The organism is Pseudomonas sp. ICMP 561 (assembly GCF_002699985.1).
In the GTDB taxonomy this organism is placed as follows: domain Bacteria; phylum Pseudomonadota; class Gammaproteobacteria; order Pseudomonadales; family Pseudomonadaceae; genus Aquipseudomonas; species Aquipseudomonas quasicaspiana.
The window spans coordinates 57,047-141,753 of the sequence record NZ_LKBT01000009.1 but is presented as its reverse complement, the minus strand read 5'-3'; the positions used below and the strand labels follow the sequence as shown (position 1 = coordinate 141,753).

The following is an 84,707-nucleotide window of genomic DNA, read 5'->3' as shown; positions in this document are numbered from 1 at the left end:
CCTCGAATAGGCCTTATACATAGATGCAACCGGGTAGCAGTGTTCAAAAAGCGGGTTGAAAGTAGGGGCGAGTCCATACATAGGACCGGCTTCAGCCGGGAGAGTGGTATTTCTGCCGAAGGATATCTAGCGAATGCCCCGACGTCCTCCCGGCTAAAGCCGGTCCTACGGACGACGCGATCTCTGTGGGAGCGAGGCTTGCCCGCGATAGGGTCAACCAGATCTCAACTACAGAGCCGATCCTGAAACCAGCGTGGTATTGCCCCCTCAAAACTCCTCACTGCGCACATTCGAAAACTGCGAATTCCGATTCTGCAGCTTGCGCAGCGTCAGCTTGTAAACACTCGACTTGATCCGATCCCCCACCAGCGTCTCCTCCAATCGAATCCGGCTAGACGCATAAGCACACCCGGTATCAAGCATCTTGTACTTGAGCTGGTAATACCCCACGTCCATACGCCCAAACGTAAAACGGCTGCGCGCCGGAATATACGCGTGCCGAAAATCCCGCTTGCCCGTCGCATCCGTAATCTTCGCGTACACCGCCTGCTCACCCGCGGTGTTATCCACCGTGATCTCCGACCAGCCACCGTCGCGCGTCATCGGCATCCCCGCGATGTAACCTGCCGCAGATGGCCAAGGCGCGCCCATAGGATCAATCAGCGGCGGCACACAGTCCGGCTGCCCCGGCTCAACAATCTTCACGGGCGCGCTAACAGGCACAGCTGCCGCAACCCTGGCCGCTTCAGCAACCGCCTCAGCCTTGGCCTGCGCCTCAGCCAGAATCGCCATATCGTCCACCACCGGCGGTGACGGCGGGATAAATGCCTTGCCCGCATCCCGGTCATACCCCATCCAGGCACCCGCACTGCAAGCAACCACGAACACCGCCACCCAACGCCAACGACTGCCGCGCCGGGTTGGTTTTGCTGGTTTAGATGATTTGCGTTGAGATTTTTCTGAGGGGCGAGCCTGAGCTCTTGCAGCGTTTTGCGGCGCAGCTTGCGGCCCGGCCTGGCGACGCTGAGTAGCCGCCTGACGAGCCACCTGCGCATCACGAACCAGACTGGCGTCATACGCAGCACGCTTCTCGGGATCCGCCAACACATCATGAGCAGCGTTGACCACCGCCATCAAACCAGACGCATTGGCTGCATGATTACGATCAGGATGCAGCTGCTGCGCCAGCTTGCGGAAGGCGTGCTTGATATCCTCTTGCGAGGCATCCCGAGCGACATTGAGCTCGTCGTAATACGTACGTGTTTTAGGCATTGAGCTTGCTATCCATTGCGACGCGACATATTAGCAATCTTTACATCCCTGCAACCGCATCACCGCCCAAGCTGAAGCCCAGCGCACAAACCAAAACAAAACCCCGCCCCACCTGACGAATCGCCCTCCAGCTTCACGCCAGAACGCCGATAAAGGCTGACTCCCTCAACGCTGACGCGCCATGGCAGCGTAGAGCCAACCGCTCAAGAAATTTTTAAACGAAATCAGTGAGCTAAGGTTTACAGCCAAAAAAAACTCTATATACTCAGCGCCCATCACGCCGGTATAGCTCAGTTGGTAGAGCAACTGACTTGTAATCAGTAGGTCCCGGGTTCGACTCCTGGTGCCGGCACCATACGCTACATCGAAAGAGGCTCACCGAAAGGTGGGCCTTTTTTGTGCGCGTGTGTTTTCTGTAAGAACTGCCGAAGGCTGCGAAGGCGTCATCCAATACAACGACAAATGCCCCGCTACCCTCACCCAGCAAAAGCCGAGCTTGCTCGCGATAGCTACCCCAAGTCGCCCGCCCAATCACGTGAACCCGACGGACGAACTGGCAACAAAAGTGAGTGCAGGGTTGTCCTCATAACGTGGATCTCACTCAACAGGTGAGCCAATTCATGCCAGGAATTGCAACGATTGGCACACCGATGCGGTTGAGTGGTACGCCACCTGGAAACTCCATACAATCCCCCGTCATCTCTTCAAAGCGCCAGAACCACAGGATTTTCCGGAAGGAATACGTCATTCCACGGAACATAAGGAGTAGCACCTTGAGCACAGCAGATCACCCCCAAAGCACCTCCAAGTACAGCGCCAAGTGGCAGGAACGCTTCAATTTCTTTGAGACATACGGTGCGCCGAACGATCCACGGTTCAATGCCGGTCTCAAATCACTTCCTGGCGTCAGAAAGAAAATGCGGATCAACATCAATATAATTGCGTGCTTCTTTGGTCCGATTTATTTCTTCGTGCTGGGACTGTGGAAAAAGGGCCTTGCACTCCTTGGAATCATGCTCGCGACCAACGCGTTGATTCTTCTGGTGTGTACTCTTTTGGAAACCGATGTGCCTTATGCGTTCAGCGGAGGGCTGGCTGCGCCCTACGCCCTGATGTATGGCCTGACCGTAAACTACGCGTACTACCTCAAGGAAGTGAAAGGCGAGCAAGGCTGGAACCCGTTCAAAGGCATTCGTCTTCTCTAACGTTCAGGTGTGCCAGTAACTTTGGCGAGCGTGCAGGCTCGCCGCTCCTCGATCAAAAGGAATAGGGGTCAGAGCACATTTTCAATTAAGTACCGAAAACCGTGGTCTGACCCCATTGTTCCGCAAGACAGTTGTAACTTATAACTCCATTATGAGCATCGGAGATCAGGTTTCCTAGCCATGAACGAATCCCTCGATTACAAAATAATGGATAGCATTGTCGTCTGCATCCACGATACCGCAGGCTTTGGGAGAAAGGCATTTGAAAGCTTCAGCTTGGCGACCGATGTCGCAAGGGATCTGGGCGTAGATGGCGACGATGCAAGTGATCTGATGGTCGAGTTCTTCGAAAGGTTCTCTATCGACCTTAACAATTACGATCCTTATCGGTACTTTTTGGAAGAAGGCTGCAACTTTTTTTCCTTCCGGCGCGCCAAAGACAGACGCGGAAACATACCGCTAAGAGTGGGGATGTTGTATTTAGCTTTAAAAGCGGGACGCTGGGATGCACAAGCATTTGAACAAGCCAAATTCAGCGATGTTCCACTATATGAGCGTACAGAAGATATTCCGATTGATGGCTACAAGATAAAAAGCCGTTGATCCTACCTATGCGATCCACAGGAATAGGGGTCAGACCCCATTTTTCGTAATGCCCTGCGGGGCCGGCCTGGACGCTGGTTAAACGTTCGCCCCAGCGGGTAGGATGTCAGCATCGCAAACCATACGTGATGGCAAGGACTGCATGATCAAACGATTTCTGCTGTTGGTAGCGACCGTTTCGCTATCTGGTTGCTGGAGCCTGATGTACCACATCGACGGTGAACGTTGCGTTTATGGGGGAACGCGGCAAGGTTGGGCTTGGGGCACGCACTCCGGCCCGTCGACTTGGCCGCTACTGGTCGACGTGCCGTTCTCACTAGTGCTCGACACGGTACTGTTGCCTTATGACCTCACCTCATTCCTGCCCGAAAACCTGGGCGGGGACGACAGCGAATGCCCGATTAGCGAGGGGCTCAACGTGCTGGGTTGAACGAGGAATAGGGATCAGAACACATTTTCAATTAAGTATCGAAAATCGTGCTCTTACTCCGTTTTTTCACAATCTTCTGTGATCGTTGGCGGCGAGACATCAAGGATGGCCGGAGAGGCCTCCGACACAGTGCTCAAGTGCCTAGCAGATAAGTCGATAAAGATTCGGCGCGCTGCGCGTTGGCGCACTTGCCTACCGTATCAATACTCATGGAGAGACTATGCTTCGCAACACTGTTGTAATCACAACGTTATCGGTCTGCATGCTGTTCGCCGGTTGCGTAGCGCCACCGTCTGCTTCAGATAACGCACCTGTGCAGCTTGAGCCCTTGGGCCAGATCATTCCCCGAAATACTGAGCGCACTGCGATGATCGAGCGAATTATCGCCAATGACCCAACTGTTATTTCATCGCAAAAACCGGCACTCAATCCAACACAAAGTAACGATAGTCGTATTGCCATGTTGCGTAAGGAACTCGGATTCACGTTACCTGACAGCTATTGGAAACTTTACAAGCAAAACCTGGAAGCACTTCAATTCGACCTTAACCATCAGCATGATGCCGCTCGCGAGCAGTACATCAAGACTTACAGCGACGAGCTGGATCGGGTAGACAGCAGCACGCTGCAGGTGATGTCGACCGAACCCAAAACATTGGATGAAAAGACCAGGCAACAATGGAATACGCGTATGAATGATCGACTTATACAGTACGTAATAACCAGTGAGGAGTCATTCAAGGTTGCAAGGCAGGCCCATATTGACCGCATGGCCGCTATGGATCGGCAATACGATGTCTGCTCGCGCAAAGCCGATTGTTGGGACGCTCCAGCTGGCAAATAGAAGCGGAATAGCCATCTTTGGTTAACTACGGAGGAATAGGGGTCACGAGGGATAGGGTAAGACTACATTTTCAATTAAGTAACGAAAATCGTGGTCTGACCCCATTTTCGCCCCCAGTGATTGACCAGTTCGTTCATTGCACATAACCTGCCCGCAACACACTCGCCACACGTCCTACTCAACGAGTAGGGTCCTGCCTATAGGCAGGCGTGCAAAAGGCGAGTTTTTTTCGTCTGGAGTTTTACCGTGATCAAGATGGCTCCTGTAAAAATCCTTCTTTTGAAGAGGCCGCTTTAACTCCCCCTGTCGCCTACTGCCCGTAAAATCTCCAAAACTACTCAACAATCAGAAACAACCTTCAGCCCCAAAACCCGTGCTCTGTAGGACCTTTCTGAAAATTCAGGATATGCTCTGCATCCGCTTGTAGATGCCTGATGTGGCGACTACCTTCCTGCCTGTCGTTGATTTCAACGATCGGGTTTAGTCGCCCAATGAATAACCAAGCGAAGCATCTGTCATAACCATTGCCGAAGCCTTGAGCGACGGCGTGGAATCTTATGGCGGCTGTGCAAGGGGCACCTTCGGGTGCGCCGGGCTGCCTGGTTCCCGGTCGACTAACCCGCGCACAGCCGCCACCCTTTGTTTAGTCGCAAAGAGTGATGGCTCAACAATACCGGGAGAGTCACCATGATCAGATCCACGCCACATCCCCCCGCTACACCCATCAAGCAAAACCTTGTCAGCAATACCAACCTGGGCAACCTCAGCCTGTTCACTGTAAAGCACGATATCAAAATCGAAGACGCGCTGGTTCTTGCATCGGAATACCTGAGCTGCGCCGCCGCTACGGCTTATGAAACGGCAGATAACAGCATGCTGGAATTTCGTCCGCTGGCGAGGTCGGTTGTGCATCAGATCGAGGCGGCCAGAGCGTTGGTTGAGGCTTCGGTGGCGGGGTTGGAGGAGAAGCACCGAACGAAGTAACACAATGATCTGTGCAGTTAGTCACTTCGCGGGCAAGCCTCGCTCCAACAGGGGCGAGGCCTTAAGCGTTTTCAACGTCAACGCAGCGTGTCAGATACATCGCTTCGCGAACAAGTTCGCTCCTACCGGGTGTTCGCCGTTGGGCTTCAGCGTTTGCCTAGCCCATGCCCCACAAACCACTCATCAATCATCCCCCGCAACACCTCCCCCGAAAAACTCGCAAAGTGCCCACCATGCACCGTCCGCACCGGCAGTTTGCGCAACCGCTCCAGGCTAGCGGCGTACTTATCAAGGTCCGAATGGTAGGCATCTTCTATAAGAGGCCCGTCGTAGATGATATCGCCGCTGAACAGGGTTTGGGTTTTCGCTTCCCACAGGCTGATGCCGCCGGGCGAGTGGCCGGGAGTATGGAGGACTTCGAGTACGCGGTCGCCCAGGTCGAGCACGTCGCCTTCGTCGATGAGCCGTGTGGCGGGTGCGGCTTTGACCTGGTATTCGGCGTAGCACAGTGGGCAGTCGGGGTGGGCTTCGAACATGTCGTCGCCGACGTAGGCATCGGCCAGGGTCGACGCTCGTGTGGGATCGGCGAGGATGTCGGCTTCGGCCGGGTGTACCAGGCGTTCGGCGAACTCGTGGTGCCCGGCGATGTGGTCGAAGTGGGTGTGGCTGGCCACGGCGAGCAGTGGCCGGTCGGTGAGCCAGGGCAGTTGCTCGCGCAGGCTGACCACGCCAGAGCCGGTGTCGACCAGCACGTCGCGGTCACGGCCCTGTATGTGCCAGAGGTTGCAGCGGTAATACGGTCGCACCCACGGCTCGTGGATCAGGCTGATGCCGTCAGCGCGCTTCTGTACTTCAAACCACTGGTCGCGGGTGACGATTTTCACGGCTCTACGCTCAGGTTGCCCGGTATTGCGCTCCCGGCGCTTGGCGAAAGGGTGCGGTGCGGCCCGTAAACGGCGGCGGGCTCGGGGAACAACTGTAGCAGGCCGAGGTAGAGCACGGCGGCGAGGCCGAGCGTGATGGGCAGGCTGATGTCGATACCGCCCGCCAGCTCACCAAAAGTACCAACGAACTGCCCCGGCAGATTGACGAAGGCGAGGCCAATCAGTGCGCTGGGGATCCACGCGCCGAGGCCGCGCCAGTTCCAGCCGTGATGAAACCAGTAGCGGCCACCGCGCTCCCCACGTGTGAAGACTTGCAGATCGGCCGGGTCATACCAGCCACGGCGTTTTATCAGGCCGATGATCATGATGATGATCCACGGGCTTGTACAGGTGATGATCAACACCGCGAAGGTGGACATGCTCTGCACCAGGTTGAAGCTGAAGCGGCCAACAAAGATGAAGATGATCGAGAGCACACCGATCAGCACCGTGGCTTGTGCGCGGCTGAGCAGGCGTGGGGCGAGGCTCGACATGTCGAGGCCGGTGCCGTACAGCGAAGTACCACCGGTGGACAGCCCGCCGATGATGGCGATCAGGCAAACCGGCAGGAAGAACCAGCCCGGCGAAATTGCCAGCAGGCCGCCGACGTAGTTGTTCTGGGCGATGTAGTCCGGGGCTTGCACAGCGACGATGGTTGCGGTGACGAGGCCAAAGAAGAACGGAATGAAGGTGGCGATCTGCGCGAACATCACAGCGGCCATGATGCGCTGCTTGGGTGTTTCACGGGGGATGTAGCGCGCCCAGTCACCGAGGAAGGCACCGAACGATACCGGGTTGCTCATGGCGACCAGAGCCGAGCCAATGAAGGCTGCCCAGAAGCCCGGTTGCCCATGGCTGACGCTACCTGCGTAACTGGAGTCGAACGGTCCGGCGAAGGCGAAGATGCCCAGCAGGAACAACAGGCTGGAAGCGGTCACCGCCACTTTGTTCACCGCCAACAGTTGGCGAATGCCGTAGATGCAGACGATCAAAACCAGCAACGCGAACAAGCCGTAAGCGATGCCCAGGCTGAGGTTGTTTTCAGGCAGGTCGAACAGGCGCTTGGCGCCGCCGATCAGTGCGTCGCCTGAGCTCCACACTGACAGCGAGAAGAAAGCGATGGCGGTCAGCAAGGAAAGGAAAGAGCCGACGATACGTCCGTGTACGCCAAAATGCGCCCCGGAAGAAACAGCGTTGTTGGTGCCATTGAGCGGCCCGAACAGGCCCATGGGCGCAAGGATCATCGCCCCCAGCAACACGCCGAGCACGATGGCATAGACACTGGCTTCAAAGGACAAACCAAACAGGACAGGGAAGCTGCCCAGTACCGCCGTAGAGAACGTATTGCTGCCGCCGAAGATCATGCGGAACAGGTCAAAAGGCGTCGCCGTGCGTTCGCTGTCAGGAATCTGTTCGACGCCGAAACTCTCGATCCGGGTTGGGTGGGATTCGCTCATGTTGCCGCCTCTCAATGCCTGTCACGGTTTTTATCGAAACGCCTGCTCGGGCCTTTTCATTTGTTTTTCCTGCCGGGATCGCAGGGTGTGTGGGCAGTGCAAAATCTACTGGAACATGGCCAACCTTCTTATTGAGACACAGGCGTGGCCGCGCGCTGCCTGGGCAAACCAAGGGCAGGACGAGCAGAGAGTGTTCAAAGGCGAGGCGGAGTTAAATCGGTATCAGCAAATATTTAGTTCAGGATTTGCTGAAGTAATGGAGGGAGTCTGTCATTTGGCTTTCGAAGGCTGGGGTTAGTCGAGAAAGCGGCATCCCTGGCGGTTGATCTTCAGGGATGCTCCGGCCTCTTCCCGGCTAAAGCCAGTCCCACGGATAGTGAATCAAGGCGCACCAAACAGCATGGTCCAATACACCCCGGCCTGGCTGTTCGGGTTAGTGGCATACGCCGCGCCAACCTCGGTGAACATCGGGTTCATCAGGTTGGCACAGTGGCCGGGGCTGGCGAGCCAGCCTTGCATGGCCTTGTCGGCCGCCCCTTGACCGCTGGCGATGTTTTCACCCACCTGACGCCCGTTGTAGCCCGCTGCTCGGGCGCGGTCTTTGGCGACATCGCCATTGGGGTCTTGATGGGAGAAGTAACCGCCGCTGGCCATCGACTGGCTGTGCCGTAGGGCGGCATTTTCCAACGTGGCATTCCATGTCAGAGGCCGCGCAGCAGCGTAGGGTTGGCGACCGCACATGCGTGGCTTGGCACGTGCTGCGTTGACCTGAGCCAACAGGGTTTTGCCCGCCGATTGTTGATCGCCCAGATGACCATCGAGCAACGGCTTGGCCAATACCAGTCGCCACTCCCGACCTGATTGAGTGATGCCGATGTCGGCGTATTGGTTATCCAGCAAAGCGCCACAGTAACGACTCTGCAGCATGGCAAACGCGCCCTTGGCATCCTGCGCGCCGACCAACCGAATGCTGCGAACCGCTACGGCCCGATAACCGGAGGCCTTCAAGGTGTTGCGCATGTCGCCCGCAAAACCGATGGGCAGCGCCAGATCCTGCCTCAACTCCAGCGGCGATAATCCACGCACCGCCCGCCCCTCGCAACGTGAAGGCTGTGCGCGATAGTCGTTGATGGCAGAGACCAGCTGACGCTCCTCGCTGGCATGAGCGTGGCTGGCAAGCAGTGGGAGCAAGGCGATGAAGCAGAGCGAGGTGAAGCGAGAAATCAGGCGCATGGGACGGGCTGCTCTGATGATCGAAATCGGCGCTGATCTGACTGGGGAATTGGGAACAAGTTTCACACCGCCAAACCATGAGCGTGCGACGGTTCGCAGTGCTCAATCAGCGGGACGCTCTGCCTCCACAGCCTCCTGACGGCCTGTTGCCCCTCGCCGCAATATGAACCTTGAATAGAGTGCGTCATAACCCGTGAATAGCAGACCGGATGCGCATCCAAACCAAACAAACGTCAGCATTCTCGGACCGAGCTGATCCACCAGATAATTCATGTACTGTCCGGTCGGAAGGGGCAGCAAGCCGGGTGCACCGAAGAGCAGCCAGATCAAAAACCCACTGACAGTCCCACCCACGATATAACGCAAGCGATGGGTAAGAAGGCGATCGGTCAGCCACAGAACGGGCCAGCCAACGAGCATGGCAATGCCAGCACCCACCAGAAAGCTGAAGATCAAAGAGGGCACTATTTCAGAGGGAGAGGCAAACGCCCACGTGGCAACCACGGCCAACGAGCTGCCTCCGCATAATGGAATGCCAAACACGTAAGCCTTGCCCATCTGCGGCACCGGACTGCGCGCCGCGTATCTCACCAGATATCTCTCAAAGGCGGTATAGAGCAGGCCGAGTACCACGCCAATCGCTATGGCAGCTATCCATAATCGTGGTTTGAATCCGCTGTAAAGAACGTAGATGAATAAGATCTGCAACACGCTACTAAGCACATGGCGAGCTTTGAAGCCGGGGAAACACCGATCCCCTATCAACAGGAATGGAATGCCCACAAGCATTGAGCCGATGAACCCCAACAGCATGCCGACGATGACAAGATGCAGCCCACTGATAAAGGGCATGAAGAGCCCAAAACTTAGCGCCCCGCCAAGAGGCACGGCCAGGATTCTGAATGCGCTGAGTATTTTCATCAGATATCGGGGCCTGATTTGTCACCCTTTTCGCTGATCAGATATTGATCGAGAGCGATATTCTTCTGCCCTAAAAACTCATTCAAAAATTCCGCGTCCACCGCATGCAGAAGCGTAACCACATCACAAATCTTCCAGTAATAGTCATCCGGATGATCAATGATGCTCGCCAGATGAGCCCTCAATGCAGGCAGATACTCAGTCATCCCATGCTCTTTGACCAGCCAGAACATACCGGCTATTTGAAAGGGTTGAGTGTTGGACAGCGCGATGATTTTTGAAATCAGAGGATAGACATCCTTCCTGGCTTGCTCCCCATTCCCCTCGTCAGACTGAATCGCCCAATACCGGGTTAACGCAGCGAGGTTATGTTTTTGCGTGTTATCAAACCCATGAAGGTGGTGATCAATGAAGCCACCCTTCAGCTCGCCGATAAAAACCGCGAGATGCTGCAACGCATATTGAAAGCCCCAATTGACGAGCAGTTTCGCAGCCTCGTATCGGACGCTCTCATCCGCGCTGTTCAATAGCGCATTGACCTTTTCAATGCGTTCTTTCGGGATGTCCTCCAGGTCAAGATCCGTGGCATCCACGGCGTAATCAGCACTGGCTGGCACACCATGCAAGGTCTGATATACCTCGCTGCTCGTGTCTATGCGCCTGGTTGGGGGCGTTGCCTTGGCTGGCGCATTATTACCAACCGGTATCTGGTTTACGACGATGGTGGACGCGGCCATGTCGCCGATCCGCTTTTGCGAATCAAAGAATATGAACACCCAATCGATGAACAGTAAAAACAGCTTCATCAGGTTGCGCACGAAAGATTGAAGATAGCTACACGGGACGAGGTTCTGTTCGTCCATTACGACGATTTTCATCACCTTTTTTCCGACACTTTGGCCGTTCCATATGGCATCGGCAAAAAGAAGATATGCATAGGCCAGCGGCGCCAGGATAACGCCCAAAGCATGCGAGATAAGCAAGAGCGGTAAGGCGCATACAGCAACGATCAGGCTCGCGGCGAGTACGTCGATAATCTGCGCGACAAGTCGACGCCAAGGGCTGGCTAAGACATACGTCGTTGCGCCATGGGTGAATTGGCGGGGTTTCTGCATCACCTCTTGCCTTGATCATGATTGGCCGCAAGTGACCTGACCTTCCGTATCCGCCCGGCCTGACTCACGATACTTTTCGCGTGCGGCTTTCCCGTATTAATACCAGACTCAGGAAACATGAATACTCTCCTCCATGGGAAATACATAACAATCCCTGCGGGCAAAATAGAGTCCAGAAACACGGGATATATCCTTGAGTAAAAAATATTTGTCGACGAGCTTTAACCGAGCAAAAAATCCTGGACGTCCACAGTGCTCACTAAGCTATTAGTCACCAAAACACCGATACCCAATTCGGGGTCGAACGTAGCGTCAAATACAAAACCGATGTCGCGCTCGTCGCCTTCAAAATTGAACATCACCTTGAAGCACCTCAGCACAAGCAAATCCCGCAGACCACTGAGTGTCTCGACTTTTGGAGCTTTAACGTTCACCTCGTCGGGACTGAAACACTCGCGATAGCGCTCGATATTTTCGGTGTAGAACGCAAACAGCGCCTGCTCCACCCTCTGGCAGATGAGCTCTTTATTTGACTCAAACTCCCTGAAAGCAGCCCTCTGGACCGGTGAGATCGGATCATCATCGAACGTCTGAACAACCAGTTCTACGTTGAATGCCTCGGCAAAGAATAAAACCTCGCACTGGCCTGTCCAGATTTCGTCACTGCTCAGACAAAGCTCGCCAAAATCGGGATCTGAGATCGTGTTCATTTTTGTTCCCTTCCGATATCTGAAAAACCTGACCCTCTTTTATGAGAGACCGCCCTGCGTTCCTGATACCGCGCTGTCGCGAAGCAATTGGACCGCCATCGCTGCCTCGCGGTGCTCGTGAGCGCCTATCAAACATCACTCCAATAATGGATTTGAAACGCAGAGCTTGTAGGAGCTAACTTGTTGGCGAAGCGGAATTTCTGACGATGCGGGTCCGACGTCTCGCCAACAAGTTGGCTCCTACAGGGTCATCCGTTTGCTTAGCGACAGCGCGGTGTCAGGGACACAGGGGCGAGCTCCTACAAAAGATGTATTTCAATTCAGTAATTTATATTTTTGGTAGCAGATAACGCGTTACGAGCTAGTCGGCCAAGCCACCTCATCGGAGTTGATCCACTCAATCCGCTCAGACTTCTCAAGTGGATTAGCAAAGAAATCCTCCACCGCTTGCCACGCTGTCTCAGGCTTCAAAAACGAACCCACTGGCGCGAACTGATCATCCCCAACATCCTCAACCTGATTAATGGTTTCAAGATTGGCTACGGAGTAGTACTCATGGCCTTGCCTTACTCCGCCACTCCTGATGTTGTATCTGACGGAAATTCCGAAGGGCTCACTTTCAAGCACCGTTAAATCCGCAGTGTCACCGGAATCACTCGTGTAGGTGAACACGCCGTCGCCACCGCCCCTACGCCATAATGAAGGCTGATAATTTAGAAAGAAGTCAGCGTAGCTACGCAAATCCGGGGCAGTATCGACTTCGCAGTCCAGGAAATAGCATTCAAAACTCGACATTTATGCTCCTTGTCAAGGTCGATGCATTAAAAACGGATTGAGTTATTACCTAATTCCCCCCCCCCAAAAAACCTATATGTTGAAGAACCGACTTTTACAGCAAAAAATCCGGGCGTGACACCTTTGGCATATCGTCGTAAGCCTTTAAGACAGTTTGCAAGGGGGTCAGTGTTTGATCGTAGTGCCAGTGAACGATTTTCAACCACGTAGCGGCACGAATATATTGCCCGCCTCCTAACCATGTTTCTTGTAGGTTCGCTTGAAGCATTTTCTTGCCTGCCTTCAGTAAATCATCTTCATCAAACTGCTGAGTGGCTGTCCGGTGAAGACATAACGCATAGCCGAAGTCCCTGGGTTTCAACGCTTTTGATAGCGAGACCTCTGTCTTACCCGTCCAACGCTGATACATCTCGATGCCCACCTCAAAGCCATCGTCATGCTCCCCGCCTTGGTAGGCAAAAGCCATGTAGTCGTCCAAACCACTTTTAACAATCTCGTGCGCGGACCATGGCCGAGGCTCATAACGCCAGCGCGCTTCCTCATACACACGTGCCAGGTCCCACTCGCCTTCAGAATCCCAGACCGTGTCCATCCATTCACTCAAAGCTTTAGCCCAGTGTAACGTCGTCCTGTGAGCATTGATGTCTGGCCCAAACTCCTCGTCGATTCTTATGGTCTTATTTATCCATTGCAGAGAGCGGGGAAGTACGGACTGTATCTCGTGATCCAGCCCCACTAGCCATGCCTTGATGACAGTTCCAATCTCACTGGCAGCAACGTTAACCATCGGGCGATTTTCGTCGTACTGGGTACCGAGGTAAAACTTGAGCATTTCATTGTCAAAACCGTTCAGTCTCGACTTGTAGGAGTCGAACAGCATTCTTAATTCCTCAGCATGGGGTATGCCCGCAGAATCTGACCTGCGTTGAGTTTTTTGCAGCGCCAGGTGCGTCAGGCTCTTACGCCTGTACCGACACGGTGTAAGAAACATCTCCCGAGTCGCGCCAAACTCCATTCGCAAAGCTTGCCGGCCGTTGTGGATAACAAACCAACAGCCCTTCGACGAACTGACAAAACGACAAGTCGAGTCGCGTTATCCAGCGCAGACTGTCGATTTCCAGCAATCGCCAGTTGTCTCCGCTGTCGAAACCGAAAGCAGTCCCGGTGCTATCCCATCCGAATAGCCACACCTTGCCCTTGGCGCCCGGTTCATAAGGCCCGTCTCTGTTAAACCCATCATCGCCAAAGTAGTCTGCCGCAGGACGCAATGTGGATTGGATGGTCAAAAGTGGTAACGCGCAGTCGTCCTCCTTTATCTCACCATGCCCCCGCTCCAGCATAAAAGAAAAGTACTCATCGGGAGCCGCTGGCCATTGCTGTTGCATCACACTCACGTCACCAGACGAGACGGGCGTCAGCCGCTCCAATAGCGCGCATGCGAGTGCATTGAAGGCTTCTAAATTTTCGTACATGGTCATGGTCGCCTCGGAGGGGGGCTGTTGGACTTGCTGAGGTATGAGCGCCACCTTGTGAAGCACTTCCAACAGGCATCAACAGCAAGGCGTTTACGGACCTTTTCAACTGTAGAGTAGCCCGACTCGGAATATTTCATTAATACAAATCTAAAACGCCAAGATCCGTCCTCAGTTTTGCCGCGTCATCAGAAGTCAGCTCTCCTAGCTAGCCACCCCGAAAATCGTGGTCTGATTCCGTTTTTCGACTCCTTGATCACTCTGAATCACCCAACCAAAATTTCTCTTAATCGCTCTCCAGCAGTTGTTATCCCGCTAGTAGACAGGGGCGTATAACTAAGTACGATCAACACGCCCCCACCTAATTCCGAAACTTCTTCAACGTGCCCATTTAGACAGTTAATAATCTCTTGAGGGCTTTTCCCAAATGCGCGAAGGCATAACTCCTCATCAAAATAATTAGCCGCATTTATACGAAAAACACCATCTCTCCCGTTAACATCCTTTTTTGTAGCGTCGCAGGCAGCTACCACTGCCGGCCAGTCGCTTCTAGTAATAGACCAATCATGCAGCGCAGCTCTATAGGCACCAAAAGCATCTGTGTACGCAGGAAAAATCCTTTTCAACAAGTCGGAATAATCAACTTTAGCATTCGAAAATTCAATGTATAGGGAGTCATCAAATTGAGCATCGTCGTCTAAATATTTCTCACTTCTAAAAGAATATGCAATTCGGCCTTTTATTCCATTTGGAAGCAACTTATTTAAAGAAAAAGAAAAAACAAGCTCACCTTCGATATCGGGAACTTCTACGGCACCTGCCAAATCCCATGGCTTACCTAACCGAGACAACTTTTCTACAAATTTTTTGTGCCGCTCTTCAATAGGCTCTGAAAATTTTGGCCTATGACGAAATTCAAGCTTATAATTAGTCATTTGGGGGAAACCCTTATAGTAATGCTTACTGATATCCTGTTCAATAAAAATACTAGCTTCTCTTTCAGCCGCTTTTTATTTGAAAACTCACAAACACTATAACAACAAGGAGAATTGGGCCAGACTATAATTAAGCCGATAAAAAACTCCATGTCTGCTTATTTGGCTAACCACGGATGACTCTCTCACACCAAAAATCGTGGTCAGCCCCGTTTCTCTACAACCTTAAAAGCCCCGGCAAAAATTGACGACAAGACACTAGCTTAAAAGTCTATACATAAACGAGGAAAAATCATCACAACACTTTCGAAGGCTCATATCAGACGAGTCAACCTCCACGACTGCCCAAGCATTATTTCTATCGAAACCGACGTTATACCCCTGCATATCGTCTCCAAAAAACGCGATACTTTTAAATAGATCAGCATTCGCCGAGTCAAAAATATCGTCGGATTTTAGAAAACCATTATAAAGCATAAAGCTTACAGTTCTTATTTCACCTACCCCATACCTCCTCATAAAATCTATATAATCCTTGGGCACTTTTCTGTTCGATTCAATCAAGGCTTTTAAAGTCGGTTCCTCTATCACACTAAGATCATCAAAAAAATGATCATTTTTCTTTTGGCGTAAAAAAAGTTCAAGATTTTCCATTATGACCACTCAATTTTTTATCTGAGAAAACTTATCACGCTCCGCCTCCAGCACGATGTATCCGGCCTTGGTGTTGATCTGAGATATAGCGGGATATATCTTCTGACACTCATTAGGCCCGCCAAAGCGACTTTCAACAACATAGCAAAAAATTGTAGTCTGACATCGCTCTTCGTAAGAAATGCGATCAAGGAATTATATAATTCATATACCCTCTATTCCCCTACCAGTTTTTTCTCGATCTCTTGCTTCAAGAATCGCGGAACAGAAGTATCCACATAGCGCCGAGCCATTTCGAATGGGTCAACAACTTGGGTAGACACGCCTTCAAAGGAAAAGTCGCCGACTACATACTTAGCAAATGATGGTGAAGATGGATCTTTATCAACCAACCAGAGGCCGTCGTAGAGACACACTAGGTACTCGCCAATGTAATACCCTATTCGAGTGATGAGCCAAACCCGATTTTCTTCACTGACAACAGTGTTCATAAAGCCACGGTCCAGCAATGATAGAAACCTCTCAGGCCGGTTCAGCACCTCGTGTGGCTGATCAAACCCTAAAGTCTTACAAAACTCATGAAGTACCGGCATGCGTTCCGCTTTGAATGAATCAAATCCAGCAACACGTCTTGCCAGTAAACTCTCCAGTGTTTCCCCAGCATTCACCATTACGCACCTCAAATCACTTGTGAGTCATTCAATTTTTTAGCATTCTCGAAAGCTTTCTTGAAAAAATCATGGTCTGACACCTTTGTTTCATTTTGAATCATTAGTTAAACCACACGCCCCGAAGAAAAACGGCAGTGACATTTTCTGCTCACTATCCGCGCCTGAAGATAAGACATGCCCTAAAGTAGCAGTTCCGCGCTCGAAGTCCAATACGACATCGAAACAGTTGAATTCCAAACCTTTTATAACAAACTGTACACCTGCCTTTGTACATGCTCTCACAGCAACCGCAAGTACCTCTCGGACAGAATCGTTGAGCTCCAGTTCTAAAAACTCATCGAGCAAGTCATTAGTCATAGCACAACCTCATTTGGGTAATACGGTATATGATGCCTTCTCTAAAATTCACCTTCAGAACGCTGGCTTACCTTCCGAAATATTCAAGCTGTTAAGAGTCACCTGACCGTGAAGACCCGTAGTACTCGCCTAACCACCTAAGGAATCGTTAGCATTCGTCGCCATCCTAATTAGATCCGTGAGTTCCAATTATCTAATAGCTCGAAAAGGCTTGGTCTGAGTCCGCTTTACGTGACCCCGCCCTTGCCAAACTGCGGCTTAGATGATCAGCAACAATCTCCCTCGACACTCGCCTCGTAATAGGGGTCAGATTACAATTACGGGTTCTGTTTATAGCGCAAGACGACGTTTTTCCCTGCTGCTGCATATTTTTGCACCGTTAGCACCGCTCCATCAGAAGCCAATTAGCATCTGATAGAACGGTCGATATAGTTCACCACCAGCCTCGATTACACAGGCCTCTACACAGGACTTCCTCCTGTGTTCGTCACCCGCCAATTCTTCATCATGCAGACACCGCCCCAAAAAGCACGCAGCAGGAAGCAAAGCCGCCAATAAGCTTTCTCCGTTCTTCGCACACCTCCAAAGCATATGCTTCGGCACAGCGGTGAAGCCCTCGACGCCAACCTCGCCAGAAACCATATCAACTACCAGCAAATCGGCTTCGACTTTGCCTATTACCCAATTGGAGTTTTTCTTCTGCGGCTCTAACCCGAATCTCAACATTCCGATTTCAACATTAGATGGATCATACCTTTCGAAAAGCTCGCCAAGCTGACCCGGTAGCCCCAGATCGTTCAAACGTTCCTCGCGCTCAAGGATGAAGAAGGATCGCCGAAACTGGTCAACGTCATCTGGTAAAAGCCCTAGTTTGGCCAAATCAGCAATATCGGGTACGCAGCCCTCCAGTCCTTTCTTGAATTCACTAATGTTCATACAGTCGCCTCACTGGTTTGGATGCAAAGCTTTGGACCATTTCTGATGAGGAGAATCGGCGGCAGACCACCATTAAATACATCACGACAGGTGATCAGGGCGCCTTTAGGGGCCAGGCGGTTGTTGGCATAGGGGCGTGTTCAGAGCTAGCGATAACTATTAATTAAGCTGAATCCACCTGCTTAGTATCCGCACCTGTTACGCACATGGGACTCGACGTTGCGGGAGAACATCGGATAATCACAAAAATAAAGGCCGCATTATTAAAGAGCTTGTTATTTAGCCGTAATCTGTTCCCGACGCAATGCGACTTCAATTCTTTTTATCGTGGTCTGACCCCGTTTTTTCACCCGGCTAGTAGCTGCGACCGAAGAACCATAAATCACGACGTTCAACCCTTCAATGCTGGCAAAGACAGCACTTCATCGTACTGTGGCCAGTCTTCCCTTGCGCGTTTGAGCACACCTTGCATCAACTCGTCCAACTCAGGCACTGGCTGCTCGGGCGGCAATTGGTCAAAGGGCGCGGCCATCAGCGGATGATCAATCTGCTGCGGATTGGCTAAACCTTCCCACTGGCGCAGGCGCAGGATATAGAGAATTTCCACCGGCACGCGCTCCAAGTGCGAGTCCTGATTGAAGTCGTAAGAATTCTTCTGACTCTCTTTGCCGGTTTGCCAAGTGTGGCGGTCACACGCGGCCAACAGACAGGGCATCAGGTCGTCGGGGCTGGGAGTGCGCCACTTGATCAACAAGGCTTCGTAGATGGGTTCGTCGTAAGCATAAGCAGGCCATTGATGCGAGACATCGCCCACCCAATCGGCAAACACACGCAGCATAAAGGCCTGGGCGCGGCGGTGCTCCTCTTCATACTCGATGACCAGTTGATGACCACGGTTGAGCGCCGCATGGGTCAAATAGCCTTGGTGGATAACAGCTTCCTTCCAGCCCAGAATCGCCATGGCGGCCATCATGTTGGCACCGGTTTGGATGCTGTAGTTTTGTTGACGTCTGTCATTACCTAAGGCTTTAGCCAAAACGTCAAACTGCCCCGCCCAAAAGAATAATTGCCAAACACCTACTTGGTAGTAGCGCATCCAATGAGCCAATTCTTGCAACCATTGCGGGTTGTCTGGGGCAGTGGCAAGTACCCTATGAAGTCTACCCCGCACCATTCTTTCCGGGGTGGTATCTGTCGCATTGTTTTTATTTGGAACCATCATCGGACCAGTAGGCCTTGCATCCTCCCTGGTGATGTATTCGCGTATCGCGTTGACATAAAACGCGTCCTCAACATGCGGCCCTCTAGCGACGCGAGCACATACGCTCTTGTAGGAGGGCCACCTTGGGTTTACACCCACGCGTTCACATTGATTTATTTTTTGGGCCATGGTTCCACCTTGATTTCTGCTTGACCTGTTTTACCGGGTGCTGGCAAACCGACTTTAACGGTAACGCCTTGGACTTTGACTGCCTCGTTTCGTAGGGCAGATTCCAAGGCTCCAGCCAAGGCAGGATCGGATTCAATTATTGAGGCCTTAGACAACCACCCTCTCAATCTTGTCTCCGGATCCCCATGGGGCGTACCGGCCTTATTCACGCCATTCACCGAAGACTTCGCATCCATCACCAATACGGTAATCGTATCGCCATTGATCGCCACCGCGCAGCCATCACAGCCGTGGTTGCTACTGTTTTGCAGAGGTTCGAAATTGAGGCCGGTTTTTTCGTTAAGGGTTTGAAGGGACAGTTGCTCGCCCAACACCCCATCATTTGTAAGCGAACCGGTCTTCCAATTGGGAAGGTGCGACAGCGGGATACTGTCAAATGTCTGCCCAAACAGGTCTTCAACCGAGCTGAGCTTGGGGGGGCTTATAGCATCAGGGGTAACCTCGCCTGGCCCTTTTGCACCTTCAAAGCTAGCATCATTGGCTGCTGGCGTACCATTACCAACTACTTTTGTTTCACCAGACGGTAGATCGCTCGCAGGCCCCTTGGCACCTGCGAAGCTCGCATCATTAGCCGCTTGCGTGCCGTCACCTACTACTTTCGTTTCACCAGACGGCAAACCGCCCGCAGGCCCTTTTGCACCTATGCCATCAAACCCAGAAAAAATCGGGTTTAATCATGTACTCAACTCCAACTCCAGCAAGAATTTTTCGAACTCTTAATACGTCTACAGCCTGTCCAGAAAAAATCCTAAACAGGCCCTGCTGAAGTAATTTTCTAGACTCTAAAAAATTAGACCCAAACACCTCGGACACAGCCATTATATGTGTTTTATTTTTATAATCACCAGCACAAAATACCTCATATACCTCTTCATCAATCTTAATACCAGACATATTTGTAGTAACTAACGACCAGCCACAAACGGAGCACCTTACCCCTTGAGCGCTATTTTCCTCAAAATTTACCAAGCTACCGCCACATAGCTCGCACACAGCTAATGAAATAGCCACTATGGTTTACCTGGATTAAAAATCTTGAACTCACCTTGATTCGATAAGTCCGGAAAATTTGGATTCGAAGGAGATCTCGGAGCGACTACCATTCTTCCATCGCCGTAGGCCCATACCAAGTTAGTTGGAGCCTTCACCGAAACACCCATTTTATTCGCAAGACTCTGAGCAAACCCGGCATCACAAGCTCCAGTATCACAAGATAACAAACGAATTGGCTGCCCACTATAAGCAGGGTTGTTTTCGATAAGTCGAGAGACTACACGCTGATCCGCCATAATAGTTCCACCGGAAGAGAATAGGGGTCAGACCATTATTAAGCCGATGAAAACTGTATGCCTGCTTATTTGGGCTAAGACGGATGACTCTCTCACACAAAAAACCGCGATCTGACCGAGTTTTTTTCCAGGAGAACATCGGATAATCACAAAAATAAATGCCGGTTTATTAAAGAACTTATTATCTAACCGTAATCTGTTCCCGGCGCAATGCGACTTCAATGCTTTTTATCGTGGTCTGACCTTTATTTATTGGCCTTCAAAAGTGCTCGATCAATCATGGCATCAGTAATGTAAGGTACAAAACCTAGCCTATCTCCCACCTCAAAGATTTTCTTGTAACCGTCCAATCGTTCAACGTCACCTGCTATTGCCAATGCAGCTAAGTGCCGAAGGGGCATCGCGCCTTTACTGTCAGTCGGCAGATTTCTATAGAACATCAGGCCGGACTCAATATTTTGAGAGCGTGCCCAAGATATGGCGCTCTCAGACATCCTGAGAACATCATCACTGGAAAATTTAGGCAACTTCTCCGGAGGCTCATTACTTACTATTATTGGCGAATACCCACTCCCCTCTCCCCGCACAAAAGCAACAGTCTCCGAGAATTCTCTGGTCGAAACCGATGGCATAAGTGACGCCCGAAAATGGTCCGAGCGTTTCCTCACAGATGGAATTATTTGAACTTTAATCTCATCAACATCTATCACGCAAAAATAATCCCCGACTTCATCCTTGCTGCAAACCCAACCCTGCTCCATCAAGGTTGAAACCACATCTTTTTCTTCCATCACTTAGCACCTGGGAAATTCATTATCTCAATAGGGATACCGTTAGGATAACCTTGGTCCTTTAGAGGTACGCCTGGTATCAGGCCGAAACTTTCGGCAACCTGCCCTCTTGGAATTTAAGTCCCATCTTTTATTTAAGGGAAAATTTCTGGCTGACGAATACTCAAGTCCGCGTTCCCTGTCTTAACCTCAATAATTCTCAGGGTTCCATCAGGTGCTTCGGCCACGATATCTGGCCTACAACGACCAGTTCCGCAGGAGCTGCCGAATGATATTTCTTTTTCGCTGACTCTGAACCCTTGAGAAGAAAGTTGATCCTTTATGTCTTCCACCATGTTCAAGTGATGGTCATAGTGATCTTTTATGGTGACTTTCGGAGCTGTTGCAGTGCCTTTTGCACCAGCTTCTTAACTGCCGTTCTGATTCAAAACCTTTATCTCGCGCCAGTAAATGCTTTCTGGCAAAGCCTGACTCTGATTAAATCGGGAGAAAACCTCGATCACATCTTCAATATTAAACCACTCATCTTTCTTTAATTGAACACGCCCTGCACCAAACGATAGCAAGCTTCCATCTTCGAAGTTTGTGCTGGAATTTGAATGATAACCTCTAAACAGAGCTTTGCTTTTTGCGTCATATCTTTCAATAAAGCAAGTGAATCTGCCTCCAGCTACTTGCACATAATTACCGTCGTCATCAGTTATGCATGCGAATGAGCTAGGGCCGTAGCTTTTTAATTTTTTTAACACTCTTACCAGCTGCGCCTGATTAGCGCCAATTATTATGGGACTATTTTCGGCTTCAAGCTTCATATTCATCACCCTCACGACACATAAACTGTTGTAGCGCTTTCGATGACTTCACCTTTTAGTCGTCCCTTTCCTTGCGCCCCAAACTCATTAACAAAATAATCGGTGAATTCTTGATAGCTGGTCTTATTAGCAGTTCCGCTTTTCACCTCAAGGCCGTGCAACTTACCGCTTGCGTCACGGACTACAATGTCATACCTACGATCACCGAGAGGCCCTTTAACAACCATCTCAGTGCCTACAACCTCCATTCAATTTGATTCTAAATGTTTAGTGGAGAATCGGGGGCAGACCACCATTAAATACATCACGACCGGTGATCAGGGCGCCATTGGGGGCAAGGCGGTTATTGGCATGGGGGCGTATTCAGAGTTAGCGATAACTATTAAAAAAGGCTGAAGCCACCTGCTTAGTATCCGCACCTGTTACGAACATGGCACTCGACGCTGCGGGAGAGCATCGGATAATCACAGAAATAAATGCCAAATTATTAAAGAGCTTGTTATCTCACCTTAATTTGATCCAGTCGCAATGCGACTTCAATGCTTTTTATCGTGGTATGACCCCGATTTACTCAGGGTTGGCCAACACATACGCGGTTGCGCCATGGGTGAAGTGGTGAGGCTTCATGATGGCTAGACCGGGCCCGCGCCATTCTCAGTGCTGACAGGTACACGCGTATTGGGCTGAGTCACGTCATAAACATGCTGTTCGCAGCCCTTCCCAACAATCACAAATTCAACCAGATAGGTTTTCTGCTTTTCAGGTTTGAACGTCGAGCGCATGGGACCGCAGTCATACACAACAGAGTCTGGGAAAAGCCCGTTCTCCTGGATGACTCTGGATTCACCAATCACTTCTATGGATTGACCGGGATCTGCCTGTACTTCGAGTTGAGGGAAGCGTTTTACTGCGGCGCTGTTGGCCACCTCGCTCATCTTGGCAATCCAGCCAAAAACCTTGCCACGACCGGAATCGACCACACGCCCCAGAACCTCTGGGCGCTGATCAGGGTCAGCAGAACGGAGGAGAATCGGGGTCAGACCACTATTAAATACATCACGACCGGTGATCAGGGCGCCATGGGGGCCTAGGCGGTGATTGGCATAGGGGCGTATTCAGAACTAGTGATAACTATTAAAAAAACTGAAGCCACCTGATTAGTATCCGCACCTGTTACGCGCATGGAACTCGACGCTGCGGGAGAACAGCGGATGATCGCAAAAATAAATGCCGAATTATTAAAGAGCTTGTTATCTCGCCGTAATCTGTTCCCGACGCAATGCGACTTCAATGCTTTTTATCGTGGTCTGACCCCGATTTACTCCATGACTAAACTGCCGGGGCTTCATGATGGCTAGACCGGGCCCGCGCCATTCTCAGTGCTGACGGGCACACGCGTATTGGGCTGAGTTACGTCATAAACATGCTGTTCGCAGCCCTTTCCAATGATCACAAATTCAACCAGATAGGTTTTCTGCTTTTCAGGTTTGAACGTCGAGCGCATGGGGCCGCAGTCGTACGTAACACTGTCAGGAAAAATCCCGCCGTCCTTAATGACCCTGGACTCACCAATCACTTCTATGGATTGACCGGGATCTGCCTGTACTTCGAGTTGAGGGAAGCGCTTGACTGCTGCGCTGTTGGCTACCTCGCTCATCTTGGCAATCCAGCCAAAAACCTTGCCGCGACCGGAATCGACCACACGCCCCAGAACCTCTGGGCGCTGATCAGGGTCAGCAGAACGGCGCACCGAGAATAAAACCGGATAAGTGAAGCCGGTGGACCTCATGATGATCTTGGCGTGCTCAGCATCCGCGACCACCTGTTTTTGCTGCAGTTGAACGCCGTCTTTGAGCAGCGTGGGTGCGGAGCTTCTGACATTGGATTGGCATCCTGCCAAGGCCGCAACCAACATTAGGAGTGTCACTTTTTTCACTGCTGCCTCTCCGTCAAATACAAAAAATATTTAAATGTACTGAACCAAGGGTGTGGCGATTACGAAAACAATCGTAGTCTGACCCCGTTTTTTTTCACGGTCTGGCCCCGCCAGCCGATAGGTCCAAGGCTCATTAAAAGATTCAGTGAGCAGCACGCCAATCGACAAGCTCTTTAATATATTTAAGCTTCGCTAATATAAACTCAGAGAAGCTCACCGATACGCATGCAAACCCATCATTTTCAGAGCTGATCTCTACGACAGACCAATCGTTTTCGCAGTCAAAGGCATACAACACACCGCTTTGATTCCCTGCAACTACATACATCCCCTTATATTCTTCCACCTCTTTGCCAACTATAGAGGAATACTTAGCTGGCGCTGGGTCTACATAGAAGGCGGCGTCGAGATCACCGGTTCCCAGCTCTGCAAGAAACTCCAGATAGTCACTAGGCACATTATTTTGCTCTGCCTCGTCAACACCCATGAGTATGGCTGCACGGTCAGAAATGGGATGACCGAAGTCTCCTTCATACAGCTCAGCGGATGTGATGGCGTCTATAAGCTGCCGTGCTTCTTCTAAGTTTTTCATCATTATCTACCAAATATTTTTTCTGCTGGACCTTGCGCTCTATGAATGCCGCCCTGGTGTTCGACACCTCGCAAAGCGGGTGTAATGTTCCACCATTCAGCCTTCCCTCCAAATTTATTTTCAATCACATGGTGAGCATCATAACTTCTGACTCTCTCAACGCCTGACCCATCAGTGTAGGTTTCCTTGGGCCAACTTTGTCAGGTATTTGCTTCCCATTCTTTTCGGATACTTGGCAATTTCCTGTCAAAATCAATCCGGTTCAACTCCACCTCTTCTTTGGATAGACGCGTATACGTATTTTGACGTAGGTCGGCCTTCAAGAGGTCCAACTGTTGAGGCGTAAACTGCCGACCTGTCAAATTCTGAATATCAGTGAGATACGCATTGTGGAGAATCGGGGTCAGACTACCATTAAACACATCACGACCGGTGATCAGGGCGCCATGCGCGCCAGACGGTTGTCGGCATAGTGGCGTATTTAGAGCTCGCGATAACTATTAAAAAAAGCTGACGCCACCTGCTTAGTATCCGCACCTGTTAGGAACATAGCACTCGACGCTGCGGGATAACATCGGATAATCACAAAAATAAATTCCGAATTATTAAAGAGCTTGTTATCTCGCCGTATCTATTCCCGGCGCAATGCGACTTCAATGCATTTTATTGTGGTCTGACCCCGATTTACTCCATCAAACATCAAAAACATTCAAATGTACTGAACCAAGGGTGTGGCGATTATGAAAACAATCGTGGTCTGCCCCCAGTTCCCTCAGTCACATAGAAATGGTCAAATAAAAACTAACGCAGCCAGAATGGCGAATCATTAGGACCAAGATTGTCATACTCATGTAATGGCCGAAGTTTTTCGATCATGTAATCAGGCATATCACAAACAATCGTTCTGACAGGCTTGTATACTCCCCAGTCCTCATAGAACCCCTTAGCTGAATCAACGCAATATTCAAAGCCGTCGAAATACTTACTGAATACTTCCGCATAATTTAAGCATGTCGTATCTAAGCAACTATTACTTGAAACCCACCCCAAACTCTCCAACTCAATAATGCAGTTAGAAATGCCAGACAAGCACTCTTTGGACTTCAACATAAAAATCGTCGCCCCCTTTAAATCCTCAAGGCGCAAATAGCGACGAAACAGTCGATCTAATATAATAAGATCACTTCCTGATAGCTCAGTTTTTTCTCTAACCACAGAAAAAAAGCAAACCATATCCGAAGCCATGCCAAGCTCAAAAATTGAGCTACCACCTTGAAAACCTACACTCTTCATCAGTTCCTCTTAAATTCAATGGCTTCTGGCTTGATTGCTCCATTCGACTTCTGAACAATACCTTTAATTATATTTCTTTCTTGGTCTACAGTTATCATCTGGCCACGCACATCAATAACGACTTGCTGCTGCATTCCCTTCGGTAAATTTTCAGCTCGCTGGATGGCTTGTTTGGAAACATTATTAATCAACCCGCTTTGATTTTTTGCAATGTTGTAGTTCTTCACTTCAACGCTGCATACGTCACCTACACACCAGTCTGGACGAACACTGCCGGATGTTCCGTAACGTGCCTCTTTTCCATTTTTGTAACTAACTTGTGGGCGAGCACCTTGACCAATGTCAGTTCCAACATCTACCTCGGATTGCTTGTGCGATGGCCGGACAACAGCAACATCACTTACCTCAGCACCTGCGCCCTTTGTCTCTCTCTCCCCCACAACCCCAATAATCCTACCACCCGCCTTGCCGATGCCGCCAATAGCAGTTTGCACTGCAGTGTCGACCACAAACTTCGCGCCAATGAGCTCAGTGCTGCCATCGAACACCGCGCCCTTTACCTTGTTCGCGTAGTCCTCTTTAGCCAGCGCGTCGATACGTACGACGTCAGCCTCAGTCAGAGGGGTGAAGAAAGAAACCAGCTTGATGGCGGCTTGATCTTTTAACTCATCAACTTGGTCCCCGACGACTTGCTTGGCCGCATAGCTGGCTGCGGTGCTGATGATGAATTTCATCGGCCCCATCACGACCTGCGCCATCGCTATCGCTGTTTCAATCTGCGTGACCGGTATCGTTTGCGAAAACTCGGCAGCATCCTCCATGAGGATATTAAATTCCTCAGGATTGACCGGGCTGGCTGGCAGCTCCTGCGTGCGGCCTGGGCCGGAGGTGGCCGAAGGTGTAACGCTATTATTTTCAACCCGCTGTATGCATTTCTCGCCGCAGTTCTCAAGCGCAGCCGCCGACTTGGCCATGTTGTCCAGCGCAGTGAATACGCCGTCAAGGGCTCCAAAAGCCATGCCGCCAGCCACGAGTTTCTTACCGAATGCGAGAGACTGCTCTACACCCAGCAGCTGTTTAGCTTCGGCAGAAATGTCTTCGTTCGTCAGCGTAGAGGCACGAATTCCATTCACGCCGTCGGCGAGAACTCGCCCCTGACGCGTTCCGTATTGTTGGGCGTCGCCGATCCAGCCATTTACCGTTTCAACCGGACTCAGCACTGCATCGGTAGAGGACTTGGTCACATACAAATCAGTGCGATTCTCTTCGTCCCGCGTAATCTCGGACGCCTTGCTCACATCCCGATTCAGGCCAGCAGTCGAGTCCTTGCCAGTAACGGCGTCCTGACGGACGACGATATCACCGGCGCCAATCGTGCCCCGGACCATTTGTTGACGGTCTTTTTCGTAGTTGTAGCCTTCTACGCTCCAGCCATTCGCGCCTGAATTACCTTTGCTCACCTGGCTGGAGTCTTGCTGTGGCTGGCCTCCTTCGAGGCCGTAGCTGCCGCCCACATTGAGGTAGTAGGAGCGCTCTTTGTCCTGACCGGCGATGTCACTGAAGCCCAATGTGCCGGTATCCAGTTTCAGGTTGCCGGTGTTGGACGCGATGAGTGCGCCGTCGAGCTGGGTATGCTCACCTGTTTTGATGTCGAGTTTGTCTTGCGCAGTGATCGAGGTTTGATTACCAACCCAGTTGGTTTTGCCGTCGGTTTTGCCGTAGCCGACAGAGCCGCTGACAGACGCGCCGTAGCCGACAACGACAGTGGCGCTGACGTCAAACTGCTTGCCGCTGGCCTTCCCGGTGTCGGGAACTGACGAGACGCTGAGGTTGCGACCCACGTTGCCAGTCACGTCTTTACCGCTTAGCTGAGCGCCAGCGATTGTCGTGTCTCGGCCACTTTCAAACCCGAGCTGATTGCCCGCGAGAAGATAAGCCCCCTGTTGCTGTTTGCCCTCGCGATCCAGTTCGCCTCGACCAATGTTTACGCTGGCATAGAAACCGATCCCGCTCGGGCCAACGGCGATACCGCCCTCAGCGCCGCCGCTGTGGCGGTCATCCTGGCTGGAGGACTCATTCTGGGCGGCACGAATCGTGAGGTCGTTGGCGGCCTTGAGGTAAAAGTTTCTGACTGCAGCGGCCTGAGTTCCGATCAGTGCGAGGTCGCGACGGGCTTCAAGATTAATGTCACGGCCAGCCTTGAGTTGCGAAGCCTGGGACGTGCCCTGCATGCCTTCCTGCGTTGCAATACCGGTGCTGCCGCCGATGCCGATCTTGAAGCCGCCAGTGGTGCCGCCTTTGAGCCCACCTTTGCTTTGGGTCTGTTCACCCTCGCTGTCCTGGCTGCCTTTGGCGACGTCGAAGGTGACGTCCCGACCCTGGACGTTGATGTCACGGCCTGCCTGGAAATTACTGCCACGGACAGTGACGTCATTGCCAGCAAGCACGCTGATGTCGTTGCCCGCGACCATTGTTGAGCCGCGGTTACTGTTAATAACCTGGCTTACCGACTGACTCTGGCTGGAGTTGCCAATGCTGCCGTCAGCGGTCGGGCCGGAGAAGAACTGGTTCACACCGTCTACGGCCTTCAAGGTGCTAGAGGCTTTGCTGGTGTTGTCCTCGCCTTTACCTGCGCCGTTAACGGCGTCAACCATGTTGCCGTAGTTGTAGCTGACAGTAGTGGTCGTACCGCTGCGCTTGGCACTTTGGCTGCTGGCACTTTCGCTGCGCTCACCGGCTGCATCGATCGTTATGTCGCGACCGGCCTGCAGAGCGATGTCATTTTTAGCGTAGAGGTCTGATCCTCGCTGAGTGATATCGCGCCCGGAATTGACGACGATATCCTGACCCGCATCAATGTGGCTGGCGGCTGCGGTTTGCTGCGATTCTCGGTTTTTGTTCTTGAGCGTTTCCTGGCCCACGAACGTGGTATAGCCGTTTCGGGGAGAATCGGGGTCAGACCACCATTAAATACATCACGACCAGTGATCAGGACGCCATTGGGGGCTAGGCGGTTGTTGGCATAGGCGCGTATTCAGAGCTAGCGATAACTATTAAAAAAGGCTGAAGCCACCTGCTTAGTATCCGCACCTGTTAGGAACATGGCACTTGACGTTGCGGGAGAACATCGGATAATCACAAAAATAAATGCCGAATTATTAAAGAGCTTGTTGTCTCATCGCAATCTGATCCCGGCGCAATGCGACTTCAATGCTGTTTATCGTGGTCTGACCCCGACTTACTCTCTTAAATGGCGCCTCTCCGTGCTCAGGAAAGCTCCAGCAGTGCATTTTTAGATGACTCAATGACGTAAGCCCATTCGGGCTTCGTCAAATACTCAGCATCGGAAAGAGCGGTACCATATTTTTCAAATATTACGTCCAAGCTACGCACAACCTCAGAAATAGCGAGCGCTTCACTTTCCGCCCTAAATATCAATCCGACCCACGAGTTGGCATCAGTCGCTAGATCAGTGTCATCATACAAAAAATGCACAACATAATTAAACTCATCATAAGCTAAATCTGGGTCTTCTCTAGCAACCCAAGCGTTGTTTTGATACTCAGCGCTCGACAACCCCATCAAGTAAGAGATCAACTCATCTCTCATCGCGGGAAATTTTAATTCGGAGAGCTCCAACTTTTCCATTTTTTATACTCACTTAATGGAATATGAACTTGTTCCGCATTTTCTTTGATCGATCCGGTCACTGGCTTTCCATCTCTGCCAATAACCTGCCCATTAGATCTAACGATAACATGATCTACCTGTTGGGTGGGCTGACTGATACTAGGCTCACCTTTATCGATACGAACGCCGTTTCCTTTATTGTTTGGATCTTGCCATCTGAAACCGACGCCTTTTTTATTCGGTGAGGCCGCCCAACTCTGCGGAAACTTACTAATAGTTGTGTCGGGCACATCCCACATTTTGGGAAGGTTGCTAAACCCTGCTTCTGCGTCTGGCGATGGGTGAGGGGACTCTGGATTTTTTGAAGAACTCCCCTCGCCAGTTTTCCCAGCGCCACCTGCGCTTTCCCTGCCGGATGTTTTTTCACCCGACACTTTCGCACCACCCGCAACATCATCTACCGCACTGCCAGCACCTTTCCCCTCGACCTTCAGCAGGCTGTACTCGCCCGACGCGAGCTTGCCACCCAACCTCCCGAGCGCGACCCCCGCTGCGACTTTAGCAGCCGTAGTCCCGTAGTCAATAATCGGACTGACGTCGCCGGGATAGGTGTTAATATCCATCGACGCCAGGACAGTGGCACCCTGTGTGCCCTTATAAGGCGCGAAGATTTGCCGGGTTGCCTCCAGGCTTTCCATGGCTGAATAAGTACCACCCGCCAGGGAAAGTGCCGGAAGTGTGCAACCGATGATAGTAAGACACGCAGGAGCTGTCATTACGGCGCCTGCATAACCACCCGCAGCTGCAGCCGCACCAGCGATGGCAGCACTGGCATTGCCACTACGCTTGATAGACTCGTCATTCTTCAGCAGTGCGTCGTTAGCCTTATCCCATTTCGAGTATTCGCCGAACACGCCTGTGGCTTTCAGTTGATTCAATTCAGCCGTATAGCCAGCGCCATCGGTTTCCATTTTCAGAAGTTTGTCGTATCCATCCCCCCCAACTGGAACAGAGGCACTGCATTTCACCAATGCACAAGCTGCCGCGTCCAAGCGATCAGCGTTTGCAGGGTTTTCCTCACGGAGCTTTGTGAGCACAGCACTTTCGTTGTTGTGCAGTTGGCGGTTGTACTGGTCCGCGATCTGCGCAACTCTCGAGGCTGTATTGACATCACCACCGGCTAGGCCAGCAGCGGTCAAGCCGACAATTTGTGACGCGCCCTCTCGGAATTCAGGATGTGACTGAAAAGTCTCATTCAAGACCTTGGCCATCGCCTGACTTGCGCCCGCGGCAACCGCACCCGTAGTGAAGTCCCCCCCCGTGGCCGAGGACATGGCTCCGCCCATAAAGGCATGCATCGCCGTACGCGCTGCGCCACCTTCATCCCAGAGTGCTTTACCTACCGCGTCATTGGCTTTTGCGGCAGCCAGGTATTCATTCTGCGCGTAGGTGCCGACATAGTTGAAACCGATTGCCCCCGCGACATTGCCTGCCTGATAGACAAGGTCATCAAGAACGTTGTCTCCCAGGCTACCGCCGTTGATGGCTGTCTTGATGGTTCCGGAAGCGACGCCTTGTGCGCCTGCATGGAGGGCGAAACCACCCACATCGTTAAGTGAGGATAAATCAAACCCCTTGGTGAGGTTGTTGTAGGGCTTGGTCGTACCGCCCAAGTTAGGGTCGATTACACCCGCGGTAAAACCAGCGGTAGCGCCGGTGATAGCAAGCCCCTTCAGGTTGTCGCTGCTAAATGTATCTTTGAAAACGCCACCGAGATTGCCTTTATTGTTGATCGTACTGACAACGGCTTGGGAAGTCATCGACGTCAAAGTCGCCACTGTTGCCGCTTCCACAGCAGTACCTATCGTTGCTGCGGTGGCAGTAGATATACTGGCTGCTGTAGCCGCGCCGCTGGCAGCCGAACCTGCCGCAGCGCCCGCTGTAGCGAACGTTCCAGCGCCGGCAGTCACTACCGTCACGATGATAATGATCGCCAGCATTGCGCCTTGGCCCAAACTGGAGTTGCTGTACTTGAAGGAGTCGTGGACCTCCTTGATTTGCCTCCAGTCCACATCACCGCGTTTTTCGGCGTCTTTGAGCCACGCCAGTTGCGGGTCGGCTTTGGCCATTGCATCAATGGTCTGACTTACCGTCTGCCGATCTACTTGCTTTACATCGATCTTCAAGCCATCGACCGCCTTGATAGCCAAGGCACCTTGGGCAATCAACTGGCTCTGACGCAGGGTCTCGTCGGTATGGCCTTTGCCCTTCATGGAGTTCCAGACAAGGCTGCTGCTGCTCTTCTCGTGACTCTCCTGATGCAGATCTTTCACACCCTCAAAGGTGATCGCACCACCGCTCTCCAGCGTCAGGTCCTTGCCGCTGTTGAGCTTGGCAACCTGGTAAAGCTGATCGCCGCCACTGGCCAGGACAAGGTTGCCGCCTGTGGTTATTTCGGTGCCGACGTAGTTGACCTTGGTGACTTCGTCACGCTGGGTTTTCTTCGACCCGAAGCTGCCCTTCTTTTTCATGTCGTACAGCGAATAGTCGCTGTCTTGAGCGGCCTGCAGGCTCAGGGTGTTGCCAGCGTAAACATATGCCTGGTTACCGGCCGTGATCTTGCTGGACACCAGCGCCATGTCCTGCCCGGCACGCAGCGCTACGTCGCCACCCGCCTTAAGCACACTCGACACCTGGCTCACATGATCTTCCTGAGCCGTAACCTTTTTGCTCTTGCTGTACGAATGCTGCTCATCCGCCGCGGAGGCGATGTTGAGGTTTTCGGCGGCGTCCAGAGTCAGGTTGCGCGTGGCGCTGATCTGGCTGGCGACGGCGCTGATGTTGCGGGCGGCGACGACCTGGAAGTCGCGACCGGCTTCTACAACGGAGCCGTATTGAGTGATGTTCTGGCGGGTGGAACGCGTGCCGACGGCGCCGCTGTTTTCTTGCTGGGCGGAGACGATGTTGACGTCGCGTCCGGCCTGAATGGTGGTGTCGCCGCCACTCTTGATCACGCTGCCGATGCTGTTGACGTCGCGTTTGGCTTGCATCGTCAGGGTGTCGGCGGCTTCGATGCGTGCAGCGTTATTGACGAACTGGGTGCGCTCGGAACGGTAGCCGCTGTCGCTTTGGTGCGTGGTGACGCTGCGCTCGTTGAGCAGGTCGCCATTGACGGCGACGAGGTCGACGTTGCGCCCGGCAATGACGCCGCCTGCGGTGTTGGTCAGATTGTTGGTAGCGCGCATTTGCAGCAGATTGCCCGCTTCGACCAGGCCTGAGTTGGTCAGGTTGCCGCCAGCGCTGACGCCAAGGTTGTTGGTGGCGCGCAGGGTGCCGCTGTTGTTGAGGTCACGACCGCTGAACAGGGAGACGTCGTTGCCGGTGATCAATGCACCGTTGGGGGCCAGACGGTTATTGGCCTGGGCCATGTACAGGACAGGCACGAGTACTTTTTGACCCGAGACTTCGTGCTGTTCCATCCACACGATGTCGTGGGTCAGCGCTGCGACTTGCTCGCCTGTCAGGCTTACGCCCACTGACAGGTTGAGGGCGTCCTTGCTGGCGATGGCGTTGTCCATCAGGTATTTGAACAGGCCTGCATCGCTGGTCTGGCCGTCGATGAAACGCTGGCCGGTGCGGGCGATGACGGCTTGCTGAATCAGTTTCTGCTCGTAGTAACCATCACCCAGACGTTTCTGGGCTTCGTCCGGGTTGTAGCCCAGCTTGTCGAGCATGTAATCCGAGCTCAGGAAGCGGCCCAGATTGGTAAACGCCGGATCGCTTTCGATCAGGTATTTTTGCGGGTTGGAGGCGAACTGGCTGGTGGGCAGCTGGAAGCCGGGCAGGTTTATCGGGTTGACCGCTTGCTGACCCAGATCCGGTGCCAGTTGAGGATTAAGCGCGACGACGGTGGAGTAACCCGGCTCGCTGGTGTCGGTTTTTGCGCCGCTGCCCACGTAGGTGTAGCCACCGCGCACGACGGAGTTGTCGATGCCGTTTTTGGCCTGAACGTTGACTGCGCCGCCCGCCTGAATGATGGCGGAGTAGCTTTGGTCAGGTGCTGCCAGTTGGGTAGTCTTCGCGAAGTCGGGCTTTTCGCCTTCAGTGCGACCGATGAAGGTGGCAAGCGCGGCTTCAAGACCGCCCAAATCATTTTTGTTGTAACCGGGGCTGTCGATTGAGTATTTCTGGGTAAACGCACTGGCCAGTCGGCGCATGAAACCAGGGCTACGGGTTCGCTCTGTTACAAAAACACGGTCGGTCTGGGTGTCGTGGGTTTCAATCGCGGTGTTGGTGAGATCATCAAAGATGGCGGTGAGGTTGCCTCCCGCAGCGATGCTACTGCTGCTGTTGAGCAGACTCCCACCAGTGAGCAGCATGCTGCCGCCGGAGGTGATGCTTGAGGCCGCGCTGGCTTCAGTAACGGCCAGATGATCACGCTGGCTGATCAGGAAAGGCCGGTTCTGTTTGCCCCCCTCACAGTCGCCAGCCGTCTGCCCTTCGATACACGCGGTAGGCGTAATCGAGGCGCTGTAGATTCCCGACTCGACCGTCAGAATGGTCCGGATGTTCTTGATGGTGCTCGCCGCCAGGCTCAGAGTGCCGTCGGCCTGGATGTTCGAGGAGCTATTGGTGATGCTGGTGGCTAGCCCGCCCAGACCATCACGATCGACAAGCAAGTTGCCCATCGCGTAGATGTCGGATGCAACATTATTCAGTTCATCAACCTGCAGGCTGATATTGCCGCCGCTGAAAATCAGCGCGTGGTCGTTGAGCAGGCTGCCAGTGCTGACCGTCAGTACTTGGCCTGCAGCCAGGGTGCCGAGGTTGCTGACCCGTGGTGCGTTGACGCCCACGCTGGTTGCCGAGGTGATGCGACCGCTGTTGGTCAACTGATCGGTGAGGGTCAGATCCACGCGGCCATCGCTGGCAATGACGCCATTGGTTGACCAGTTAGCGCCTCTGCCGACGAAACTGTTGGTCCCCAGAAGTTGACCCGTTGCGGTTTGCTGGAAGTTGCCGACATCGAGCGTCAGGTTGGCAGCCTGAATCACGCTGCTGTTGGTCCAGGCGGCTTTGTTGAACGTCAAACCACCCCGCGTGACCAGGCTGCCACCCGCGTTGTCGAGGGCCAGCCCGGAGACATCCAGTGCGCCGGTGCCAACATGCAGAATGCTGCCGTTGAGGTTCTGGAAGCTGCCAGCGGCGAGGCTCAGGTCAGTGTTAGCGGACTCAAGTGCGCCGCCGCTGTTATCCAGCAGGCCAGCAATGGCGAAGCGGCTGTTACCTGTAAGCCCCAGGGAACGAATCTGCCCGTTGGTGTTGTCCAGGGTGGACGCGCCGAGATCCAGAGTTGAGCCACTTTCGATGAGGCCTGCGCGGTTGTTGATTGCACCTGCGCGGATGGTCATCCCTCCGCCGCTGCTGATGTAACCGTCCGAACCGTTGAGCAGACTGTCGGCCGTCAGCGTCATGCCTCCATCGCTGAGCAGTTGGCCGTTGTTCTGGTTATCGAGTAACGAGGTCGTGGCGATCAACGTCTGACCGGCTGCGAAGATGCCGCCATTGTTGACCAGCGATTGACCGGCCGTTGCCGACAGGTTGCGGCTGGCAATCACACTGCCGGTGTTGGTGACGGTTTGGCCGTTGAGGTTGATGTCGCCGATAGCATTGCGGGAGTTATCCGCGTTGACACCCGCCTGCAACACGCCGCTGTTGTCTACGGTTTGCGAAGCGGTGGTCGTGAGATTGCGGCTGGCAACCACACTGCCGGTATTGGTGACTGATGCTCCGGCGAGGCTGACATTGCCGGTATCAGCGGCGCTGTTGGCAGCGGTGGTGGCCTGGATCGCGCCACTGTTTGTCAGCGATTGCTCTGCTGTGGCGCTGAGGTTGCGGGTGGCGACGACGTTGCCGGTGTTATTGATCTTTTTGCCATTCAGGCTGACATCACCGGTGGCGTTGCGGGTGTTGTCGGGGTTGATGCCCGCCTGAACAGTGCCGCTGTTGGTCAACTGACCGCCACTGCTCAGTGTGATGCGGTCACGGGCGGCCAGGACCTTCTGGTTCTTGAGGCTGCCACGGGTTTGCACGTTTGCCGAAGTACCGGCGTAGATCGAGTCCTGTGCATCAAGGCTGGCAGCATTGACGTTGACTGCGCCGCTGGCGGCCGCCTTGGCCATGGTCAAATGGCCGTTGGCGTCGATTTGCATGTCGCCGCCGCTGGCAGCCATATCGCCAGCCAGTTTTACCCCGACACCTTTCTCGGTGCCGACCAGTTTGATGGTGTTGGCGTACATGCCACCCAGTGCCGACGAGTCAATCGCCAACGCTGGTTTTTCGGCGTCGTTGCCCGCACGTGCAGTGGTGGCCAGGGTGTCAGCATTAACGTCATTGGCGCCCGCGACGACGTTCAGCTGTTTCGCGTAAATGTTGGCGTTGATTTTTGCCGAACGGGTGATGATGTCGAACTGATCGACATTGTCAGCGTTGAGGCCATCGCCTTCGATGTTGACACTGCCGCCATCGACTTCGAAACGATCAAGCTTGCCGTTGCCGTCCAGCACTGGCTTACCGGTGCTGAGGGTCACACGAGGCGTGTTGATGAAGCCGCAACCGTTACAGGTCACGCCGTAAGGGTTGGCAATAATGACCCGCGCCGACTTGCCTGCGACTTCGGTGTAGCCATTGAGCTGGCTGGCGCTGCCGCCGTTGACTTCGTTAAGGATGACGCCTGCTGCTTTGCCGCCCAACTGGCTGTTGCCGTTGATATAGCCCGCCAACTGAGTCTTCTGTGCAGCACTGGTGGAGTTGTTGAGGATCACGCCTTCCTTGCCGACGTTGTAATCCTTGAACTGGTTATGAGACAGCCCCGCCGCATTGGGGGCCGCAATATTGATCACCGGAACGCCATTCGCGGCCTGCCCCACGCTGGTGTTGGTGCCGCCGCTGACTGCAACTCCGCCCGCCGCCTGCGCCCAGATCGGCTGCCAAAACATGACGTTGACCATCAGCAACGCCAACGCACGCTTGGACACGCCTAAAAAGCGCTTGCGTGGCTTCAACTCAGCAGAAGGTTGGCGGGCCAGAAGTGCAAATTGATGAACGTCCATTTTCGAAGTCTCGCGGCAACAAATTTGATTAATTAGAGAAACAGGTCGACCTGGAAGTAGATCGGGGCTTCGCGCTCGGTGAGCACGCTTGGGCGCTCCAGCGAATGGGCGAACGTCACGCTGGCGCTGACGTGCTCGCCTCTGGCGAACAGTTGCAAAGAGTTACTCGATACGCGCCCGTTGAAACCACCGCTGTACCGGTCATTACTGACCACACCCTGGTCGTAACCGACGCTGGTGCCGTACTGGCTAAAGGCGGGGCGCAGCCAGTCCAGCGTCACAGGCCGGGTCCAGCGCAGCTCGTTACGCCAGTAGCCGCCACTGGAGCCGGACAGGAATTGATCTTTGTAGCCGCGCACGGAAGAGCTGCCACCGACGCTGATACGTTGCGAGCTGAACAACACGTCTTCGCTGCGCTGCCCCGTCGCAAGGCTGCTGAAACTGAAGGACTCGCCCAGCCAGTTGAACGGCAGCAGATAACTCGCGGTGGCGGTGTATTTGCGGTAGCGCGGCGTGGGAGTCAGGTTGCCCAATTCGTCGCGCCGTTGATCATCCTGTTGTGCATCCAGTGCGCCGATGCCCTGCTGCATGCCAAGGTCAAGGTTGACGAAAGAGTTGCCGATCCGCCGACCGTGGTTGATGCCGAACTGCGCTTCCGTTATCCGGTTGCTGCTGCCCTCAAGTCGGGCGTCGTCGATGTAGTTGTTGGTGCGCAAATGAGCCAGCCCGGCACTGACCGAGGTTTTGCTGACGGCGTCGCGGTGGATAAGACGCTCGGCGAGAAATTGGTGATTCTGGCTGTCTCCGCTCTGTTTGAAGCTGAAACCGTCACCTTGGGCCTGCGAGCGATAGTCGCTCTGGCTGTAGGTGTAACTGAAGTTCCACCAGCCATACGGAACGTTGTAATAGAGCATGCCGTTTTTGGAGGTGGACTGGTGATCGCTGACCACATCGTGTCCGCCACGCACAATCAGCTGGTCGGCGATGCCCAGCGGGCTGTCCCACTCAAGCCCGGCATTGACCTGCTGTTCGCCGGTACTTTTCTGCCCATCGTTGTTGCGCGACAGGCTTGCGCGCCAGGGCTTCTGTGGCTCGTTGCGCACCAGTACGTCGCTGCCACCCACCTCGTTACCTGGCGCCAGCTCCATCTGAGCCTGTCTGGACGGCAATCGATTGAGCTGGTCCACCAGTTGCTCGATTTCGCGCAGGTTCAGGACCTCACCTGTCGCCCCCGGAAACGCCATCGCCAGTTCGCGCTCAGATACCGTGCTGCCTGGCGCGCCTTTCAGGCTTTCAAGCTTGCCTTCCACCACCAGTACCGTCAGGTGCCCTTTGGACAGGTCCTGTTGTGGCAAATACGCACGACTGGTGACCAGCCCTTGATCGAGGTAGTAATTGGTAATGGCCTTGAGCAGCTCGTTCAAATCAGCCACGGCCAGGCAGCGATCCATATAGGGCTTGAGCAGCCGATCGCGATCAACACCACCCAGGCGCTCGGCACCCTGAAGCTCAATGGTTTTTATCGGGAAGCAGCGCGCATCCTCGGGCGAGGCCGGTTTAGCCTGCTCAGCGCTGGAGCCGGGCAGCTCCTTGAGCTCCTTGAGTCGGCGTTGCTGTTCTTCAATCAGCCGGTTCTGTCGATCACGAATCAGGTCCTGATCGCCCGGGGTCGGCACAGTCGCGCCAAAAACAGGCGAGCCGATAGCAAACAATAAGGCGCACGAATGCAGCCACGTCCGTGGGGAGGCAAACATAAACATTCCATCGATATGTCTCAGGCATGGGAAGTGCCCGAGCAGGAAGAAGAAACAGCAACCGCGAAGTGGAAGCTTAGATACCGGCTAGATGCCAGCTGATAGCAGCAAAGTGCCAGCAATCGTTGGCAAATTTAACAAGGTGTATCAATGCTGAAACAGACCCCTCATTCGAAGAAAGTTCCTACAAGGGGAAAATTTTGTGATGGGGGTCACTAAAAAGGTGGGGGATTTCGCGCAACTCGCAATTCATGTCGTTGAATCGGTTTTAGCGGGGGTGGCGATCCGGATTGCTCGCGATAGCATCTTTTCAGGCGATAATTTCGACTACCAAAAACTCGAATCGCGAGCAAGCTCACTCCTACAGATCCACTGTTTGTCGCAAGACAGTGCAGTGCCATGAACGGTCTTGCGCTTGCTGATCAAAGTCGCCTTACGGCAACAAAATTACTTTCTCCCCCGCGCCCTCATTAACCTCTTCGTACCGCGCCGGCCCTTCGCTCAACGGTGATTCGACCAACCCCGTCGGGAGCGGCAAGCTGCCTTCGTCGAAGAATCGACCGAACTGATCAAGCATCTTCGCGCAGGCCTGGCAGTCGTAAAGCAGCGAGTTGATCCCCACCACCGAACCGCCTTTACGGTACAGCGCTAGTGAAGGCAGTTGCACATGGCCGTCCAAGGGTGCCGCGATGATGGCGATACGGCCGAAGGTTGCCAATGCAGGCACCGCAGCTGGAAGCCAGAAGCCGGTAGTGTCGAAAATCACATCGGCACCGCTCTGGAAAACCCCGTTGACCTGCGCCGCCAGCTCTTCAGGCTTGCCCAGCACAATGCCGTCGAAGCCTTGCTCTTGCAGCGTGGCAATGTGTTCCGGGCGACGTACCGCACCAAGTACGCGCGCGCCGAGAATCCTGCCCAATGCCAACGCCGAACTGCCCACAGCACCGTTAGCCCCGATGACCAGCAAGCGTGTGTCGGCATTGACCAGGCTGCGTTGCAAAGCATCCCACGCTGTGGTGTAAGGCACGCCAAGGCTGGCGGCCTGACTGAAATTCAGCGCCTTGGGTTTGAGCGCAACGCCCTTGGCGGGCAAGGTCAGAAACTGAGCGTGAGAGCCGTCGCGGAAGAAGCCTGGTTCTTTACCCGTGCCCCACACTTCCCGTCCCAACAGGTCGTCAGGGCCTTCAATGACCACGCCCGAAAAGTCCCGCCCCGGCACCCGCGGCAAGGTGGTGTAGGGAAAACGCCCAAGTACGTTCTTAACATCACTGGGGTTCAGGCCTGCGGCTTTGACCTCGATCAGCACTTCATTCTGAGCGGGCACAGGCGTGGGCAGGTCGACATATTGCAGAGCGGCGAGGTCGCCGGTTCGGGAGAACTGCAGGGCCTTCATGGAAGCCTCCATTGAGTAGGAAATGAATGATCAGGAAAACCAGGAGGCCACCAGTTGCCTGCCCATTGGCCACAGCTTTTCGCCCAGCAACATGCCGGTCAGGCCAACGAGTGCGACAGCGGGCGGTGCGGGCGAGCGGAAATCAAGCGCGCCGTAAAGCAGGCCTACGGCGATGCCAATGAAGATGGAGATGAGGTAACTCATGGTGAACCCCGTGCATAAATTGCTCATGCACCCAGTTTAGGGATGGGAGAAAAAAGCTATCGGCCAAGGACTTCTGAATATCGGTCAGGGTGGATGCAAACACAGTTCCATGTGGGAGCGGTGCTGCGTGGCTAGCGATCACCCGCAGAATACTGCGAAGGCGCCACACCCAACTCGCGCTTGAACATGTCGCTGAAGCTGCTAGGCGAATAACCCAGTGATCGCGCGATAGTGCTGACCGGTACGCCCTGAATGATTTCAGCCACCGCGGTCGCCAGTTGCACCTGACGACGCCACTCAGCGAAGCCCATCCCTAATGAGCCCTGAAACAGACGCGCCAGGGTTCTTAAGCTGGCTCCGGCATTTTCAGCATGTTGCTCGAACGGTATGTCCAGTGACGGCTCACTCATCACGGCCTGACAGAGACTCAGCAAGCGCCGGTCCGAGTTGTCCGGCATGGGGATTTTCAGAATCGAACGCTTTGCGCGTTGCAACTCCAGAAGTGCCAGGCTTACCAGCGCGTCGTAATAATCCGACTCTTGATCATCGGCCTGAGCGACCAACCCCAGAATCAGCTCGCGCAACAGACGGCCCACTTCAAAGACCTGCACGGTTTTTTCCAGCGTGTCGGCAATGGCCGGACGCAGGTAGATGTTGCGCATCTCCAGATCAGTGACGACGCGAATGCCATGTATCACGCCCGGCGGCAGCCACACTGCACGTTGTGGCGGCACGACTAAAGCTTCCAGTGGCGTTTCCACCCACATCACCCCGGAGGTGGCGTACAGCACCTGACCCCATACATGCTCATGAGGCTCGATAAAACGCCCACGCGGATAGGTACGCGCCAGAGGTTGCACGGGCACGGCAGTATCAGAAAGGTCGGGAGGTGCAGCGAGGGCCATGAGAGTGACCGAGTCAGGCTGAGGTGAAGCACATAGTAGCCGGACCTGAAGCCCAATAAATGGTAGGAGCGAATTCATTCGCGAAAGCTGTATCACTGCAGACGCAATTTGCGCTGAATGTACTGGCCTCTTCGCGAATGAATTCGCTCCCACCGGTCACGCGCTTACAACGGGATTGCGCGGCATCGGAAAACGCTCATCGGGTAGTCAATGAAGTGACCAAGTCAGGCTGAGGTGGAGCACATAGTAGCCGGACCTGAAGCCCAATAAATGGTGGGAGCGAATTCATTCGCGAAAGCTGTATCACTGCAGACGCAATTTGCGCTGAATGTACTGGCCTCTTCGCGAATGAATTCGCTCCCACCGGTCATGCGCTTACAACGGGATTGGGCGCGGCATCAGAAAACGTTGATCGGGTAGTCAATGAAGTGACCGAGTCAGGCTGGGGTGAAGCACATAGTAGCCGGACCTGAAGCCCAATCGATTGTGGGAGCGAATTCATTCGCGAAAGCTGTATCACTGCAGACGCAATTTGCGCTGAATGTACTGGCCTCTTCGCGAATGAATTCGCTCCCACCGGTCATGCGTTTACAGCGAGATTGCGCGGTATCAGAAAACGTTGATCGGGTAGTCAACGAAGATACGGGTTTCGTTGCCGTTAACGTTGTAACCGCTGGCGTTATCAGACACCCGCAGGAACGAGTTGCGCAGACGCAGGGACAAGTCCTTGGCCGGGCCGCTCTGTACCACGTAAGTCAGCTGGCTGAAGATTTCGCGCTCAGTGCCATTGCCACGGTCAGTGCCGTCATCGATGTTGCTGCCGCGCACATAGGCAGCTTTGTAGCTCAGACCTGGAGCAACCAGACCGGACAGGTCAATGCCGTAGGCTGCTTGCCACGAACGCTCGTCCTTGCCGTTGAAGTCAGACCAGTACGAGTTGGCCAGATAGATAGTGTTACCGCCATCACCGTAGCCGCCGTCGTTTTGGTAGCCGCTGTAGTTGTAGCCGGTTTCGCCGGTGCTGCGCTGGTGAGCCAGGGTGAAGGAGTGAATGCCCACAGCCCAGGTCGCCGCGAGGCTCCAGATCTTGTTGTCACGGTCGCCCGCCAGAGTGGACGCAGAGTAATCCTTGTCCATCTTGGTTTTGTAGCCGTTGAAGTCGAACGTCAACGACTGGTCAGGTGCCAAGGCAAACACGTAGTTCAGGTTCACGTACTGCTTCTTGAATACGTCCTCGTTGTCGGAGGCGTAGAACGCGGCAGTGAACTCGTCGGTGAACTTGTAGCTGGCGCCGTAAACGTTGATGCTTTTCAGGCCACCGCTGTCACGCCCTTCGGCAGACTTGCGGGCTTCCTGAGTGAAGCGACCCACGTTGACCTCCAGACCATCAATCTCTTTGGAAGTGATCAACGTGCCCGTGAAGCTTTCTGGCAACAGACGACCGTTGTCATAGCTCAGCACTGGCAGTGCTGGCATTTGATCGCCGTACTTGATGACAGTGTTGGAGATACGCGCCTTGACTGCGGCACCCGCACGAGCGAGGTCATCAGCAGCCGCGCCGCTGTCGCCTTGCTTGAAGAAGTCGATACCGGGAGCGCCACTGCGGCCTTTGCCGCCGTCCAGACGAATGCCGTAGAGCGCGAATGCATCAACGCCCACGCCAACGGTGCCTTGAGTGAAACCGGAGGCGAATGCGCCGGTGAAAGCCTGGCCCCACTCTGCACGATCAGAGTTTGGCTCACGCTTTTTGTAATCGCGATTGATGTAAGCGTTGCGTAGTGCAAGATTCAGGTGGCTGTCTTCAACGAAGCCTTTGGAGTCTGCCTGGCTGTCAGCCATGACCTGGCCAGCACTGATCAGACCCAGTGCAAGCAAACTAATCCGTTTGTTAAGCATTTCCAGTTGTCCTTTTTCTGCTGATTTGATCGCGCACTGTGGCGACAACCCAAGGGGTGTCTGCGGCTTCCGAATGTCATATTCGTGAAGCCCGCACGAAATCATCGCAGTGGACTACTGATGCACGTACATGGCGCAATGGCCACAGGCGGAGGACGCAAATCGTATCCGCCGGTCATAAAACTGTCAATTTGCGAAACTTTCTATGCTTATAACTGTCCGGAAGGATCGCTTTTGGAGGGGCTTTCATCCTTGAGTACGCTCAGAAGCGCTTCAAGCTCGGCTTCATTGAAGAGCCCCGCAGGGTAACGCTGCAAAAGCATCTGCCTCACATCCGGGCGTTGAGGTTTGCGCATACTGGTCGTCCTTAACCAGTCAGCCATCATCTGGCGCGCTTCGCTACTAGCAGACAAATTACGAGCGCGATGCTCTAGACCTGCGTTCATAGGACAACCTCTTAAGTCGTGAGGGGCTCAATGTACTGACCCTTTGTGACAGAAAGGCTAAGTGGAGAACGTTTCAAAACCGGCCGTCGCCCCATCCAGAAGGCAAACGTCAGAAACGTAACCCCACAAAAAAGCCCATCACCTGGATGGGCTTGATCACAGCAAGAACGAAGCCAACTATGTAACGCGAATGTAACCGCGCCTCGTAATTCAGGCCCGGTGAGGCGCTGGCTGTTGCTGGGTAAGACAGTGAATATTGCCGCCACCCAGCAGTAATTCGCGCCCCGGAACCATGACCACTTCGTGCTCCGGAAACAGCTGCTGCAGTATTTCCAGGGCTTTTCCGTCCATCGGATCGTCAAAGCTGGGGGCGATGATCCCACCATTCACAATCAAGAAGTTCACGTAAGAACCCGCCAGGCGCACCGATGGGTTGCGTTCCTGGCTGCCATGCACCTGATCGACACCCGCGCATTCTTCTTCGGTGGCGAACAAAGGACCCGGGATTGGCATCTTGTGAACGACGAATGCCCTGCCCTTGGCATCCCGGGTGTTTTCCAAAATACCCAACGCCGCGTGACAACGTGAGTAGTTGGGGTCTTTGGGATCATCGGTCCAGGCCAGCAACACTTCGCCCGGTCGTACGTAGCAGCAGAAGTTATCGACATGCCCGTCGGTTTCGTCGTTGAACAGCCCATCAGGAAGCCAGATCACTTTATCCACAGCCAGGTTGGCGCTGAGGATCGCTTCGATCTCTTCGCGAGAGAGATGCGGGTTACGATTGCGGTTGAGCAGGCATTCCTCGGTGGTGATCAGCGTGCCTTCGCCATCGACATGAATCGAACCGCCCTCCAGAACGAAGCCTGGGGTCACATAGCGTGGGCATCGCTCGATTTCCAGCACCTTGCTCGCCAGCTGGGAGTCGAGATTCCACGGAGCGTACAGACCACCGTCGAAACCGCCCCAAGCATTGAAGTCCCAGTCCACGCCGCGCACTTCGCCCTGATTGTTGATCACGAAGGTTGGCCCGGTATCACGCACCCAGGCGTCGTCGTTACTGATTTCCACGACACGGATGTTAGGCACGTCCAGGCGTGCACGCGCGTTGTCGTACTGGGCAGCCGAAACTGCAACGGTCACTGGCTCGAAGCGCGCGATGGCCTTGGCAACCGCAACGTGGGCAGTTTGAACCGGCTTGCCACCCAGACGCCAGTTATCCGGACGTTCAGGCCAGACCATCCAGGTCTGGGTCTGAGGAGCCCATTCAGCGGGCATATGGAAACCGTCGGCGCGTGGCGTGCTGTTGATAGTGGTCATGGGTGATCAGGACTCCAGTGAGGCGTCGAATCGAAAATCGATAGTTGGCGACTTTATAGACGATAAAAATCGGGTTTAAAAGCTAAAAACAGGAAATAAAAATATATTTCAACCTTAAAAATCGATACAAATCTGCAATTTATATTTTCAGGAGCTGCCGAAGGCTGCGATCGCAGCGTCTCAGAAAAAATGCTTCGCAGCCTTCGGCAGCTCCTACAGAAAATGTATTTCAATCCAGTAATTTGCATGTTGTTTATGAGAGAGCCTTCCGCCGCGAGGGCGTCAGCGATCACTCCAACTCAGCCAACACCTTTGACACACTGTCCACAAAAAAGTCCACGCTCTGCCGGGTTGTGCACATCGGTGGTTTGATTTTCAGGATGTTCAGATAGTCGCCGGTTGGCTGCATGAAAATGCCCAGATCCCGCAGCCGGTCGCACAGGTAAGTTGTTTCTTCGGTCGCGGGCTCCAGGCTCTGGCGATCACGCACCCATTCAACGCCCAGATAAAAGCCCATGCCATGAACGGCACCGACCAGTGGATGGATGTCGATCAAGGCTTGCAGCCGGGCCTTGAAATACCCGCCCACTGTTTCTGCGTTTTCCCAGAGCCTTTCTTCTTCCATGACATCCAGCACCGCCATGCCGATCCGGCAACTGACCGGACTGCCGCCCGCCGAGAAGAAGAAATACCCCTCAGCTTCCAACGCTTCGGCAATTTCGCGACGGGTAATCACGACCCCCAATGGATGACCGTTACCCATGCCTTTGGCCATCGTAATGATGTCCGGTACCACGCCCTGCTCGATCTGCGGCGATGCCTGGTAATAATGCTTTTGCGAGCGAGCGAAACGGGCATCGCGACGCGCCAGCAATTCTGCGGAATCCGGCAGTGAAGGTGCGTCGCAATCAAACCCCAACAGCGAAGCCGGTGAAGGACACAACACCTGCCATGCATCTGCCCAGGAAGGCGTTGTGAACAGTGGCGGACTCAGGTCTGGAGCGGAACACAGCTGCAGCAACAGTGAGCCGTTACCGTGGCCGATCACCTCACCGGCCAGAACGCTGGCCCCCGGCGTCAATTCCAGCGCTGCACCCCAGATTTTCAAGCTTATTTGATCGCCCACCAATAACAAAGCCGCGTCGGCGGTCAGCCTGAGCGTACCGTCGAACGGCGCATGAAGCGCCGCGGCTGTCGTCAGGTGCACCGGTTGCACTGGCAACTTCGGGATCAAACGTTGCTGCACCTGTTCAGCTGCTTGCGCGAGACAAGCACGTTCGTCTTCGTTATCAATGACTGGCAACAGATGCTTGATCACGGCCTGAGCGTGACGCGGATCCCACTGCATGTTGTGCGTCCAGCTCCAGCGCGGAATAATCCCCGTAGCATATCTTCAGCACAAATCGCTGCTCACCGGTATCCAGCAGAAAGTTGCGATCCTGTTGGCTGCCGAGTTCTTTCAGCGTGCCGCTTAGTCCGTAATGGTGCTCCAGCAAAAGCAGTGCCTGCTCGGCGCTGACCTCAGGACAAGGCAGACTGGAGCGACGAATCAACGTGGCGAGCGGCATTCAGCAACCTCGGTCTTGTTATGCATAGCGAATGAATTTCACAACACGGCAACTATAGATGTGCCGGAGTCTGACTACAAAATCATGAAAGACAGTCAGGCCTGGTGGCGTTTTAATGACGTTCCATGCACCTGTCATCAGTTCTTTTCATTAACTCGCGGGCGATTATTGATTGATGGTGCTTGCACGCATCGCTTCGCACCCACAAGCTATGCTCCATACGTGTTAAAGACCTGAAAGGCACAAGGCAAACTCATGCGAATACTTGTTACTGGCGGCGCGGGCTTCATTGGCTCGGCGCTGATCCGCCACCTGATAAAAAATACCGATCACGAAGTACTCAATTTCGACAAACTGACCTACGCGGGCAATCTCGAGTCGCTGGCTAGCGTTGCGACTGATACCCGCTATGAGTTTGTACAGGCTGATATCTGCGATCAGGCCAAAGTCAGCGAAGTGCTCGCCCGATTCGAGCCGCACGCCATCATGCATCTGGCGGCCGAGTCCCACGTCGACCGTTCCATCGACGGTCCGTCCGAGTTTATCCAGACCAACATCGTCGGCACTTACAGCCTGCTGGAAGCCGTACGCGGTTACTGGCTGAAGCTGCCGGAAGCCGAGCGCGAGGCGTTCCGCTTTCACCATATTTCCACCGATGAAGTGTATGGCGACCTGCATGGCGTCGATGATCTGTTCACTGAAACCACGCCGTATGCGCCAAGCTCGCCGTATTCAGCCAGCAAGGCTGCATCCGATCACCTGGTTCGCGCCTGGCAGCGGACTTACGGACTGCCGGTAGTCGTGACCAACTGCTCCAACAACTACGGACCGTTTCACTTCCCGGAGAAACTGATCCCGCTGGTTATTCTCAACGCCCTGGCGGGCAAGCCATTGCCGGTGTATGGCAACGGCCTGCAAGTGCGTGACTGGTTGTTTGTCGAAGACCATGCCCGCGCTTTGTACAAAGTGGTCACTGAGGGTGTTGTTGGCGAGACATACAACATCGGCGGCCATAACGAGCAGACGAATATCGACGTGGTCAAAGGCATCTGTGCGCTGCTGGAAGAGCTGGCACCTTCGCGCCCTGAGGGCATCGCCCACTACGCGGACCTGATCACCTACGTGGCGGATCGTCCGGGTCACGACCAGCGCTACGCCATTGATGCCAGCAAGATTGAACGCGAGCTGGGCTGGACCCCAGAGGAAACATTTGAATCCGGTTTGCGCAAAACCGTGCAGTGGTACCTGAACAACCTGGACTGGTGCCGCCGCGTACAGGACGGCAGCTATCAAGGCCAGCGACTGGGCTTTACCGATTCAAAGGATCTGATCGCATGACCAAAGGAATCGTCCTGGCAGGAGGCTCGGGCACGCGCTTGCACCCCATTACTCTCGGTGTTTCCAAGCAACTGCTGCCCATCTACGACAAACCGATGATCTACTACCCGATCTCGGTACTGATGCTGGCCGGCATTCAGGACATCCTGATCATCTCGACACCTCTGGACTTGCCTCAGTACCGCAGCCTGCTCGGTGACGGCAGCCAGTTTGGCGTACGCATACAGTACGCCGAACAACCCAGCCCGGATGGGCTGGCGCAGGCGTTCCTGATCGGCGAGGAGTTCATTGGCGATGATTCGGTGTGCCTGATTCTGGGCGATAACATCTTCCACGGGCAGCACTTCGGCGAACAGCTCAAGACTGCCAGGGATCAGAAAAACGGTGCCACTGTCTTTGGCTATTGGGTCAAGGATCCGGAACGCTTCGGGGTTATCGATTTCGATGAGAACGGCCGGGCGCTGTCCATCGAAGAGAAGCCGAAGGCACCCAAGTCCAGCTATGCAGTGACAGGTTTGTATTTTTACGACAACGAAGTCATCCGCATTGCCAAGGACGTCAAGCCTTCGCCCCGTGGAGAGCTGGAAATCACCGACATCAACAATGCCTACTTGCAGCGCGGCGACCTGCACGTGGAGCGTTTCGGCCGTGGTTTCGCGTGGCTGGATACCGGTACGCATGACAGCCTGCTGGAAGCCTCGCAATACGTGCAGACCATTGAGCACCGCCAGGGCCTGAAAGTCGCTTGCCTTGAAGAGATCGCCTATCAGAACGGATGGATCGATCGTGAACATCTGCTGGAACGCGCTCAGTATTTTGGCAAAACCGGCTACGGTCAGTATCTGTTCAAACTTGCAGGGGAAAGCCGTTGAATGTAATTGCCAGTGAGATCCCCGAAGTACTCATTCTTGAGCCACGCGTATTTGGTGACGAACGAGGCTTTTTCTACGAAAGCTTCAATGCCAAGGCATTCGCTGACGCCACTGGGCTGCGTGACCTGAGCTTCGTGCAGGACAATCACTCCCGCTCGGCCAAAGGCGTACTCCGCGGCCTGCATTACCAGATCGAAAATGCTCAAGGCAAACTGGTACGCGTGACGGCCGGTGAGGTTCTGGACATTGCCGTGGACATTCGCAAAAGCTCGCCTACATTCGGCCGCTGGGTCGGCGTCAGGCTATCTGCCGAAAACGCTCGCCAACTATGGATCCCGGCGGGCTTTGCCCATGGTTTTGTAGTGCTCAGCGATTACGCAGAATTCCTCTACAAAACGACTGACTACTACACGCCGGCCGCAGAGCGCTGCATCCGCTGGGATGACCCCGATCTGGCTATCGACTGGCAGTTGGACGGCACGCCGCAACTGTCGGCCAAAGATCAAAACGGCAAAGCATTAAAAGAGGCTGACCTGTTTCCATGAGCAAGCCACTGAGAATCGTCATTATCGGCCAGAACGGCCAGGTGTCCCAAGCGCTGCAGAAGACCCTGGCGGGGCTGGGCGAACTGATCGTCCTCGGCCGCGACAAACTGGACCTGAGCGATCAGATGGCTGACTTCGACCAAATCCAGGATTTAAAGCCAGACCTGATCATCAACGCCGCAGCCTATACCGCAGTGGATCAGGCTGAAACTGACCAGAAAACAGCGCTTGCCGTTAACGCGATTGCCGTTGGCATGCTTGCCGATCAGGCAAAAGAACTGGGCATCCCGCTGATTCACTACTCGACGGACTACGTGTTCGACGGTAGCAAAACCACGCCGTGGACCGAGCAGGACAAGCCCGCACCTTTGGGTGTTTATGGTGCCAGCAAGTGGGCAGGCGAACAGGCTATCGAGTACGTCGGCGGGCAGTATCTGATATTGCGCACCAGTTGGGTTTATTCCAACACGGGGCGTAATTTCCTGCTGACTATGCAACGCCTGCTACAGGAGCGCGATTCGCTGAACGTCGTGGCCGATCAAGTAGGTGCGCCCACGTGGGCCGGAACCATCGCGCAGAGTACGCGCCAGCTGATCGAACACTGGCGTGACGGGAAACCAGGCGCCTGGGGCACTTATCACCTGACCGCCAGCGGCGAAACGTCATGGTTTGGTTTTACTCAGGCCATTGCCGAGCAGTTAAGCGTGCAAGGCAAAAAGTGCGCAGCACTGGAAGCGATTCCGTCCAGCGCCTACCCGACACCCGCCGCTCGCCCGCTCAACTCACGGCTCGACTGCAGCCTTCTCGAACGCGAATGGGGCGTGCAACAGCCGGACTGGCACAGCGCGTTACTGGAGTGCCTGGCTGAGCAGGGTTAGTATTTGCATTGCCGGGACCGGCCCCATCGCGAGCAAGCTCACTCCTACAGAGGGAACACCGTACCTGTAGGAGTGAGCTTGCTCGCGATAGCGTCACTGAGGTGTCCCCAAAAGCCGACCCTTAGCGCAGTTCAACAATGACCAACAACACCACACTCCCGCCCCGCCCACGCTGGCGAAGCCTTGCGCTGCTGGCCCTGTGTCTGGCGCCACTGCTATGGCCGCTGGAGCATCTGGCCGAGCGTTATTACCGTAACGAACTGGTCAGCCAGAACCGGCAGACGCTGGACCTCTACGTCGCCAACCTGCTGGGTACGCTGCACCGTTACGAAACCCTGCCGCAGATTCTCAGCCAGTTGCCTGACCTGCCCGCCGCGCTGAAAGCCCCGCAAGGTAGCGCCCCGCAGGAGGCTGCCAACCATTTGCTGCAAACCATCGTGCGCCAGACTGGCGCTGAAGTCATGTACCTGATGAACGCAGACGGTACGACAATTGCCGCGTCCAACTGGGACAAGCGCGACAGCTTTGTCGGTCGCAACTTCGCTTTTCGCCCCTATTTCAGTGACGCCATGGCCGGTAATCTGGGGCGCTTCTTCGGTCTGGGCACCACCTCGGCAAAACGTGGCTACTTCTTCGCCTCCGCGGTGCGTGAAAGCGGCAAAGTGATTGGTGTACTGGTGGTCAAGATTGATCTGGACCACACCGAAAACCTGTGGGGTAAAACCCCTGAGCAACTGCTGCTCACCGACCACAACGGGGTCGTCGTTCTGACCTCAAGGCCTGAATGGCGCTTCCGCTCGACCCGTGCCCTGAGCGAAGAAGAAAAACAAGCCATTGTGGCGATCCAGCCCTACCCGACCCGCGATCCACGTCCGTTGCTGCTCGATGACAAAGCCTGGTTGACCCAAAGCCAGGAGATCGAAGAAACCGGCTGGAGCGTGAACATTCTGGCCCCTCGTGCGTTGATTGATCGCCCGGTACGCACCGTCGTTGCCGTCGGTGGCGCAGCGTTGCTGGTGGTCATGCTGCTGCTTGGCATCCTGATCCAGCGGCGTCGGCATTATCTGGATCGTATTGCTTTTGAAGCCAAGGCCCGGCGCGAGCTGGAAGTCAGAGTGGTGGAACGCACCAGCGACCTGGAAGGCCTGAACAGCCGTCTCAGACAGGAAGTCCTTGAGCGCGAGCAAGCGCAACAGGAGCTGGTTCGCGCCCAGGATGAATTAGTACAGGCCGGGAAACTGTCTGCATTGGGCACCATGTCGGCGAGCATCAGTCACGAACTCAACCAGCCTTTGGCAGCGATCCGTAGTTATGCGGAGAACGCAGAGGTTCTGCTGGATCATTCACGTACTGATGACGCGCGAGGCAATCTCAAGCAGATCGGTGAACTGACGGGCCGCATGGCGTCGATCATCGCCCACTTGCGTGCCTTCGCCCGTCGCGACCGCCACGCGCCGGAAAGCGTCGCCCTGCAACCCGCGCTGGACGACACGCTGTCGCTGCTGGCGAAGCGGCGTCGCGCCATGGAAGTCGAACTGATTCGCGACCTGCCCGACGCCACGCTGTGGGTGCAGGCCGGCGAAACGAGGCTGCGTCAGGTACTCGGCAACCTGCTGGCCAATGCGTTGGACGCGCTGACTGAAAAAGGGCCGCCGCGCAAAATATGGATCAGTGCCGAACAAACGCCGGATGGCGTCAATCTGTTCATTCGGGACAACGGCCCCGGTTTTACGCAGGAAGCACTGGCTCGTGCCCGAGAGCCATTCTTTACCACCAAGACCCGGACTCAGGGGCTTGGGCTTGGTTTGGCGATCTGCGATACCCTGATGCGCGCGCTGGGCGGTGAACTGCTGTTCGATAATCACCCGACCGGAGGCGCACTGCTGACGCTGCGTCTGAGAGACGGCGCATCCGGAGTCAACCTTCAACCGCCAGAGGACTTATCTGCATGACCGCCATCGACAGCAAGATTCAGGTAGTGCTGATCGACGACGACCCGCACTTGCGCCAAGCCTTGAGCCAGACGCTGGATCTCGCCGGACTGAAAGTCCTGACGCTGCCGGAAGCCAACGGCCTTGCGGCTCGCATCGAACGCGACTGGCCGGGCGTAGTGGTCAGCGACATTCGCATGCCGGGCATGGATGGCCTCGAATTGTTGAGCGATCTGCATGGCAGAGACCCGGAATTACCAGTCCTGCTGATTACAGGCCACGGCGATGTACCACTGGCCGTGCAGGCGATGCGCGCCGGTGCTTACGACTTTCTGGAAAAACCGTTTGCCAGCGATGCGCTGCTCGACAGCGTGCGCCGGGCATTAGCGCTGCGACGTCTGGTGCTGGATAACCGAAGCCTGCGCCTGGCGTTGAGCGACCGGCAGCAATTAAGCGCACGGCTGGTCGGACAGTCGGCGCCTATGTTGCGCCTGCGTCAGCAGATCGGTGCGCTGGCCGCAACCAAAGCCGACGTGCTGATTCTTGGGGAAACCGGCGCGGGCAAGGAGGTCGTGGCGCGGGCGCTGCATGATCTGTCCAATCGCCGCACCGGGCCATTTGTTGCGATCAATGCGGGGGCGCTTGCAGAGTCGGTGGTCGAAAGTGAATTGTTCGGACACGAGCCGGGCGCGTTCACCGGAGCGCAGAAACGCCGCATCGGCAAGTTCGAATTCGCCAATGGCGGCACGCTGTTCCTGGATGAAATCGAAAGCATGAGCATGGACGTGCAGGTCAAACTGCTGCGCCTGTTGCAAGAGCGAATGGTCGAGCGGCTGGGCGGCAATCAGCAAATCCCGCTGGATATTCGGGTAATAGCGGCCACCAAAGAGGATTTGCGTCAGGCAGCGGATCAGGGTCGCTTCCGCGCCGACTTGTATTACCGACTCAATGTTGCACCGCTGCGCATACCGCCGTTACGTGAGCGCGGCGAAGATGCGCTGATGCTATTCCAGCACTATGCAGATGCGGCGAGCATGCGCCACGGACTGCCCAAACATGAACTGCAGCCCGCGCAACGCGCCCTGTTGCTGCGCCACACCTGGCCGGGCAATGTCCGTGAGCTGCAAAACGCCGCGGAGCGGTTTGCTCTAGGCCTGGAGCTTGCTCTGGAAGGCAACGAAGTGCCGGTGGTGCCGACGATCACGGGGGGCCTCAGCGAGCAGGTCGAAAGCTTCGAACGTGCCTTGATCGCAGCAGAGTTGACCCGGCCGCACAGCTCCGTGCGCAGCCTCGCGGAGGCGCTCGGCCTGCCGCGTAAAACCCTGCACGACAAACTGCGCAAACACGGACTGAGCTTCGGCGGCGGCGCGGATGAGCAGGAATGAAGCACGAGGATAATACGATGTCACCAGAGGCCGCCGCACTGGAACAGGTGCTGCATCACGACATTCCGCTCACCCAGGCGATGGGCGTAAAAGTCCTGAGCTGGCAGGATCACCAACTGCGGCTGCATTTACCGCTCGCCCCCAATATTAATCACAAAAGCACCTTGTTCGGCGGAAGCCTGTACTGCGGGGCTGTTCTGGTGGGTTGGGGATGGTTGCACCTGCGCCTTAAAGAGGCCGGTATCGACGGCGGGCACATCGTGATCCAGGACGGCCAGATCAGCTATCCGCTGCCTGTACGCGGGGACGCCGTGGCGATTTGCGACGCGCCGGATGAAGCCTTGTGGAAGAAATTCATCACCACCTACCAGCGGCGCAAGCGAGCCAGGCTGACCCTGCACACACGAATCTGCGCTCAAAACAGTGACGATCAGGCGGCAACCTTCACAGGACAATACGTGGTGCACACGTAGTTTTCGTCTGCGCCTTACAGCGATCCGCACTTAACCTCATCGCGAATCTGTCTAGCTTGCCGGGCCCTCGGCACTAATCTTCGGTATACGGAAGATTAGACTGCAAGGGTAGGCAAATGGAATTCAAACGATTTTTATCAGGATGCGGGATTGCTTTGTGCCTGGGATCCCCAATCCATACCTGGGCTGCCGATACTACCGCGCCCGCAGTCACAGCGCCGATCACAGTCCCCGGCTGCACTAACTACTTTCAACGAGGCATCTGGCGCTTCGATATCAATATTCAGCGCTATTCACTCAGCCTCATACCCGAACAATGTACGAGAGACCTGAAGGGAAGCACGAACTCGACCGGCTTGATAGTAGACGCCATCATTCGGGACTATTCCAGCAGCACCCACTGGGGAAATACGCACGGTATGCGACATCAATTGATATGCCATCTGGACATACTCAATACCAAATCTGAATGGAACATTGAGCCTGGCAGGCAGGATGTCGGATACGAAGAAACCGTGCGCAACGGCTGCAACCCACCTCTTACGAAGTAGCAAGCGCCAGCAAGTCGGAACGCCAGGCGGCTCCCGCAGGCAGCGCCAAAAAGAATGGGTTGAGCAACGATTCACGCGCTGGATAGCTGAAAGGCTCGCCGGACAGCTCAAGCACTTCCCCGCCAGCACCTTCCAGCACACCTTGCGCGGCAGCGGTGTCCCACTGCGACGTCGGTGCCAGCCGGGGATAGCAATCGGCAGCGCCTTCAGCCAACAGGCAGAACTTCAACGAACTGCCTATGTTGGTCAAATGCAAATGTCCGACCGCAGCAGACAAACCGGCCAGCAGACGCTCTTGCTCAGGGCTGGTATGACGGCGACTGGCAACTACGGTGAAGTCATGTCCGGCGCCCGGTTCCTGACGAACAGTGATCGGCGTCACGTGGTCATCGTCATCGCTGCGCCACGCGCCTAAGCCGGCCCCTCCAAAGTAGCAGCGGTTGTTGGTCGGCATCGAAACCACACCAAACACGACACGGCCATGCTCTATGAGGGCGACGTTGACGGTGAACTCTTCACTGCCGGAAATAAATTCCTTGGTGCCGTCCAGCGGATCGACCAGCCACCAGCGCTCCCACTTCGCGCGTTCACTCAGCGGGATATCGGCATCTTCTTCGGACAGCACATGAATATCCGGTGCCAGCGCCAGCAAGCCTTCAGCGAGTAGCTGATGGGCAGCCATATCGGCCGCAGTGACAGGTGAGTCATCGGCCTTGGAGGTCACGGTCACATTGGCACGCCAATACGGCAGGATTACCTCCCCGGCGAGACGGGCAAGTTTGATAACAGGTTCCAGAAGCGGGTGCGGCAGGCCGTTAAAAACGTCGGTCATGGCAAAAACAGTCCACGCTGAGTCAACAAGTCACGCGCCAGATAGAGCGCAGCGAGTGCACGGCCTTCGCTGAACTGTGGGTTTTCTATCAAACTCGACAGCTCGCGCAAATTCACTTTATCCACACGCATCGGCTCAGGCTCATCACCTTCCAGACGCTCCTCATAGAGATCGGAAGCCAGCACCACCTGGATTTTCTGGCTCATGTAGCCGGGGGACAGGGAAAGCTCGGTCAGGTGCTCCAGTTGACGCGCGCCGTAGCCTGCTTCTTCTTTGAGTTCACGGTTGGCTGCAGCCAGCACGTCTTCGCCTGGCTCGATAAGCCCCTTGGGCAAGGACAGCTCGTATTCATCGGTGCCACCGCAATATTCTTCGATCAAAACCACATGATCAGCATCCAGCATTGCCACAATCATCACTGCGCCGTAACCATTACCGCGCCCGACCAATCGCTCATAGGTGCGCTCAACGCCGTTGGCGAAGCGCAATTGCAGCTCCTCAACACGGAACAAACGGCTACTGGCGACGATTTCGCGGGCAAGTACGGTGGGTTTCTGGCGCATGTCGGGCTCCTTTGCGTGGACGGGTTACTATACCGTGGCTTTTCCGATTGTCTGTCTCGGATATGCTGACTTCACCCATCAATACCTTGCGAGACGCGAATGCCTTTAATGCCCTGGCGCGACATCGATACCGTTCTGCTCGATATGGACGGCACCTTGCTTGATCTTTATTACGACGAGCACTTCTGGTTGCAACATTTGCCGCAGCGCTATGCCGACCTGCATGGCGTCAGCCTGGCGATGGCGTTGCTGGAGATGAAGCCGCTGTTCGAAAAGAATGCGGGCACGCTCAACTGGTATTGCCTGGATTATTGGAGCGCCGAATTAAAGTTGTCAGTGCGCGACCTCAAGCTGGAAACCGCCGACTTGATTGCCCTGCGTCCAGACGCCGAAACATTTCTCGCTGCTATCAAGCAGGCAGGCAAGCGCGTGATCATGATCACCAATGCGCACAGGGATTCGTTGTCGTTGAAAATGGAGCGGATTGAGTTGGCGCCGTACTTTGAACGTCTGATCAGCTCCCACGACTACGGCTTCCCAAAGGAAAGCCCGCACTTCTGGGATGCGCTTCAAGCTGACATTGCCTTCGATCCGGCGCGCAGCCTGTTTATCGACGACACCCTGCCGATCCTGCGTAGCGCCCGTAGTTTCGGTATCGGCCATCTTTTGGCGGTCAGCGAACCTAATAGCCAGAAAGGGCCGAAAGACACCGAAGAATTTGCTGCGGTGAAGGATTATCGGGAGTTGATTGAGGGGCTATAGTCATTGCTGACTTCCGCACCTTCGCGGGCCAGTCCCGCTCCCATTTGAGATTGCGCTCTTCCGTAGGACCGGCTTTAGCCGGGAGGGCGTCGGGACATTAACAAAATCTTCCTCGCCAGAAATACCGCCCTCCCGGCTAAAGCCGGTCCTACGGGATTGCAGGCCAACATAGAATCTCCGACAGGAGTTAACGAATCTGTTGGAGCGAGGCTTGCCCGCGAAGCGTTTAAACCCACAACGTCAATTATTCAGGAATTCGCAACTGCTGCCCCGGATAAATCTTGTCCACATCCTTGAGCATCGGTTTGTTGGCCTCGAAGATTTTCTGATATTTATTCGGGTCACCGTAGACCCGTTTGGATATGGCACTCAGTGTGTCGCCCTTCTCTACAGTCACGAACTTCGCGGCAGTCACAGGCGCAGCACCGGCTGCAATAGTCATCTGGTCATCGACCGTTTCCACACCGTTGATATTGCCCAGTGTCAGCAGGATTTTTTCCTTCTCTTCCTGACTGGCAACCTCACCCGTGACCGTCACCTTGCCACCTTCCACGGTTGCCTGGACATCAGGGTTGCCTAACCCAACAGCTGAAATGTGTTTCTTGAGCGCCTCACCCGAGGCATTCGCATCGCCAGGCGTAATTGCGTCGAGGATCTTTTCCCCGGCCTCTTTTAGAAAACTGAACAAGCTCATGTGCCGTTCTCCTTGATTGTTATTGTCGTGCCCAACAGACAAGGTTAGTCGTAACAGGTCATGGGAAACCGCCGTCCGACCGGCAGCCGACCGCCCATCCGATACGTCTACAGGCTAGAATCACTCGCTTGCAGTACCAATGGAGCGAATATGGACATCAAACAACTCAAATTCCTGATTGCCCTCGATGAGACGAGGCACTTTGGGCAGGCTGCCGCACGTTGCAATATCACCCAGCCGACCCTGTCGATGCGCCTGCGCAATCTGGAAGAAGAGCTTGAGCTGCCACTGGTGGTTCGCGGGCAACGCTTCGAGGGCTTTACCGCCCCAGGCGAACGCGTGCTGGCGTGGGCACGTACGGTATTGGCGGCTTATGATGGCTTGCAGGCCGAAGCGGCTGCGTGTCGCGGCCACCTGGTCGGCACGCTACGCATGGGCGTGGTGCCGTTGTCGAGCTTCGATCCGCTGCCGTTATTACGGTTGCTGCACGAAAGCCACCCCAACCTGCGCTTCGAACTGTCAGCCCTCAGCTCCGAACAGATCCTGGAACAATTAGCGAGCAATCGCATTGATCTGGGCGTTTCCTACATGGAGCACCTGGACGGCGAGCGTTTCGACTCCCTGACCCTGGCCGAAACCCGCATGGGCCTGCTTTACGATCATCGCCACTTCAGTTTCGGCGAGCAGCCGTTGACCTGGGCGGATTTGATCGAGCTGCCTCTGGGCTTGTTGACCAGCGGCATGCACTTCCGCCAATCCATCGATCACAACTTTCACAGTCGTGGGCTGCAGTTCATTCCGATGCTGCAGACTGATGCCGTTCATCAGTTGCTTCAGGCCGTCCATGGCGGTTTCTGCTGCGCGATCATGCCGCTGGAAGGCGAGCTGGTGAACCTGACTGAGGATCTGCGTCTGCAACCCATCGATGACGCCCGCACCATGGCCCGTCTGGGCATGATCATGCGGCGCAGCGCACCTCGCTCGGTACTGGCTGAAGCGTGTTTTGCGCTCTACCAGAAACTCATGGAAAAACATTGATCGACGTCATCTATCAGTGCATTGGAACTAGCGATTAGACGATATCCGACAAGACGCCTAGTCTTGTGCGATATCACTCTGCCGGTACGTTCCTATGCACGCCAAGCGAACGGTCAGTACGGCGCCCGCAGAACTATCGCCCGCGCCCGCCGCAAGCCAGTCATACAGCTACTCGAACCTCGACCGCGATGTGTCGGCGCCTGCCGATCTCGCTGAAGAAGTAGCACTCGCCATCGCCTTTAACGGCATCAGTCAGGCAGTCATGCTGGTCACCCCAACCGATCTTGAAGACTTTGTGGTGGGCTTCAGCCTGGGCAGCGGCATCATCGCTTCGCCCGATGAAATTTACGACATCAAGCTCAGCGGCTGCGGTTCTGCGCAGCAGGCCGAAGTCGAAATCGCCAGTCGTGCCTTTTGGGACCTCAAACAGCAGCGTCGGCAAATGGCGGGGACCAGCGGCTGTGGCCTGTGCGGAGTGGAAGCTGTTGAACAGGCGCTGCCTGAACTGAATGTCTTGCCGGGTGCGCCTCTACCGCCTATCGAATGGCTTGAGGGCTTGCGTCAGCGTATTGGTGAGTTCCAGCCGCTGGGTCGCCATTGCGGTGCGGTACACGCCGCCGTTTTCATGAATAACCAAGGGCAATTGCTGCTGGGCCGGGAAGATATCGGTCGACACAACGCCCTCGATAAGTTGATTGGCGCTTTGGTGCGCCAGGAAATTCCAATAATCGGCGGCCTCGCCATCGTCACCAGTCGCTGCAGTCTGGAGTTGATCCAGAAAGTGCTGCGCGCCGGTATCCAGACGCTGGTCAGCTTGTCCTCGCCTACGGGCCTGGCCTTGCAATGGGCACGTCGTCATAACCTGAACCTAATTCACCTGCCGCAACACAGTGCGCCGCGGGTTTATAGTCCCGTGATGGAGAATCAAGCATGAGCCTGCACAAAGAAGCCGACCAGAAACCAGTCCCGCGTTACAAGCCTTACAAAGGTGCCGCCGGTGGCTGGGGTGCATTGATCAGCGTGACTCATCACTGGCTATCAAGCGACAACGCACTGAAAAACCTGCGCATGATGCTCAAGACCAACCAGAACGGCGGCTTTGACTGCCCGGGTTGCGCATGGGGTGATTCGCCGGAAAGCGGCATGGTCAAGTTCTGCGAAAACGGCGCCAAAGCGGTGAACTGGGAAGCGACCAAGCGTCGTGTCGACCCGTCCTTCTTTGCCCGCTACAGCGTCAGCGCACTGCGCGAGCAAAGCGACTACTGGCTGGAATACCAGGGCCGACTGACCGAGCCGATGGTTTATGACGCCGAAACCGATCGCTACAAGCCGATCAGCTGGGACGACTCGTTCGCCCTGATCGCCAAGCACCTCAAAGCCTTGCCGAACCCGAACATGGCCGAGTTCTACACCTCGGGCCGGGCCAGCAACGAAGCCGCTTACCTGTATCAGCTGTTCGTTCGTGCCTACGGCACCAACAACTTCCCTGACTGCTCGAACATGTGTCACGAAGCCAGCGGCGTTGCATTGTCGCAAAGCGTCGGCGTCGGCAAAGGCACCGTGACCTTCGACGACTTCGAACATGCCGATGCGATTTTCGTCTGGGGTCAGAACCCTGGCACCAACCATCCGCGCATGCTCGAACCTCTGCGTGAAGCCGTTCAACGCGGCGCTCAGGTGGTGTGCGTCAACCCGCTCAAAGAGCGTGGCCTGGAGCGCTTCCAGCATCCGCAACACCCGATCGAAATGCTCACCAACGGTGATCGTCCAACCAACACCGCCTATTTCCGTCCCGCACTGGGTGGTGACATGGCGCTGTTGCGCGGCATGGCCAAGTTCCTGCTTCAATGGGAACGCGATGCGCAGGCGGCCAATGAGCCGTCAGTGTTCGACCACGCCTTCCTTAACGAACACACCCATGGTGTGCTCGACTACCTGGCGACTATCGACGACACCCCATGGGACAAGATCGTCGAGCAGTCTGGCCTGACGCTGGCGGATATCGAAAAGTCCGCGCGAATGTACCTCAAGGGCAAGAACGTCATCATGTGCTGGGCGATGGGCATCACCCAGCACCGCCACTCGGTGGCGACCATTCAGGAAATCGCCAACCTTATGCTGCTGCGCGGCAACATTGGCCGCCCAGGCGCTGGCCTGTGCCCGGTGCGTGGCCACAGTAACGTGCAGGGCGACCGCACCATGGGCATCAACGAGCGTCCACCGGCGTTTTTCCTTGATGCGCTGGAACGTCGCTTCCAGTTCAAAGTCCCGCGTGAAAACGGTCACAACGTGGTTGAAGCCATCCACGCCATGGCCGAAGGCCGCGCCAAAGTCTTCATCGCACTGGGCGGTAACTTCGCCCAGGCGACGCCGGACAGTGCTCGCACCGTTGCTGCTCTCAGCAACTGCGACCTGACCGTACAGATCAGCACCAAACTCAACCGCAGCCACCTGAGCCACGGAAAAGAAGCGTTGATCCTGCCGTGCTTCGGCCGTACCGACATCGACATGCAGGCCAACGGCCCGCAAGCGGTCACCGTTGAAGACTCGTTCAGCATGGTTCACGCTTCCAATGGCCAACTGCAACCGTCGTCCCGCCACATGCGTTCGGAACCTGCAATCCTCGCGGGCATTGCCAACGCGACACTGGGCAAGCAGCCGGTGGACTGGCTGTGGCTGGTGGAAGATTACAACCGCATCCGCGAGCTGATTGCCGACACCATTCCAGGCTTCAAAGACTTCAATCAGCGCCTGGAGCATCCAGGTGGCTTCTACCTGGGCAACGCCGCAGGTGCTCGTCGCTGGAACACAGCGACCGAACGCGCCAACTTCAAGCCCAACATGTTGCCGCTTGATTTGGTGCACGCGAGCGTGCGCTCCACTGGTCAAGAGCCTGATCTGATCATGCAGTCCATGCGCTCCCACGATCAGTACAACACCACTATTTATGGCCTGGACGACCGTTATCGCGGCGTGAAGGGTCAGCGTGACGTGGTGTTCGTCAACGAAGCCGACATCATCCGCCTGGGCTACCAGCCAGGGCAGAAAGTGGATCTGATTTCGATCTGGGGTGATGGTCGCGAGCGCCGCGTGAAGAACTTCACCTTGCTGGCTTTCGACATTCCGGCTGGTCAAGCGGCCGCTTACTACCCAGAGGTCAACCCGTTGGTACCACTGGAAAGCGTCGGGGATGGCAGCAGCACGCCAACCTCGAAGTTCGTGGCGATCAAGCTGGAGCGTGCGGCTGAGTCGGCACGGATCGTTTGATCAGGGTTTAGCCTGATCCCAGAGGAACACACTACCTCTGTAGGAGCTGCCGCAGGCTGCGAATCCCGTTGTGTCAGTGATGATGCAATCGCAGCCTGCGGCAGCTCCTACAGAAGCTTTTTAAACGCACAAAAAAAGGCCCGTTTCGAGAGAAACGGGCCTTGATCAAGTAAGCTCAGACTGTCAAAAACCACTTAAGTTCCTTAACAAAAACAGTAACTTAGCTATTTGTGTACCAGTCGTGTTACTCGTCGGATTTGCGTTGCCACAATCTCGGCAGGACCTCAGCATCGGCGCCGTCATCCCTTTGAGGTTCATTGCATGAAGTATTCCTCGATTCTGTTGTTGTCACTCACTCTGGCCAGTGGTCTCGCCTCAGCAGGCGGTACGGTTGAGTCGGGTGTGGGCGGTGCATTGGGTGGGGTACTCGGTTCCGTTGTCGGCCAACAACTGGGCGGCAACACAGGTGCAGCGATTGGCGCAGGCCTGGGTGGCGCAGGTGGCGCAGCCGTCGGTGCCGACCGTCGCAGCCGTACAGAAGCAGCCATTGGCGGCGGTCTGGGCGCTGCGGGCGGTAACGTGATTGGTCGTAGCGTGGGCGGCAGCACGGGTAGCCTGGTGGGCGCAGCCGCAGGTGGCGGTGCTGGTGGCGCACTGGGTAACTATATGGGCAACGAAAGCCGCGCCGATGATCGTGATAACCGTCGCTATCGCGGTGACCGTGGTCCGCGCGGACACGCTCATGGCCACCGTAAAAACAAACACCACTACCGTCACCGTTAAGTGAAGTGTTTGCCCTGACAAACACACTGGCCGCCCATGAAGCGGCCAGTGTTGTTTTCAGACCACTAAAACCTGCAACGCCTCGCGCAGCGTGTCAGGTATGGATACCGGCAGATTGGACCCCCGATCTACAAACACGTGAACAAAGCGCCCCGCCGCACAAGCCTCATCTTCCCCAGCCTTGAACACCGCCAACTCATACTGCACGGAGCTGTTGCCCAACTTCGCAACCCGCAAGCCGACCTCGATCAGATCGGGATAGGCAATCGACGCAAAGTAATCGCACGACGAACTCACCACAAAGCCCACCACCGAACCGTCATGAATATCCAGCCCACCGCGCTCGATCAGGTAGGTATTCACTGTGCTGTCGAAAAAGCTGTAATAGGTCACGTTGTTCACATGGCCGTAGATATCGTTGTCGTGCCAACGCGTGGTGATGGGCTGGAAGTGACAGTAGTTGGCGCGTTGCGGGGTTGTGTTGGTCATGGAGTTCTCTTGTCGTAAGTTGGCATCTGTAGGAGCTGCCGAAGGCTGCGAAGACTGTTTGTCTGACACACCGCGCTCGCAGCCTTCGGCAGCTCCTACAACTATTCAGAGTGGATATTAACCCGCACCCAATCCCTCACCGCCGCATACGGATAATCCTCCAGCTGACCAAAGCCCGGTATCCCTCGCGCTTTGAGTTTGGTGAACAACGGCACGCTGATGCCACACAGGAATCGAGTCACGCAATCGGCACTCGGAACATGGTCTCTGTACTCCTGATGCTTGAGGATAAACGCACCGCACAGCTGTTCGAAGCTCTGCGCTTCCAGCGGTGCCAACGCAGGAGGCTCCGGCAACCGCGCGACATGCCCGGTACAGACTGAGCAGTGCCCGCAGCGGCGTGGCGCCTTGTGATCACCGAAGTAATCCGCCAGCCGACTGCTTAAGCATTGCTCACTGGCGAACAGTTCAAGCATCGCGTGGATCCGCTTGACTTCCGAGGTCTCATGCTCGCTGAAGTACTCATGCAGCTCGACACTAAGCGCCTCAGCATCAAAATCGGTAACCAGCAGGCTGTAGACCTCAGTCATCTGCTTGCTTTCCAGCTCGATCCAGCCTTTCTCCTGAAAATAGTCCAGCGCTGTTACCACCCGTCCACGCTCGGCCTGATACTGCTGATACATCGCATCGAAATCCACCGTCGCCCAGGTTCGCGCCCGTGTGGACGTCGCAACCAAAGCCTCGACAAACTGCCGACGCTCCCCTTCGAAACGCTGCACCAGCGCCTCCGGCTCGATCAGGAACTTGAAGCGGTATTCCGCGAAATAGGCATAGCGCGGCGCGATAATGCCGCGCAACTCCAGTTGCACCAACAAGGTTTTCAGCGGCAGTTGGCGAATATTGGCCTGCTCCGCCAATGGTCCAAGCAGAAATTCCCACTGCCCTTGCGGACCGGCATCCAGTAAATCTTCAAGGACATAACGAATGCCGAACAACTCCGGCGTATCGCCGTAAACGAAGTTTTCCAGCACATTGAGGCTGTCGCGATTGGCTAACACAAGGCAATCAGACGGGGCGCCGTCACGCCCGGCGCGGCCGATTTCCTGGCTGTAGTTCTCAATGGATTTGGGCAGATCGAAATGCACCACGTTGCGGATATCGCTCTTGTCGATGCCCATGCCGAACGCAATGGTTGCCACAATGCAATTGAGCTGGCCGTCCATGAACTGCTGCTGGATAGACTCGCGCTGATCGTGGGGCAACCCTGCGTGATAAGCACTGGCCGCAATGCCGTTCTGCGCCAGGTGCGCAGCGGTGTACTCGGCGGTTTTCTGCAGCGTGACGTAGACGATAGTCGGCTGATCGGGCTTGGCGCCCAGCCACTCCACCAGTCGGCGCCGTTTGTCCCACCCGGTCACAGGTTCGACCCACAGATTCAGGTTGGAGCGATAGAACCCTGTGATGACCACATCCTGCGGCTCGATGGCGAACTTGGCCTGCATGTCGTCAATGACCTGCGGCGTGGCGGTAGCAGTGAGGAGCAGCGCCTGAGGGATATTGAATTCGCGCTGGTAGTCCGGCAGCTTGAGATAGTCGGGCCGAAAGTTATGGCCCCACTCAGAGATACAGTGAGCCTCGTCGACCACTAATAACGAGATCGGCACCTGCGAGATAAAGTGGCGAAAGCGCTCATTCTTCAATCGCTCAACGGAAATCATCAGGATCTTCAGCTCACCTGAGCGCGCCCGGGCCATGACCTGTGAAACGTCATCACGACTCTGTGCTGAATCAATGCTGGCTGCCGAAATACCGTGGCGCTGCAGAAATGCCAATTGATCCTGTATCAGCGCCAGCAACGGCGAAACCACCAGTGTCAGATGCGGAAGCATCAGCGCAGGCAGTTGATAACACAACGACTTGCCCGACCCTGTCGGGAAAATAGCCGCCGCAGAGCGCCCCGCTAACACGGCACTGATAGCGGCTTCCTGCCCCGGACGAAACTCTGAATACCCGAAAACCTGTTCAAGACGCTTGTACATAAGCTGCCACTCCATTGACCTCGACCAAGGTGCGAGACCTTAGCGCGGTCAGCCTGGTCAGAAAACAACCAAAGCATTACAAAAATGAATAAGGATACAGACAAGCACTACTAGCAAAAGGCTATTTACAAGGTTTAACCTTCGCCATCACACGCAGCTTTGCCAAAGGCGAAGGAAACAGGGAATGGAATCCAGCAAACAGCCAAACGACGATGGATCTACACACATCCAGCGCCTGACACCTGGCAAGGTTGACGTTGTATTGGGCGCTCATCCGCGCAAACGCAGGCATGAGCGTCGGCCCAAAGGCACCGGCTATTCAAAATGGCTGATAGTGCTGGCGCTTGCGGTGTTTGCCGGATACCTGCTGTTTCCCCGTACGAAACCTCAAGCTCAGCCTTTGATTGAAAAACCTCTACCCACCGCAGAACAACCGCCGCAGGCCTTGATACCGTCTGCGCCACAGCCTGTTGCAGCCCAGGCTCCGGAACCTTACATCGGACCCAATGTGGTCCGACGGGAATTGCCAGCGCCAGGCGTCCAGCCTCTGGACGAGTGCATGAAGAACGGCAACGTGATCGACGAAACGGTCCTCAACTGCCGCTTTGGCCAGGTCCCAAAGGCTGCTGAGCGAGAACCGGCCAAAGGCATGGTGTCATCCAGGTACATGGCGGACTACAAATCCGACATCGCCCGCTCCAACACCGAACGCCCGACCAAACCTTTCAGCATTGCCAGCGTCAGCTTCAGGGCTGTGGACAGTCGCAGCCGCTATCACGCCGATTTTCGGGTGTTCAACAACCACATCGAAAACAGCAGTGTGTGCATGAACTTCAGCAAAGGCAGCGTCGAAAATCGCGAGTGCCGCCGCGCCGCTGTCGTGTTCTTCAAGGAGTCCTGTCAGGAGTGGACCAAACGCGCTGCCAGAGACCGGGATGAACAAAGCAAACAGACTCAGGAACGCTATTGCGAAGCTAACAGGACGTTTGAGGCGGGGTAAAACGCTGAAACAAGGTCCATTCCTTCAAGGCGCTTTGCGTCATGTGACACCCACGCCCCAAAATCAAAAACGCTCCCACAGGTTGGCGATGATCGCGCGCTCATGATGGACCTGTAGGACCGGCTTTAGCCGGGAGGGCGATATTTCTGGCGAAAGAGATTCAGTGAATGTCACAACGTCGTCCCGGCTAAAGCCAGTCCTACAAGATCAAGAGCAGGCTTGTAGGCACATAAACACCGCATCCGCGAAGTGGTTAGTATCGTGTTCCGTTAAAAACGAATTATCGACGAGATATTCGCTCACAAAACATAGCCAATAACACCAAGTAACAACCCTCCCCAGGCAAAAGCAAACCTACTCATCTAGTCTGCTCCGTACTCATCAAAACACGGAGGTTTCTCATGAGTGTATTTACGATTTTCTTTTGCGGCACAGGCTCCACCAAATATGACACGTTGAATAATAACTACTGGAATGGTGAGTTAATCGCAACGTTGGCCAGTAATATGAACAATAGAGAGTTCGCCGACTGGGTCGTGATTGATGGTCCTGGCAGTGGCAACTTACAAGCCGATGAATTGTTCACTGAGCCCAAGGGTTACGGCTGGACCGGAACCGCGTTTGGTAAGGGCTGGTACGAAAATGTGCAGCATGCGATCAACCTCATCAAAGGTAAGGCCGACTGGAAGCGGACCAAACTGACCGAAGCCGAGTACAAGCGGTTGAAAGCCGCCGGGCTGCCGATCCAGGATGTACAAGAGCCATCGTCCTGGCTGTGGCGCCACTATGACTACGGCGACCGCAAGGTTACACCGCAAGATCTGCAGGAAAAGATCATCAAGATCTTCCGCAAAGGCGGGCTGATACCGACTCAAGTCAACCTGGTCGGCTGGAGCCGTGGCGGTGTCAGCTGCCACATGCTGGCGAATGCCATGGCGGGTGATCCGGCTCTACGTCATATCCCGGTCAATATTTTCGCGGTTGATCCGGTTCCGGGCCCTTTGAACTTCCAGCTTGAGAAGGTTGCGCTCGGGAAAAACGTTAAAGAATACGTCGGCTTTTTCGCTCGGGACGAACGATCCAAAGGCTTCTCGTGCGTTATTCCCAAGACCGATCCCGCTACCAAAGTAAGCATCTTTCCAATGGCTGGGCGTCACGCGACGCTGGTGGGTAACGCATCCCTCAAAGGCTCCGATGGTCCCGGTTCGCTAACGGAAGCGGGCCAGTTGGTCAGGCATTTCGCAGAAGTCTGCCTGACTCGCTGGGGTGCTCCGCTGAACAAAAAACTGGGCCTGTCGCCTGCAAAGGTCAGCGCTCTGCATCAAAGTATTGTCATGCACGAAGCAGCCTTTACCGCGATGCGCAAGTTCACCTACACCGGCCTGACCGAGCAAAACAAAGATGAACGTAAGGTGAGCCATGGCGATAAGGGCACACACTTTTCGTCATTAACGGGTAAAACATTCACGCCACAACCGGGCTTGGCAGCATCGCTGGTTAAAGGTAATGAGGCTTATAAAGATATTCACTAATAAGCTTAGTCATCTGGCTTGATTTTGAAACCGCCCTTATGGGCGGTTTTTTTTGCAAACTCACATTTACTGTGTTAGTGCGGTCAGTGAGTCTCGGCATTCAAGTAAACGCTCACTCTAGGCAGCAGTTACGACTGCGTCCATGAGCCCACACTTGAGCAGACAACACCAGATCCCCGTGGGAGCGAATTCATTCGCGAAAGCGGTGTGTCAGACACAAGTATTTTTCAGGACGAACCCCCTTCGCGAATGAATTCGCTCCTACCGGGATATCCCGTTGCAGTCCGGACCATTGTGAGTTGGCTGATCAAAGCAAACCCGCTCCGCTTTCAAACCCGCAGGACTTTGCCCGCTTGGTTCATCCAGCCTCTACCTCGCCTCTACCCCTTCCAAAGAGCGCTCCACTAACGCCTGAGCCATCTCGACCAGATGCATGACCGAGAATGCCAGATCACGTTTTCGCCCGGAAAGTTGATCGCTGGATTCATAAGCCGTGGCGGCTGCGCAACGCAGAAGGTCGCTGGCACGTGAAAGGTTTTCTTCGAGGTTGATGGATAAATCAGAAGTGTTTTTAAGCATGGTGAAGGTCCAAATCTGAGCAACTGGAGCCATCACTCGCCATTTCCACACGGCAAGAGGTGGCAGCTATGTACGGGGTGGAAAACCGGTCACCAAGCACACCCGGGTCAGACCGAAGTCTGCCCGCACACAGCTACCATAGAGCACTCTTCGTTTGTCGAGTTACTTGATGATACTTGTGCCTGGTCAATGCGGGTTTCCACACCCGACCGCTGATTTTGCAGCGACGGGAGGCAGGCTAGACCCATGATTTGGCAGGCACAAGCGGTTTGGATTCTCTCGGAAACTTCACTCAAGAGATAGAGAGCGATCCTTCGCAATCGTCACATTTGTTGTGTCGGACCGCCTAAAGCAAAGACCCAACGGCATCCCAGACACCACGATGTCACCAACGACATCGAATCCCCGTGGGAGCGAATTCATTCGCGAAAGTGGTGTGTCAGACACACGTATTTTTCAGGAATACCCCCTTCGCGAATGAATTCGCTCCTACCGGGATATCCCGTTTCAGTCCGGACCATTGCGAGTTGGCTAATGGAAAGGAGCTGCCCCACTTTCACACCCACAAAAAAACCGCCCCGAAGGGCGGTTCTTGTTCAGCCAGTCCGTATTACAACTGTGGACCCGCTGCCTTGATCGCGTCGCTTACTTCGAACTTCTTGAAGTTCTCAACGAACAGGCCAGCCAAGGCTTTGGCGGCTTCGTCGTAGGCAGCTTTGTCAGCCCAGGTATTACGTGGGTTGAGCAGGCCGGTTTCAACGCCCGGTACGGCCAATGGCACGTCGAGGTTGATGGTGTCGAGGTGCTCGGTGGCAGCACCGATCAACGCGCCGCTCTGGATCGCTGCAATCACGCCACGGGTGGTCGGGATGTTGAAGCGCTTGCCAACGCCGTAGCCACCGCCAGTCCAGCCGGTGTTAACCAGGTAGACCTTGGAACCGAAACCGCGGATACGCTTGATCAGCAGCTCTGCGTATTCGCCAGCCGGACGCGGGAAGAACGGAGCGCCGAAGCAGGTGGAGAACGTCGACTTGATGCCGCTGCCCGAACCCATTTCAGTAGAACCCACCAGTGCGGTGTAACCCGACAGGAAGTGGTAAGCCGCTTGTTCTTCGCTGAGGATCGACACTGGCGGCAGTACACCGGTCAGGTCGCAGGTCAGGAAGATCACAGCGTTTGGCTCGCCACCGAGGTTTTTCTCGGAGCGCTTTTCAACGTGCTCAAGCGGGTAAGCCGCGCGGCTGTTCTGGGTCAGGCTACCGTCGGCGTAATCAGCCTTCTTGGTATCGTCCAGTACAACGTTTTCCAGCACTGCGCCGTGCTTGATGGCTTTCCAGATAACAGGCTCGTTCTTCTCGGAGAGGTCGATGCACTTGGCATAGCAACCGCCTTCGATGTTGAACACCACGCCTTCACCCCAGCCGTGCTCGTCGTCACCGATCAGGTAGCGGCTTTCGTCAGCAGACAGTGTGGTTTTGCCGGTACCGGACAGGCCGAAGAACAGCGTGACGTCACCCTCTTCGCCGATGTTGGCCGCGCAGTGCATTGGCAGCACGTCAGAGGCCGGCAGCAGGAAGTTCTGCACCGAGAACATGGCTTTTTTCATCTCACCGGCGTAACGCATGCCAGCGATCAATACTTTCTTTTGCGCGAAGTTGATGATCACGCAACCGTCTGAGTTGGTGCCGTCACGCTCTGGAACACATTCGAAGTTGGCAACGTTCAGGACTTGCCACTCTTGACGACCCGCCGGGTTGTACTGAGCCGGGTTGATGAAGAGGCAGCGACCGAACATGTTCTGCCAGGCAGTCTGAGTGGTCATTTTCACAGCAAGGTAGTGGTCTTCAGCAGCGCCTACATGCACGTGAGAAACGAAATGCTCTTGTGCATTGTTGAACGCTTGAACGCGCTCCCACAAAGCGTCGAATTTGTCAGCCGGGAACTTGCGGTTGATCGGGCCCCAAGCGATTGCATCCTGAGTGCTTGGCTCTTCAACGATGAAACGATCGACCGGCGAACGGCCAGTGCGATGGCCTGTTCTCACAACCAGAGCGCCAGTGTCGGAAAGTTCGCCTTCGCCGCGGGCAAGCGCTTGCTTGACCAGGTCGTCGATGCTCAGATCGGTGTACACAGCGTTGTTGGTTTGAGTCATGAGGGTCCCCGTCGGCCAGTGGCCGAGTGCTCCAAACGGTTTTGTAGTAAAAAAACAACCACTACTACAGCGGAAAAGTGGGCCGGATTATGCCAGAAAAGCCCAAGAATGGTAGGCCTCCCGTCAGAACCGCCTCACCGCTGCCCACAGCATGTAGTAAGGCGTAATCCGTGCTTGATTAGTGGCGCGTATCAGATGGCGAGTCGACCCCACCCCCAGCGAAGAGCTGAGCGATATCAGTGGCATCGAAAAGATAGCGCTGATTGCAGAACTGGCAGTCGATTTCGACACTGCCACCATGCTCGATAACCAGTTGCTGCGCATCTTCCAGTCCAAGACTGACCAGCGCATTGGCCGAACGTTCCCGGGAGCAACTGCAACGGAAGCAGAGCGGCTGCACCTCAAACATCCTTACCGGATCCTGGTGGAACAGCCTGTGCAGTACCGTTTCATTGTCCAGGCTCAGTAATTCCTCGGCTGTCAGGGTGCTGGCGAGCGTGGTGACATGCTCCCAGGTGGCGTCGCGCTCTTCCGGATCGGTCTGATGCGCCACTGGCAATTGCTGCAGCAGCAAGCCTCGTGCGCGGTGCCCGTCAGCCTTGAGCCAGAAACGCGTGCCCAGTTGCTCGGACATCACGAAGTAGCTCGACAGACTCTCAGAAAGGTCAACGCCATCCAGAGCGACGATGCCCTGGTAGCGCTTGCCCTTTTTCGGGTCGATGGTCATGGCCAGAGAGCCGTCCGGCATCAGGTCCTGCAGACCGGCGCCGGGTGTCACCAGTGCCTCGTCATACCGAGCAATGCCGCGCAGCTCGCGCTCGCTGGAGCACTCAACCATCAGCAGGGGAACCGCACCGCTGGAGCGTGCCTGAAGAATCAGCAAACCTTCGAATTTCAAGGTGCCTACCAACAACGCAGCAGCGGCCAGAAGCTCGCCAAGCAGTTGCGCGACGGGCTCCGGATAGGGATGTTTGGCCAGGACCTCGGCATAGCTGCGCTCAAGCGCGACCAGTTCACCGCGAACATCGCTTTCGTCAAAAATGAAGCGCTGGGAGTACTCGATATCAGTCATGGGGGAAGGTATCTGAATTGATGACAAATTGATGACAAGCGTCTATAAAGCGCCGTTTCGTGCGTCTGTTACGCGCCTTGCCATGAGAATAAGGGCCATTTTATGGGCTATCCCACACTCTTCCAAGCGAAGTGGAACATCAGCCGATTCGTGCTGTGCAATTTGATCGCCCTAGGGCTACTGGGGATCTGGATGTGGCCAACCGGCCATGCCCTGTTCAACCAGTTTGATGAAGGGCTGTTTCACTTACTCAATCAGCCTCTTGAGCAGAACGTAGTGTGGCGGTCAATATGGACAGTTGCCAGTATGCGTCCTTTCGATGCCGTGGTCGGCTTGATCCTGCTGTGTTTGCTGATCAAAGGTGACTGGGTCTTCAAAACCATTCAGGTGCGTGCAGCGCTGTTTGGATTCGTTTCGATCCTGCTCTTGCTGTTGGTCATTCGCACACTCTTTTCCAAATGGCTGGATCATTCGAGCCTGCAACACGACAGCCCTTCAATGGTGCTGGAGGGCGCCATTCGCTTGAGCGAAATGTACCCTCATCTGGAGAAGGCCTGGGAACTCAAAGACCGTTCCAGCCAAAGCTTCCCGGGCGATCATGCATCGGTGCTGTTGATCTGGGCGATGTTCATGACGGTGTTCAGCCGCACACTGGTTCAGCGTGTTGTGATCTGGGCGCTGGCGCTGCTGTTCATGATGCCTCGCCTGGTGGCCGGGGCTCACTGGGGACAGGACGACTATATTGGCGGTGTACTGATCGCTCTGCTCGCGTTGGGCTGGGGTTATTACACGCCGTTCGCAGCGGTGATGAGCAATCTCTGGCTGAAGGTTACAGCGCCGATTTTCACGCTGTTTGAGAAGTTGCCGGTGGTGAGCCGAATGAGTGTGGTGCGCGGGGTTTGAGCTGATCACAGGTACACCGTAGGACCGGCTTCAGCCGGGAGAGAGTTGGCAGATGCGCCACATCTGTTCGATCAGAAAAATGCCCTCCCGGCTAAAGCCAGTCCTACGGGTTCTCGAGCTTCACCTCAATCGCGCACCGCTCCACGAAAATCGAACAACTGTCGACGCTGCTTCTTGGTCGGTTTGCCGTCTGTGGTAACTCCAAGATTGCCGGCTTTGCGTAGCGCGGCTTGGTTTTCGCGCTTGGTGATGCTTTCCGGGGTTTCGCTGTACAGGGTTTGCGCCTCGGGGGCACCGCGGCGCACGACAGACAACGCCTCAACCACTACCGTGCGCTCATCAAAACCAGTACGGATCTGAAACTGATCACCGATATGCGGTTCCTTGCCGGGCTTGCAACGCTCGCCCCTGCAGTGCACCTTACCGCTTTCAATTGCCGCCTTTGCCAAAGCACGCGTTTTGTAAAAGCGCGCAGCCCAGAGCCACTTGTCCAGACGGACGTTATCTTCTTCGTCTGACTTTTGAGCCATATGAATTCCTCAATCAGGTAGTAGTCTGACTTTACTACGTCAGGAGCACTGTGCAGGGAGCGATTGCGACGATTAACCTGCCTTGTCGTCCCCCAGCAACTTTTATCAATGGAATGCGATATGACTGAATTTCCAACGTCATTGACTTCAAGCCCTGTCGGATGCGACGGCTGCCGGAACAGCCCCGATCTGGATTTTTCATTTGCATTCGCCTACCAGCCGATTGTGGATTTGCGCAGCCAGTCAGTCTTTGCTCACGAAGCACTCGTCAGAGGCATCAACGGCGAAGGAGCGCTCTCAATATTGAGTCAGGTTACGGACAAAAACCGCTATCGCTTTGATCAGCTGTGCCGCACCCACGCCATTGCAGGTGCAGCAGCGTTGGGAATGGAAGAGCGGCTTTCGATCAACTTCCTGCCCAATGCGGTTTATCGACCCGAGTTGTGTATCCGCAGCACGCTTGAAGCAGCACGCCAGCACAATTTCCCACTGGATCGGCTGATCTTCGAGACGATCGAAAGTGAGCACGTCGATAACAATCGCCATTTGACCAACATTCTGCGTGAATACCGCCAGTTCGGTTTCATGACGGCCATCGACGATTTCGGCGCCGGATACTCGGGGCTGACCCTGCTCGCCGACTTTCAGCCGGACTTGATAAAACTCGACATGCAATTAATCAGAGATATTCACCGCGACCGCGCGCGTCAGGCTATCGTTCGCGGGGTTGTCACAATGTGTGCGGAGTTAGGGGTTACAGTCATTGCCGAAGGCATCGAGTGTGCCGAAGAGCGGGACTTCCTCGCAGACTGCGGGATTTACCTGATGCAAGGTTACTGGTTCGCCAGGCCTGCATTCAAAGCATTGGCCCAGATCGATTCAGGGGTCTGGCAGAAAGCATAAGAAGTACGGAAATTCATTGAAAACATTTGATCATCTGACAGTCATCGGCCTGCGCGAGTGGGTGGCGCTGCCCGATCTTGGGGTGGCAGGCCTGCGGGCGAAAATCGATACCGGGGCGAGTACGTCAAGCCTGCACGCCACCGAGATCGAGCCTTTTGAACGCGACGGCCAGAAGTGGGTTCGCTTCAACGCCCATCTGGGCACGGTGGTCCAGTTGCGGCATCGCCGTTGCGAAGCGCTGCTGGTCGCCATGAAAACCATAAAAAGCTCCAACGGTCATGCACAAGTCCGCTATGTCATTCGCACCACCCTGGCTTTGGGTGATCGCGTCTGGCCTGTGGAATTCACGCTGGCCTGCCGCAAAGCAATGCGCTATCGCTTGCTACTCGGCTCCAACGCCTTGATCGATGGCCAACTGGTCGTCAATCCAGGCATTACTTACGTTCAGGACAAACCGGTTTTTCCGGTCTCGACTACCTCTGCCACAGGTGCTGCATGAAGATCGCTGTGCTTTCGCGTAACCCGCGTCTGTATTCAACCCGTCGTCTGGTCGAAGCTGGTATTGAACGTGGCCATGAGATGGTGGTGATCGACACCCTGCGTGCCTACATGAATATCGCCAGCCACAAGCCGCAGATTCACTATCGCGGCAAACCGCTGGAAGGCTTCGATGCGGTGATCCCGCGGATCGGTGCTTCAGTGACTTTTTATGGCTGCGCTGTGTTGCGTCAGTTTGAAATGATGGGCGTTTTCCCGCTCAACGAATCGGTAGCCATCGCCCGTTCGCGGGACAAACTGCGTTCTCTGCAACTGCTCTCGCGTCGCGGGATCGGTTTGCCGGTGACAGGCTTTGCTCACTCTCCGGACGATATTCCTGACCTGATCCAGATGGTCAACGGCGCCCCGCTGGTTATCAAGGTGCTGGAAGGCACCCAGGGTATTGGCGTGGTGCTGTGCGAAACGGCAACGGCCGCAGAATCAGTTATTGAGGCGTTTATGGGCCTCAAGCAGGACATCATGGTTCAGGAGTACATCAAGGAAGCGGGGGGCGCGGATATCCGTTGCTTCGTGGTCGGTGACAAGGTCATTGCTTCGATGAAGCGCCAAGCCAAGCCCGGCGAGTTCCGCTCCAACCTGCACCGTGGCGGCAGCGCCAGCCTGATCAAGATCACACCAGAAGAACGCATGACCGCCATCCGCGCCGCCAAAGTAATGGGTTTGAGCGTTGCCGGTGTCGACATCCTGCGCTCCAATCATGGGCCGCTGGTGATGGAGGTCAATTCGTCGCCGGGGCTGGAGGGTATTGAAGTGACCACTAGCAAGGACGTGGCCGGGATGATCATCGAGTATCTGGAGAAGAACAGCGGCCCGCATATGACGCGGACCAAAGGGAAGGGTTGACTGCAGCTGCAAGCTGCAAGCTGCAAGCTGCAAGCAAGCCTCGCAGGCCTGCTGCAGCTTTAGGCTTTTAACTTACAGCTTGAAGCTTGAGGCTGCGCTTAAACCGCCCCTCTCGGCAACATCAGCCCCAACGGCAAGCGCACTCGCGCTTCCAGTCCGCCGCCCGAACGATTGCGCAATTCGACGTTGCCGCCGTGCATTGCCGCGATTCGTTTGACGATGGCTAATCCCAGTCCGGTCCCCTTGCCACTTCGGGCACGATCACCGCGAATGAACGGGTTGAAAATCACCTCAAGCTCCGACGGGTCAATCCCGGTCCCACGGTCCAGAACGCTCAGCACCACATAAGGCGCACTGGTGTCGCCGGACACATAAGCCGCAACCTCAATGCCATTGCCTGCGTGGTGCATGGCGTTGCCAATCAGGTTGGTGAGCAATCGCTTCATTGAAACGCGTCGCAACGGGAACGGCGGAATCGGCTCAAGGCACAGACGAATCTGCTCTTCCGGATTTTCAGGATTGTTGAACGGCGCCACGACGTCACGCACCAGCTCGCTGAGGTCGACCTCTTCAATCTCTTCATCACGCCCGTCGCGAATGAACGCCATGAACTGATCAAGGATGGCATCCATATCCTCAATGTCGCGGACCATGCCTTCAGTCAGTTCGTTTTCGTCCTTCATCAACTCCAGCGACAGACGCAAGCGGGTCAACGGTGTTCGCAGGTCATGGGACACGCCCGCCAGCATCAGTTCCCGCTCCTGCCCGGCCTGTTCGACGTCCTCGGCCATCTGGTTGAAGGCGCGGTAAACCTCGGTCATTTCACTAGGCGTGTCGCTGACCGGCAGCCGCACGCTGCGCCCCTGCCCTAACTGCCTCGCGGCAAACACCAAGCGTTTAAGAGGCTGGTTGAGTTGCCGGACGAAGATCCACGCCGAGGCTGTGGATAACAAACCAATCGCAAGGAACCAACCCAGCACACTCCAGATTTTCTGGCCACGCAATGGGTGCGGATACAGCGGTACTTTCAACCAGCCATCGCCCAGGCTTGGTGCCCGGACCCACAACGCAGGCGGCGCATGCACACGCAGACGCACTTCGGTGTCGGCGCCCAGCTCTGCTTGCATCTGCCGCTGATAGATTTCGCTGTAAGGCCAATGCTGCTCACCTTCCGGCACCCCGCCGCCCACTACGCGGATCAGGCCTGCCGCATCGGCAATCGCTTCCCGGTCATTCTCATTGGCCGCCCAATAGGCACGCAGGGTCAGCGCGACACCGTGGCTGTATTGCCGGTCGACCAGCACGTCCTCGTTCATCAACAGATAAACCAGGGTCAGCGCCTTTGAAAACAGCACGACGATGAGCACCAGCCAAAGGGTGCGGGAGAAGAAGCTTTGCGGGAACCAGAGCGGGGTTTTCATAGTTGCAGCTATACACTTTGCAGGAGCGAGCCAGGCTCGCAGGTTTGCGAAACGCGAACGACAACCCGACGCCAGATCAACGAAAACCAAAACGTCGATAGCCCTGTTCGGGACTATCGACGTGACTGGCAATCACCACAGCGGGCTGTGCTCCTAAAAGCGCTCGATTATCGTGTACCCGCACCGTCCGGAACGAATACATAACCAACACCCCAGACCGTTTGAATGTAGCGCGGTTTGGAAGGATCTGGCTCGATCAGACGACGCAGACGGGAAATCTGTACGTCGATCGAGCGCTCCAGCGCATCCCATTCACGGCCACGGGCCAGATTCATCAGCTTGTCGCGGGTCAGCGGTTCGCGAGCATGCATCACCAGCGCCTTGAGCACCGCAAACTCGCCAGTGGTGAGCATGTGTACCTCATCGCCACGCTTGAGTTCGCGAGTCGCCAGGGACAACTCGTAATCACCAAAGGTGACAGACTCGTCTTCGCTGCCCGGTGCGCCCGGTACAGGGGCGGCCTGACGACGCAATACAGCTTTGACACGCGCCATCAGTTCGTCAGGGTTGAAAGGCTTGGCCAGATAATCGTCAGCGCCCAGTTCGAGGCCTTTGATACGGCTCAGCTCATCGCCCTTGGCGGTCAGCATAATGATCGGTACTTGATTGTTTGCGGCACGTAGACGACGGCAGGCTGACAGCCCGTCTTCGCCCGGCAGCATCAGGTCAAGCACGACAAGATTGAAAACTTCGCGGGCCAGCAAGCGATCCATTTGCTCAACGTTGGCCACAGCACGGGCACGATAACCCTTGCTGGTGAAAAAACGCTCTAACAGGCTGCTCAAACCCGGATCGTCATCAACAATAAGGATTTTTTCGCCTTCGGCAGTTTGTGCAGTGCTGCTCATTCAGATGCTCCTTTGATCTCGGCCCGCATTATGGCGTAGCTGCTGTGATACGCACCGTGTGCATTGTTAGCAGATTTTACCGGGGCTGCCACTCACGCCTTACTTTCCCCGAGCAAAAACAGTGCTTTTGTCGGCTCATCCCCTAAACGGACTCCGCTGGGTATAATGCGCCGCCCTCAAAGTCAGGCAGCGCCTGAACATGGCAGCTCGACAGTATTCTTGCGAAAGTCGGCCAGCGCAGCTCTCGGCCACTTTGTAATCAGGTATTTTGCTCACAACTCCAGGTGGTCTCATGGACAGCATCAACAGCCGCATCGCCGAAGAACTTGGCGTACGCCCACAACAGGTCGCAGCGGCCGTCGCCCTACTGGATGAAGGCTCTACCGTGCCTTTCATTTCCCGTTACCGCAAAGAAGTGACCGGCAGCCTCGATGACACGCAACTGCGTCATCTTGAAGAGCGCCTGCGCTACCTGCGCGAACTCGACGAGCGCCGCATCAGCATCCTTGCCAGCATCGAAGAGCAAGGCAAGCTGACCCCGGAGCTGGCCCGCGATATCAAACTCGCCGATACCAAGACCCGCCTGGAAGACTTGTATCTGCCTTATAAGCAAAAGCGCCGCACCAAGGGCCAGATCGCACTGGAAGCAGGCCTTGGCGAATTGGCCGACGGCCTGTTCAACGACCCGACGTTGAGCCCGGAAGCCGAAGCCGCACGCTTTGTGGACGCAGAAAAAGGCGTTGCCGACGTGAAAGCGGCGCTGGAAGGCGCGAAGTACATCCTCATGGAGCGTTTCGCCGAAGACGCCAGCCTGCTGGACAAACTGCGCAGCTTCCTCAAGCAGGAAGCCGTGATCAGTGCTCGTGTCGTGCCCGGCAAGGAAGAAGAAGGCGCCAAGTTCCGTGATTACTTCGAACACGACGAACCGCTGAAAAGCATGCCGTCGCACCGCGCACTGGCTATTTTCCGTGGCCGCAACGAAGGCTTCCTCAGTTCGGCGCTGAAAGTCGGTGAAGAACTGCCCGGCACCATGCACCCGTGCGAGCTGATGATCGGCGAGCGTTTTGGCCTGCAAAACCAGAACCGTCCGGCTGACAAGTGGTTGGCCGAAGTGGTGCGCTGGACCTGGAAGGTCAAGCTCTACAGTCATCTGGAAACCGACTTGCTGGGTGAGCTGCGCGATGGCGCGGAAACCGAAGCGATCAATGTTTTCGCCCATAACCTGCACGACCTGCTGCTCGCCGCACCAGCTGGCCCACGCGCCACACTGGGGCTGGACCCGGGCCTGCGCACAGGTTGCAAGGTCGCAGTGGTCGACTCCACCGGCAAGCTGCTGGATTACGCCACGGTTTACCCGCACGTTCCGAAAAACCAGTGGGATCAGACCATTGCTGTGCTGGCTGCACTCTGCGCCAAGCACGCGGTAGACCTGATCGCCATCGGCAACGGCACCGCCAGCCGCGAAACCGACAAGCTGGCCGCCGAACTGATCAAAAAGTATCCAGGCCTGAAAATGACCAAGGTCATGGTCTCCGAAGCAGGCGCATCGGTTTATTCCGCGTCCGAGCTGGCTGCGAAGGAGTTCCCGGATCTGGACGTATCGATCCGTGGCGCGGTGTCTATCGCCCGCCGCCTGCAAGATCCGCTGGCCGAACTGGTGAAAATTGATCCGAAATCCATCGGTGTCGGTCAATACCAGCACGACGTGTCACAGCTCAAGCTCGCGCGTGGCCTGGACGCTGTCGTCGAGGACTGCGTAAACGCCGTCGGCGTGGACGTGAACACCGCTTCGGTAGCCCTGTTGGCACGGATTTCCGGCCTCAACACGACACTGGCGCAGAACATCGTGGCGCACCGCGATGAAAACGGCGCTTTCAAATCCCGTGCGGCGCTGAAAAAAGTCCCGCGTCTGGGCGAAAAAACCTTCGAACAGGCTGCTGGCTTCCTTCGCGTCATGAACGGCGATAACCCGCTGGACTCATCGGCCGTTCACCCGGAAGCCTATCCGCTGGTGAAGCGCATCGCGTCCGAAACAGACCGGGACATCCGTTCGCTGATCGGCGACGCCAGCTTCCTCAAGCGTCTGGACCCGAAAAAGTACACCGACGAAACCTTCGGTTTGCCAACTGTCACCGACATTCTGCAAGAGCTTGAGAAGCCTGGCCGCGACCCGCGTCCCGAGTTCAAGACCGCCGAATTCCAGGACGGCGTGGAAGATCTGAAGGATCTGCAGCCGGGCATGATCCTCGAAGGTGTTGTGACCAACGTCACCAACTTCGGTGCTTTCGTCGACATCGGCGTGCATCAGGACGGTCTGGTGCATATCTCGGCGCTGTCCGAGAAGTTCATCAAAGACCCGCGTGAAGCGGTCAAGGCCGGCGACGTCGTGAAAGTCAAGGTCATGGAAGTCGACATCCCGCGCAAACGCGTGGGCCTGTCGATGCGCATGAGCGACACACCTGGAGAGAAAGTCGATGGCGCTCGTGGTTCGCGCCCTGGCTCGGCACCGCGCCAGCAGCAAAGCAGCGCACCGCGCAAGGAAACCGCGACAGCAGCCCCGGCCAACAACGCCATGGCTTCGTTGTTCGCCAACGCCAAACAATTGAAGAAGCGCTGATGGACATTCCGGCGGGCTACACCGAAAGCCCTTACTTCCGGGCGATAGGCTGTCAGTTGCGCCGCCTGGACGTGGGCGTCGCCGAAGTGGCCTTGCCGCTGGAAGATCACCTGCGTAATCGAGGCAATGTGATGCACGGCGGGGCGATTTTCAGCCTCGTCGACATCGCCATGGGGCTGGCCTGTTCCAGCTCCCACGGTTTCGATCAGCGCAGCGTGACCATCGAATGCAAAATCAACTACATGCGTGGGGTATCGGAAGGCGAGGTGTTGTGCATCGCCAAGGTACTGCACGCGGGCCGTCGCACGCTGGTGGTTGAAGCTGAAGTGCTGCAAGGCGAGAAACTTGTCGCCAAAGCACAAGGCACGTTCGCTGTCGTCTAGTACAGACAGGCCAAATTAAGGTAATTTCGGCGCTATTGAATAAGTGTCGGAATTTTCCATGCGCGCTGTGGCCAGAATGAGCTATCGGTAATGGCGTCGCAGAACCAAACCAGGCGACATCGCCAGTTAATCCTCACCCTTGTACACCGTCACATCCACCCCCATATTGGGGCGACTGACGCGTGAAGGAATCCAACTTGAGCGAACTTCTCAACCGCCGCCTGGCTTTGCTTAGCGAGCGCACTAACCTCTCCCTGCTGGAGCAGTGCCTGCACGGTATTGAGCGCGAATGCCTGCGCGTAACCGGCGATGCACAGCTGGCGCAGACACCGCACCCGCAAGCCCTGGGCGCAGCGCTGACTCACGGTCAGATCACCACGGACTATTCCGAATCGCTGTTGGAGTTCATTACTCCGGCACTGGCCAACCCGGTTGAAACCCTGGCCAGCCTGGATCAGATCCACCGCTTTGCTTACAACAAGCTGGGTAACGAGCTCCTCTGGAGCCCGTCGATGCCGTGTCCGCTGCCGGATGAAAAAGACATTCCGATTGCCTATTACGGCACCTCGAATATCGGCAAGCTCAAGTACGTCTATCGCAAAGGCCTGGCGCTGCGTTACGGCAAGACCATGCAATGCATTGCCGGCATCCACTACAACTTCTCGCTGCCGGAAAGCGTCTGGCCTCTGCTCAAGCAAACCGAGGATTTCGAGGGCGATGCCCGCGACTATCAATCCCATGCTTACATTGGCCTGATCCGTAACTTCCGTCGCTACAGCTGGCTGCTGATGTACCTGTTTGGGGCCTCTCCGGCGCTGGATGCAGGCTTTCTGCGTGGCCGCGCCCACAAGCTTGAACAGCTCGACGCCGACACGCTGTATCTGCCTTACGCGACCAGCCTGCGCATGAGCGACCTTGGCTATCAAAGCAATGCCCAGGCCGACTTGACGCCTTGCTACAACGATCTGATCAGCTACACCGACAGCCTGCGTAAAGCGGTCGCTACGCCTTACGCACCTTATGTCGAAGTGGGCACGCATAACGCTGAAGGCGAATGGGTCCAGCTCAACACCAACGTGTTGCAGATTGAAAACGAGTACTACTCCAACATTCGGCCTAAACGCGTCACTTACTCGGGCGAACGTCCGATTCAGGCGCTGGTGGCTCGCGGCGTACAATATGTTGAAGTCCGCTGCCTGGACATCAACCCGTTCCTCCCAACCGGCATCGATCTGCAGCAAGCCCGTTTCGTCGACGCTTTCGTGCTGTACTGCGCCCTGCAGGAAAGCCCGCAACTGGCCAATAACGAATGCCGTAACGCTGCATCGAATTTCCTGACCGTGGTCAAAGAAGGACGCCGCCCAGGCCTGGAACTCAATCGCAACGACGACACCATCGACCTGAAGGCATGGGCCTCCGAGCTGTTGGAGAAGATCAAACCCATCGCGCAATTGCTGGATCAGGCCCAAGGCACTGACGAACACGTTGAATCCATCGCGGCGCAACAAGCCAAGGTCGATGACGCGTCACTGACCCCATCGGCGAAAGTGCTGGCGAGCATGAAGCAGCACAATGAAGGCTTTACGGCGTTCTCGCTGCGCCAGAGCCGTGCGCACGCTGAATACTTCCGCAGCAAGCCGCTGAGCGCTGAAGAACAGGCGCACTTCGAAGCACTGGCCAGCACTTCGATTGCCGAACAGGCAGAGCTGGAGCAAACCGAAGAACCGGTGGATTTCGACACCTTCGTCGGCGCGTATCAGGCGAGTATTTTGCGGATTAGTAACTAAGCCAGAAGCACGATTACCGGTAGGAGCGAACTTGTTCGCGAGACGATATTCCGGATTACACAGGAGCATTGCCTCGCCAACAAGTTGGCTCCTACAGGTTCAATTGCGCGCCAACCCAGCTTTTACAACGCCTTCTCGAAAATCTTCGAATTACGCTGGAAGTTATAGAGTGACGCACGGGCAGCAGGCAGGCGATCTACGCTGCTTGGCTCGAAACCGCGCTCGCGGAACCAGTGCGCCGTGCGTGTGGTAAGCACGAACAGTGTCTTCAAGCCCTGTTCACGAGCTCGGGTTTCGATGCGCTCCAGCAACTCATCACCGCGGCCGCCATGGCGGTATTCAGGGTTGACCGCCAGACACGCCAACTCACCCGCTTGCGAATCCACAATCGGATACAGCGCCGCACAGGCAATGATCAGCCCTTCGCGCTCGACCACACTGAACTGCTCGATCTCGCGCTCCAGCACTTCACGGGAACGACGCACCAAAATACCCTGCTCTTCCAGGGGCGTAATCAGATCCATCAAACCGCCGACGTCTTCAATCGCCGCTTCACGGACCAGCTCGAATTGCTCCTGCGCAACCAACGTACCGCCACCGTCGCGGGTGAACAGCTCGGTGAGCAGCGCGCCGTCTTCGACATAGCTGACGATATGGCTACGACCCACTCCACCTCGGCACGCCTCAGCCGCAGCATCCAGCAATTCAGCCTGATAGTTGTAGTTGCTGCCCAGACGCAGGATATGCGCTGGGACTTGCTGCGGACGTAGCTCACGTACCAACCGGCCCTGCTCGTCCATCAAGCCGCGCTCTTCACCAAACAGCAGCAACTTGTCGGCCCCCAGATCGATAGCGGTGCGGGTAGCGACGTCTTCGCAGGCGATGTTAAAAATCTCGCCGGTTGGCGAATATCCGATTGGTGACAGCAGCACGATATGGCGCTCATCCAAAAGGCGATTGATACCTTTGCGGTCGATCCGACGCACTTCGCCGGTGTGCTGGTAATCCACGCCTTCCCAGACGCCAATGGGCCGTGCGGTGACCAGATTGCCGCTGGTCACGCGCAAGCGCGAGCCCTGCATTGGCGAAGCGGCCATGTCCATGGACAGACGCGCTTCGATGTCGAGGCGCAAGTGGCCAACCGCATCGATGACACAGTCCAGCGTTGCGGCATCAGTCACGCGCAGGTTGCGATGATATTGCGGCGTCAGACCGCGAGCGGCCAGGCGGCTTTCGATTTGCGGACGTGAGCCGTGAACCAGCACCAGACGCACGCCGAGACTGTGCAGCAGCACCAGGTCGTGGACGATGTTGCCGAAGTTGGGGTGCTCAACGCCGTCACCGGGCAACATCACGACGAAAGTGCGTTCACGGTGGGCATTGATATAAGGAGACGCGTGGCGAAGCCAATTGACGTATTCGTGCATAACCTGAAGAGCCTGCTGATAAAAGGACGAAAGACAGAAACACTCACAACCGTGTGGTGGTTATCGTCGGAACAAGCATGGCTGCACGCGCACTCTCCTTAATTCTCTCTCTGGCATGACCCGACTCATTGCGGGTTCAGGCAATAATGTTCAATCAACTGGCTTAACAGACGCACTGTAGGCTGCAAACGTGACATTTCAAGATACTCGCCCGGTTGGTGCGCACAGGCAATATCCCCAGGGCCCAATACCAGCGTTTCGCATCCCAGACGCTGAAAATAAGCGGCTTCGGTACCGAATGCTACTGCCTCGGCGCGATGCCCGGTAAGACGTTCGGCAACCCGCACCAGTTCCGCATCGGCGGCCTGCTCGAAAGGCGGTGCCTCGGGAAACAAAGGCGCGTAGTCGATTTTGACCTGATGCAATTCGGCAAGTGGCTCCAGCTTCTGGCGAATCGCGGCGCGCAACACGCTGGGGTCCATGCCTGGCAGCGGGCGCAGGTCGAACTCCAGTGAACACTGACCGCAAATCCGGTTCGGATTATCTCCGCCGTGGATGCAACCGAAATTGAGGGTGGGCGTCGGCACGCTGAACTGCGGATTGCGATACTCAAGCTGCCATTGCTTGCGCAGGCCTTTGAGCTCGCTGATCGCATCGTGCATCGCTTCCAGCGCGCTGTGCCCCAGGCTTGGGTCAGAAGAATGACCGCTGCGCCCGAGAATATCGATGCGCTCCATCATCACGCCTTTATGCAGACGGATCGGCTTGAGGCCCGTCGGCTCGCCGATCACGGCCGCACGACCCAGCGGCCGCCCCGCTTCAGCCAACGCACGAGCGCCTGCCATGGAGCTTTCTTCGTCACAGGTCGCGAGGATTAACAACGGCTGTTTGAACGGTTTATCCAGCAGCGGCTGCACGGCTTCGATGATCAGCGCGAAGAAGCCCTTCATGTCACAACTGCCCAGCCCGACCCAGCGATTATCAACTTCGGTCAGCTTCAGCGGATCAGTTTTCCACAGGGCCTCATCGAATGGCACCGTATCGCTGTGCCCGGCCAGCACCAACCCGCCAGGGCCACTGCCAAAACTGGCCAGCAAGTTGAACTTGCCCGGCGAAACCTGCTGGATGTCGCACGCAAAACCCAGTTCGCCCAGCCAACCGGCCAGCAAATCAATCACCGCACGGTTGGACTGATCCAGTGAAGGCTGGGTGCAGCTCACCGAAGGCGCGGCAATCAAAGCGGCGAATTGGTCTTTCATGGACGGCAAGGGCATGTGCGATTCCTTTAACGGGAGAGCTTGCCGACCATCATAGGGCTATCGGGCGGTGGGAATAAACCGTTAAGGGCGGTTTTGAAAGGGGTAAAAGACGAATCCTCACAATGATGAAGGGCAATTCAACAACGACACGTCGCGTTTTCACTCAGAGCCGTTTCACCCCCATGGGATAAAATCTGCGCTCTGAAGGTTGGCGAGCGTAATGTCTTATTTTTCATCTACGCCGACAGGCGCTGAACGCTACGAACTCTCGCACCTTGAGCCCTTTACTTTTGTGGTCGATAGCAAACTGGCGAAGCGCGACCTGCGGGTTCACGTTACGTTTTCTACTCACTGCTTCAGCAAGGCTTATGATCCAGCGTTGCACGCCAACGGTGAACCCATCATCGATTCGCAGACACAGCGACCGAGATCCTTTTGTCCCATCAGATACGAATTATCCCGCCATTTACGTCCATTGATTGAAAGTC

General features: G+C 55.4%; 76 protein-coding genes, 1 tRNA gene and 3 pseudogenes (1 of these 80 cut by a window edge). 30 read left to right on the top strand and 50 right to left on the bottom strand.

The annotated features are described in order from the left end of the window. Positions 1-267: 267 nt before the first annotated feature. Complete coding sequence (locus tag AO242_RS08970; protein ID WP_099268439.1) at positions 268-1,272, bottom strand: J domain-containing protein; 1,005 nt, start codon at positions 1,270-1,272, stop codon at positions 268-270. 279 nt (positions 1,273-1,551) lie between these two features. Between AO242_RS08970 and AO242_RS08965 the strand changes: the two genes are divergently transcribed. From AO242_RS08965 to AO242_RS08940, 6 genes are all read left to right on the top strand, one after another. Next, positions 1,552-1,627 (top strand) — tRNA-Thr (locus tag AO242_RS08965). A gap of 418 nt (positions 1,628-2,045) precedes the next feature. Then, the gene (locus AO242_RS08960; RefSeq protein ID WP_122397430.1) at positions 2,046-2,477 is read left to right on the top strand and encodes a DUF2628 domain-containing protein; all 432 of its coding nucleotides are present in this window, start codon (positions 2,046-2,048) and stop codon (positions 2,475-2,477) included. A gap of 180 nt (positions 2,478-2,657) precedes the next feature. Further along, on the top strand, positions 2,658-3,080 hold the full coding sequence (locus AO242_RS08955; RefSeq protein WP_027901790.1) for a DUF1493 family protein: 423 nt from the start codon (positions 2,658-2,660) through the stop codon (positions 3,078-3,080). Between the two features lie 142 nt (positions 3,081-3,222). After that, on the top strand, positions 3,223-3,510 hold the full coding sequence (locus tag AO242_RS08950) for a YceK/YidQ family lipoprotein (RefSeq protein WP_027901789.1): 288 nt from the start codon (positions 3,223-3,225) through the stop codon (positions 3,508-3,510). A 220-nt stretch (positions 3,511-3,730) separates the two neighbouring features. After that, positions 3,731-4,354 (top strand): hypothetical protein, encoded by a 624-nt coding sequence (locus AO242_RS08945; protein ID WP_099268437.1) that lies wholly within the window; start codon positions 3,731-3,733, stop codon positions 4,352-4,354. A 687-nt stretch (positions 4,355-5,041) separates the two neighbouring features. Continuing rightward, on the top strand, positions 5,042-5,338 hold the full coding sequence (locus AO242_RS08940; RefSeq protein ID WP_099268436.1) for a DUF6124 family protein: 297 nt from the start codon (positions 5,042-5,044) through the stop codon (positions 5,336-5,338). Positions 5,339-5,484: 146 nt separating this feature from the next. On the opposite strand, the gene AO242_RS08935 is transcribed toward AO242_RS08940, so the two are convergent. From AO242_RS08935 to AO242_RS08825, 20 genes and pseudogenes are all read right to left on the bottom strand, one after another. After that, positions 5,485-6,222, bottom strand: coding sequence for an MBL fold metallo-hydrolase (locus tag AO242_RS08935; protein WP_099268435.1), 738 nt, complete (start codon positions 6,220-6,222; stop codon positions 5,485-5,487). Further along, positions 6,219-7,718: a purine-cytosine permease family protein gene (locus AO242_RS08930; protein WP_099268434.1), complete on the bottom strand. Its 1,500-nt coding sequence runs from the start codon at positions 7,716-7,718 to the stop codon at positions 6,219-6,221. The genes AO242_RS08935 and AO242_RS08930 overlap by 4 nt, the downstream gene beginning before the upstream one ends. 381 nt (positions 7,719-8,099) lie before the next feature. Beyond that, positions 8,100-8,951, bottom strand: a complete 852-nt coding sequence (locus AO242_RS08920) for a CAP domain-containing protein (protein WP_099268432.1) — start codon at positions 8,949-8,951, stop codon at positions 8,100-8,102. A 102-nt stretch (positions 8,952-9,053) separates the two neighbouring features. Further along, positions 9,054-9,872 (bottom strand): hypothetical protein, encoded by an 819-nt coding sequence (locus AO242_RS08915; protein WP_099268431.1) that lies wholly within the window; start codon positions 9,870-9,872, stop codon positions 9,054-9,056. Continuing rightward, positions 9,872-10,987 (bottom strand): RDD family protein, encoded by a 1,116-nt coding sequence (locus AO242_RS08910; RefSeq protein ID WP_099268430.1) that lies wholly within the window; start codon positions 10,985-10,987, stop codon positions 9,872-9,874. The genes AO242_RS08915 and AO242_RS08910 overlap by 1 nt, the downstream gene beginning before the upstream one ends. Before the next feature lie 221 nt (positions 10,988-11,208). After that, on the bottom strand, positions 11,209-11,697 hold the full coding sequence (locus AO242_RS08900) for a DUF6985 domain-containing protein (RefSeq protein WP_099268428.1): 489 nt from the start codon (positions 11,695-11,697) through the stop codon (positions 11,209-11,211). A gap of 354 nt (positions 11,698-12,051) precedes the next feature. Next, a complete protein-coding gene (locus tag AO242_RS08895; RefSeq protein WP_099268427.1) occupies positions 12,052-12,492 on the bottom strand; it encodes a hypothetical protein in 441 nt (146 codons plus the stop codon). Between the two features lie 94 nt (positions 12,493-12,586). Further along, on the bottom strand, positions 12,587-13,372 hold the full coding sequence (locus AO242_RS08890; RefSeq protein ID WP_099268426.1) for a hypothetical protein: 786 nt from the start codon (positions 13,370-13,372) through the stop codon (positions 12,587-12,589). A gap of 79 nt (positions 13,373-13,451) precedes the next feature. After that, complete coding sequence (locus AO242_RS08885; protein WP_141562197.1) at positions 13,452-13,970, bottom strand: hypothetical protein; 519 nt, start codon at positions 13,968-13,970, stop codon at positions 13,452-13,454. Between the two features lie 260 nt (positions 13,971-14,230). Beyond that, the gene (locus tag AO242_RS08880; protein ID WP_099268424.1) at positions 14,231-14,899 is read right to left on the bottom strand and encodes a hypothetical protein; all 669 of its coding nucleotides are present in this window, start codon (positions 14,897-14,899) and stop codon (positions 14,231-14,233) included. Between the two features lie 258 nt (positions 14,900-15,157). Next, on the bottom strand, positions 15,158-15,553 hold the full coding sequence (locus tag AO242_RS08875) for an SMI1/KNR4 family protein (protein ID WP_099268423.1): 396 nt from the start codon (positions 15,551-15,553) through the stop codon (positions 15,158-15,160). 215 nt (positions 15,554-15,768) lie between these two features. Further along, positions 15,769-16,221 (bottom strand): hypothetical protein, encoded by a 453-nt coding sequence (locus AO242_RS08870; RefSeq protein WP_176560591.1) that lies wholly within the window; start codon positions 16,219-16,221, stop codon positions 15,769-15,771. 90 nt (positions 16,222-16,311) lie between these two features. Then, positions 16,312-16,581 (bottom strand): hypothetical protein, encoded by a 270-nt coding sequence (locus AO242_RS08865; RefSeq protein WP_099268421.1) that lies wholly within the window; start codon positions 16,579-16,581, stop codon positions 16,312-16,314. A gap of 393 nt (positions 16,582-16,974) precedes the next feature. Next, the gene (locus AO242_RS08860) at positions 16,975-17,517 is read right to left on the bottom strand and encodes a hypothetical protein (RefSeq protein WP_027898009.1); all 543 of its coding nucleotides are present in this window, start codon (positions 17,515-17,517) and stop codon (positions 16,975-16,977) included. 391 nt (positions 17,518-17,908) lie between these two features. Then, positions 17,909-18,613: a hypothetical protein gene (locus tag AO242_RS08855; RefSeq protein ID WP_099268420.1), complete on the bottom strand. Its 705-nt coding sequence runs from the start codon at positions 18,611-18,613 to the stop codon at positions 17,909-17,911. A gap of 278 nt (positions 18,614-18,891) precedes the next feature. After that, positions 18,892-19,584, bottom strand: coding sequence for a hypothetical protein (locus tag AO242_RS29650; RefSeq protein ID WP_257153401.1), 693 nt, complete (start codon positions 19,582-19,584; stop codon positions 18,892-18,894). Positions 19,585-19,615: 31 nt separating this feature from the next. Beyond that, positions 19,616-19,978: a hypothetical protein gene (locus tag AO242_RS08845; protein WP_141562196.1), complete on the bottom strand. Its 363-nt coding sequence runs from the start codon at positions 19,976-19,978 to the stop codon at positions 19,616-19,618. Positions 19,979-20,501: 523 nt separating this feature from the next. Further along, positions 20,502-21,047, bottom strand: coding sequence for a DUF6990 domain-containing protein (locus AO242_RS08840; protein ID WP_099268419.1), 546 nt, complete (start codon positions 21,045-21,047; stop codon positions 20,502-20,504). 407 nt (positions 21,048-21,454) lie between these two features. Further along, complete coding sequence (locus AO242_RS08835) at positions 21,455-21,859, bottom strand: hypothetical protein (protein ID WP_099268446.1); 405 nt, start codon at positions 21,857-21,859, stop codon at positions 21,455-21,457. A 632-nt stretch (positions 21,860-22,491) separates the two neighbouring features. Beyond that, positions 22,492-22,881, bottom strand: a pseudogene (locus tag AO242_RS08825) (hypothetical protein); the annotation flags it as partial. A gap of 159 nt (positions 22,882-23,040) precedes the next feature. Between AO242_RS08825 and AO242_RS29385 the strand changes: the two are divergent. After that, positions 23,041-23,217, top strand: a complete 177-nt coding sequence (locus AO242_RS29385) for a hypothetical protein (protein ID WP_176560590.1) — start codon at positions 23,041-23,043, stop codon at positions 23,215-23,217. Here the strand turns inward: AO242_RS29385 and AO242_RS08820 are convergent. The 16 genes and pseudogenes from AO242_RS08820 to AO242_RS30095 form a co-directional block, all read right to left on the bottom strand. Beyond that, entirely contained in the window at positions 23,214-23,795 is a 582-nt protein-coding gene (locus tag AO242_RS08820) for a hypothetical protein (protein ID WP_099268417.1), read from the bottom strand. The genes AO242_RS29385 and AO242_RS08820 overlap by 4 nt on opposite strands. A 142-nt stretch (positions 23,796-23,937) precedes the next feature. Continuing rightward, entirely contained in the window at positions 23,938-24,387 is a 450-nt protein-coding gene (locus AO242_RS08815; protein WP_099268445.1) for an SMI1/KNR4 family protein, read from the bottom strand. A gap of 801 nt (positions 24,388-25,188) precedes the next feature. Further along, positions 25,189-25,680: a hypothetical protein gene (locus AO242_RS08805; RefSeq protein ID WP_099268416.1), complete on the bottom strand. Its 492-nt coding sequence runs from the start codon at positions 25,678-25,680 to the stop codon at positions 25,189-25,191. Beyond that, positions 25,680-28,253, bottom strand: a complete 2,574-nt coding sequence (locus AO242_RS29540) for a hemagglutinin repeat-containing protein (RefSeq protein WP_257153403.1) — start codon at positions 28,251-28,253, stop codon at positions 25,680-25,682. The genes AO242_RS08805 and AO242_RS29540 overlap by 1 nt, the downstream gene beginning before the upstream one ends. 6 nt (positions 28,254-28,259) lie before the next feature. Beyond that, a pseudogene (locus tag AO242_RS29645) lies at positions 28,260-28,601 on the bottom strand (hemagglutinin repeat-containing protein); the annotation flags it as partial. A 346-nt stretch (positions 28,602-28,947) separates the two neighbouring features. After that, complete coding sequence (locus AO242_RS08790; RefSeq protein ID WP_099268415.1) at positions 28,948-29,328, bottom strand: SCO4402 family protein; 381 nt, start codon at positions 29,326-29,328, stop codon at positions 28,948-28,950. Then, positions 29,301-36,422 (bottom strand): two-partner secretion domain-containing protein, encoded by a 7,122-nt coding sequence (locus AO242_RS08785; RefSeq protein ID WP_257153400.1) that lies wholly within the window; start codon positions 36,420-36,422, stop codon positions 29,301-29,303. The genes AO242_RS08790 and AO242_RS08785 overlap by 28 nt, the downstream gene beginning before the upstream one ends. Before the next feature lie 32 nt (positions 36,423-36,454). Further along, a complete protein-coding gene (locus tag AO242_RS08780; protein WP_099268414.1) occupies positions 36,455-38,176 on the bottom strand; it encodes a ShlB/FhaC/HecB family hemolysin secretion/activation protein in 1,722 nt (573 codons plus the stop codon). 433 nt (positions 38,177-38,609) lie between these two features. Next, positions 38,610-39,569: a quinone oxidoreductase family protein gene (locus AO242_RS08770; RefSeq protein ID WP_099268412.1), complete on the bottom strand. Its 960-nt coding sequence runs from the start codon at positions 39,567-39,569 to the stop codon at positions 38,610-38,612. Between the two features lie 30 nt (positions 39,570-39,599). Continuing rightward, on the bottom strand, positions 39,600-39,773 hold the full coding sequence (locus AO242_RS08765; protein WP_099268411.1) for a DUF1427 family protein: 174 nt from the start codon (positions 39,771-39,773) through the stop codon (positions 39,600-39,602). A 131-nt stretch (positions 39,774-39,904) separates the two neighbouring features. Continuing rightward, positions 39,905-40,678, bottom strand: a complete 774-nt coding sequence (locus AO242_RS08760; protein WP_099268410.1) for an AraC family transcriptional regulator — start codon at positions 40,676-40,678, stop codon at positions 39,905-39,907. 609 nt (positions 40,679-41,287) lie between these two features. Beyond that, complete coding sequence (locus tag AO242_RS08755; protein ID WP_099268409.1) at positions 41,288-42,574, bottom strand: OprD family porin; 1,287 nt, start codon at positions 42,572-42,574, stop codon at positions 41,288-41,290. Between the two features lie 209 nt (positions 42,575-42,783). After that, positions 42,784-42,930 (bottom strand): hypothetical protein, encoded by a 147-nt coding sequence (locus AO242_RS30100; protein WP_373562204.1) that lies wholly within the window; start codon positions 42,928-42,930, stop codon positions 42,784-42,786. A 300-nt stretch (positions 42,931-43,230) separates the two neighbouring features. Next, a complete protein-coding gene (gene aguA, locus AO242_RS08745; RefSeq protein ID WP_099268407.1) occupies positions 43,231-44,337 on the bottom strand; it encodes an agmatine deiminase in 1,107 nt (368 codons plus the stop codon). Between the two features lie 289 nt (positions 44,338-44,626). After that, positions 44,627-45,619: pseudogene (locus tag AO242_RS08740) on the bottom strand (aminotransferase class III-fold pyridoxal phosphate-dependent enzyme); the annotation flags it as partial. 7 nt (positions 45,620-45,626) lie between these two features. Beyond that, positions 45,627-45,905 carry a hypothetical protein gene (locus AO242_RS30095; protein ID WP_373562203.1) on the bottom strand — a complete coding sequence of 93 codons (279 nt, stop codon included), beginning with the start codon at positions 45,903-45,905 and terminating at the stop codon, positions 45,627-45,629. A 255-nt stretch (positions 45,906-46,160) separates the two neighbouring features. Here AO242_RS30095 and rfbB point away from each other — a divergent pair, with 255 nt between their 5' ends. The 8 genes from rfbB (at position 46,161) to AO242_RS08700 (ending at position 53,878) form a co-directional block, all read left to right on the top strand. Next, positions 46,161-47,243 (top strand): dTDP-glucose 4,6-dehydratase, encoded by a 1,083-nt coding sequence (rfbB, locus tag AO242_RS08735; protein ID WP_099268406.1) that lies wholly within the window; start codon positions 46,161-46,163, stop codon positions 47,241-47,243. Further along, positions 47,240-48,115 (top strand): glucose-1-phosphate thymidylyltransferase RfbA, encoded by an 876-nt coding sequence (gene rfbA, locus AO242_RS08730; RefSeq protein ID WP_099268405.1) that lies wholly within the window; start codon positions 47,240-47,242, stop codon positions 48,113-48,115. Before rfbB ends, rfbA begins: the two co-directional genes overlap by 4 nt. Then, the gene (gene rfbC, locus AO242_RS08725) at positions 48,112-48,660 is read left to right on the top strand and encodes a dTDP-4-dehydrorhamnose 3,5-epimerase (RefSeq protein ID WP_099268404.1); all 549 of its coding nucleotides are present in this window, start codon (positions 48,112-48,114) and stop codon (positions 48,658-48,660) included. Before rfbA ends, rfbC begins: the two co-directional genes overlap by 4 nt. Continuing rightward, positions 48,657-49,538: a dTDP-4-dehydrorhamnose reductase gene (gene rfbD / locus AO242_RS08720; protein WP_099268403.1), complete on the top strand. Its 882-nt coding sequence runs from the start codon at positions 48,657-48,659 to the stop codon at positions 49,536-49,538. The genes rfbC and rfbD overlap by 4 nt, the downstream gene beginning before the upstream one ends. A gap of 137 nt (positions 49,539-49,675) precedes the next feature. Then, positions 49,676-51,490, top strand: coding sequence for a sensor histidine kinase (locus AO242_RS08715; protein WP_099268402.1), 1,815 nt, complete (start codon positions 49,676-49,678; stop codon positions 51,488-51,490). Then, positions 51,487-52,854 (top strand): sigma-54-dependent transcriptional regulator, encoded by a 1,368-nt coding sequence (locus tag AO242_RS08710; RefSeq protein ID WP_099268401.1) that lies wholly within the window; start codon positions 51,487-51,489, stop codon positions 52,852-52,854. The genes AO242_RS08715 and AO242_RS08710 overlap by 4 nt, the downstream gene beginning before the upstream one ends. Continuing rightward, the gene (locus AO242_RS08705; protein WP_373562202.1) at positions 52,851-53,327 is read left to right on the top strand and encodes a thioesterase domain-containing protein; all 477 of its coding nucleotides are present in this window, start codon (positions 52,851-52,853) and stop codon (positions 53,325-53,327) included. Before AO242_RS08710 ends, AO242_RS08705 begins: the two co-directional genes overlap by 4 nt. A 116-nt stretch (positions 53,328-53,443) precedes the next feature. Further along, positions 53,444-53,878, top strand: a complete 435-nt coding sequence (locus AO242_RS08700; RefSeq protein ID WP_099268400.1) for a DUF2599 domain-containing protein — start codon at positions 53,444-53,446, stop codon at positions 53,876-53,878. Here AO242_RS08700 and cysQ read toward each other — a convergent pair. Next, the gene (cysQ, locus tag AO242_RS08695) at positions 53,868-54,710 is read right to left on the bottom strand and encodes a 3'(2'),5'-bisphosphate nucleotidase CysQ (protein ID WP_099268399.1); all 843 of its coding nucleotides are present in this window, start codon (positions 54,708-54,710) and stop codon (positions 53,868-53,870) included. The genes AO242_RS08700 and cysQ overlap by 11 nt on opposite strands. Continuing rightward, the gene (nudE, locus tag AO242_RS08690; protein WP_099268398.1) at positions 54,707-55,273 is read right to left on the bottom strand and encodes an ADP compounds hydrolase NudE; all 567 of its coding nucleotides are present in this window, start codon (positions 55,271-55,273) and stop codon (positions 54,707-54,709) included. Before nudE ends, cysQ begins: the two co-directional genes overlap by 4 nt. A 99-nt stretch (positions 55,274-55,372) precedes the next feature. On the opposite strand from nudE, the gene yrfG reads away from it, so the two are divergent. After that, entirely contained in the window at positions 55,373-56,035 is a 663-nt protein-coding gene (gene yrfG / locus AO242_RS08685) for a GMP/IMP nucleotidase (RefSeq protein WP_099268397.1), read from the top strand. Between the two features lie 244 nt (positions 56,036-56,279). On the opposite strand, the gene lysM is transcribed toward yrfG, so the two are convergent. After that, positions 56,280-56,729 carry a peptidoglycan-binding protein LysM gene (gene lysM / locus AO242_RS08680; protein ID WP_099268396.1) on the bottom strand — a complete coding sequence of 150 codons (450 nt, stop codon included), beginning with the start codon at positions 56,727-56,729 and terminating at the stop codon, positions 56,280-56,282. 150 nt (positions 56,730-56,879) lie between these two features. On the opposite strand from lysM, the gene AO242_RS08675 reads away from it, so the two are divergent. From AO242_RS08675 to AO242_RS08660, 4 genes are all read left to right on the top strand, one after another. Further along, complete coding sequence (locus tag AO242_RS08675; RefSeq protein WP_027899930.1) at positions 56,880-57,767, top strand: LysR family transcriptional regulator; 888 nt, start codon at positions 56,880-56,882, stop codon at positions 57,765-57,767. Positions 57,768-57,861: 94 nt separating this feature from the next. Further along, a complete protein-coding gene (gene fdhD, locus AO242_RS08670) occupies positions 57,862-58,701 on the top strand; it encodes a formate dehydrogenase accessory sulfurtransferase FdhD (protein ID WP_027899929.1) in 840 nt (279 codons plus the stop codon). Next, complete coding sequence (locus AO242_RS08665) at positions 58,698-61,034, top strand: FdhF/YdeP family oxidoreductase (RefSeq protein ID WP_099268395.1); 2,337 nt, start codon at positions 58,698-58,700, stop codon at positions 61,032-61,034. The genes fdhD and AO242_RS08665 overlap by 4 nt, the downstream gene beginning before the upstream one ends. A 321-nt stretch (positions 61,035-61,355) precedes the next feature. After that, positions 61,356-61,817, top strand: coding sequence for a YMGG-like glycine zipper-containing protein (locus AO242_RS08660; protein ID WP_027899927.1), 462 nt, complete (start codon positions 61,356-61,358; stop codon positions 61,815-61,817). A 57-nt stretch (positions 61,818-61,874) separates the two neighbouring features. Here the strand turns inward: AO242_RS08660 and AO242_RS08655 are convergent, their stop codons facing one another. Continuing rightward, on the bottom strand, positions 61,875-62,306 hold the full coding sequence (locus AO242_RS08655) for an acyl-CoA thioesterase (RefSeq protein ID WP_099268394.1): 432 nt from the start codon (positions 62,304-62,306) through the stop codon (positions 61,875-61,877). Positions 62,307-62,407: 101 nt separating this feature from the next. Further along, the gene (locus AO242_RS08650; protein WP_141562195.1) at positions 62,408-64,345 is read right to left on the bottom strand and encodes a RecQ family ATP-dependent DNA helicase; all 1,938 of its coding nucleotides are present in this window, start codon (positions 64,343-64,345) and stop codon (positions 62,408-62,410) included. A 184-nt stretch (positions 64,346-64,529) separates the two neighbouring features. On the opposite strand from AO242_RS08650, the gene AO242_RS08645 reads away from it, so the two are divergent. Both AO242_RS08645 and AO242_RS08640 read left to right on the top strand, forming a co-directional pair. Beyond that, on the top strand, positions 64,530-65,345 hold the full coding sequence (locus AO242_RS08645) for a hypothetical protein (protein ID WP_099268392.1): 816 nt from the start codon (positions 64,530-64,532) through the stop codon (positions 65,343-65,345). 401 nt (positions 65,346-65,746) lie between these two features. Then, positions 65,747-66,877, top strand: a complete 1,131-nt coding sequence (locus AO242_RS08640; RefSeq protein WP_099268391.1) for a hypothetical protein — start codon at positions 65,747-65,749, stop codon at positions 66,875-66,877. Positions 66,878-67,246: 369 nt separating this feature from the next. Here AO242_RS08640 and AO242_RS08635 read toward each other — a convergent pair whose 3' ends face one another. From AO242_RS08635 to hslO, 3 genes are all read right to left on the bottom strand, one after another. After that, on the bottom strand, positions 67,247-67,456 hold the full coding sequence (locus tag AO242_RS08635) for a DUF6124 family protein (protein ID WP_099268441.1): 210 nt from the start codon (positions 67,454-67,456) through the stop codon (positions 67,247-67,249). A gap of 610 nt (positions 67,457-68,066) precedes the next feature. Continuing rightward, complete coding sequence (locus tag AO242_RS08630; RefSeq protein ID WP_099268390.1) at positions 68,067-69,608, bottom strand: phosphoenolpyruvate carboxykinase; 1,542 nt, start codon at positions 69,606-69,608, stop codon at positions 68,067-68,069. 178 nt (positions 69,609-69,786) lie between these two features. Beyond that, a complete protein-coding gene (gene hslO, locus AO242_RS08625; protein WP_027899921.1) occupies positions 69,787-70,680 on the bottom strand; it encodes an Hsp33 family molecular chaperone HslO in 894 nt (297 codons plus the stop codon). Positions 70,681-70,782: 102 nt separating this feature from the next. Between hslO and AO242_RS08620 the strand changes: the two genes are divergently transcribed. After that, positions 70,783-71,583, top strand: coding sequence for a phosphatase PAP2 family protein (locus AO242_RS08620; RefSeq protein WP_099268389.1), 801 nt, complete (start codon positions 70,783-70,785; stop codon positions 71,581-71,583). A gap of 125 nt (positions 71,584-71,708) precedes the next feature. Here AO242_RS08620 and AO242_RS08615 read toward each other — a convergent pair whose 3' ends face one another. Beyond that, complete coding sequence (locus tag AO242_RS08615) at positions 71,709-72,113, bottom strand: RNA-binding S4 domain-containing protein (RefSeq protein ID WP_099268388.1); 405 nt, start codon at positions 72,111-72,113, stop codon at positions 71,709-71,711. A gap of 120 nt (positions 72,114-72,233) precedes the next feature. Here AO242_RS08615 and rimA point away from each other — a divergent pair, with 120 nt between their 5' ends. From rimA to rimK, 3 genes are read left to right on the top strand one after another with little or no spacing between them, the layout of a single operon-like run. Then, a complete protein-coding gene (gene rimA / locus AO242_RS08610) occupies positions 72,234-73,016 on the top strand; it encodes a S6 modification regulatory phosphodiesterase RimA (protein WP_099268387.1) in 783 nt (260 codons plus the stop codon). A gap of 16 nt (positions 73,017-73,032) precedes the next feature. Continuing rightward, positions 73,033-73,515, top strand: coding sequence for a retropepsin-like aspartic endopeptidase RimB (rimB, locus tag AO242_RS08605; RefSeq protein ID WP_027899917.1), 483 nt, complete (start codon positions 73,033-73,035; stop codon positions 73,513-73,515). Then, positions 73,512-74,417 (top strand): 30S ribosomal protein S6--L-glutamate ligase, encoded by a 906-nt coding sequence (gene rimK / locus AO242_RS08600; RefSeq protein ID WP_020293260.1) that lies wholly within the window; start codon positions 73,512-73,514, stop codon positions 74,415-74,417. The genes rimB and rimK overlap by 4 nt, the downstream gene beginning before the upstream one ends. A 98-nt stretch (positions 74,418-74,515) precedes the next feature. Here the strand turns inward: rimK and AO242_RS08595 are convergent, their stop codons facing one another. Beyond that, a complete protein-coding gene (locus tag AO242_RS08595) occupies positions 74,516-75,838 on the bottom strand; it encodes an ATP-binding protein (protein WP_099268386.1) in 1,323 nt (440 codons plus the stop codon). 167 nt (positions 75,839-76,005) lie between these two features. After that, complete coding sequence (ompR, locus tag AO242_RS08590; RefSeq protein ID WP_027902703.1) at positions 76,006-76,746, bottom strand: osmolarity response regulator transcription factor OmpR; 741 nt, start codon at positions 76,744-76,746, stop codon at positions 76,006-76,008. A gap of 292 nt (positions 76,747-77,038) precedes the next feature. On the opposite strand from ompR, the gene AO242_RS08585 reads away from it, so the two are divergent. The 3 genes from AO242_RS08585 to gshA all read left to right on the top strand — a co-directional run bounded on the left by AO242_RS08585 (position 77,039) and on the right by gshA (position 81,533). Beyond that, complete coding sequence (locus AO242_RS08585; RefSeq protein ID WP_099268385.1) at positions 77,039-79,363, top strand: Tex family protein; 2,325 nt, start codon at positions 77,039-77,041, stop codon at positions 79,361-79,363. Further along, complete coding sequence (locus AO242_RS08580) at positions 79,363-79,746, top strand: PaaI family thioesterase (RefSeq protein WP_099268384.1); 384 nt, start codon at positions 79,363-79,365, stop codon at positions 79,744-79,746. The genes AO242_RS08585 and AO242_RS08580 overlap by 1 nt, the downstream gene beginning before the upstream one ends. Before the next feature lie 197 nt (positions 79,747-79,943). Continuing rightward, positions 79,944-81,533, top strand: a complete 1,590-nt coding sequence (gshA, locus tag AO242_RS08575) for a glutamate--cysteine ligase (protein WP_099268383.1) — start codon at positions 79,944-79,946, stop codon at positions 81,531-81,533. 122 nt (positions 81,534-81,655) lie between these two features. On the opposite strand, the gene argA is transcribed toward gshA, so the two are convergent. After that, entirely contained in the window at positions 81,656-82,960 is a 1,305-nt protein-coding gene (gene argA, locus AO242_RS08570) for an amino-acid N-acetyltransferase (RefSeq protein ID WP_099268382.1), read from the bottom strand. 125 nt (positions 82,961-83,085) lie between these two features. Then, entirely contained in the window at positions 83,086-84,234 is a 1,149-nt protein-coding gene (argE, locus tag AO242_RS08565) for an acetylornithine deacetylase (protein ID WP_099268381.1), read from the bottom strand. 205 nt (positions 84,235-84,439) lie between these two features. Here argE and AO242_RS08560 point away from each other — a divergent pair, with 205 nt between their 5' ends. Continuing rightward, positions 84,440-84,707, top strand: partial view of a hypothetical protein gene (locus AO242_RS08560; protein WP_099268380.1) — the 5' portion only. The gene runs 275 nt beyond the window's last position; the window shows 268 of its 543 coding nt (coding positions 1-268); its start codon is at positions 84,440-84,442; its stop codon lies beyond the right edge, outside the window.

Coding starts and splice junctions, on each gene's coding strand:
- AO242_RS08765 (WP_099268411.1), bottom strand. CDS start 39,773: ATGAGTTACCTCATCTCCATCTTCATTGGCATCGCCGTAGGCCTGCTT.
- AO242_RS08900 (WP_099268428.1), bottom strand. CDS start 11,697: ATGAACACGATCTCAGATCCCGATTTTGGCGAGCTTTGTCTGAGCAGT.
- AO242_RS08920 (WP_099268432.1), bottom strand. CDS start 8,951: ATGCGCCTGATTTCTCGCTTCACCTCGCTCTGCTTCATCGCCTTGCTC.
- nudE (WP_099268398.1), bottom strand. CDS start 55,273: ATGCGCCAGAAACCCACCGTACTTGCCCGCGAAATCGTCGCCAGTAGC.
- AO242_RS08865 (WP_099268421.1), bottom strand. CDS start 16,581: ATGACTAATGACTTGCTCGATGAGTTTTTAGAACTGGAGCTCAACGAT.
- AO242_RS08710 (WP_099268401.1), top strand. CDS start 51,487: ATGACCGCCATCGACAGCAAGATTCAGGTAGTGCTGATCGACGACGAC.
- AO242_RS08595 (WP_099268386.1), bottom strand. CDS start 75,838: ATGAAAACCCCGCTCTGGTTCCCGCAAAGCTTCTTCTCCCGCACCCTT.
- lysM (WP_099268396.1), bottom strand. CDS start 56,729: ATGAGCTTGTTCAGTTTTCTAAAAGAGGCCGGGGAAAAGATCCTCGAC.
- AO242_RS08620 (WP_099268389.1), top strand. CDS start 70,783: ATGGGCTATCCCACACTCTTCCAAGCGAAGTGGAACATCAGCCGATTC.
- AO242_RS08760 (WP_099268410.1), bottom strand. CDS start 40,678: ATGGCCCTCGCTGCACCTCCCGACCTTTCTGATACTGCCGTGCCCGTG.
- AO242_RS08880 (WP_099268424.1), bottom strand. CDS start 14,899: ATGACTAATTATAAGCTTGAATTTCGTCATAGGCCAAAATTTTCAGAG.
- AO242_RS30100 (WP_373562204.1), bottom strand. CDS start 42,930: ATGCGCAAACCTCAACGCCCGGATGTGAGGCAGATGCTTTTGCAGCGT.
- AO242_RS08910 (WP_099268430.1), bottom strand. CDS start 10,987: ATGCAGAAACCCCGCCAATTCACCCATGGCGCAACGACGTATGTCTTA.
- AO242_RS08660 (WP_027899927.1), top strand. CDS start 61,356: ATGAAGTATTCCTCGATTCTGTTGTTGTCACTCACTCTGGCCAGTGGT.
- argE (WP_099268381.1), bottom strand. CDS start 84,234: ATGCCCTTGCCGTCCATGAAAGACCAATTCGCCGCTTTGATTGCCGCG.
- AO242_RS08860 (WP_027898009.1), bottom strand. CDS start 17,517: ATGAACATTAGTGAATTCAAGAAAGGACTGGAGGGCTGCGTACCCGAT.
- AO242_RS08950 (WP_027901789.1), top strand. CDS start 3,223: ATGATCAAACGATTTCTGCTGTTGGTAGCGACCGTTTCGCTATCTGGT.
- AO242_RS08835 (WP_099268446.1), bottom strand. CDS start 21,859: ATGAAGCTTGAAGCCGAAAATAGTCCCATAATAATTGGCGCTAATCAG.
- AO242_RS08615 (WP_099268388.1), bottom strand. CDS start 72,113: ATGGCTCAAAAGTCAGACGAAGAAGATAACGTCCGTCTGGACAAGTGG.
- rimA (WP_099268387.1), top strand. CDS start 72,234: ATGACTGAATTTCCAACGTCATTGACTTCAAGCCCTGTCGGATGCGAC.
- AO242_RS08580 (WP_099268384.1), top strand. CDS start 79,363: ATGGACATTCCGGCGGGCTACACCGAAAGCCCTTACTTCCGGGCGATA.
- AO242_RS08790 (WP_099268415.1), bottom strand. CDS start 29,328: ATGGAAAAGTTGGAGCTCTCCGAATTAAAATTTCCCGCGATGAGAGAT.
- AO242_RS08645 (WP_099268392.1), top strand. CDS start 64,530: ATGGAATCCAGCAAACAGCCAAACGACGATGGATCTACACACATCCAG.
- AO242_RS08930 (WP_099268434.1), bottom strand. CDS start 7,718: ATGAGCGAATCCCACCCAACCCGGATCGAGAGTTTCGGCGTCGAACAG.
- AO242_RS08705 (WP_373562202.1), top strand. CDS start 52,851: ATGAAGCACGAGGATAATACGATGTCACCAGAGGCCGCCGCACTGGAA.
- AO242_RS08755 (WP_099268409.1), bottom strand. CDS start 42,574: ATGCTTAACAAACGGATTAGTTTGCTTGCACTGGGTCTGATCAGTGCT.
- AO242_RS08585 (WP_099268385.1), top strand. CDS start 77,039: ATGGACAGCATCAACAGCCGCATCGCCGAAGAACTTGGCGTACGCCCA.
- AO242_RS08940 (WP_099268436.1), top strand. CDS start 5,042: ATGATCAGATCCACGCCACATCCCCCCGCTACACCCATCAAGCAAAAC.
- AO242_RS08885 (WP_141562197.1), bottom strand. CDS start 13,970: ATGACCATGTACGAAAATTTAGAAGCCTTCAATGCACTCGCATGCGCG.
- fdhD (WP_027899929.1), top strand. CDS start 57,862: ATGCACGCCAAGCGAACGGTCAGTACGGCGCCCGCAGAACTATCGCCC.
- AO242_RS30095 (WP_373562203.1), bottom strand. CDS start 45,905: ATGCCGCTCGCCACGTTGATTCGTCGCTCCAGTCTGCCTTGTCCTGAG.
- AO242_RS08675 (WP_027899930.1), top strand. CDS start 56,880: ATGGACATCAAACAACTCAAATTCCTGATTGCCCTCGATGAGACGAGG.
- AO242_RS08815 (WP_099268445.1), bottom strand. CDS start 24,387: ATGAAAAACTTAGAAGAAGCACGGCAGCTTATAGACGCCATCACATCC.
- AO242_RS08945 (WP_099268437.1), top strand. CDS start 3,731: ATGCTTCGCAACACTGTTGTAATCACAACGTTATCGGTCTGCATGCTG.
- hslO (WP_027899921.1), bottom strand. CDS start 70,680: ATGACTGATATCGAGTACTCCCAGCGCTTCATTTTTGACGAAAGCGAT.
- AO242_RS08655 (WP_099268394.1), bottom strand. CDS start 62,306: ATGACCAACACAACCCCGCAACGCGCCAACTACTGTCACTTCCAGCCC.
- AO242_RS08970 (WP_099268439.1), bottom strand. CDS start 1,272: ATGCCTAAAACACGTACGTATTACGACGAGCTCAATGTCGCTCGGGAT.
- AO242_RS08890 (WP_099268426.1), bottom strand. CDS start 13,372: ATGCTGTTCGACTCCTACAAGTCGAGACTGAACGGTTTTGACAATGAA.
- AO242_RS08780 (WP_099268414.1), bottom strand. CDS start 38,176: ATGTTTGCCTCCCCACGGACGTGGCTGCATTCGTGCGCCTTATTGTTT.
- AO242_RS08875 (WP_099268423.1), bottom strand. CDS start 15,553: ATGGAAAATCTTGAACTTTTTTTACGCCAAAAGAAAAATGATCATTTT.
- AO242_RS08700 (WP_099268400.1), top strand. CDS start 53,444: ATGGAATTCAAACGATTTTTATCAGGATGCGGGATTGCTTTGTGCCTG.
- yrfG (WP_099268397.1), top strand. CDS start 55,373: ATGCCTTTAATGCCCTGGCGCGACATCGATACCGTTCTGCTCGATATG.
- argA (WP_099268382.1), bottom strand. CDS start 82,960: ATGCACGAATACGTCAATTGGCTTCGCCACGCGTCTCCTTATATCAAT.
- AO242_RS08840 (WP_099268419.1), bottom strand. CDS start 21,047: ATGGAAGAAAAAGATGTGGTTTCAACCTTGATGGAGCAGGGTTGGGTT.
- AO242_RS08635 (WP_099268441.1), bottom strand. CDS start 67,456: ATGCTTAAAAACACTTCTGATTTATCCATCAACCTCGAAGAAAACCTT.
- rfbA (WP_099268405.1), top strand. CDS start 47,240: ATGACCAAAGGAATCGTCCTGGCAGGAGGCTCGGGCACGCGCTTGCAC.
- rfbD (WP_099268403.1), top strand. CDS start 48,657: ATGAGCAAGCCACTGAGAATCGTCATTATCGGCCAGAACGGCCAGGTG.
- rfbB (WP_099268406.1), top strand. CDS start 46,161: ATGCGAATACTTGTTACTGGCGGCGCGGGCTTCATTGGCTCGGCGCTG.
- ompR (WP_027902703.1), bottom strand. CDS start 76,746: ATGAGCAGCACTGCACAAACTGCCGAAGGCGAAAAAATCCTTATTGTT.
- AO242_RS08650 (WP_141562195.1), bottom strand. CDS start 64,345: ATGTACAAGCGTCTTGAACAGGTTTTCGGGTATTCAGAGTTTCGTCCG.
- AO242_RS08805 (WP_099268416.1), bottom strand. CDS start 25,680: ATGAAGAGTGTAGGTTTTCAAGGTGGTAGCTCAATTTTTGAGCTTGGC.
- rimK (WP_020293260.1), top strand. CDS start 73,512: ATGAAGATCGCTGTGCTTTCGCGTAACCCGCGTCTGTATTCAACCCGT.
- AO242_RS08715 (WP_099268402.1), top strand. CDS start 49,676: ATGACCAACAACACCACACTCCCGCCCCGCCCACGCTGGCGAAGCCTT.
- AO242_RS29385 (WP_176560590.1), top strand. CDS start 23,041: ATGGAACTCGACGCTGCGGGAGAACAGCGGATGATCGCAAAAATAAAT.
- AO242_RS08770 (WP_099268412.1), bottom strand. CDS start 39,569: ATGAAGGCCCTGCAGTTCTCCCGAACCGGCGACCTCGCCGCTCTGCAA.
- AO242_RS08955 (WP_027901790.1), top strand. CDS start 2,658: ATGAACGAATCCCTCGATTACAAAATAATGGATAGCATTGTCGTCTGC.
- AO242_RS08785 (WP_257153400.1), bottom strand. CDS start 36,422: ATGGACGTTCATCAATTTGCACTTCTGGCCCGCCAACCTTCTGCTGAG.
- AO242_RS08855 (WP_099268420.1), bottom strand. CDS start 18,613: ATGCGCTACTACCAAGTAGGTGTTTGGCAATTATTCTTTTGGGCGGGG.
- cysQ (WP_099268399.1), bottom strand. CDS start 54,710: ATGACCGACGTTTTTAACGGCCTGCCGCACCCGCTTCTGGAACCTGTT.
- aguA (WP_099268407.1), bottom strand. CDS start 44,337: ATGACCACTATCAACAGCACGCCACGCGCCGACGGTTTCCATATGCCC.
- AO242_RS08665 (WP_099268395.1), top strand. CDS start 58,698: ATGAGCCTGCACAAAGAAGCCGACCAGAAACCAGTCCCGCGTTACAAG.
- AO242_RS08630 (WP_099268390.1), bottom strand. CDS start 69,608: ATGACTCAAACCAACAACGCTGTGTACACCGATCTGAGCATCGACGAC.
- AO242_RS08915 (WP_099268431.1), bottom strand. CDS start 9,872: ATGAAAATACTCAGCGCATTCAGAATCCTGGCCGTGCCTCTTGGCGGG.
- AO242_RS08640 (WP_099268391.1), top strand. CDS start 65,747: ATGAGTGTATTTACGATTTTCTTTTGCGGCACAGGCTCCACCAAATAT.
- AO242_RS08895 (WP_099268427.1), bottom strand. CDS start 12,492: ATGTCGAGTTTTGAATGCTATTTCCTGGACTGCGAAGTCGATACTGCC.